Source organism: Telmatospirillum siberiense (assembly GCF_002845745.1).
GTDB lineage: Bacteria > Pseudomonadota > Alphaproteobacteria > Rhodospirillales > Magnetospirillaceae > Telmatospirillum > Telmatospirillum siberiense.
The window spans coordinates 57,321-146,234 of record NZ_PIUM01000011.1; the positions used below are offsets into that span (position 1 = coordinate 57,321).

Sequence of the window (88,914 nt, forward strand, 5' to 3'; positions counted from 1 at the left end):
CGGAGACGCGGCCATGCGCGTGACGCCGATATGATGCCCGCCATAGGCGCCGTAGCGCGTCATTTCCTGTTCGACGCTGGCGGGATCGTAGTCGAAACGTCCGACGCCCGAGCTGGCGATATCCTCGGCCAGCAGCGCCAGCATGGTCGAGACGGTGTCGATATCCTTGGCCGTATAGCGCCAGTCGATCATCAGTCGCGGCAGCCCCAGCGCATCGGTCTCCCCGCTCAGTGTGATCCGGCTCGCCGGATTAGGCTCCTGTTCGGCATGGAAATCGAGGCTATGGAGATGGGCCTTCGAGCGGATGATGATGGAGGGGAACTTGCGTTCGGCCAGACGGCGCTTGAGCAGGAGATGCAGCATGAAGGCGGCGGTGTCCGGCATGTCCGTCAACACGTTGCGGAGATGTTTCAACCTGGTCGGAACATCGAGATCGACACCGCCATGCAGGCGTTTACCATATTCATAAGGTATGAACATCCGCGCGAGATAGAGCATCGACAGCACGCCGTTGCGATGTGCCGGGTCGGTGATGCGGGGATGATGCAGACGGGCGATGATGTTGCCGATGCCGTGGCGGTGCTGTGCTTCGGGGCGCAGTGCGAGGCGCCGCCGGCAATAGGTGCCTTCGTCGGCGATGTCATAGCCGTTCCAGATCGGCCGGTTGAATTGGATCGCCCCGATGGTGCCGGCGACGTGGCACATGTAGAAGCGTCCGACCAGATCGTGGTGGTTGCCGATGCCGTTGGCATGCACGTCGCGGCTGGCCAGCAGAAGCCGGGTCGCCTCCAATCCGCCATTGGCCAGGACGAAGTGCCGCGCGCGCACGGCGAAGTGACGATCCGTCAGCGTTGCGACGTGCAGCCGGTCGACCTTTCCGCCCAGGGCGTCGAGGGCGATATGCGCGACATTGGCGTGCAGGACCAGCCTCACGTTGGAGGCGGTCTCCAGCTTATGTTTGTAGCGCCGGCCGAAATCCGTCGGGCAGGAAAAACGCTCCAGGGTATTGGTCGTGAAGTTGGCGCTTTCGAACCCGTCGATCATCGGTTTGCGGGGATGGTCGAAGGCCGTCTCGATGGTATAGGCGAAACGCCCCGCCTCGCAGATCCGGTTGGCCTCGGGGTAGAAGGGGGCGAGGTCGGCGGGGCCGATGGGCCAGCCGCTATGGGCGATGTAGTCGCGCTTTTCGAAGTCGACGGGGTCGAAGGGCATCGAGCGCCCACCCCATGTGGACGTCGACCCGCCGAGCCGCCGTTCGCGGTAGGTGTCGGGAGGACTGTGCAAGGCCGGATCGGCGACGGAACCGGCGTAAAGGGCCTGGGTGTCCTCTTCACGCCCGAAGCCGCCGGCTTCCAGCAGCAGGACGTCGAGGCCGCTGCCGATGAGATCGAGCGCCATGGCGATGCCGACCGCGCCCGCTCCGACGATGCAGATGTCGGCCGAAAGGGCCTCGCCCTCCGGTAGAGTGTTGGCGTCGATGATCATGGGGCTAGTTCTTGCGATCAGACTGTTCGGGCGCGGTGCCGAAGCCGACGAAGGCCCGCTCCGGGCATCTTAAGGATATCTCCTGCCGGGGAGGCACGCGCGCGGTCATGGGTTTTCCACCATAATAGGCAATTTGATATATACAGATGAAGGAATAATACGCTTTTAGATATATGGCGCAACACCGGTCGAGTGATGAGCGGCACCTATTAGAACACCCTCCGGTTATTAAGGATACCGGGTTTATGTCGATGTCACATCCCTGAGCGGCTGTCGCCGATCGGCCGTGACGTTTCATAGTGGATCTGACCACGAGAAATGCCGATGTCGTGCAACATGCGGTCGTCCCACTGCGCCAGGCGTCGGCGCGCGCTGCGGACAGTCCAGAAGCGGACGCACGCCGCCCATAGGCGCGATGGCGCGGACTCGAGGCGGCCCACCTTATGAAGTGCGGATCGGAACCTTTCTTCGATCGTCATCAGCGGAGTCCTTCTCGTCCAAAGCGTTTGTCCGGAAATGACGGGGGTATTTCCGAACGGGCTCAAAATGGGGCGGGAAGGGAATGATGCCGATAGCTCGTGTATAACGGAAATGAATTGACATGATGTTCGGAATCAAGAAATTTTATGGTCATGATAAATCCCGCCGGCCTTGATCCCGATCTGTTGAGAGCGTTCGCCTTTATCGCGGAGGAGGGCAGCTTCACCCGTGCCGCCGAGCGGATAGGCCGCACCCAGTCGGCCGTATCGATGCAGGTGCAGCGTTTGGAGGCGGTGCTCGGCCAGAAGGTTCTCGTCCGCGGCAAGGGGGGCGCGATCCAATTGACGCCGCATGGCAGATATCTTCTGGAACGAAGCCGCGAGTTGCTGGCCCTCAATGACGAGATATGGTCGGCCTTCCGCGCTCCGCAGATCCATGGAACGGTGCGTCTGGGAACGCCGGACGACTACGCCTTGCAGTATCTGCCCCATATTCTGCGCCGCTTCGCCGATAGCCATCCGGCGGTACAGGTGGATGTCACCTGCGCCCCATCCACGGATGTCGTCGAACGGCTGAAGGCCGGGGAACTCGATTTGACCGTCTGTTCGGAAGGGCATGAACCGAGGCGTTGGCCGGTCATGGAGTTATGGCGCGGACCGTTGCGGTGGATCACCTCGGAGCGATATGCCGCGCATCGTCTGGATCCGGTTCCCCTCGCGGTGGCGGATTCCGGCTGCGTTTGGCGCCGTGTCGCGTTGCGCAGCCTGGAGCGCGCCGGCCGGTCCTACCGCGTCGCCTATACCTCGACCTCGCAAGCCGGGACTCATGCGCCGGTGATGGCCGGGCTGGCCGTCACCATTTCTCCCCCGGCCTGGATGCCGGAAGGGTTGCGGGCCCTGGCCCCCGGCGAATTCCTGCCGGACTTGCCCGATACCGGAATTTTATTGCTGAAAGGGAAGGATCCGCGTCAACCGGTCACCGATGTGCTCGCCGCCCACATCGCCGAAACCTTCCGTTCCGATCCGCGCCTGCTGGAGCGCTGAGAGCCGAAGGGCGAAAGCCCTTCTCCCCTCGTGGGAGAAGGGTTGGGATGAGGGGGCATTCCGCCGACAGGCGGAAGAAAATACTCAGGTTTTATGCGACTTTCCCCCTCACCCTCCCGCGAGAGCGGGCCCTACAGTTTCGCCGCGGCGTCGAAGACCTTGGCGCTATAGGCGCCTTCGGGCTTCTTGGTGATGACCGGCGCCGACTTGGTCGACAGAAGGATATCCACCGTGCGATCGAATTCCGCCGGGTCGAGATAGCCGGTTCCCTTCTTCGATCCGTCCAGCAGTTTGGCCACTTCCTGCATCATGGTGGTCTGGTGCTCCTTGGTCTGGGCGCCGGTGGTGTCGTTGGCCAGAACGATGTCGACGGCTTCCGGCTGGTGAGCGGCGGCGTAATCCCAGCCCTTGGCCGTGGCCTTCAGGAAACGGGCCAGCTTTTCCACCGCCTTGGGGTCGGCCAGGGTCTTTTCCAAGGTATAAAGGCCGTCCTCCAGGGTGGCGACGCCCTGGTCCTGGTATTTGAAGACGGTCAGTTCTCCGGCCGGCACGCCGGCTTCGATCACCTGCCAATATTCGTTATAGGTCATGGTGGAAATACAGGCGGCCTGCTTCTGCAGCAGGGGATCGACGTTGAAGCCCTGCTTCAGCACGGTGACGTCGGGGTTGGCGCCGCTGGTCGAGAAACCGAGCTTGGCCATCCAGGACAGGAACGGATATTCGTTGCCCGAGAACCAGACGCCCAGGGTATGGCCCTTGAAGTCGGCCGGCTTGGTGATCCCGGAATCCTTGCGGCAGGTCAGCATCATCGCGGATTTCTGGAAGATCTGGCCGATATTGACCAATGGCACGCCCTTTTCGCGGGTGGCCAGCGCCGAGGGCAGCCAATCCACCACCACGTCGGCCCCGCCGCCGGCGATCACCTGGGAGGGATTGATGTCGGGGCCGCCCGACTTGATGGTGACGTCGAGGCCGGCATCCTTGTAGAACCCCTTGTCCTTGGCGACGTAATAGCCGGCGAACTGGGCCTGCGTCACCCACTTCAATTGCAGCGTCAGCTTGTCGGCGGCCGATGCGGCCGTCGAACAGCCGACGAGGGCGGCGATGAGGGCGATCTTTCCTAAAGCTTTCATACGGGTCCACTCCTTCCCCGAGAGAGTGCCGGTTCCGATATGGAAGCGGCGATGAAATCCGGTTAACGCCGTCGATAGGACGGATGCCAGGCGGTAACGGTCCGTTCCAGCCAGGAAAGGCCGCCATACATCAGTGATCCGGTGATGCCGGCCACGACGATGGTCGCCCAGACGATCGAGAGATTCATCCGGGCCACTTCCGTGCTGATGCGAAAGCCCATGCCGACCACCGGCGTGCCAAAGAATTCGGCGACGATGGCGCCGATCAGGGCCAGGGTGGAATTGATCTTGAGGCCGTTGAACAGGAAGGGCATGGCATTGGGCAGGCGCAGCATCAGCAATGTCCGCCAATAACCGGCGGCGTAGGAGCGCATCAGGTCGAGCTGGATGGCCTCGGACGCCGCCAAGCCAGCCAGGGTGTTGACCAGCATGGGAAAGAAGGTCATCACAACCACCACGGCCGCTTTCGACGGCCAATCGAAGCCGAACCACATGACCATGATGGGGGCGATGCCGACCACCGGAATGGCGCTCACCAGATTGCCGAAGGGCAGCAGGCCGCGGGCCAGGAAGGGAACGCGGTCGGCCAGGATGGCCACCGCGAAGCCGGCCCCGCATCCCCACAGATAACCCCGCAGCACCGCCTTGATCACCGTCTGGAAGAAGTCGTCCTCCAGGTTGGCGGTTTGCGTCGTCAGGGCGCCCGCGATGGAACTGGGAGGGGGCAGCAGGACCGACGGGACCTGGAAGCCGCGCACGCCCACTTCCCACAGATAGATCAGCATGACGCCGAACAGCGCCGGGACCAGGAGATGGCGGAAAAATCCGGAGCATTCGGTCAGCCGCTCCATCACATGCCAGAGCAGGGCCAGAATGCCGGCCAGAAACATCCACAAACCCGCCGCCTGGTCGAGAGCGACGCCGCCGTCGAGCAAAACCAGCGGCAGGGCGGCGCCCGCGAAAAGACCGGGCGCCAGCAGCAGCGCTTCCGTAAAGGCCGTGCGGGGCGTCCATCGCGCCAGGACCAGCGAGGCCAGAACAATGGCCAATGCCAGCAGGGCCGGTGTCGATTGCCACCAGGCGAGCGGGCTTTCCGCCAAGCCGCCCACGGGCAAGGCGAAGGCCGGCAGGGTCAACAGGACCAGCGGCGTCATCGGGCTGCGTCTGGCGTGCATGGCCTCAGGCTCCCTTCCGTCCGCCGCGTCCGACGATCAGCCGTTCGGCCAGTCCGGCGAGGCCGACCAGCGTCAGGCTGAGCAGTGCCGACATCACCAGGGCACTCCAGATCTGTACCGTCTGGCCGTAATAGGAGCCGCTGAGCAGCCGCGCGCCCAGTCCGGCGGTGCCGCCGGTCGGCAGTTCGGCGACGATGGCGCCGATCAGGCTGATGGCGATCGAGACCTTGATGCTGGTGAACAGATAGGGCAGCGAGGTCGGCAGGCGGAGCAGCCAGAACGTTTGCGAGACGCTGGCGCTGTAGGTGCGCATCAGGTCGAGCGCCAGGGGATCGGTCGAGCGCAGGCCCTTCACCAGGCCGATGGTGATCGGAAAGAAGCAAAGATACATGCTGATCACCGCCTTCGGCAGCAGTCCGGTGAAGCCCAGATTGCCGAAGATCACCACCACCATCGGCGCGATGGCCAGGATCGGGATGGTCTGGGAAATGATCACCCAGGGCATCAGGCTGGAGTCCAGGGTCTTCAGGTGGACGATGCCGACGGCGAGAAGGGCGCCGAAGGCCACCCCCATCAGAAAGCCGAGCAGGGTCGCCTCCGCCGTGACGCCCGCATGGTAGAGCAGGTTGCGGATGCTGGTCGGCGGATAGTGGAACAGCGAATCGATGAGATCGGAAAGAACCTGATCCGGTGTCGGCAGCACCGGACGTTTCATGGCGAAGGTCTGGTGGACCAGATCCATGGCGCCCCAGGCGCGGCCGGCGCGCGCGAATCCTTCGATGGCCTGGGGCGCGTTCAGCCATATCGCGCCGCCGTACCACAACAGGAGGATGGAGATTCCGACTGCCAGTACCGGCATCCTGGCCTTCAGAAAGGCCGTCATGAGTCCTCTCCCACAGTCCACCCGTTCCTTGAGCGGGATAAGCGTCCTGTGACTGTCATGGCCCCCTCGAACGGTTCGGGGTTACTCGTCATAGCTGTGGCCCTCGGCCAGGCCGTGGCGGACGCGGGCGGCGATATCCTGGAACCGCTGGCTTTCCCGCATCTCCAGGCTGCGCTCGCGCGGCAGATCGCAGTCGATGACGTCGAGGATGCGCCCCGGGCGCGGGCTCATCACCACGATGCGGGTCGACAGGAAGACCGCCTCGGAAATCGAATGGGTGACGAAGACGCAGGTCTTGCCTGTCGTTCGCCATAAACGGGACAATTGCGAGTTCAGATGATCGCGGGTGATTTCATCGAGGGCGCCGAAAGGTTCGTCCATCAGCAGCAGATCGGGCTCGAAGGCCAGCGCCCGGGCGATCGACACCCTTTGCTGCATGCCGCCCGACAATTGCCAGGGGAACTTCTTTTCGAAGCCGGCCAATCCGACCAGGGCAAGCTGCTGGGCACTGCGGCGCTGCCGTTCCGTCTTGTCGAGGCCGATGATTTCCAGGGGCAGGGTGACGTTGCGTTCGACGGTCCGCCACGGATAGAGGGCGGGGGCCTGGAAGACGTAGCCGTAAGCCCGCTTGAGGCGGGCCGCCTCCGGGGTCAGGCCGTTGACGGTGATGTCGCCCGACGTCGGCTGTTCCAGATCGGCGATGACGCGCAGCAAGGTGGTCTTGCCGCAGCCCGAGGGGCCGATCAGCGAGACGAAATCGCCCGAATTGATGCGAAGATCGATGCCGTCCAGCGCGGTGACGGGTTTGTCGGCGGCTTTGAAAATCAGCGATAGAGTGCGGATGTCGACGATGGGCCGATTTTCCGCCGGCGTGGTGGCGATGGCTTCAGCAACGGGAAGGGTGGAGGAACTGCCCACGGAATATCCTCGCCAGAAGGTGGAGTCTCGGTTGCGGAGAGGAAACGCAATCCCTGTGCCAGTTGAATTTTTCGGAATGATCGATAAATAAATATTTGAAATTTAATGATAATAATTTGTCTTATCGGACAGGATTTGATCCTGTGGTCAGCATCAGGGTGGTTCGCCGCCGCAGCTATGCACACAAAATGACCACACCCCCTGCATGTGATTATTTTATGTGCATATATGGCGGCGGCGGGCCTTTGTCCCCGCTTTTGGTTTTTCCCTCTTCCAGGTTTGGGTTACTCTCCATCCGTTTGCGTGATCTCACGAATGAAGCAAGGGACGGATGAACCGCAGAGAACGGCGGGCGGCTACGAAGCAGGTGGGGGGGCAGACGCAAGGAGAGAGCCTGCAAAAAACCTTTGCCGAGGCCTTGCGCTATCATCAGGCGGGATGTCTGGCCGAGGCGGAAATTCTCTACCGGCAGATTCTTGGCGTCCATCCCCGCCATGCCGACAGCCTGCATCTGCTGGGGGTGATGGCCTCTCAGGTCGGCCGCCACGATTTGGCTGTCGACCTGATTGGAAAGGCCATCGCCATCGACGCCAAGGCGGACACCTACCATTCCAACCTGGGGTTCGCGCTTCAGCAGTTGGGACGGCTGGACGGCGCCATCGACAGCTATCGCAAGGCTCTTCAACTCAAGCCCCGCTTCCCGGAGGCCCATAACAATCTGGGCAACGCGCTGTCGCAGCGGGGGCAGGTGGACGAGGCCATCGTCTGTTATCGCGATGCCATTGCTCTCAAGGAGGACTATCCGGAAGCCCACAATAATTTGGGATTGGCGCTTCTGGAACAGGGGCGTGCGGAGGAGGCGCTCGCATGCTTCCGCAAAGCCATCGGTTTCCGCCCGGACTATCCGGAAGCGCACAACAATCTGGGGACCGCGCTGCAGGAGTTGGGGCGGCTGGACGAGGCCGCCGCCTGTTATCGGGGCGCCATCGATCTCAATCCGGAGGATCCGGAGGCTCATAACAATCTCGGCGTCACGCTCCAGAAGCTGGGACAACTGGACGACGCTCTGGCTTGCTACCGCAGGGCCTGTGGTCTGCGCGCGGACTACCCTGAGGCCTGGTTCAACCTGGGAACGGTATATCAGCGTCGGGAACGCTTGGACGAGGCGGTCTCATGCTATCGCCAGGCCATCGCGCACCGACCGGATTATGCCGCCGCTTATAACAATCTGGGCAATACGCTGCGGAACGAGGGCCGTCCGGAGGCGGTCATTTTCTGCTATCTGAGGGCCATCGATCTCAAGCCGAACGATCTGGAGGCCTTTAACAACCTTGGCTTGGCATTGCGCAAGTGGGGCCGGTTCGACGCCTCGATCACGGTTTTTCACAATGCCCTGCAACTGCATCCGGATGACGCCGAGACGCTCAACAATCTGGGGCGCTCACTGCAGGAACTGGGGGAGGCCGGGGCGGGTGTGTGCTATCGCCGAGCCATTGAGAGCGATCCGGACGATGCGGAAGGGTATAACCATCTCGGCACGGCATTGAGCGATAGGGAGTGCTTCGACACGGCGGCGGCCGCTTTCCGCAATGCCCTCAGCCTCTGTCCGAACGGCGCGGGGATACATAACAATTTCGGCCACATGCACCAGGAATTGGGCAATGTCGCCCAGGCGGTGACTTGTTATCGCAGGGCCGTCAAGAGCGACGCGGGTGATCCGGAAGCCCACTGGAATCTCGCTCTTGCCCTTTTGCTGACCGGAGACTATCGCCCTGGCTGGGCGGAGTACGAGTGGCGTTGGCGGTGCCACGAGATCTGGCGCCGGGAGATGCGGACGTTTTCCCAGCCTCCGTGGTCCGGGGAAAAATCGGATGGCGGCACGCTTCTCCTGTGGGCGGAGCAGGGGGCCGGCGATTCTATACAATTCGTCCGTTATCTGCCCTTGGTGGCCCGATTGGGCTGGCGCATCGTCATACAAATACCCGGAGTCCTCTGGCGTCAGTTCCGTATGATCCCGAATGTCACCGTGATCGCGGAGGGAGAGGATCTGCCTTCCTTCGATGTCCAGTGTCCCTTGCTCAGCCTGCCGCACCTGTTGGGGACGACCGTTCAGAACATTCCCGCCACCATTCCCTACCTCCACGCCCATCCGGCGATGAGGGAGGTCTGGCGGAACCGCCTGCGGGGAACTTCGGGTTTCAAAGTCGGCGTCGTCTGGCGCGGCAATCCCTCGCATAAGCGCGATCGCAACCGATCGATGGATCCGGCGTGGTTTTCCCGCTTTCTCGACATTCCCGGGGTGGCCGTCGTCAGCCTTCAGAAGGATGGACGGGGGGGCGAATTCTCCGCGCTCGACGTTCCCGGCGCGTTTCTGGATGCCGGGCCGCTTCTCGTCGATTATGCCGATACGGCGGCGCTGATCGCCAATCTCGATCTGGTGATTTCCGTCGATACCTCGGTCGCCCATCTGGCCGGCGCTCTGGGGGTGCCGGTCTGGACGCTGGTGGACCTGGCGTCCGATTGGCGGTGGCTTTTGGCCCGCGACGATAGTCCTTGGTATCCGACGATGCGGCTGTTTCGGCAGTCCCGGTTGGGCGATTGGCAGCCCGTGGTCGAAAGGGTCAGGGCGGAGCTCGCTCGCCTTGTCGAGGTTTCGCCCGACGCTTGCCTGCCTTCCCACGCGTCCGGCGTCTCTGGACTGATCCCAAGCAACGTTTGAGTCCCGCCCCTATTTGAGTGGTCGACACAATCATAAACCGTCATTGCCGGACTTGATCCGGCAATCCGTGATTGCATAGATCGGCCGACGTCATTGGGGGTGGGCACGTGGATGCCCGGCTCAAGGCCGGGCATGACGACTTATAATTGAACGGCAGTGTATGAATTTTCCCAGATATTGAGGCGAAATCCGTAACTGACAGGCCCTTAATGTTCGGCGCCGCTCTTGAAATGGAACTGGGCGCCGGAACGGATCCCCGACGGCCAGCGGGCGGTGACGGCCTTCTGCTTGGTGTAGAACTTCACGCCATCGGGACCGTAGATATGCAGGTCGCCGAACAGCGATTGTTTCCAGCCGCCGAAGCTGTGGTAGGCGACCGGCACCGGGATCGGCACATTGACGCCGACCATGCCGGCCTGGACGCGGGCGACGAAATTGCGCGCCGCATCGCCGTCGCGGGTGAAGATGGCGGTGCCGTTGCCGTATTGATGGTCGTTGACCAGCCCGAGCGCCGTCTCGTAATCGGCGACGCGGACCACGGCCAGGACGGGGCCGAAGATCTCGTCGGTGTAGATGCTCATTTCCGGCGTTACCCGGTCGAACAGGCAGCCGCCCAGGAAAAAGCCGTTCTCGTGGCCCTGCATGACCAGGTCCCGGCCATCGACCACCAGCTTGGCGCCGGCTTTGACGCCCGCATCGACATAGCCCTTGATCCGCTCCAGGCTTTCCTTGGTGATGACCGGCCCCATCTCCGCCTCCGCGTCGGTATAGGGGCCGACCTTCAGGTCGCGGACCCGGGGCGCCAGGCGGCGGATCACCTCGTCGGCGGTCTCCTCGCCCACCGCCACCGCCACCGAGACCGCCATGCAGCGTTCGCCGGCCGAGCCGTAGGCCGCGCCCATCAGCGCGTCGGTCACCTGATCCATGTCGGCGTCGGGCATCACCACCAGATGGTTTTTGGCGCCGCACAGCGCCTGCACCCGTTTTCCGTGGGCGGCGCCGTTGGCGTAGATCTGGCGGCCGATGCCCGTCGAGCCGACGAAGCTCAGCGCCGGGACGCGCGGGTCGGCGATCAGGGTGTCGACCGCGTCCTTGTCGCCCATCACGACATTCAGCACGCCTTCGGGCAGCCCCGCCTCCAGCATCAGTTCGGCCAGCCTGAGGCTGGTCGAGGGATCCTTTTCCGAAGGTTTCAGCACGAAGCTGTTGCCGCAGGCGATGGCCATGGGAAACATCCACAGGGGAACCATGGCGGGGAAATTGAAGGGCGTGATGCCGGCACAGACGCCCAGCGGCTGACGCAGCGAATAGACGTCGACGCCGGTTGCCGCCTGTTCGGTGATTTCGCCCTTCAACAGTTGCGGAATGCCGCAGGCATATTCCACCACCTCCAGGCCGCGGGCGATCGATCCCTTGGCGTCGGGGATGGTTTTGCCGTGCTCGGTCGAAACCAGCCGGGCCAGATTATCCATGTCCTTGATGATCAGATCGCGGAAATGGAACAGAACCTGGGCCCGTTTGGCCGCCGGAACGGCCGCCCAGGCGGGAAAGGCGGCATGGGCGTTGGCGATGGCCGCCTCGACTTCGGATTTCGAGGCCAGGGGGACCTTGGCGGTGATCTCGCCGGTGGCCGGGTCGGTGACGTCGCCGAAGCGTCCGCTGGTGCCGGCGACGGCGTGCCCGCCGATGAAATGGTGCAGGGTCTTCACGGCTCTCAATCCTTTTCAGGCGACGGTTTTCAGAATGTCGGCCAACTGGCCGACCAGGGTGTCGATGTGGTGCCGCTCGATGATCAGCGGCGGCGACAGGGCGATGATGTCGCCGGTGGTGCGGATCAGCAGGCCCGCCTCGAAGCATTTGACGAAGGCTTCATAGGCACGGGCGCCGACCGCGCCGGGCCGGGATGCCAGTTCGATGCCGGCGACCAGGCCGATGTTGCGGATGTCGATGACGTTCGGCAGTCCGGCGAGACTGTGCACCGCCGCCTCGAAATAGGGGGCGAGCTCGGCGCCGCGGGTCAGCAGGCCTTCCGCCTCATAGACGTCGAGGGTGGCGAGCGCGGCGGCGGTGGCCACCGGATGGCCGGAATAGGTATAGCCGTGCAGGAATTCGATGGCGCCTTCCGGCCCGTTCATGAAGACGTCGTGGATGGCGTCGCTGGCGAAGACGGCGCCCATGGGAATGGTGCCGTTGGTGATGCCCTTGGCCGTGGTCACCAGATCGGGCTGCACGCCGAAATAATTGACGGCGAACGGCGTTCCCAGGCGACCGAAGCCGCAGATCACTTCGTCGAAAATCAGCAGGATGCCGTATTTGTCGCAGATCGAGCGCAGCTTCTGCAGATAACCCTTCGGCGGGATCAGCACGCCGGTGGAGCCGGCCATCGGTTCGACGATCACCGCGGCGATGGTCGAGGCGTCGTGCAGCGTCACGATGCGTTCCAACTCGTCGGCCAGGTGCGCGCCCCATTCCGGTTCGCCCCGGGTGAAGGCGTTGTGTTCCAGGTTATGGGTGTGCGGCAGATGGTCGACGCCCGGCAGCAACGGGCCGAAATGCTTGCGGTTATTGGCGATTCCGCCGACCGACAAGCCGCCGAAGCCGACACCGTGATAGCCCCGTTCCCGCCCGATCAGCCGGGTCCGCGCCCCGTCACCCTTCAGGCGGTGATAGGCGAGCGCGATCTTCAGCGCCGTATCCACCGATTCCGATCCGGAATTGGTGAAAAAGACGTGATTGAGCGGTCCGGGCATCAATTTGGCGAGTCGCGAGGCCAGTTCGAAAGCCTCGGGATGTCCCATCTGGAAGGTGGGGGCGAAATCCAGCTCCGCCACCTTGGTCTGAACCGCCTTGGTGATCGCCTCGCGGCAATGCCCGGCATTGACGCACCACAGCCCGGCGGTTCCGTCCAGGACCTGATGGCCGTCGGCGGCGGTGTAATGCATGTCCTTGGCGCTGGCCAGCAGGCGCGGTTTGGCCTTGAACTGGCGGTTGGCGGTAAAAGGCATCCAGAAGGCGCCGAGATCGGACGGGTAATTGTCGAGCATTGCGGTAACACCTCGAATGGGAAGCGGAGCGGCATTCAGGGTCGGATGTTTGCCGATCTTTAACAAGACGCTTTCTTGCCTTGCCTCAATCGCTTGATTTTCCTCATTAAGAGTGAAAAATGTTAACTATCCTGAACAATGGAAACGGAAGGCCATCATGGATATCGATGTCGGAGCCCGGCTGAAAGCGGTTCGCCAGCGTCTGCATTTGTCCCAACGCGAACTCGCCCGGCGCGCCGGGATCACCAACGCCAGCATTTCCCTGATCGAGTCCAACCGGCTCAATCCGTCGGTGGGGGCCTTGAAGCGTGTCCTTGATGGCATCCCCATGGGGCTGGCGGAATTCTTCGCCATGGAGATGGAGACTCCGCCCCAGGTATTCTATGGATCCGCCGATTTCGTCGAGATCGTCAGTGGCGACATTTCCTATCGCCAGGTCGGGCGGGATCTGACGGGGCGCGCCCTGCAGATCATGTTGGAGCGCTATGTCGCCGGGGCGGACACCGGACGCGTTCCGCTCAGCCATGACGGCGAGGAGGGCGGCGTGGTGATCGCCGGCCGGCTCGAGGTCACGGTCGGCGACCAGATGCGTGTCCTCGGGCCGGGCGAGGCCTACTATTTTCACAGCCGGACGCCGCATCGCTTCCGAAACGTCGGCCGCGAGGATTGCCGCGTCATCAGTGCCTGTACGCCGCCCAGCTTCTGATCCCAGGGGCTGGGCGCGGTCCTGCTGTTTTTCCATCCGCGCGAAAGGCGGTGGCTTTTTCGCTCCTGACGCGATTTAATTGTTAAGGTATTAACGGAAGAACGGGATTGCGGACGTGCTTGCGCGCTTGGGTTGTCGTGTGGTCGTGGCTTTGGCGGCGTTTCGGTTTTTCGCCGTCGGGGCGACCGCTCAGGCGCAGGTCAATGATCCGCTGATCTATTATCAGGTTCTTTATCTGTCGTTCCTGGAACGGACCGCCTGTGGCGACGATGTGAAGGACTGGCGGGATAATCTTCGGACCATCCGCGACATTCTCGTCGTCGATATGGGACGCCGGGACCAGGATCTGTCGGCGATCGAAGGCCGCGCCGCCGACCTGCAGCGGGAAATGCCCTGCGACAGTGATACCCGGCGGGATCTTCTGGCGGTGACCACGGGCGAGCCGAGGCGTGCCCTGGCCTGGTTCGGGACCTTGAAAACCGTTCAGACCCCTTGATCGTCGATTAAAGCGGCCGCCTGGCGGAAGAAATGCGGTAAGGCTCCCCCGTGATTTCCCCCTTGCACTTCCCAGACCTTTAGACGGACGCGTATCGGTGGCATTGAACTCCGCGTCGGTTTGGGGCTCGTGACACCCCTCTTTTGACCTTCCCGCCCCCTGACGCAAATTTTTTTTTTGAGACCTCTTTCGGTGGTCTCCGTGGCGATCCCTCGCACACCCTTCGATTCCGTTGCAATCGTCATTATTGCCACCGGCCCTCCCGGCCGTTGCGATTGCGGCTGCCTGAATCCTGAAAAATCATTTTGTCGCAATGACTTGGTGCTGCCCACCGAGAGGGGGCGGCGCAATCGGAAAGAGAAAAGCCAAGCAGAAGCTGTAACGGCATTAATAACAAATAATATTGCATTTTATCTAAATTTGATACAAAGAGTAAATGATTGTATTTGCTCTAATTTCTCTGCATAAAATCGCTTGACGTTAATAGTCTCCGCTATATTTTACCTACCAAGGAATGGTTCTTGGGGCGCGGCAGGCAATCTTCTCTCGGTTTAGTTGGGGTAATTGCTCTTCTCGCCGATAACTCGCAGTACGGAGACTTTGCGGTGGCTAATCACTCTTCTGCTCTGACGTCTGCTTCGGTGATCGGCAAGGCTATCGTCGCCCTGGCTGGGGCGCTGTTTCTCTCGGCTTGCGCCGGTGGTCCGCTGCCGGCTTCAAGCCAAATCCCGGGTGGTGTCGTCAGCAACACGCTGCCGGCGGGTTACGCCCAGTTCTGCGGCCGTCACCAGGAGCTCTGCACGCTGCCGGCGCAAGCGACGACGGCGCAGGCCGTGGTGCCGATGACCGCCGAGACGGAAAAGCAGTTGAGCCAGGTGAATGTCAGCATCAACCGGGCGATCCGCCCGATGGCCGACGCCGGGAAGGCGGGCTACTGGGAACCGGCCAGCGCCGGCGATTGCAAGACCTACACCGTGCGCAAGATGCAGGCCCTGCTGGCCCTCGGTCTGCCGCGCGAGGCGCTGCACGTCGCCATCGTCCGGACCCCGCAGGCCGAGAGCCATGCCGTGCTGACCGTCGATACCGACCGTGGAACCTATGTTCTGGACAACATGTCCGACGAGTTGCAGCCCTGGGAAAAACTGCCCTACACCTTCTGGTCGCGTGAAGCGGCCCCCGGCCAGCAGTGGAGCTTCCCGGCGCTGGACGGCAAGGGACGGATCGCCTCCATCGTCGATAAGTCCCAATCCTGAACGTGACGCCGGCCGTCTGACGGCCGCGAAGGAAAAACCCCGGCTTTGGACCGGGGTTTTTTTGTCTGTGTCTTGTTCGGGCGTTGATATCCCGCCTTCGGTAAAACAAGGTGCACCGGCCTCTGTGCCCGTAGGCTAAGCCCTCTCCCACTTCGTGGGCGAGGGGACCTCCGAACCGACCGTTTTCATCCCCGCTGGCGCATCGACCGCGTCGATGCAGGGTGTCTCTCCCGCAAAGCGGGCGAGGGGAGATTAGCGCCAAAACGCCCCTTTCCGCTTCGTGCCGGCATGCCGCCCAGGGGCGCCGATGCCATCGGCTTGGGCTATTGGCGTGAAAGGCGTTGGCTTTTTCGCTTATGACGCGATTAGAGTAGGGCCTTGGCGGGCGGAATGGGGACGGTGACGTGGGGCGGAACCGGTTATGCTGGGTGATGGGCTGGTTGTTGGCCTGGCGTTTGGTGATCCCGGATTCTTTCGCCCAGACGCCGGTCCGTGATCCCCTGGTCTATTATCAAATCCTCTATCTGTCCTTCCTCGAACGTTCCGCCTGCGGTGACGATGTCCGGGGCTGGCTGGACGGTCTGCGCACGATCCGCGACATCCTCTCATCCGATCTCGGTCGCAGCGAACGTGACCTGGCGGCGATCGAATCCCGGGCCGCCGACTTGCAGCGGGGGGTGCCCTGCGACAGCGATACCCGGCGCGATCTTCTGTCGGTGACCGCGGGCGAGCCCCAACGCGCCCTGACGTGGTTCCGGACTCAGAAAAGCCCCCGAATACCGTGATTTTTTTTAGGGACGATCTGCGGTTGGTCTCCGGACTGTCAAAGCCCCGGTCTTAATTTCTTTTCGCGTCGGTATTCTTTCGATCTCCCAAGGGAAATGACTGCAGTCCTAAAGCATTCATTGGCCCCATTTGCGTCATCTTCATCCATGACGACAGAATTTAAATAAATCACCGATCATTTTTATGTCATGAAATATTTCTCAGATCGCGAGAGCGGCGAAATTGCTTTGATCACAGATCTGTCATGGTGTTGCGTCTGGAACCCGCAATGGAAGATCTAATTATGATATCCGCAACTGCATGGGTATCACCGATGGCAGGGTTGATCCTCTGTTCCGGAGGGGTAGCATGTTAAGGAATCGTTTTCTGTTAAAATTTAATTCAATTTGCAACGACCGGTTGATCGCACCGCAGCAATCGTGTAGAGATTGATTCAGGTTTCGGGAGTATGCAACCGAAAGACCCTATTCGGTTTGGTGTGAATCTTTTGAGAAGAGGCGGGACATGGCACGCAATGCAATGAGCAACCTGTTGGTGGGTGCGGCATTCAGCCTGGTACTCACCACGTCCGGTATCGTAATGGCGCAGGATGCCGCTCCGGCATTGTCTCCGGCGCTTACGGCCAGCATTCAGGCGGCCACCTCGGCAGGGACTCCGGCCGAGGTGGCCACCGCCGTGGCGGCACTGGTGGCGGAAAATCCGGGACAGGCCGCGGCTATCGCCGGCGCGGCGGCCGCTGCGGATCCTGCCGCTGCCGCCCAGATCGCCGCGGCGGTCGCCCTGGCCGTTCCTTCGTCCGCGGCCTCGATCGCGGCCGCGGTCGCCCAAGCGGTGCCGGCCCAGGCCGGTTTGATAGCGGCGGTGGTGGCGCAGGCGGTGCCCTCTTCCGCGGCGGCGGTGATCGCGGCGGTCGCTACCGCGACGAACACGTCGGTGGCCTCGGTGACGGCTGCGGCATCCGCAGCCAACGCAACGGCCTCGACCGTGGTTGCCCAGGCGGTCGCGACCTCGTCGGTTGCCCAGGTGACGACCACCCCGGTGAACGCGACGACTGTGACGCCTTTGGCGCAAGCTGTCTTGAACAACGCTCCGCCCGCCAGTCCGCACTAAGGCTGCCGGCTTTTTTGTCTGTACTGAGAACACGATAAAACGCCACGCGCATTTCCGCTTGGTGTCTGGTTGAATGCCTAATTTAATTTGGGGGCGGTTGAAGATGAGACTCATTGGTATTGGGGTCGCCGCGGCGATCGCGGTCGTTTTGCCTGTCGAATTTGCCAATGCTCAAGTAAAGGCCGGGCTGGAAGCCCCCGAAGCGACGACACCGGAGCGGCAAAGCGTATTGCAGCGCGCCCGTCCGGACTACGATCCGCTGGGCGTTCGTGCGGGATCCTTCATCATCTTGCCGTCGGTGGACGTGGAGGAGGCTTATAACTCCAACGTCTATGTCACACCGAACAATACGAAGGAAGATTTCGAGACGGTGCTTCGTCCGGCCGTTGCGGTCAATTCGGACTGGAACAACCACGCCTTGAGCTTTTTGGCGAATGGCACCATCAAGCGCTTCGCCAAGGAAGTCAGTGAAAACAACAGCGACGCCGGCGCTTTCGTCAATGGACGTTACGATATCGAGCGTGACGTCTATTTCACCGGAGCGTTGAGCTATCAGCTATTGCACGAGGACCGGTCTTCGCCGGATGCCGTCACCACTCAGAAAAGTCCCATCGAATATCAGCAGGGAAGCGCTAAATTCGGTTTCGTCCGGGAACCCGGCCGGCTGGGCTTCCGTCTTGACGCCGGGGCGGATACCTATGCCTACGGCAATGGCGTGACCAGTACCGGCACGCGCATTATTGAGACCGATCGCAATTACACCTCCTATACCATCACACCGCGTGTTCGTTACGAGATCACGCCCGGATATCATGCCTTCGTCAAGGCGTCGTACAACGATCGCGTCTATGTGAACACTCCCGATACCTCGGGGTACAACCGGAATTCGACGGGTTATGCGGTTGATGCCGGTACGGCGGTGGACCTTGGTCGTGTCCTGACCGGTGAGGTCTATGTCGGCTATTTGAGCCAGGATTATGACGACAGCCGTTTGAAGTCGGCGAGCGGGGCCGACTATGGCGCCAGCCTTCTGTGGAACGTGACGCAGATTACGTCGCTTCGTCTGTCCGCGCAGCGCACTGTCGAGGAAACGACGCTGGCTTCCACATCGGGTTATTTACAGACGACGGTGTCGCCGTCGATTGAACATGAGTTGATGCGGAACCTGTTGCTGAACGCCGGGTTCAGTTACGTCCTCCAGGAGTTTCAGGGTTCAAGCCCGTCGCGGACAGACGATATCTACAAGACTGATGCCGGTCTGCGCTATCTGATCAACCGGAACATGTCGGTGGGGTTGACGGGATCTTATGGATGGCGGCGGTCGAACGCGCTGAACACCAATTACGACCAGGATATCGTGTTGGCGCGGTTGCGCTTGCAACTCTAGAATTTTGGGCGAAGCGTTGCGAGTGAATGGGAATGCTATCAGGATTGTATGCGTCGGTACGTCGCTTTTCACTGTTGTTGCTTGTCGTGGTGATTGCTTCTTTGTTGTTGGGTGGGCAGTCCATGGCCGACGACAAGGTCGCCTACCGGTTGGGTACCGGTGACAAGGTTCGGGTGACCGTTTTCAATGAGGCGGACCTATCCGGGGACTTCGACGTCAACGACCAGGGGGCTGTTGCACTGCCGTTGGTCGGTCAGGTCGACGCGGTGGGGAAGACCGTTGCTGAATTTCAGGCGGAAATCGCACAGAAATACGGTGCAACTTATCTGGTCAATCCACGGGTCAGCGTTGCGGTGTTGAACTATCGTCCCTTTTTCATTTTGGGCGAGGTCAAAACTCCTGCAAGCTATCCTTATGTCAACGGCATGACGGTGATCAACGCTATTGCTTTGGCAGGTGGCTATACGCCGCGCGCCAACAAACAAAACATCGTTATCAAGCGGGCCAATGACCCATCGGCGACCGAACAAACGGTCAACGAGGATGCTCCGGTCCTGCCGGGAGACGTAATCCGCGTACCGGAACGATTTTTTTAAGCGATTTGCGATTGCCTGGATCGCCACATTTCGTCGTTGCCGGGCCATCATGCCTGGCAAGTCATCGATTCCTGGGGAAAGTCCTGGCGTTGATGAAGACGGGGGCATCCGGCTTGACCGCAAGCCGCTCTCGATTGTGAACAGGGAGTCACCAGGTCAATGGATGCTTCTGATCTGCCTATGCCGTCCCCTACGGAACCGTCAGCTCCGGTCCCCGGAAGCAAGCGAGCCGTAAGCTTCACCCGGTTACTTGGGGAAGGGGCCGATCATGGCCTTGAACTGGTCGACTTACTCCATATCCTGCGTCGGCGCAGGAAGGTCATCTTCATTTGCATGGCGGTGGTGACCGCGATCAGTGCCGCCGTGGTCTATCAGATCACTCCGCATTACACGGCCGAAGCCACTGTCATGCTGGAACCGCGTAAAACCCAGGTGGTCGATCTGCAGGCGGTCGTTTCCGGATTGCCGGCCGATTCAGCGGTTATCCGCAGCGAAGTCGAGGTGCTGAAATCTCCGACTATCGCCGAACAGGTGGTAAAGCGGCTCAATCTCACCAAAATTCCCGAATTCAACGCCAAGCTGCGGCGTCCGTCGGCATTCGCGCCGGTGACCGACGCGATCGACAGCCTGTTCGCGACCATCAAGCCGTTGCTCGGTATCCAGCCGCCGCCTGCCGAGCCGTCCGGGGATCCGGAACAGGCCGCTGTTCTGGCCGCTGTCGGCGCGGTGCAAGCGCGCACGGATATTCTGAACGATGGGCGTTCCTATGTCCTTAAGATCCGTTTCGAATCCGAAAGTCCAAAGCTTGCCGCCCAGGTGGCCAACGCTTTCGTCGATGCCTATCTGGAGAGCCAGCTTGAAGCGAAGTTCGAAGCGGTCAGGCGGGCCAATGTATGGCTCAATGAGCATCTGACGGAATTGCGCACCAAAGTGGAGTCGACCGACCGTGCCGTTCAGGTATTCAAGACCCAGCACAATCTGGTCCAGACCCGCGGGGAGACTGTCAGCGTGCAGCAGCTTGGGGATCTGAATACTCAACTTATCCTTTCCGGAGCGGAGCGTGCACAAAAGGAATCTAATCTTCGTCAGATCCAGGACCAATTGCGTTCCGGTGGTGTCTCGGCAGCGGCACAAGTGCTGGCCTCACCTCTGATACAAAGATTGCGGGAACAGGAAACCGACCTGCTTACTCAGGAAGCCTTGATGGCGTCCAAATATAAGCCGGCTCATCCTGCGATGATCAATATCAAGGCCCAGGAGAAAGATCTCCAGCAGAAGATCGAAGATGAGATCAACAAGATCGTGAAGGGAATGTCCGGAGAGGTGGCGGCCGCGCGCGCCAAGGAGTCCTCTCTTCGCGAAAGCCTGCAAGACCTTCAGAAAACCACGGGCCTGCAAGGCGAGGCTGAAGTTCAGTTGCGGCAGCTCGAACGCGAAGCGGAATCCAACAAAACCCTTTATCAAAACTTCCTTACTCGATTCAAGCAGACTTCGGCGCAGGAGGACATTCAGCAGGCCGACGCGCGTTTGCTGGCGAATGCCCGTGTCCCCCGAATACCTTCTTTTCCTCAGACGCGCAGGCTGATTCTGATAGCGTTCTTTGCCTCGGGGTTCCTTGGTCTTTTCGTGGCTTTTGGCGCCGAGCGCTTGGACAACGGATTTCGCACCGGGGAGCAGCTCGAAAAGATTGCCCAGGTTCCCGCTTTGGGTCTGGTCCCCGATGAAACGAAAACGAGCATGTCGGCCGTTGATACCATTCTCAAGAGACCGATTGCGCCTTATTCTGAAGCCATCCGCACGATAAGGACCGCGTTGCGTTATTCCAATGTGGATAGTCCTCCGCGTGTGGTACTGGTCACCTCCTCCTTGCCGGCGGAAGGAAAGTCGGTGTTTTCCCTCTCGCTTGCGCGGAGCGTCGCCTCTTCCGGCGGACGGGCGTTGATCATCGATTGCGATCTCCGGCGTCCGACGCTGGCGAGGAATCTCAATGTCGAGGCTAAGCCGGGACTGCTTAGCCTGTTCGATGACAAGGCTGATCTGGCGAGTGTCCTTCGTGTCGAAGCGAGTTCGGGCATGCACTTCATCCCGAGTTCACCGGGAACACCAAATCCCCAGGATCTTCTCGGTTCCAAACATATGCGGACGTTCATCGAATCCATGCGGGGCCAATACGATCTGATCGTTCTTGATACCCCGCCTTTGCTGGCGGTGTCCGATGCGCTGATTCTTTCTCATTTGGCCGATACCACCATATTCCTGGTCCGGTGGGGTAAAACTCCTCGACCCGTGGCGATGGGGGCTCTTAAGTCGTTCCATAACAATGGGGGCGATCTGGCGGGCGTGGTGCTCACAAGGGTGGATTTCCGTCGGCACGCTACTTACGGCTATGGGGATGCCGGCTATTACTACGGCCATTATGGGAAACATTACGCAGGGTATGGTGCCGTCGAGGCCGAACAAAAGTCATGAAGGGACGACTGAGGATTCTGTCACCGAAGCTATTCGCTGGTGGTGCCGGGATTTTGATGGCGGGCTTGGCATTATGGCAGGGTATCGATTCTGCTCTTCGCCTTTATGGCGGGACGGACATCGATCTTTCGCGCGAGGAAGGTCCGGCCGCACGGACTGTGCTGGAGCGGGATGCTGCCTACCTTGAAATGATCGATGACTGGCTGGGTGATCCCCAGGCGAGGATCCGCGCTGGTCTTCTTCAGTTCCGCCTCTCTCTTTCAACCGGTCCGGATATCGTGTTGGAGCGCAGGCGAGCGCTTGCCAAGGCTATCGATGATCTCCGCGATGGTTTGGCGCGCGCGCCGGCCGATGCCAGGGCTTGGACGGCTTTGGCACATGCGCTTTTGGCGACAGGTGAACTGGAAAAAGGCAAGCTTGCTTTCCGGACGGCTCTTCTGACGGCCTTTTACGAGCCCACTCTGACGCTTTGGCGATGTCAGCTTGGTCTCGGCTTATGGCCGTTGCTCGACGATGCCGACCGCCGACTGGTGGCCAATCAAGTGCGGTGGGCATGGACGAGCCAACCTGCCGACCTCGTCGGATTGGCCAAGATCGCCAATCATGCCGTTGTTATTGCTGCCGTCCTGGATCAGGACCCGGCCGAGAAGAAGGCCTTCGAAAAAGCGCTTAGACGCTGATCTCCAGGCAAGACTTCAAGAGATCATCTCACTCACGGGGTTTGTTTTCGGCGCCCTCCTGCGAGGAGCGCGATTGCGCCACCGCCACGCCGAGAAGAGCCATATAGGTCGTGGTAACCGCTGGAATCTGCAGGCTGAAATCAACACTGGCATGCAGGGCAACCAGAATCGAGGCGGCGATACCGAGACAAGGGTAAACTCCGTCACGCTGGCGGGTTCGCATGCCGCGAACGCATAATCCAACCAACCAGAGAATGGCGAAGAACAGGCTGGCTGCCGCCGGAACGCCCAGTTCGAGGATATTTTGCAGGTAATCGTTGTGGGTCAGGTCGAAGAAGCTGGTGACGGCTTCGGTTCGGTAGAGAGGGAAAAAACTGGTGAAGGAGCCCAATCCGATCCCCAGAACAGGGTAGTCTTGGATCACCTGCCAGGTCAGTTGATAAACGGTCAGGCGTTCTTCATTTCCCAGCGTGGTCTCCATGAGACGACCCAGGGTCGTTCCTCCGCTGATCAGGAAAGCCAGGACCACCAGAACGACCGGTAGCGCCACCAGTCCCATATTGCGGAATCGACCAAGGCTGGGCGCTTGAGACAGCATGACGAAGAAGGTTAAGGCTGCGACCAGTGAGGAGAGAAAGCCCCCACGGGAGTGGGTGAGGACCAGGGCTGTCGCCAGCGAGAATAGAGACAATATAAGCCAGGATTGTCCGCCCAGGTACTCAATGATGAGGTGCGCTTTGTCGCGCGAGGTCCCATAGAGACGAAGGCGGCTGAAACTCTTGACAAGATGACTAAGGGCGGCAAGAAGGCAGAGGCCGAGAAATGTGGCGAAAGAGTTCCTGTTGACGAAGGTTCCCGTCAAATCTTCCATGTAGGCCCATTTTGAAAGCCACAGGACTGTTTCATTGCCGGACCAATAGGCGAGCAGTCCGTAGGCGGCATATGCCCCACCAGAGAATGCCACCACTTTGATGGATGTGCTGGCGCGGTCCCGATCGCGGCCGAACAGGAAGGTCAGAAAAAAAACTCCTGCATAGGTGAGAAGACGGAGTAGGCCTGACAGGGCGGCTTGCCTGTCCACGGCGATGGTGCCGGCGACATGTTTGCCCAAGGTTTCGGAGGCCTGGTCCCACAAGGGATTGTCCCAGACGGTGGGAACCATGGTGCTGATCTGGACGATGACGACGCAAATCACGAGGCCGAAGGCCAGGGCGGGCGGCGTCAGGTCCCTGCTGAAAATACCAAGCTTGCGGGGCCAGTAGCCGAGGCTTCCCATCAGCAACGTCGCGACGCAGAGGCCAAGAATATCCCAGGCCAGCGGACGGCCGGATCCCAGCGGCAAGGGCGCCAGTACGATAACGGCCGAAATGCCGATGAAGATCATCCTTTCCGCCTGGGCGGCGTTCTCCCGCCGAGGAAGCCTGAGCTGGCTCCCAAGAGGCGTCGTGTCGTTTTCGGCCGCCGTGTCTCGCATGCAGAACCACCTGATAAGGGGAGATATTTAGATAAAAGATCGATGTGCTTTTATACCATGGTGAGGCGTGGATAATCCCGGCGATAAACTTCTAAGGGGAATATTTCGAGGATTCTATTATCGGTGATGTTCATCCTTTAGCGTTTGTCATCTCACGCCTTGCTGCGAGGCTGCGGGCGGTTCGTTCCTGGCGTCGGAGCGGCGAGGGAGGGTAGCGAAGCCAAAGGGCTTCGGTCGCCGAAATCACCTCTTCGGTGGTGATTTCGTCCATGCATTCGCGGGTTTCGCAGACAAATTTCCGGCAACCCGCGCAAGGGATTTCGTTTCGCCGAACGATGGTGCAGTCGTCGAACCCCAGCGGAAGCCATTCATAAGCCGGTTGCCAGGCCGGCGCGATGACCACTGTCGGCAATCCAGCGGCCCGCGCCAGATGCATCGGACCGGTGTCGAGACTTACCGCCATGTCGGCTCGGCAGAGGAGAGCCGCCAGGACGGAAACGGTCTTGGTGTCTCCCGCGATATTGATGCTTGCCCTGGTCATCAGGCTGCGGATGCGCTCTATCGCATCCCGTTCGCCCCGCGTCCCGCCGAAAATAATGGCCGAGTCATGCCGGGTGGCGAGGTGGTCGGCGACAATAGCAAAACGTTCGTCGTACCAGCGACTGGGTTGGCCGCCACTGGTCTGGGTGAAAAAGACGGTGAGACCCGCCGCGTCGGTCAAGCCATGCTGGGATAAAAGGGTTTCCGCAGCCAGGGCTTCATATTGGGAAAAGAAAACCCGCGGTTCCGCCGCTTCGCTCCTCAGCCCTAACGCGGCAGGCAGGCGCAGGTTGTCCCGCATGACACTCATCTGGGGATCCCTATGCAATGGAATATGATAAAGGCTGGGGGCTGCCGTAAAGCCAATTCGCCGGTGGGCGCCGGTGATGGCGCCCAATACGGCGAGGCGGGTTTTCGCGTTGCCGATATCGGTGATGACGCAATCCCATTTTTGAGCCAATCGGAGGCTCCTCAAAATCCACCAGGCCGTCGACATGAAGGCCGAATAGGGATTCGGCGTGTTTATGACGCGATCGGCGAAGGGATTATATTTTACGACCTCATAGGCTATTCCGCTGCTGGCGACGACAATGGTTGAACCCGGTTGGGCGGTTCTCAAACTTTCGAGAATCGGGGTGGCCGCGATGACGGACCCGAGGGCCGCGTCATATTGGAAGACCAGTATATTGAGTGGTCGGCTTCCCGCAGCCCTGTCGGCATCATCCTCGACTCGCCGCCAGGGGCCGATCATCCAACGAACGGCTTCTAGCAACCAACTCCGCAGGTGGCGATCGATGCGCCATCTTCCTGCATCCCAAGAATGCCGTTGGTGGGTCTGGTCGGGTTTTTTCATGTTCGATCCAGTCCGGTCTGCCGAGGGGCTGTCGTTTCCTCCGATCGTTTCGCTTTCATATTTTTCTGATTACGGCCTGGATCTGCGCGACCGCCTGACCATCCGTCTGCGCTATCGGCATGCCTAGGAAGCGCTCAATTTTGTTGAAAACTCGATCGATACCCGTCTTGCCCAATCCGAAGCGTTGGAACAAAGATCTCCGTTTATAGTGAAGCCAAAGCGTTCCTTTGCCCAAAAGGCGTAAAAATCTGCCGAATGGGCCTGGTAGGATTCGCAATAACGCGTAATCGTATTCGTTGTCCTGTATCTTGATCTCGATAATTTCAGCATTCGGCAGATTGCTCAGAAGTTCACGGAGTTCGTATGACACCGGAGACCATGAGTTTTTCTTATCGAGTCTGAAAGAGGCCTTGTGATCATTGTTGAAGATCGATGGCCAATAGCCTTGCTCGTAGAGATCCTCATCCGGAACAACGAGGACAAGATGGCCCCCCGGCTTTACGAGCGTCCACCACTGGGCCAGCGCGTTGCGGACATCTTCCATATGTTCAAGGCAATGGGAGCTGTGGACGCAATCGAAGGTCTGGGGGGGCAGATAATCCAATATGTGGTTGGCATCCCCATGCTCCCGGTCGAACGGTTGGGCCGTTGGCGTCACTAGATCCGGGCCGCAGCCGATATCGAGAACTCGCCCCGAAAAATAGGTTTGGAGGAATTTCTCGCCGCGGATGCGGTTGGTTTTTTGCGCTTCGAACCCCATGCGAACCTCGAAATGTTGAACAATGTGGATCGGCCGGAAAACTCCAATGGCTTGGCCGCCCGGTCCGGAGTTGTTTCCGCAACGTTTGCTACTTTTCTCTCAAGGGTCCGTACACGCGTACGATCACGGACCATAGCCTTGGCATGACCAACTGAGCACGTCGGTGGCGGCAAAGGTTCCCGTCATCACCAGAGCGGTCTTCGAGGGGGTTGGCCTTAACGGCTGACTCTCGGTCTCATTCTGCACGGTGCATACGGGAGCGCCATTAGTCCAGGCGCCGGCAAAGGTGATGGTGCAGCTCGATCCGGGAGATGTGCCGATGGTGATGCGCCCGACGCTGTCATTGACCCAGTTGCGGTTGGCATCGCCGGATTGGCCGAGCGCTGCTCCGGTGCCGCAACCTGCCCCAATCGTCACGACTTGACCATAATAGGTCGTATGAATTGGAGAACTTGAGCCGGACGAGGCAAATCTCAATATGCCCGGACCACTATCCGCGATGCGGGTTTCCCCGTTGCCGAACATGAATTCGCCGGTTTCTCTAAAGGCATAGACATACTGGCCGGTGCCTATCAGCAAATTAAAATAACTTTTGTTGGTGACGGCGATTTGCGGAGTGGTGCCTCCCATTACAAGATTGGATAGGCCGTTAATGGTTACATTTCCTTTTGAATCGACCACAAAATAGGAAGTTCCCGTATCGTCACTTACGGATAAATGGCCTTTGGGTTTTCCAATGAAAAAATCATGGTTCGAATAACCGTTATTGTTACTGCCTCGGTCGCGGTCCACGCCCATCTCGTAAGTGCGCCAGGCGTAACTGTCGCCGGCAGTCAAGGTGATCGTCTCCGTGGCGGATCCCGTTACGCTTTTCGAGACTGAGACCGTATAGACGTTGGGTGATGTCAGAAAATTGAGGTTGCCGACTTGAGTGGCGACATACGCGTTCGCGGCGGTGTCCGTGAATGCGTAGAGCTGGCCGGTGAACGTCGAGTCGGCATTGAACGCATTTACCCAGGCCGTGGCCATCTGTGTCGGTGTTTGTCCTCCGGTCGCCGTGATCGACACGGTCCGTGGCGATCCCGTAAAGGGGCCGGTAAGAGTTATGGACAGCACGTCGGTCGAGGTTCCTGTACCACCGAACGTGATCTTTTCCCGCGGCGGAGTGCGTGCGTTAAAATTGTACTCCATGGAATGCTGTAAGGTCGTCATGTCGGTGCCAGTCTCCGTGGCGTAATCGCTCTCCAGGGAAAGCCCCCAGACCGCGCCCGTGGCCACGCAAGGAACGGAGCCTGCGCATTGATTGAAGCCGACCATCAATCCGTCATCATGGAAGGTTCCGGAATTTGTCGTAAAGTCCGTACCCGACCGCAGGGCTTCCCATACCCCGAATGCGGGAAGGGGCGTGGTCTGGCTGCCGGACATTCCTTCAAAACGGAGGCCCGGGGTCAAAACAGAGCCGTTCGTGCCAAGGACAAGGACCGGCGCGTAAGCCGGTGTTCCCGTGACGTCGTTGCCGATCGCGGGCAACGTAACGGGTGCTCCGGGGGGAGGAAAGGTCGTTCCACTGGCCAAAGCGCCGTTTGATATTGGGAAGAGTGCGAGGACTATGAGGAACGTCTTGCGCATCTCAATCCTCCATCACGGCGACCTGAGCCGTCGAAACCGGGGCGTAGATCTGTAGTCTTCCTTGGAAGGTTTGAGAAGACCATCCCCCACCTTGAGAGCCTGTTCCCGCCCCTCCGGCCAGAGGGAAGACCGAGGCGTTCACAGGCGCGGATCCGGTGCCTGCCGTTCCGTCGTCGCGGATGACGGCGATCTGGGAACCTGAATTATTGTCGATTTCAATATTCGTCCGCGCGGAGTTTGCCGGAACCGTCGCAATGAGGATGTAATTGGCATAAGGGCCGGAAGAACTGAAATTTGCTCCGACATTGGGGAGTGCCGGTTGATTGGTGCTGTAGTCTGCTCCAAGTGAGTTTTGCCCCGTCTCGGCGGAGGTCGCATATTGTAATTTCGAAGATGGCGCTGCGAGAGCTATTTCTGTCGATAATACAAGTAAAATTGACGTAAATACCATAATTTTTTTTGACAAAATCATACTTTATCTCCGATTAAATGAGGTTATTTGTGATTTTTATTATAAATTATAATTTTTTATTATGTATTTTATCACTTTTCCTATGCGGGCATCGTTGCCGTAACCCGATTGCTCGCACCGTTTTCGTCCGGCAGTTGCGATCCGTGAACGATCCGTTTCGTCCGCCAGGTATGCCCGGAGCTTTTCAGCGCAATCGTCGACCGAATGGAAGAGGACGGCTTCTTCTCCATCAGCGAAATGGGCGCGATGTCCGGGGGTATCCTCGGCCATGAGAAAGCCGCCGCATGCGGCGATTTCGAAGCTCTTGTGCGCGACGTCGTCGCAATTCGAATGTGTTACGAAGCTGAGACACGCTCGGGAACGCCAGATCGTTTCCCGATAAAGATCGTCATAAACGCCATTTCCCATCCAAAGTGCTTTTTTTGCGTCCGGAGACAATAAGGCCGGCCAGGCCGCCCCCCAGATCTTCAGCGGGATTTCGTGTCGTTGCCATAAGTCCGTAAGAAATTGCGCCCGTTTGTCGTAGGGATGGCCGATGAATGCCACCGCATGAGGGCGATCCGTATCCGACCATCCTTCTGGTGGAGGAAAATGAAGCGTCGGTTCATAAGCCGTGCGCAACATATAGACGTCGCGGGCACCGGCGGACCGGTAATCTTCGAGATTGATATCCCTTTGGACCAGATGCAGATCGTATTCGGGCAGAGCTTCAAGAAGCAGACGCCAACCGGGATCGTTACGTGGTCCGAAGGGGTTGTCGATATTGTAGTGGACCGTGAACAGGCCGTTATTTCGGCACCATTTGACGGTTTTCGCCCATACATAAGTGGCTTTGTCGAACCATATCAGATCGGGGTGATGGTGTTGCGCCACCGCCACCAGATCGCGATTCAATGCATGGATTGCTCGTCCCACGAGGGTTCGCACCCGGATGGCGCTAAGAATCCGGCCACCACGTGACTGATAAGGATCTGTGTCGAAATCGATTACCTGATGACCCAGGCGTTCGATTGCCAGCCGCCGATGCCGCGATGTCGCGCTGGGCGCCAGGGATCCCACATACATCACGCGCATCTAACGTATCCCCACCGGCCTGATGGGATGTCTGGACATCTGTCTCGACAAGGCTTCGGCCCCATTCCTTACGCCAGGGCGGCCGGCCGGCGCGTGACGCCCGCGATGGCCGACCGCAGTCCCATCAGGAATGCATCGAAACTCCATTGTTCGATCAGCGCTCGACTGGCGCGGCCCATGCCTGCCGCTCTGTCGCCATCCGCCAATACATTCTTTAGGGCTTCCGCCAAGGCATCCACATTACCGGCGGGATAAACGAAGCCGTTGATCCAATCACGCACGAGATCGGTCCCGCAGCCAACCCGATCACTGACAATGACGGGGCGGCCCACATTCATCACTTCGTTGATGATAAGCCCCCAGGTTTCGAATTGACTGGGCAGGACGAACACATCGCACAGATCAAAAAACGCCGGCAGTTCCGACTGATTGCGGAACCCAAGAAAGCGAACGTCTTCGCCATATGGGCGGGCGCCGTTCTCCAGTTCTTCACGCATCTCGCCGTCCCCAACGAACAGGAGGTACGGTTTCTTTCCTTTTTCCGTCTGGGAAGTGATCTTGCCAAAAGCGCTGAGCAGGTCTCCGGCACGTTTCAGCCATTGAAGTTTCGAGGCAAAGAGAATGACGGGGCGTCCCGGTTCCAGGCGCAACTCGGTACGAAATTCTTCACGTCGCGGTTTGGCGATCTCAGCTAAACGGCGAAAATAGTCGTTGTCAACGCAATATGGAGTTCGATAAATCTTGGATTCGTCGATGCCATTTTCAATATAATAATTGGCATTCATCGTTCCTGGGGCCAGAAATCCGCTGGAGATATTTCCTAAAGACCTGAAAAATATCTGTCGTTTTAAAAATATTTTTAATTTCGACCGAGAAATGCTGTTAGACGTCGAATCGTCTCGCACCAAGGTGGGGATCGAGGCCGCCCGAGCCGCTGCCATTGCCACCCAATTGAACCAGCGTGCATAGCCGTGAACCCACAGGACATCGAAATTTCCACGCCATAAACGAGTAGCGATTCCGTGGCTGATCGGCCTCAGGCCGTCCACTCTGTCATGCCTGCCGATGGATGGGAGAAATTCATGGCGATAACCGTCGAGCAGAGGCACGTCCCATTGGATCATGCGTCCGAAACCTCGGTCGTAGTATCCCTTCAACGAAAGGTCGCTCTGGAAAAAGACCGTGAGATCGATATCCGGCTGCGCGCTGATATGGCGAAGCAGCGGGGCATGATATTGGATCGGATGGCTGACCAGATGCGCGATCCGATATTTGTCCGAACGGGGTGCATTTTCAACCGATTCTGGGGAATGGATGGTGCCTGACCGAGCAAACAACAGAACCGCTCCTATCCATTTGGGCTCAAGCCTCGCCCCCGGAACAGCCGAACGGGAAAAGCGGAGGCCGGATCTCTCTACCGTTGAAAGATCGTTGAACCTTAAGTACCATAAATAGGAAATATTTTCTCCAGGCTAAAATCCTTAAAGTGGTCTTTTATCATCTGGTTATTCTCGTCGGGATGTCGGTGGCATACCAGAGAATGACTAATGGGACCTGGCGTTTTGTCATAGATTCAAGCGGACGGTGCAGTTCATGCCTCGCAGGCAGATTTCACGTGTTCTGATATATCGGCTGGGCAGCATCGGGGATTTCGTTGTCTCTTTGCCTTGCCTTCATTTGATACGCAGACAATTTCCGACCCAACGTATCGGGTTGTTGACCATTCGGCCGGTAGTCAATAAGGCGGCGCCGGCGCGGACGGTGTTGGACGGCAGTGGCCTTGTCGACGATTATATCTCTTATCAAATGGGAACGCGCAATCTGGCAGAGCTATACCGGATCAGCCGTTTGATCCGATCGTTCAAGGCGGATTTGCTCGTCTATCTCGTATCTCGTCCGGCCTCGTCGCTGGTCGTCCGGGATTATGTGTTTTTTCGCCTTAGCGGCGTTCGGCGAATCGTGGGCCTCCCCTGGTCGTCCGGTCTGCGATCGAACCTGCCGCAGGGCGACGACCTGTGGGAGTCGGAAGCGCAGCGTTTGGCGCGTTGTCTTTCTCCGCTTGGTGATGCGGGGACTCAGCTGCCGGAAAATTGGGATTTACACTTGTCCGCAGCGGAAATCGCCGCAGCCGACGCTCTCCTTCAAGAGAGTTTTCCCGGCGCTGCGGACGGACGGCGGTGGCTTGGGGTCAGTGTTGGAACCAAGCAGGCCATCAAAGATTGGGGCGACGATAATTGGAGGGCTGTTCTCGACGGGCTCGGGGATCCTCATCTCGGGCTCGTCGTGATTGGTGCTGCCGAGGAGCGGGCGCGATCCGAAGAGGTGGTTCAAGGTTGGCCTGGTCCGGTTGTCAATGCTTGTGGCCGGTTGAGTCCTCGTCAAAGCGCCGCCCTGATCAGGCGGACGGCTCTGTTCCTCTGTCATGACAGCGGCCCCATGCATTTGGCCGCGGCTGTCGGAACTCGCTGTATTGCCATATTCAGTAAGTGGAATCGGCCTGGGGAGTGGTTTCCTTTCGGTGGTAATCATAAGATTTTCTATCCTCCTCCGGGGGCTGAATCGATACATGATATTTACCCGGATGAGGTGATTTCTGTCGCGCGAGATATTCTTGGAGAAATTAGAATTCCCTTGGAGTATTAAAGTAATATAAAATTATTTACTTATAATTTTTCCTTTAAAATTTCCTATTTATCATAGTGGGGGAAGGCGATACGGTATCGGGGGAATTCGTCACTTGGAAGTATCTGTTAATATATTGTGGGTATAGGGGCTTGCGCCAATGTGCGGTATCGTTGCCATTATGGCCTACGGACTCAATGCCAGTCCGGTCGCAGCCCAGGAGATCATCCGAATCCGTGACAGAATGCTGACGCGCGGTCCCGATGCGGGGGGGTGTTGGCTTTCCGGAGACGGCAGGGTGGGATTGGGCCATCGACGTCTGGCTATCATTGATCTTAGCCCGAGGGGGAACCAGCCGATGGTTCTGCCCGACAGTGGGACAAGCATCACCTTCAACGGAGAAATCTACAATTATCGGGAGTTGCGGCTTGAACTGGAGCAAAGGGGGCGCGTTTTTCGCTCCGAGTGCGATACCGAGGTTCTCCTCCATGCCTACGAGGAATATGGCCAGCAGATGGTGCACCGTCTGCGGGGCATGTATGCCTTTGCCATCTGGGATCCGCGTCGTCGCGGCTTATTCCTGGCCCGTGATCCATTCGGGATCAAGCCTCTGTATTATGCCGATGACGGCAAACGCGTCGTTGTCTCTTCGCAGGTGAAAGCGCTTCTGGCCGCGGACGGGATCGATCGCGAGCCTGATCCGGCCGGAAAAGTCAGTTTCCTGTTGTGGGGGTTCATCATGGAGCCCTTCACCCTTTACAAGTCCATTCATGCCCTGCCGGCGGGTTCGACCATGTGGGTCGATACGGAGGGAGCCCATCCGTCCGTCCGCTTTTGGTCGGCGGCAGATGTATTTCGTGACGCCGAGGCCGGTCGTTCCGTCTCTGCTGTAAAATTTCAACGCCCGGAGGTCGTCAGGGACTACTTGTATGAAGTGCTGTCGGAGAGTCTTCGCTCCCATATGATCGCGGACGTGCCGGTCGGTGTGTTTCTGTCCGGAGGCCTCGATTCGGCTACGTTGGTGGGATTGGCGTCCGAGCAGGGGATCGGAGATTTACGGACCCTGACACTTGGGTTCGACGAACTTAAGGGCACGAACGCGGATGAAGTGGGGCATGCCGAGCGAATCGCCTCGGAGTTTCATACGAGCCATCAAAGCCATTGGATCGGCATAGAGCAATTCGCCGAGGAACGGCACGGGCTTTTGGCGGCGATGGATCAGCCGAGCGTCGATGGGGCGAATGTCTATTTCGTCAGCAAGGCGGCGGCCGGAGCGGGGTTAAAGGTGGCGCTTTCGGGACTGGGGGGCGACGAATTGTTCGGCAGCTACCCAAGCTTCCATCAGATTCCCCCAATCGTTCACTGGCTGTCACCGTTTGGCAATACACCAGAATTGGGGAGGGTTTTCCGGCGTTTGTCCGGACCGCTGTTACGGCAATTCACCTCACCGAAATACGCCAGTCTGTTTGAATATGGGACGTCCGTGGAAGATGCCTATCTGTTGCGTCGCGGTCTTTTCCTACCCTGGGAACTTCCAGGGATTCTCGATCCGGAAGAAGTGAGAGAGGGGTGGGAAAAGCTGTCGCTCAGCGCTCGATTGCACGATTGTACCAAAGGGGTGTCGGGGCCGCGAACCAAGGTGGCCGCATTGGAAATGGCCATCTATATGCGGAACCAATTACTGCGCGACAGCGACTGGGCCGGCATGGCCCATTCCGTTGAAATTCGTGTGCCGTTTGTTGACCAGACGCTGTTGACGCAATTGGCCCCCCTGCTGATTGGTCCGTCGCCTCTCAGCAAGCGCGATATGGTGTCCATATTGCGCAATCCTTTGCCGGATAGCGTGCTGAACCGGCCGAAAACCGGGTTCAATGCGCCGATCAGGGAGTGGATCGCGAAGGGGGAAATGATCGATTGCGGAGCTTCGGAGAGAGGCCTGCGTGGTTGGGCACGATATATCCTGCGGGAGCAGCTCGCGTCCGTTCCTTCTTATCCCATCTCTGTTCCGGTGCCCGTGCCGGCTCACTCAGTCTAGAATAAGCGGTGGCTATGGTCAGGGCTCATATGAACACGTACCGGGTGGTGTGGTGACGTCGAAACCGATTCCCGAGGATAGGGTGACCGCGGGATCACCGGCGTCCTCCGATATTCGAAGCCGCCTGTTCTCCAGTTTCGGAGTGCAAACGCTGGCCGTCGGGTTGCGTATCGTCCAGCAGATCGTGCTGGTTCCCATTCTCATTGCGGCATGGGGTACCGAGCTTTATCAGGACTGGATCATCATATTCTCCGCGTCGGCGTTGTTCGCCATGGTGGACTTCGGGACTCAGATCTACTTCGGGAATGCCTTGATGATCGCTTGGTCGCGGCGGGACATGGTCACGTTCCGGCGTTTGTTCGCGACGGCGATGGGTATCTATGCGGTGATCATCGCGGTGGTGGCGGTGCTGCTTTTCGGTGCCACCACTGTAGCATCCTGGCCGTTGCTGCTGGGAACCCAGGGGATGAACGATCATACGGCATTGTGGACGTTCCTGCCCATGGTCGCCGCGACACTTGGTCTGGTTCCGTTGGGCATTTTCACCGGGCTTTACCGCGTCTATGGCGATTATGTCCACGGCACCGTATTGGTTGTGATCGCCGATGCCGGGCGTGGTTTCGGTGTTTGCCTGGTTGCCTTTTCCGGGGGAACCCCAATCGTCGCCGCCTGGGCGTATCTGGTCATTGCCAGCCTGCTGTGGCTGGCCGTCGTGCGGGATCTGCGGCGGCGTTTCGGCCCCATTCCGTTTTCGCTGGGGCTTCCGACCATGAGCGAACTGCGTGATGCCGTTTCTCGTTCGGCCCTCTATTTCGTGCCGACGGTCGTCACGCCTATCGTCTTGAATCTGCCAATTATTTTGTTGGGAAAGCTGGGGGCGGTCCCTGGAGCCGTGGTCGCTTTTTCCGTGGCGCGGACCTTTACCGGATTCGTTCGGCAGATCGTCTTGCAGATGTGCCATCCGATCGGGTGCGAGATCGCGCGCCAACAGGCGCTCGATGATACCGGCAAGCTTGGACGTCTTTTCAAGGCCGGCGGGCGGCTGACCTCCGGCATGGCGGGGTTGCTCAGCGGATTTACCCTGGTGGTGGCCGATGCGTTCATCCGTATCTGGACCCACGGCGCAGTCGTCTTCGATCCCTGGCTGGTCGGGGCTTTTCTGGTCACCATCATTTGCGCGGCGCCCGCACAGGTGGCGCTGACCATGTTTCTCTACAATAACAAACCGGGTATCCTGGTTTTCGCCCAGGGCGGCTATGCCATCGGCACCGTCGTCTTTTGCGCGTTGCTGATCAAAGGGTTTTCCGCTGCCGGTGCCGCGGCGGGCACTGGTTTGGCGGAATGCGTGTCGATCGGTTTACTGGTTCCTTTCGCCGCAACGCGGCAGATTCGGTTGAACCTTGGTCTCTATCTCGGTCAATGCTATCTGGTTGCGGCAATGGCGTTCTCCGCCAGTTGGGGGGTGGCTTGGGCGCTGAACCAATTGATCCAGGCGCAAAGCCTGATTTTCCTCATGGTGCTGGGGGGCGCGTGGGCCATCGTGGTCGCTCTCCCATCCTATTTTCTCTTATTGTCCTCCGCTGAGCGCGATTGGCTTTATTTTCATGGGCTGGCGCGTTTCTCCCGCATCTCGACGTTTTTTCGACGTCAGGTGGGATAGCGACGGGGAAAATGCTATTTGTCGACAGCGACCGACCATCGGCCGACGGAAAAGGTCAGTTGCGATGATGTCGGATTCTGTAGTCGGATTTTCACTTGGTTCGGTGCGGTGATGTGGGCGGAAAGAAGCGCATCCTTTAGATCGTAGGGAGCCGCGACGCGAACGAAGTCACCGAAGCTTGCCCCGGCGACGGTAATGGCCGACGAGGTGATGCCCGTTCCCGGAGCTAGGCCGGAAGCCCCACCCGGCTGCCAGTCGATCGTCGCCCTTGCCTGTGCGACCCGGCTGATTTCGCGCCATCCACCAAAAGTATTTTGCAAGACGATGATGGCTCCAGGGCCCGCCTGAAACGTCGTTTCACCAGCCAGATAGATGGGTTTGAAACCGGTGGGGGGGGAGGCAGCATCATGCTCGACGATAAGGCTGCCCTCGGTACAAACAATGGTAATGAGATGGGTGGAAAAGGTATCGCTGAGCCAGGTGAGTCTGGTTTTTCCCGTCACGTAGAAGGCCGTCGATTTGTCGACTTTGACGGCCGCCCGGCTATCGGAATGACTGACCAGCGCTTCAAGTTCGCCTTGGGCGCGAGGTGGGCCTTTTTCATATCCTCCCGCCCGGGACATGTATCGGTTCGATTCGGAAAGGCCGTAACTGCCGTCGCCGACAATGGGCGGGTGGAGCATCGAGGAAATATCGATATGGGTTAAGCGCGAGGAACCCGTTCCGTTGGTGACTTCGATGGCATATCGCGGAAAGCCGGTCAGGTCGTCCACGCGTCCGCCATTGATAATTTTAAGTTCACGGACAGGGGTTCTGATACTGCCGCTGACATGTCCGGTGATCTTGTTGCCGTTGAGATGGAGCGAGCCGATGCTTCCGCCTTCGACCCAGACCAGGGTGCCCGGGCTGGAGAAATTCACATAAGCAAGCTCCGTCGCGACGAGGCGGTGCCGTATGTCGAGAAATCGGTTGTTATCTTTGACTTCAATCGATTGCTTGTAGTTGATTTCGCATCGACACTCCCGAATCAGCAAACCATTGACCTCAACGCCCTGGTCCACGTCGCTAAAGACGGTTCCGCTCTCCATAAAAAAATAGCAATTTACGAATGAAAATTCGGCTATCCAGCCCATTTTTACCAATGTTGCTGGTTTCCCTGAATAACTTAATATATTGCATCCAAGAAAGCTTTTGCGAGTATTGCTATCTGTGCAGCTTGCTATTGTTAATCCATCAAGGTTTTTTTGGCTGTCCCAAATCACGGCGCCGTTTCCGTGATTTCGTAACGTACTATTTTGGATATTGCAGTTTTCGCAAGAAACATTGTAGTAGGACGCGTGTGTAAAGGCGCCGGAGATGTCGATGGTACCGTTGAGGGCGCCGCCGCGGTGATCCGGGGTGCGGGTTACGGCAATGCCGACGGCAGGACTGTTGGCCGTTTCGGATGTCGCCGCGCAGACGCATAGGGTCTGTGCGCCCAATTCGACACCTTCAATATGGACTACGGCTTTCCCGCTGAAATCGGCCGACTCCAGCGCGGAAATCAGTCCACTTCCAAAAATACGGCATCCGGAGTAGTTGCGATTTTTTCCTTCGACGACGTTCGTGAATTTTACCGTGTCGTCGACGAAATAGATCCCCGGCGGCAGCAACAGCATCCCATTCAGGGTGTTGAGAGCGGCCCATGCGGCGGACAGGGCTCGGACGTTACGGGCGGCCGCAGTGGTGTCCTCGGTGACGGCGCCGAACCATTGCGGCAGGATATAGGGAACCTTCATCGGGCCGTGTACCGCCGAGCGGTCGGCGGCCAGATCGAATATGGCGTGGGCTCCGGCATTCAAGACGCATCGGATCGTGATAATGACCCCTGCATCGGGGACAAGGGTCGCGCCGGGGAGGAAAAACAGTGAAAGTTTGGGGCCGAATGTAAGATCCGAGCCGATGCGGTAGCGGCCAGGGGGGAAAAGAAGCGGATCTCCTGTCCCTTGCGCCATTGCCGTCACGAAAGCCGGACGATCGTCCGTAAGCCCGTCCCCTTGAGCGCCATATCCTTGTACATTGACGATCGGCCCAACCAATCCTTTGCGCAACGTGTCTTTGCTGACGTCAATGTCAGGTGGGAAAAGGTCGTTGATGGTTTGCACCGCTATTCTCCCTTGCCGAAACAGCGTTGTCTGGAGGTCTAGAGGTTCAATCCTACGCGTGTCTTGAAGGATGCATGGCGAAACCTGGTGCCACACATCACGGTTTCCCCGCGTTGCCGGCCGGCAGAGTTCCTTTCTTTGCCGATAGGCGCGCGCGACGGACGGTCAGCATGTCGGCTATGTTAAAAATTGCGATGATCATCAATATCTCAAGTGGAATTTGCCGGATATTTTCGAGAATCATCGATGAAATAACCGATCCACCTCCGCCAAAAAAGAAAAATTCTCGAAATGTAAAGTAAACAGCAAGAAAATTACCGGATAGTCTTACTCCAAATAACTGAATTTCTAAAAGAAATAGCAAGCTGCACAAAAATGGAACGAAGATGACGCCGGGCCATTCAAGTGCGGCGAAACAATCGGCGAATAGTCCGATTGTCGGAAAACCCTCCAGGCCCCAAGTCCGTAGGCCATAGTGCCAAGTGATGAGATCCGCAGAGCCGATGCGCGGTTTGTCGGGGTAGAGCGAGGTCGGCAGCAACAATGCGAAGCCGTCGGTGACCGACGTCCAGCCATAGGGGCCGAGTGTAACGACAGAATTGACGATGACATCCGTGTTGGCGATCAGCATGAAGCGGGAACTGGTTTCAGAGTAGCGTCCCAAATAGGCCAACCCTTGCGTGAACAAGGCCGTATCGAACTCGTATGTTCTTTCTTCGTCCCATTGCTTGAAGAAGTCGGCGGGATCGGAGATTGCGCGAATCATGAATTCGCTAACCTGTCCTGCCGTCAAACCGGTCGCGCTTCCCTGGCCCCGTCCGGCTCTCATCATGTTGACTGCGGGATATACGAACGTAATTCCGATGAAAAGTGCCGCAAACAATGAAATTATTTGAGTTCTCGTCATGCGGCGGCGATAGGCCATGGATGTGATGAAATAAACCAGGACTGGAGCGGCGACACCTTGTTTGCTGTTAGCGATGAATCCTAAAAACACCATCACCAACAAAATCAGGTTGAGGCTGTGCGACATCGATTTCTGTCCGCCCGTCGATGTGAGCACTCGCCACGTTTCGGCGACCAAGGAAAGATAAATAATATAACTGAAATTTCTGGTAATTCCAACCAAGCCACCATATTGGACATCACCACTTTCCGATTTACTATAATATAAATTAACGGCAGTAACGGCTAGTCCAATAACGAAAGAGATATTGCGGACGGCCCCTAGAGTATCCGTCGAGGGTTCGATGCTGATAACCTTGCGACCTCGCAAGAGGAATGAAACGAAAGCCGCCGCCATGCAGACGGAGGTGATGCCTACGAACAAAACCGCGATCGTAATGTCGGGGGAAAGAAGATTGCTGTCCGCCGGCTGATCAAGTATAGCTTTTGCTATTTGTGAATAGGTGAGATAAGTGAAAACAAGAAAAGAAATAAGAATTCCAGCGACGCTGGTGAATCCGATGTATGACAGCGTTAATATTGTGACAACGAATGTCACGAATACCATAAATGCAAAATATAGAGATGTTCCGTCGAAAATCTGCACCACGAAAAGCAGCATGGACGCGATGATGAGAGCGGCGACGATATTTCCTGATCGCACGCCGGGGCCAGAAGCGATAGGGAGGGGGCTGCCCTGAAGGCGGTTCGATGGGCTTGCCATCAGATACCGTTATGAACTGGCTGTCGGGCGATAATCATAGCGGTCCTTCATTAATAAAAGGAGAGGGTGGTGCGTGCTCAGTCGCGGAACGTTGTACTATCGGAAAAGAACAAACGTCGTTCTTTTCCCATTACATGGGGGCTGATGGTCAACAGAGGTAGGCATGACAAGAGTCCTAAAAAAAATCGTCTCGTCATTGAGGTATTCTTTCCTCGAGTCACCTGTATTGATGCCCCTGACATGGTCCAATTTCCCTGATCACGGATGGAGAGTGACGTGGCGCGCGAAAATCGCTTTGAGCGATTCCGCCGTTCTTCCGATGGCCGCTCGCAGATCCTCTCGTTCCTTCGGAAGGAACAGGAAATTGTTGATATATTGATCGGAGGTGCCTGCGGCAGGTTCTTCCAACCGCGTCAGTTCCGTTCCCAGGACGGCAAATCCGAAATATCCAGCGTCACGCAGCCATGAGAAGAGACGGGACGGCGCGCCAGGATTGTGGCGATCCTCCGTTTCGATCAAAAGGGCCGGGCGGCAACGTTTCAGGGTATTTGCGGCGCCCTTGAGAACCGCCTCCTCATGCCCTTCGACGTCTATCTTGATGAAGGAAACGGACTGGAGATCGTATGAGTCCAGTGGTTTCATGGGGACGGTTCGCGTACGGATGGATGACGAGTCCTTTACCATCCCCAGTTGATTATTGGTCTCGATCGTGGCGACGCCGGTGTTGTCCGCGACATATCGGAATTCCGCCGATCCATGGTGGTCGGACAGCGCGACGCCCTCGATGACGGTGCTGGGTACCCTGCGGCGTATTTCCGGCCAAAGGTCGGGGTTGGGCTCGAAGGACACGACGTTCTTGGCGTAGCGTGCCATGAAAAACGAATACTCACCCATATTCGTGCCAATATCGATTGCCCCGTGACTTTTATCGCAGAGAACCGGGATGAACCAAAATTCCGGATCAAAATATCTATCGCGGCGTGCTATCCGCAAAGACAGCCAGAGTCTCGGAAAATTCTTGTATATGATCGACGCTACGAAGCCTTTGATGGTCATGGATAAAAGCCCGGATTGTCATTGTGAATGGGTCGCTTCACGATAATGTGCGTATTTTATTGGAATTTTATATAAAAGATTAACGTTTCCTTATTTTTCATCGCGTCGTTTTGGTATGCGCCAAAGGTCGTTCGTCGAAATGTAGGGCTCCTACCTCGGTTATTCCCGGTGTAGAGCTTTTTCCCTGTTGGCCAAGTGGTGGAGTGGTGGCCACCTCATGGTTTGGGCGAATCATTCGGCAATGCGCGTTGAGCGCGCATCCTGGTTTTGGTATATCCGTGATGATGGTGCGGTGCAAGGTAAAACACCCGCGTGTTCGTTTGGCGTTCTTTCCTGCCTCGGGTGGCGTTGGCGCCGTGCGTAGTAATATTTCAATATAAGTTTTTTTACTGTGGCGATACGCTGAATTCCTGGATTCCGCAACGACCATCTGCTAGGGGCGAACTGCCGATAATGGGGGCGTTTGTAAATGTGAATAATGGTGATGCCGCGGCCGGTGAAGCTTCGGCGTACGGGGGTGAATATTTTGATATAATGCGAATGTGGGGGGAAGAACGGCTACCTTGATGGGCGTCTATCGGCTATTCTAATACGCGTATCCTCTCAATTGAATTGTCGCTTTAATAAATGATCATCGGGACTCGAATACGGAAATTTCTTCGCATCATACAGGTTCCGGCGTTTCGTCGTGCCTTGATGCATGGTGTGGCCGCGACTGTCGAGCATGCCGGTCCATTGCGGGGGTTGAGTGTGGCATCCGTGTTGGATATCGGTGCGAACAATGGACAATTCGCGCTGCTTGCCCGTCACTTGTGGCCGGCGGCCAGGATTTCGAGTTTTGAGCCGCTTGCCGACGCGAGTGCACGCTTTTCCTCTGTCTTAGGGAACGATCCGTCGGTCAATCTTTTCAATGTGGCATTGGGGGTGGAGCGCGGCGAAGCGGATTTCCATGTTTCAAGGCGTGCCGATTCGTCGTCGATGCTGGCGATCACCAACCGTCAGACCGCGATGTTTCCCGGCACCGAAGAGATCTCGATGATCAAGGTGCCCGTCGATCGGCTTGACGCTCTGTTGACGGCCAATGAATTGCGGCCTCCCGTACTGTTGAAAATTGATGTGCAGGGCTTCGAAATCCCGGTGCTGGAAGGCAGCACTGGGATAATAGACCGCGTTGATCACGTTTATTGCGAATGTTCCTTTAAAGAGTTGTATCAGGGACAAGCCTTGGCTCATCAGGTTGTCCGCTGGCTCGATGACCGGGGGTTCGCGCTACGGGGGGTCTATAACCTATCATACGATGGAGATGGCCGGGCCGTTCAGGGGGATTTCCTGTTCGAGCGGCTTATTCCTGCCTTCCAGGAGGAGCGTCCTTTCGGTCACTCCTCAAAGAGTGTCCCTGAAACGGTCTAATAAGTGACGGGGAAAGTTCGTCATCATGACTTTTTCGCAAATCGCCCTAAATGCCGCGTTTCGAGGCCGGGGGCGTCGCCACCTCCGCCACGGCCCCTCGAACTCCCAAGGCCGATACGACGGACCATAGTTTGTCCGACGTTACGTTGATGTCGAGATTGTTCTCTGCATAGGAACGAGCGGTTCGGCACATCCGGGCATAAGTCTCGTCAGGGATGGCGCGGGCACGTTCGATTGCCGCGGCGATGTTTTCTTCGGTTTTGTCGAACAGCAGTCCGAGACCGTCCGTTTCGGCGAAGTCCCAGGCCAGTCCCTTGCTTACTAGTACCGGACGTCCACTTGCCAGAGACTCCGCCACGCAGTTGCCGAAATTCTCGCGAATGTCGTTTGCTTCGATTCCAGATGGCAGGACCAGGAAATCCGAATGCGCAAGGACAGTGGAGATTTCGTTTCGAGGGAGATAGCCGGTCAGTTCGATTGCCCCCGCGGACTGTTCGACGAGGGCTTTGAATCGGTCGCCATAGTTTCCTCGGCCTTGGACATCACCGACTACAATCACCCGCTCGCCCTGCTGGCGGTTGGCGAGCCATATTTCCAGGAACCGATTGATCCCCTTTTCACGGGAAATGCGGCCTACATAGCAAAAGGTTAGTCTCTTTTGGCGTGCCGTTGGAGCGATGGGCCAGGACGTAAGATCCAATCCGTTCGGTACGAGCACACTGCGAGCCTCGGGCAGAAGGTCCCGGATCCCCTGTTGTTCAAGGTCGCTGGTGATATGGATGTAGGCCGCCGCACGCATGGTGGGTAATGTCAGGCAGCGGTAGAAAAGCCATTTGTGCGGTTTGTCCGCTTTTATCGTGGCGACTGTGCTCCTCATTAATCCACCCCTTGGCGCGACGACGAACGGTCGCCTAAGACAGGTGCAGACGAGGGCTGCGAGAGTGGTCGGCCAGTTGGCGATGCCGCAGATATATACGGTGTGAGCCGCCAGGCAGCTTCTTAACACGCTGAGCAATGCTCCCGGACCAAACCCCCAACGCTTGAACAGAATAGCTCGGAAAAGATCGACGCGTACGAAATGGGGCAGGCCGATTGCGGCCGCCGTGACACGTCCTTCCGTTGAGCCATCGCTGACGCAGAGACGGAATGAGTACTGCTTTCGGGCCCACGCCGAGCATAGGTTGAAGGCGCTTTCGGCGACGCCGCCATAACCCTTGGCCGGCGTTACATGAGTAGCCACCATCGTCACGGTGGTTTTGCTCATTTGCCATCTTTCACGGTGCCGTTACCAAGTTTGATCAGGCCTTTGGTGAATTCGAACCAAGTATACATCATCGCATATTCAAAACCGTACCGTCCGTCGCGAAACCCTCCACGCCAGAAGTAATGGAAGAAGAAGCGACCGGGAACGCGTACCAGGGCGCTCTGGAAGAGCAGGCTTAGTTTTGCCCGGGCGGTTGGCAGTCCATCATAACTGGATTTCAGGTTCGCTTCCTGGGCTGCCAGTTTCACATGCTTGTGCAGCCATGAAACAAGGTCGCCATCGAACCAGTCATGGAGATAGGGGATATCGATCAGCAATTCCCGGGCATCGGCATTCGCGGCCTCGCCATGATTGGTATGATTGGGAACGAAATGGGCATGACCCCGGCGGACCAATCGGGGATGATACATCGGATAGGCTGGTACATAGCGTAGTGGCTTTCCCTTGAAGTAAAGAATTGAGGCCACCTGCCCGACGTCGAAATCGTCGCGGTCTTTTATTTCAGTCTCAAACCAGTCATAAAATTTTTGTGGGAAAACTTCGTCAGCATCGATGAAAAGAACCCATTTGCTGGTGATATCGCATTGTCGCAAGGCAAAGTTGCGTTGCGCGGAAAAACCGCTCCAAGGGTTCGTCGTTACTTTGCATCCGTCGGCTTCGGCGATGCCGACTGTTCCGTCGGTGCTGCCACAATCGACCACCAGGACCGGATAGCGTTGAGGAATCGCGGCCAGACAGGTGGAAAGCCGTCGCGCTTCGTTCAGCGTCAGGATCACGACCGTCAAATTCGCGTTGTTTGACGGGCGAAAGGGCACGCGGGAGGAGGTTGAGGTGGGGCCGTCGCTTTCTAATATTTCTCTTACACGAACTTCGGCCACCTCCGTCTCCCCTCAACGCCCGTTATGCATAAATGTTGGCGTGACAGAAGACAGAACCCTCTCGAACCGATCGGCGATAACCGAGGCATCGAACATCTTCTCGGCGTAGATTCGTCCATGACGGCCCATGAATTCACGCATCGAGGCGTCGCTCAACATATCGTCGGCTGCCGCAATCAATCCTTCGACGTCTCTTGGCGCGATAACGCGCCCCGCTTCCGCGCGTCTGACTGTTTCCGCCGCCAAATTGGACAGCGGTACCGACAGCAAGATGGCCTTGCCGGCGCTAAGATAGCTAAGCACCTTGGAGGGAACCGAGAAAATACCGGCGCTTTCCTCGAGAATGGCCAGGAGAAGATCTCCCGTCCCCAAGACTTCCGAGAGGCGGTTGTAAGGCTGGTAGGGCAGCAGGATCAAATTATCGAGTCCAAGTGCCGCCTTTCGTTCGGCCAGCCAGGCGGCGCCCATGCCTTCCGAAATCACCACGATACGGACATCGGGCTGGGATTGGAAATGGGCGGCCAGACGTTCAAAGATCGCGGGGTTGTGCTTGAACCCAAGCGTGCCGGAATAAAGGAGCACCCGCTTGTCCGTCAGGCCCTGTTCCTCCGACCAGGCGTTGCGCCGCGGCCGCGGCTGAATCTCATTCAACGGGGCCCAATTCTCGATGACGTGGCAGTCGTCCCGGGCAACACCCATCTGCGAGCAGATATCCAGGAAATGGCTGGTGATGACGACCACGGCCGCGCTTTGGCGCAACATCCTGGCTTCCTGGAACCGATAAAATCTGGCGATCTGTTTTCCCAGGATGGGAAGTTTCTGGGGAAGGATCTTCTCCATGGCGACGCTGGCCACGTCTTGCAGCCAATGCACCATGGGAATGTGGTGGTTTCGGCATGCGGCATTGATTTCGAGTTGGGAATCGATGGGGGTGTTCGCTGAGATCACGACGTCCGGAGACGATTCGATTATGGCGCGGGCGGCCACCTTTCCATACTCCACCTCCTGAAACCGCCGGCGGATGAACGAAAATTTTTGGAAATTCCCCGGGATGGAGAGTCCTCGGCTGCGATAGCCTTCCGCCAGCCCCTTCCCCCCGGTCGCCTGAGGGGCTTGGCACTGCGTGAAGTAGAGGTGCTGGACGACATGCCCGCGACTCGCCAGTTCCTTGCACAAATCGAATGGAAAGGCGTGACCGGCATAATCGTGCACGGCAATCCGCAGGCATGAATTTTGTCTGGCGGAAAATTGATTCAGGGATATTTTGTCTATTACGTCATTTTGTGTATTTGCTTTTGACATTTTATGCGACGCTGTTTGTTGATTTAGTATGCATTACTTTTTTCGAATACGACGAATATCGTCTTTATCATTATTTTTATATCAAGCCAGATCGACCAATGTTCGATGTAGTAGAGGTCGAACTCCACGCGTTTCAGAATTTTTTCTTCGTTATCCGTCTCTCCCCGCCATCCGTTGACCTGAGCCCAGCCGGTGATGCCCGGTTTGACGCGGTGACGGGCGACATAATTCTTGACGACATCCTCGTAATAGCGTTCGCCGGCCTTGGCTTTCATGGCATGAGGGCGGGGCCCGACGATCGACATGTCGCCGTTGATGACATTGAAGATCTGCGGCAATTCGTCGAGGCTCAGCTTTCTCAGCCATCGGCCGACACGGGTCACCCGATCGTCGTTCTTGGTCACCAGTTTGGCCGCATCGGCGTCGGTCGCGTCGATTCTGAGGGTGCGGAACTTGAAAATGGTGATGGGCAGGTTGGCATAGCCATAACGCTTCTGCCGAAAGATGGCGGGGCCGGGGCTGTCCAGCTTGATCAGGACGGCGATCAAGCCCATCACCGGAGCCAGCAAGACCACGGAGCAAAGGGCGACGGTGAGGTCCAGAATACGCTTGTGCAGCGGTTTCCAATGCTTGAGCGGACGCTCGCTGATATGGCCCAGCAGTCCCTCGTCTCGCAATTCGAAGCGTTTGAAGTCGATGGAGCGCACCGGCAGGTCGACGGTCAGGCTGACGTCCACCGGCAGTGCCGACAGGGTCACGATGGCTTCACGCAAACGGTGATGATCGATGCGTGGCAGCGAAAGGATCACCTCGTCGATGCCCTCCTCCTTGGCCAAGGTGGCGATATCTTCCAAATCGAAAACGCCGGCCAGGCTGAGGGTACTGTCCCGGGAGGTATGAAAACGGCGTAGCGCCTTCTCTCGCGTTTCGTCCGTCGTGACCAGGGCGACCCGGCGTTGGAACTTTCCCTGTCGCGACCAAAAGATGATCAGGCGGGCCACTCCGACGCGGCCAAGCAGCAATGTGGTCAGGGAGCCGGAGAACCACAGCAGGACCCAGCCTCTGGAAATTTCCGATGACGATTTAGCCAGGAAAGCCAGGGCCAGTCCCGTCACCAAGACCAGAATCCAGGCGAGGGTAATGCGTGAAAACTGCCAGCGAAGGCGGATCAGATTACGGAAATCGTAAGTCCCCGCGAGATGCAGGGCGCGGCAGGTGCCGATCGCTCCGATAAAACCATAAAGAGAATAGGTAATGATTCCGTCTCTACCATCCGAGAAGCGGCCGAGATAAACTAGATGGCTGACCAGGGCGCCGATGGCGATAACGGCTGCGTCGTACAAACGCATGCAGTCGAGAACGATTTTCTGGGTAAGAACGAAGCCGGAATGCTTTTTGGCGGCGGCGGAATAATGAAAGGAACTGGCAGTCGTTTCCAACATGGCGAGCTTCCCCCAAAAACGCAAAAAAAACCCACGTATCCCGCAACCCAGCCAGTTCCAGGCAGATGCGGCCCTCCCTGCGATTCTTTGTATTTTAGTAAAATACTCTGGATTTCGCTGCGCTGCAACCAAAGGGAGTCTTTTCGGGATATGGATTAACGATATAGACGAGTCGGGGTTCGGCATATATCTAAATGATTGATGCTAGTAGTATGCAATAATTTTTGTACGGTTATTGTGGGCGCCTCGCGATCTCGAAGATTGTCGTGGTGAGTTTGGTGAGCATGGACTTTTCCCGGGCCTCATAAGGGGGTGGCTATCTTCGAAAAAGTTCCCGATATAGAGTGGGGAGCCTGTCAGCCGGCCAGCCAAAAGCGATGGTGGCGCCGAGAAGGGGGGCGGCAATGGGGGCTCGGGGGTGATGGGGGTTGCATGGCCTTCGGTTGTGATGCTGCGAGATTGAACGCTTTAGTATGATTTTCTCCCCTTCGAAATTATTGTCGTTCCTGAGTGGGCTGGCCGGGCAGGGCGGGGATGTCGATCGGCCGCCGGAGGTTCCCGCCGGCCGCCGTCTTTACGTCATCGGCGATATTCACGGCCGGGCCGACCTGCTGATGACGTTGCGTCGGCAGATCCGGGAGGATGCCGAAGGGCGTGGGGCGGCACGCAATGTCGTCATCCATATCGGCGACTACGTCGACCGCGGCGAGGAATCACATCGCGTCCTCGATATGCTTCTCGATGACCCCCTGCCGGATTTTGAAAGCATTCATCTGCTGGGCAATCACGAGAAAAGCCTGCTTCAGTTTCTTGCCGACGCTTCAATCGGCCCGTATTGGGTGCGTTATGGGGGCGACGCGACGCTTTACAGCTTCGGCGTCCGTCCACCGGCCGCCTCCGCCTCGGCTGCCGAGTTCGAACGGGCCCGTCAGCTTTTTGCCTCAAATTTTCCGTCTCGCTACCGCAGCTTCCTGGAAACGCTGTCCTGCGCCCATGAGGAGGGGGACTATCTTTTCGTCCATGCCGGTATCCGGCCGGGAATCCCCCTGGACCGGCAATCGCCGGACGACCTGTTGTGGATCCGGGAGGATTTTCTTTTTTCCAACGCCTCGCATGGCAGGGTGGTGGTGCACGGTCACAGCATCAGCGATCAGCCCGAGGTGCGGCACAACCGCATCGGTATCGATACCGGCGCTTTCGCCAGCGGACATCTGACTTGCCTAGTTCTCGAGGGGGCCGAACGGCGTTTTCTGCAGACCTGATGGAGCGGAAAATTCGTCAATTTCCGCTGAGTTGTCAAAGTCCTGTCAATTTCTGCTTACAATTATATGGCAATGAACGCGATTTCCTTGCGCGATCATTTTTGAAGAACCAATAATACCATTGATCTTGGTGACGGGTTGCTGAGGAGGGAGATGTGAGTGACGTCGTTCTGGTGGCTGGCGGAGCTGGTTACATCGGAAGTCATGTGTGCAAGGCTCTCGCCGCCAATGGCTTTCTTCCCGTCACCTATGACAGTCTGGAGAAGGGGCACGACTGGGCGATCAAATGGGGGCCGTTCGAACGAGGCGACATTCGTGACCGAGGCCGTTTGGATGAGGTTCTCGAGCGCTGGCGGCCGGTTGCGGTTTTGCACTTCGCCGCCTTTATCGAGGTGGGCGAATCCGTGCGGGATCCCGGCCGCTATTGGGATAATAACGTCGTCGGCAGCTTGACGCTGATCGCGGCTCTGCGTGATGCCGGAGTGCCCGCGATCGTGTTTTCATCGACGGCGGCCGTCTATGGAATGCCCGAGCGCGTTCCCGTCGATGAAAAGGCGGCTCTGGCGCCGGTCAATCCATACGGTGCCACCAAAATGACGGTGGAAACCATTCTTGATGATTTTGAGGCCGCGCATGGCCTACGGTCGGTGGCGTTGCGCTACTTCAACGCCGCCGGAGCGGATCCCGACGGGGAGATCGGTGAATGCCATTCGCCCGAGTCGCATCTGATCCCTTTGATCCTGGATGCGGCCATCGGGCGCCGATCCCACATTTCACTCTATGGTGAGGACTATCCGACCCCGGATGGGACCTGTGTCCGCGACTACATTCATGTGACCGATCTTGCCTCGGCCCATGTCTTGGCGCTCAAGCGGCTGCTGGGGGGAGGGGCTTCGCTCCGCTGCAATTTGGGAAACGGTGCCGGCTTTTCCGTAAAGCAAGTGTTGGATGTCGCGCGCCGTGTCACCGGAAAGGCGATTCCCGCGGAAATTTGTCCGCGTCGCCCGGGAGACCCCGCCATCCTGGTCGCGGATTCGTCGCTCGCCATCCGTGAATTAGGGTGGGCGCCGCGTTTGGCCGCTTTGGAAACACAGGTGACCCATGCCTGGGCTTGGCATCAGCATCGCCCGGACCTGAAATAACCCTGAAGACCTTTTGGCCCGCCTCGTTCGAACTGGGAACCGTACGTCTGATTCCCTTTGTCGCATCAGATATCGCCCGAGCCTTGGTATAAGGACTGTTGACATTCATGACGGCCGTTGCCCCCTTGAAGGGGGGGCGCCTTAAGGCTTCTCCCGTTGCCTCTGGTTCCCCAATGGCATGAACGGAAACCCCGGATATTTTGAACCACCAAGGCACCAAGACACCAAGGCGTCTTTCGGATCAGCCGGCGGCGGTCAATCGGCGCCGCAGGCATTCGGCCGACGGCCGATGACGGGACGGGAAAATGCCGGTGACACACTCCGCCACCTTGGTGACTTGGTGCCTTGGTGGTTCATCAAAAGCCGGAGCGCACCGGAACGATCAAGAGGACGAAGAGAATCTGGTCGTTTGCCGAATGTCAACAGGCCTTAGCCCATTGAGGGCTCTCGAGCCAATGCGAGCGAAAGCCCAAGGGTTTCGGAGAAACCCACCCGGCGCTTGAGGGCAGCGGTGATCGGTTCCGATCACCGCAACATGGTATGAGTGGGGGCGCTCACCCGCATCCGTGATGCCCCGGAACGCCACTGCGCAAAGTCTTGCGCAGAATGCAAAATATTGCGCGCGCCACCTTTGATGTCCTGACGGGCGGACGATCTGGGGCTTGCGCGGAAAATCCCGGAAAACCCTCAGCGTTTCGGCCGTGCGGTCACTGATCGTAGGTGCTGGCATGGATATTGCGCTATCAGGAAGGCGGACGATGCTTATATAAAATACTGGAATGTTATTAATCTATAGTTATGTACATTTTTGAGTGATTATTATTTTTGTTATTATAACTATTTAATATTTGTTATTTATAATTATTTGTAATTTTTAGATTGTGTATTTTCTATATTCCTCAAGCATTCTGAGAGGGGCAATGACCAAGACCATCACACTTCAATCCGCCGTCGCCATGATCCCCGACGGGGCCGTGGTGATGATCGGCGGCTTCATGGGCTGCGGCACGCCGGACGGCCTGATCGATGAACTGGTCCGCCAGGGCAGGCGGGAGCTGACGGTGATCGCCAATGATACGGCGCGGCCCAACGTCGGAATCGGCAAACTGATTTCGGCGAAACTGGTCCGCCGGGTGATCGCCAGCCATATCGGCACCAATCCGGAAACCCAGGCCCAGATGATCGCCGGCGAGATCGAGGTCGAACTGGTGCCGCAAGGCACCCTGGCCGAACGGGTCCGCGCCGCCGGCTTCGGACTGGGCGCCGTGGTCACCCCGACCGGCGTCGGCACCGTCGTCGAGGAGGGCAAGCGGACCATCGAGATCGACGGCCGGGTCTTCCTGGTCGAGACGCCGATCAAGGCGGATTTCTCCCTGGTCAAGGCCAAGCGCGCCGATTACCGGGGCAATCTGGAATATGCCTTTACCGCCAGGAACTTCAATCCGCTGATCGCCATGGCCGCCGACACCGTGGTGGCCGAGGCCGAGGACGTCGTTCCGGTGGGCGCCATCGCCCCCGATGCCGTGGTGACGCCTTTCGTCGTGGTCGATTACCTGGTGACCAAGGAGACCCGTCATGGATGACAAGACACTGATCGCCAAGCGCGTCGCCCTCGAACTCGAGGACGGCAATCTGGTCAATCTCGGCATCGGCCTGCCGACCCTGGTCGCCCAATATCTGCCGGCCGGCATCGACGTCGCCTTCCAGTCGGAAAACGGCATCATCGGCATGCGGGCCTTGCCCGAGGGCGCCGTGCCGTCGCCGGATCTGACCGATGCGGGCGGCGCCCCCATCGGCGCGCTTCCCGGCGCCTTCGCCTTCGATTCCGCCATGTCCTTCGGCCTGATAAGGGGCGGCCATCTGGATGTCACCGTGCTGGGCGGCCTGCAGGTCGACGAGGCCGGACTGCTGGCCAACTGGATGGTGCCGGGCAAGATGGTGCCCGGCATGGGCGGCGCCATGGATCTGGTTTCCGGGGCTAGGCGGGTCATCGTCGCCATGACCCATACCGCCAAGGGGGCGCCCAAGATCCTCAATCGCTGCACCTTGCCGCTCACCTCGGTCCGCAGCGTCGATCTGATCGTCACCGAACTGGCCGTCATCGAGCCCACCATTGATGGTCTGCTGCTCAAGGAGACCGCCCCTGGCGTCACCGTCGAGCAGGTGGTGGCCGCCACCGAGGCGAAACTCATCATTCCGGCCGATGTTCCGGTCATGCCTCTGGCCATATAGGGGAAAAAGGGCGGGCAAAAGCCCTTCTCCTCTCGCGGGAGAAGGGGGGGATGAAGAGGCATCCCGCCGACAGGCTGAAGCGTCAGCCCTGAAATGACGCGCTTGTTTCTGAATAAACGCTTTAGGGAGGTTCAACGCGCGATGACAAACATGTCCAAGAACGACGGCACCGCTGCCTCGCCCCAGCTCGGCCTGATGGCCCGCTGGGCCATCGGCTTCACCGGCTGGGCCGAACGCTGGTATCCCGATTCCTTCGTCTTCGCCGCCTTGGCGGTCATCGTCGTGGCCGTGGCCGACCTGGCGCTCGGCGCCAAGCCGATGGAGGTCGCGGCGTCTTTCGGTGGCGGATTCTGGACGATGATTCCCTTCACCATGCAGATGACCATCGTCGTCATCTCGGGCTATGTGGTGGCCACCTCGGCGCCGGTGTCGCGCTTCGTCGACACCATCGCCGGCATTCCGAAGACGGCCCGCGGCGCCATCGCCTTCGTCGCCTTCATGAGCATGGCGGCATCGTTCCTCAATTACGCGCTCAGCCTGATCTTCGGCGGATTGCTGGTCCTGGCTTTGGCCCGGCGGACCGATCTCAAGATGGACTACCGCGCCGCCACGGGGGCCGCCTATCTGGGACTGGGGGCCACCTGGGCATTGGGACTCAATTCGTCGGCCGCCCAGTTGCAGGCCAATGCGGCCAGCCTGCCAAAAGCCATTTCCGACATCACCGGGGTCATCCCCTTCAGCCAGACCATCGGCCTTTGGCAATCGATGCTGATGGCCCTGATCATCGTGATCGTCTCGGTGGCCATCTCCTATTTCTCCGCTCCGACGGGCGGGCAGGTGCGCACGGCGGTCGACATGGGTATCGACCTCTCCAGGCCCGTCGAAACCAGGAAGGCCGTCCTGCGGCCCGGAGAATGGCTGGAACAAAGCCCCCTGATCAGCGTGGTGATCGCCCTTCTCGGCATCGGCTTCCTGTGGAGCGAGTTCGCCACCAAGGATCCGCTGACGGCGATTTCCAACCTCAACACCTACAATCTGCTGTTCCTGATCATCGGCCTGCTGCTGCATTGGCGGCTGAGGAATTTCCTGGCCGCCGTGGCCAAGGCGGTGCCTTCGACCGGCGGCATCCTGATCCAGTTTCCGCTCTATGGCGCCGCCGCCGCCCTGCTGACCGGCGTCAAGGGGGGCGACGGCGTCACCATCTCGCACCATCTGGCCAATTTCTTCGTCAATATCGCCTCGGCCGACAGCTTCCCGGTGGTGATCGGCATCTATTCGGCGATCCTGGGCTTCCTGGTGCCGTCCGGCGGCGGCAAATGGATCGTCGAGGCCCCTTACGTGATGCAGGCGGCCAAGGATCTGCATACCCATCTAGGCTGGGCCGTGGAAGTCTATAATGCGGCCGAGGCCCTGCCCAATCTGATCAATCCCTTCTGGATGCTGCCCCTTCTGGGAATCGTCGGCCTGAAGGCCCGGGACGTGGTGGGTTTCACCTTTACCCAGTTCGTCTTCCATGTTCCCGTCGTCTTGTTCCTTCTGTGGCTGCTGGCCAAGACGCTGCCCGTTTGATCCGGGCGGAGGGAGGTGGCGGATGCCGTGGCTCGCTTCAATGACGCTTCACGGCATCCATCTGTAGGTTTTCGAGGAACGGAGAACGAGATCATGTCAGCTATCGTCATTACCGAAGCCGTCCGGACGCCCATCGGCAGTTTTAGTGGCGGACTGGGGTCGCTTTCGGCGCATGCCCTGGGGGAAATCGTCATCCGCGCGGCGCTGGCCCGGGGCAAGGTCGATCCGCAGGAGGTCAGCGAGATCATCTTCGGCCAGGTCCTCACCGCTGCCCAGGGACAAAACCCGGCGCGTCAGGCCGCCGTCAATGCGGGGATTCCGGTCGAGCGCACGGCATTCACCATCAATCAGGTCTGTGGATCGGGGTTGCGCACCGTCGCGCTCGGCTACCAGGCCATCGGAATGGGCGACGCCGAAATCGTTGTTGCCGGCGGCCAGGAAAGCATGAGCCAGTCGATGCATGCGATGCATCTGCGGGGCGGCGTCAAGATGGGGGCGTCGGAGTTCACCGACACCATGATCAAGGATGGCCTGTGGGATGCCTTCAACGGCTACCACATGGGAGTCACGGCGGAAAATGTCGCCAAGAAATGGTCGCTCTCGCGCGAGGACCAGGACGCCTTCGCCGCCGCCTCCCAGCAGAAGGCCGAGGCGGCGATGACGGCCGGTCGTTTCGCCGAGGAAATCGTGCCGGTGACGGTCGCCGGACGCAAGGGCGACACGGTGGTTTCCGTTGACGAACATCCCAAGGCCGGGACGACGGCCGAAACCTTGAGCAAATTGCGCCCCGCCTTCGCCAAGGACGGCACGGTGACCGCCGGCAACGCCTCGGGGATCAATGACGGCGCCGCCGCCCTGGTCCTGATGTCCGCCGAAAACGCCGACCGCCGGGGTATCGAGCCCCTGGCCCGCATCGTCTCCTGGGGCACGGCGGGTGTCGATCCATCGATCATGGGCACGGGGCCGATACCGGCCAGCCGGCTGGCCCTGAAAAAGGCCGGCTGGAGCATCGACGATCTCGACCTGATCGAGGCCAACGAGGCCTTCGCCGCCCAGGCCCTGGCGGTCAACAGGGAGATGGGCTGGGACACCTCGAAGGTGAACGTCAACGGCGGCGCCATCGCCCTCGGCCATCCCATCGGCGCTTCCGGCGCGCGCATCCTGGTGACCCTGCTGCACCAGATGCGCCGGCAGAACGCCAGGAAGGGACTGGCCACCTTGTGCATCGGCGGCGGCATGGGCATCGCGCTCTGTGTCGAGCGCTGAGGGGTGAGGCATAGATCCCTGTAAGCGGGCGGGACTAAAATATGATATTTAGCATATGGCTTGTGAAATCGAAGGTCTCCATCAGCGGTTAAGGATGGAACCGGACGAAGGATAAAAAAAGATGAGCAAGGGAGTGGACTCACCAAGTTTCTTCGTGGTTCCCGCCGCTCGGGATGTCGGTCCTCGATCGGTGTCCCTGGGGCTGGTCCGCGCATTGCAGCGCGAGGGAATCGACGTCGGTTTCATCAAGCCGATCTCCTCGCCCGAGGCGGCCGGCGCCAGGGTCGATCTGGCATGTCATTTCGGGCGTTCCCTCTGCCATTTGGATGTCCCCGAGCCGATCCCCTTCGCCCTGGCCGAGGAGCGGGTCCGGTCCGGTCAGCTTTCCGAGCTGATGGAGGATGTGGTCACGCTCGCCGAAGCCGCGTCGCAGGCTCATGACGTGGTGGTCATCCAGGGCATTCCTCTGGATTTCGAGGCGCAATTGGCTTCGCAGCTCAATATCGCGATGGCCGGTTGCCTGTCCGCCCGCATGGTGGTGGTGGTCAATGCCTTGGGGCGGTCCTGCGAACAGTTGGCGGAGGATGTCGCCGCGGCGGTGCGTCTCTATGGCGACGGTGGACGCAATGGCTTCGCCGGTGTGGTGCTCAACCAGATAGCCGCGGGCGAGGACGGCCGCCGTCTGGTCGCCGGCCTGCGCGCCAAGGGGGATCTGCCCCCCCTATTGGCCTGCGTGCCTTTCGACGCGGGCCTGAGCGCCCCGCGTTTGGCAGACGTGGTGGAGGAATTGGGACTGACGGTGGAACGCGAGGGCAATCTGGCGCAATCGCGGGTCCAGGAAATCGCCGTCGCCGGCAGCGCGGTGGAAAACGCCATCTCCTGGTTGCGGCCCGGGACCCTGCTGGTCACCTCGGGCGATCGCAGCGATATCATTCTGGCCACCGCGCTGGCCTATCTGCGCGGCATCCCGTTGGCGGGGCTGTTGCTGACCTGCGGCCGGCAGCCGGCGCCGCCCATCGCGTCGCTGATTTCGGCTTCGCAGTTGAGCGGCCTGCCGATCCTGCGTTCGGAAAAGGACACCTACGGCACCAGCATCCTGCTGGCGGGCTTGAACCGGCACGTGACGCGCAACGATCCCCAGCGGATGGAACAGGCCATTCAGCAGGTCACCGAATCGACCGATATCGCGCTGTTCAAGGATATCGTCGGCAAGCCCGGCACCTTGCGCCTGACGCCGCCCGCCTTCCGTCACCGGCTGGTGCAAAGCGCTCATATCGCCAACAAGCGCATCGTGCTTCCCGAGGGCGACGAGCCGCGCACCCTGCGCGCGGCGGTGATCTGCCATGAGAAGGGGATCGCTCACTGCGTTCTTCTGGGCGAGCCGGCCCGCATCCGGGAAATCGCCGGCAATCAGGGGCTGACCCTGCCGCCCGACATCGAGATCATCGATGCCATGGCGGTGCGCGAGAACTATGTCGCGCCGCTGGTCGAGATGCGCAAATCCAAGGGGCTGACGCCGCAGCAGGCCCGCGACCAGCTCGAGGACACCGTGGTCCTGGGTACCGTCATGCTGGCGGTGGGCGAGGTCGACGGTCTGGTTTCGGGGGCCGTGCATACGACGGCCAGCACCGTTCGCCCGGCCCTGCAACTGATCAAGACGGCGCCGGGGCAAAGCATCGTCTCCTCGGTATTCTTCATGCTGATGCCCGATCAGGTGCTGGTCTACGGCGACTGCGCCATCAACCCCAACCCGTCGGCCGAGCAGTTGGCCGACATCGCCATCCAGTCAGCCGGTTCCGCCAGGGCCTTCGGCATCGAACCCAGGGTGGCGATGATCTCCTACTCGACCGGTACCTCGGGCGTCGGAGACGACGTCGACAAGGTGCGCGAAGCCACCCGTATCGTCCACGAGAGGTGTCCCGATCTGATGATCGACGGCCCGATCCAGTACGACGCGGCGAGCGTCGAGAGCGTCGGCCGCCAGAAGGCGCCGGAAAGTCTGGTGGCGGGCCGGGCGAACGTCTTCGTTTTTCCCGACCTCAACACCGGCAACACCACCTACAAGGCGGTGCAGCGTTCGGCCAACGTGGTCAGCGTCGGCCCGATGCTGCAGGGCCTGCGCAAGCCGGTGAACGATCTGTCGCGCGGCGCCCTGGTCGACGACATCGTCTACACCATCGCGCTGACGGCGATCCAGGCGAACCAGACCGGTTGATGGGACACCCTTAGCCCCTCTCACCACGATCCTCCTCCCTGACAAAGGGGCGAGGGCGAAAGTGAAAAGGCAACCGCATGTTCCGCGCCTGGTTTCCTTCTACGCTGCGCGCCAAGTTGTTGTTGTTGTCCCTGGTGGTGGTGGCGGTTCCCATCATTACCGCCGGTTATGTCATCGAGATCAAAGGGCGCAATGCCCTGAACGAGGAAAAGCAGGACAAGCTGTTCGGCCTGACTCGTATTCTCGACAGTCAATTGGCCGGCGATTTCGACGGTCTTCTGGCTGACTACCAGGGGAAACCGGACGACCGGGTGGCCAAGATCGCTTACCTTAACGGACGGCTGCGGGCGATCACCGATGCCGTCGCCGATGCCAATCCGGGTGTCGGCGTGGGCTATTATTGCAAAGCCCTGAACGCCATCGTCACCTATGGCCCAAGCCGGGATTACGCCGACAAGGTCGGATTGCCCATTTCTCCGGATCATCCCGGACGGCGGGTCATGACCTCCGGCGAGCCGCTGGTGGAAAGCGGGTTGCTGGTTCGCGGTCATATCATGAACGCCATGTGGCCGATCAGGCGCAACGGCGAGGTGATCGGCTATATCTGGGCCAACGAACTGTCCGACGCCATCGAACGGCAGACCAGTGCGATGGACCATGCCATTTTCGTCATCATTTTTGGCGGAGTCCTTCTGGGCGGGGCCCTCGTCCATGTCATGTCGATTCGCATTTCCCGCGATGTTTCCTGCATCAAGAACGGTCTGGCCACTCTCGGTCTTGATATCCGCAAGCGCATCGCGCCCCTGCCCGGCGAGTTCGGCGAGATTGTCGCGGCCATCAATGCGATGGCCAGGGCATTGGCCGACGCCCGGACCTTGAACGAAAATATCGTCAACAGCGTCGCCGACGGCATCATCGCCGTCGACAACGAAGGGCTGGTGACGTCGATCAATACCGCCGCCCAGCAAATGATGAACGCGCCTTTGGAAACCTCGGTTGGGCAGCCCTATCAATCGCTGTTCCGTCCGGGGGCGAAGTTCACCAGCGTCCTGCTCGACACCCTGCAGACCGGCAAACAATACATCGGTGTCGATCTGGTCCATCCCCTGGCGACCAAGACCCTGCATGTCAGCGCCAGCAGCAGCGTTCTGCTGGACGGCAGCGGCGCGGTGATCGGCGCCGTGGTGGTCATCAAGGATTTGAGTGAAAAATTTCATCTGCAGACCCAGATCATGCGGGCCGACCGCCTGGCCGCCCTGGGTGAGTTGATGGCGGGAATCGCTCATGAAATTCGCAATCCGTTGACGTCGATCCGCGGATTCATGCAGCATCTCGAGAGCAGCGACGACATCGCGGAATGGCAGCTTTACGCCCCCCTGGTGATCCGGCAGGTCGACAGTCTCAACCGCATCATCACCGAACTTCTGGAGTTTGGCCGCTATCGCCCGCCGCGGATCGGTTTTGTCGCCCTGAACGCCTTGATCCGGGAAGTGACCATGTTGGCCGGCAACAAATGGTCGACGGAAATCGCCATGGAGTTGTCGCCGGATGTCCCGCCGATCGAAGCCGATGGCGAAGCCTTGAAGCAGGTCGTGCTCAATCTGGTGCTGAACGCCATTCAGGCGACATCGGAAGGCGGACGGATCATCATTCGGACCGCTTTCCTGCCCCCCGATCAGGTATCGATTTCGGTGAGTGACGATGGGGTCGGCATTGCGCCGGAAGATCTCGAAAAAGTCTTCGATCCCTTCTTCTCGACCAAACCGACCGGGACGGGACTGGGGTTGGCCATGGTCAGGCGGATCATCGACGCCCACGACGGGCATATCGGAATCAACAGCACCTTGGGGCTGGGCACCGAGATCACGCTCAGGCTTCCCCTGAGTCACAAGACATCGGGAGACGAGGCTTGAGAAAGGAAATGCCGACGATGCTGGTGGTCGACGACGACGAGGGAATCAGGCGGTTCCTTTCGGCGATGCTGACCAAGCAGGGCTTTGGCGTGCTTACCGCCGACAACGGGTTCGATGCCGTCGAGATTTTTCGCGCCGAACGGCCGGCGGTGATCCTGATGGATATTCGCATGCCGGGGATGTCGGGTTTGAAGGCGATGTCGGCCATCCACAATCTCGACCGCTCGACGGCGGTGATCCTGATGACCGCCTATGCCGAGGTCGAAACGGCGGTGCAGGCGATCAAGGACGGCGCTTTCGATTACATCATCAAACCCTTCGACATCGCCGAGGTGCTGCTGCTGGTCAAGCGCGCCTTCGAACTGCGCCGGATGCGCGAGGATATCTCGGTCCTGCATCGCGAATTGTCGGAAAGTTTCCGTCTCGATCGCATCCTGACCAATAGCCCGAAGATGATCGAGCTTTGCCAGACCATCACCAAGGTGGCCAAGAGCACGGCCACCGTCCTCGTTTGCGGCGAAAGCGGAACCGGCAAGGAGTTGGTGGCCACGGCGATCCACTACAACAGCGCCCGCGCCGACAAGCCCTTCGTCAAGGTCAATTGCGCGGCCATCCCCGACAGCTTGCTGGAAAGCGAGTTCTTCGGCCATGAGAAGGGGGCCTTCACCGGCGCCTTGGCCCGCCGTCGCGGTCGTTTCGAACAGGCATGCGGCGGGACGCTGTTCCTGGACGAGATCGGCGATATTTCCCCCAGCCTGCAGGTGAAGCTGCTGCGGGTCCTCCAGGAGCGCGAGTTCGAGCGCGTCGGCGGCGGCGACGTGGTGCGGGCGGACGTCCGGGTCATCGTCGCCACCAACAAGAATCTCGAGGAGCTGGTCCGCCAGGGCACCTTTCGGCAGGATCTGTATTTCCGCCTGAACGTGGTGACGATCAAGACCATCGCGCTCCGCGAACGGCCGGAGGACGTGCGTCTGCTGGCCGGCTATTTCCTCCAGAAATTCGCCGCCGAGAACTGCATCGAGATCACCGGCTTCGACGAGGCCGCGATGGACTGCCTGTTGCGTCACGACTGGCCGGGAAATATCCGGGAACTGCGCAACGCCGTCGAGCGGGCGGTGGTGATGAGCACGGGACGCGAGATCGGGCCCGAGGACCTGCCCGAACAGATCCTGCATTCGGCCGGCGAGTTCGAAGGTCTGCCGCGTCCCCCGTTCGACGGCGCCGTGCGCTCCCTGCGCGATCTGGTGCATCGCTACGAGGCCCAGGTCATCACCGAATCCCTGGCGCGCAACGACGGCAACCGGGTGAAAACCGCCCACGATCTGCAGATCAGCCGGCGCTCGCTGCTTTACAAGATCCAGGAACATGGCATCGGGTGAGGGGGGGCGCTCTGCCGGGTCTGGGGTTTGATGAACCACCAAGGCACCAAGACACCAAGGCGTTTCCCGATATATCCGGCCGCGTGGCGGATCCAAGAAGAATGCGCGCCGCAGGCATTCCTTTCTCATCCCACGGATGTCCATCGGGTGAACGGGTGAATGCCTGCGGCGCACTCCATCACCTTGGTGCCTTGGTGTCTTGGTGGTTCAAAATATCCCGGATCGTCTGCTCTCATGCCGCGGTGATTTCCTCCTCGCCATGGGCGCGCAAGGTGTCGAGCAGGCGGCGGCGCATCAGGAGGCCGGGGCGGTCCGACATCATGTGGGCTTCCAGCTTGCGCCCGACGTCCAGCGTGGCGTCGGGATCGGTGGATTCCAGGATCTCCTTGTCCTCCAGGGTGATCTTGGCGTCCCAGTCGATCAGCAACTGCGCCGGGCAGTCCTCCTCCCGGTCGTTGCGATAGAGGATCTGCACCAGTTGGATGCGCTCGTCGTCGATGGGCGTGGCGCAGTTGATGATGATGTGGCGGATGCCGCTCGGATATTCCATGTCCATGCGCCGGCAGAATGGCAGATACCAGTGGTTTTTCATGTCGCGGGTGGTGGTCGGTTCGCTGCTGCCCGTCACCCGATGGGCCTCGGGAGGGTTGAGGATGTCGACGCAGGAAGCGGCGTAGAAGCCCTCGTCCGTTTCGACGATCTCGTATTTCTTCGGTTTCGTCTGGTCGGCGCGTCCGAAGGTGGACCGATGGACGAAGGAGAAATGGGCGTTGTCGAAGGAGTTCTCCATCATGCGCAAGGGCGCCGTCTTCCATTCCTCGTAGAACTGCATGATGCGCCGGTAGCCGGGATCGCGGTCTTCCGGGATGTCGAACAGGTCGGCGATCGGATCGTCAAGGGCCACCCAGGCATAACCATAGCGGGCCATGCAATGATAGGATCGCAGCTTGTGTTTGGGCAGGGCGGTCTCGGCATCCAGTTGCGGAATCCGCACCAGCCGGCCTTCCCCGTCATAGGTCCAGCCGTGATAGCCGCAGACGATCCGGCCTTGTTCGCACCAGCCCTTCGACAGCCGGGCCGTGCGATGGCAGCAGCGGTCCCGAAGCGCGACCGGAGAACCCTCGGCGTCCAGGAACAGGACAATGTCCTCGCCCATCAGGCGGAACGGTTTCGGCCCGTCGGCCAGATGCTCGAGGGGCATCACCGCATACCAGTATTTGCGAAGGGTTTTCTGCCGCGCGGTCAGCATGACGTCGGATTCCTGTTCAGTTGTTCGATTAATACCAACTCTCGGTGATCGAAACCGATCACCGAGCCCTCAATGGGCCAAACCAAGTTTCGATGAGTTATCCTCATCGAAACTTGGTCTAAGAGTGGCACCGTCCTCACGCCGCCAGGCGGCGGACGATGCCGGCCGTCCGATGGGAAAGGGCCGCCAGATCCAGCCCCGGAATGGCGCCGTTCTCGACCACCGTCCGGCCGCCGACCAGCAGATGGCGCAGTTGGGCGTCGCCGCCGGCGACGATCGGCCCGATCAGGGGGTCGTGCAGGCCGGCGTAGCGCGGCCGCGACAGATCGAAGATGGCCAGATCGGCGGTTTTTCCGACTTCGATCGTGCCGATCGTCGGCATGTCGAGGACCCGGGCGCCACCGGCGGTGGCCCAATGCAGAACGTCTTCGGCGCGGACCGCCTGGGCGCCCTTGGCGGCGCGATGCACCAGCCAGGCGCAATGCATTTCGCTGATCATATCGCAGGCTTCGTTGGAGGCCGCCCCGTCGACGGCGAGCGAGACGGGGCCGCCCAACCGGGTCAGGCGGTCGGCCGCGGCGACGCCGGAACCCAGGCGGCAATTGCTTTGCGGGCAGTGGGCCATGCCGGTCCCCGTCTCGGCCAGCAGACGCAGTTCGGACTCGTCCAGATGGACCAGATGGGCGAACCAGACGTCCTTGCCCAGCCAACCGTGGTCGCCGGCCCATTGCACGGGGCGCTTGCCGTACTTTTCCATGCAGAAGTCGACATAGACATGGGTTTCCGAAAGATGGCTGTGCAGCCTGAGCTTCATCGCCCGCGCCGCTTCGGCGATGACGTCCAGTTCCTCGGGGAGCACCGACCAGGGCAGCGTCGTCGGGGCGAAGACGACCCGGCGCATGGACTCGGGCGAGGGGTCGTTGAAGCGGGCCGCCAGATCGCCGACCCGGCGGATCATGCCATCCAGATTTTCCTTCGGCATCGGCTGGGTATGGGGAATGTCGAAGTCGCGTCCCTGGGTGGCGCCGCCGCGGCAAAGAACCAGACGGATGCCCAGACGCTCGGCGACGCGAAAGATGGTGGCGGCGGGATCGAAGCCGTAGTTCTCGGTGAACAGATAATGGTGATCGGCGATGGTGGTCGTGCCGGACAGCAGAAGTTCGGCCAGGCCGACGGTGGCGGCCACCTCCAGGGCGTCCTCGTCCAGTTTGTGCCAATAGCTGAAGGGAACGGTCCGCAACCAGCCCTCCAGCGGCAGATCGATACCGGCCGGGATGCCTTTCAGCACGCTCTGGAACAGGTGATGATGGGTGCTGACCAGGCCCGGATAGACGACCGAGCCCGAGGCGTCGATCACCTGGTCGCCGGGCTCGGGCACCACCGTGCCGACGGCTTTGATCCTGCCTTCGCCGATCCGGATATCGCCTGTCGCCCGTTCGTCGGACCCCGACAGCCCGGTCAGAATGCCGGCGGCGCCGCGGATGACCACATCATTCATTTTTCATGTCCCATACTGCTTTCATGCCAATGTCCCAGCAGAAGCTGCGAGAGCCCCGCCATCGAGACGAAGAGAAGGATGCCGGTCAGCGCGATCAGCACCAGGGCGGCGAACATCCGGGGAATGTCCAGCTGCATGCCCGATTGCAGGATGTCGTAGGCCAGTCCGGCGCCCGGTCCGCCGGTGCCGGCGACGAATTCGGCCACCACCGCGCCGATCAGCGCGAGCCCGCTCGATATGCGCAGGCCCGCCAGGAAATAGGGCAGGGCGCAGGGAATGCGCAGGCGGATCAGCGTTTGCAGACGGCTGGCCTTGTTCATCCGGAAATAGGCCAGCAAGCCCGGATCGACGGTGGACAGGCCGATGGTGGTGTTGGAAATGATCGGGAAGATGGCGATGACCGTGGCGCAGATGGTCAGCGCCACCTGGGTGTTCTTGACCAGGATGATGATCAGGGGCGCGATGGCCACGATGGGCGTCACCTGCAACAGCACGGCGAAGGGATAGAGGCTGATGGCGATGAGCCGGCTCTGGACGAACAGGAAGGCCGTCATGGTGCCCAGCACAATGGCCAGGACGAAGGCCTCGCAGGTGACGGCGAGGGTGCTCAGCAGGGCCCCGAACAGTTCCGGCCATGACCCCGCCAGCTTCAGCGCGATGTCGCTGGGGGCGGGGAACAGATAGACGGGGATTCCCCGCTGCTTGCAGAAGAGCTGCCAGGCGAGAAGGACGAAGAGGCCGAGGCCGACCGGGGCGGCGATGCGGCTGAACAGGGGATGGGTGGCAAGGGGGCGCATTTATCGGTCTCCCCGGCTTTCCAGCGAGGCGGCGTGCAGCATGGCCGAAAGCTCGCGGCAGAGGGCGGCGAAGCGGTCGCTGTTGCGGAAGTCGTCGCCGCGCGGCAGCGGCTCGTCGAGTTCCAACTGGCCGAAGATGCGGCCCGGGTTGGCCGCCATGACGACGATTCGGGTCGACAGGAACACCGCCTCGTAGAGCGAATGAGTGACGAAGACGGTGGTCAGCTTCTTTTCCCAGGACAGCCGGATCAGATCGTCGTCGAGCTTGTTGCGGGTGAATTCGTCGAGAGCGCCGAAGGGTTCGTCCATCAGCAGCAGATCCGGTTCGGTGACCATGGCGCGGGCGATCGAGACGCGCATCCGCATGCCGCCGGACAGTTGGCCGGGGAAATGGCGCCCCTTGCGATCGAGCCCGACCTGGACCAGGGCGGCGTCCACCCGGCGATCGGCTTCCGCCCGGTCGGTTCCCGCCAGATCGAGCGGCAGGCGGACATTGGTCCGGACGCGGGCCCAGGGCATCAGGGTGGGGTCCTGGAAGACGAAAGCGAGGCGCCGGCCGGCCTCGCCGACACGGGAAAAGTTTCCCTGCCACCAGACGATGCGTCCATCGCTGGGTTCGAAGAGATTGGCCACCAGCTTCAGAAGGGTGCTTTTGCCGCAGCCGGAGGGGCCGATCAGGCTGACGAACTCGCCCCGGCGGATCGACAGGTCGATGGGCGCCAGCCCCCGCGTGCCGTCGGGGAAAATTTTTTCCGCCGACAGGATGTCGACGACCGGCAGGTCGAGCGGAGCCCTGGGCGCGACCGGCCGGCAGGGCGAGGCGGCGGGGATCGCTTCGGCGGCGGCGCGCGGTGACGGTTGAGAGGCAGCGGTCATCATGCCCTGGCTCCATGCTTCGATGGACAGCATATGGGATGTCGTGCTGGGTGTGAAAAGCATCAAAATGCGCTAATACTGATGCCTTAAAGGCAGCATAATACCAAGTCTCGATGAGGATGACTCATCGAGACTTGGCTGGCCCGTTGAGGGCCCGCGCCATCGTTGGCGCGAAGCCCAGGGATACGGATGTATCCCGCCCGGCGATTGAGGGCTCGGCGATCGGTTCCGATCGCCGAGAGTTGTATAAGGACATCCGCGCATGTTGCATTCCAGCCTGCTGACCTATCTGGACGAGGTTGTCCGGTGCGGTTCCATCCGGAAAGCGGCGGCGCGGCTCAATATCGCCTCGTCATCGATCAATCGCCGCATCATCGCGCTCGAAGAGGAAATCGGCGTACCGATCTTCGAACGCCTGCCGCGTCGGCTGCGGTTGACCGGGGCGGGCGAATTGCTGCTCGCCCATGTCCGCCAGACGCTTCGCGATTACGAACTGCTGCAATCGCGTCTGGTCGATCTGCAGGGCAGGCGGCGGGGGCTGGTGCGGATCAGCACCATGGGCGGGCTTGCCAATTCGCTGCTGCCCGGTTTGGTGGGGTGGATGCGCGAACATCATCCGTTCATCAAGCTCGCCATCAAGGCCACGTCGGTGGAAGGCGTCATGAGCGACGTCGGATCCGGCGAGGCCGATCTGGGATTCGCCTTCCAATTGCCGCCGGACGCCAAATTGCGCGTGGTGGCGCGAACCGGTTTGCGCGTCGGGGCGGTGGTCGCGGCCGGTCACCCCCTGGCCGAACGGGGCAGCGTCTATCTGGGCGACTGTCTCGGCTATCCGCTGATTCTCGCCGACCGCAGCATGACCATCGGGACGATGGTCGCCGACGCCTTCGAGCGCGCCTCGATCCGCGTCGATCTGGCGGTGGAGAGCAATTCGATCGAGCTGATGAAACAGGCGGTGACCGACGGCCAGTCGATCACCTTTCTGAACGAGGTCGACGTCGAGGTGGAACGCCGCGCCGGCCGTCTGGTCTTTCTGCCCTTGCTCGACGAGCTGATGCCGCGCCAGGAACTGAAGCTGGTGGAGCGCGCGCGTGGCGCCCTCGATCCCTCGCAGAGCCTGGTGGTCGAGGAACTCCGCAAGATCATCCAGGCGATCGACGAGGGCGACTGGCCGCTTTGAGGGGCATTTTGCCGGACACCGGCGAGGCGCTCGGATAAGAAAAATCTCCCCTCTCCCCTTGCGGGAGAGGGGGCGAGCGAAGCGAGTTGGGTGAGGGGACTTACGCGCGTCGAGCGCGGAGAAAGTGTGCAGAAACAAACAAGTCCTTGATGTCGCGCGGACGCGCGTACCCCTCACCCGCTCGCTCATGCTCGCCGCCCTCTCCCACAAGGGGCGAGGGCTTATCCTAACGCCTCCGTGCCGGTGGCTTTTTTACGCCGCCGGACCGATGACGCCGTTCCAGAACTGATAAAGCGCCGTCATATTGCCCTGGAAGAGATTGCGGTCGCAGCGGTCGACGCCGACGACGGCGCGGGACATGGGGCCGAATGGGCCGCCGCCGCCGGCATAGTCGTCGCCGGCATATTGCCACAGGCGCCAGCCGCGGTTGGCCCAGGCCATGGGCATCTCGGGCTGCAGCCGGTAATCGACCAGCCACAGATCGCAACTGGCGAGGATGGAGTTCGTCGTGATCGGCCGTCCCAGGCTGATGCGGGCGCGGCCATAGACCCCGCCGTTGGCCCAGGTCGGATGGGTATAGATGAGGGGCAGGCGCCCGGTGGCCTGATAGATGGTCTGGACGAACTCCTCCGCCTGGTCGAGGGTCATCGTATTGCCGGGTTTGCGGTCGTTGGGTTCGAGATCGAGCGCCAGCAACGTCATCGGGTCGGATTGCGTCGCGGCCAGGAACGCCGCAGCCTGTTGCGCGCCCGAATATTGATGGGTGCCGAAATGATAGGCGCCCCACAACAGGCCCGCCGCCTGGGCCTGGACCCGGCGCTGGGCATAAAGCGGGTCATACCAGTCGCCCCCTTCGGTGGCCTTGTGCAGCACGCCCAGGATATTGCCCTGGCTGCGTATCGCGGTGAAGTCCGTCACCGTGCTGGTGTGGCTGATGTCGATCACCGCGTCGAGGCCGACGTCGGTGGGGGAGGTGATGGGCTGGGTGGTGGCGAGAAGGCGGGGGGTGGGGGTTCGCTGCTGCCCGGCGCAACCGGCCAGGCTTGGCACCGCCATGGCGGACAGCCCGGCGATCATGGTTCTGCGAGAGATCATTTGCCCGAATGTTTTATCTTGAAAGGAAGGTCATCATCTTCCTTGATCGTCCGAAGAATAGAGCGAACGGTTTATTTCGCAACAAAAGAAATATTTTTAAACGAAACGAAGGCCGGGCGGGGACGCCCGTCCGGCCTTCGTCCTCGTCTCGTTACGCCTTGACGCGGGCGATCAGCTTTTTCAAGGCCTGGACATGTTCGGTCTCTTCCTTGGCGAAAGCCGCGGCGAGGACGCGAACTTCCGGATCCTCGGAAGCGGTGGCCACCTTGGCGTAGTAATCCCGGCCCCTTTCCTCGGCTTCGAGCGCCAAGGCCATGGCGTCCTTCACCGAAAGATGGGCGTCGGCCGCCCAGATCGCCGCCGCTTCCGGGCTTTCGCCGGTGGGGAAGGCGGTGACGGCGGGATCTGCGGCTTTCTCCTCCTCGACCCCATCCCAGTTTTCCCGCTTGCCGATGCGGTTTTCGGCCTGCTGGAGGTGGCGGCGTGAAAAGAGGGCCTGCTCACGGAAGAAGGCGACCACCTCGGCCTCCCCATGTCCGCTGATGGCGTCGGCCAGTTCGTCGTAACGCAGGGCCGAGTCCCGCTCAAGGCGGACCGCGGCTTCCAGGAATTGTTCGACTGCGTTCATGGCATCACCCGAATTTGAAGGAGATGCCGAAACCGCCGCGCGGATAGTCCCACTCCAGATTGCCGTTGCTCTGGCAGATGAGGCGGCAGGTGCCGCACTCCAGGCAGCCATCCGTCGTCAGGTCGACCCCGCCTTCCTCGTTCTTCACATAGCAGGCGGCCGGGCAGCAGAAAGTGCAGGGCTGCGCGCAGGAAGTCTTGCAGACGGCGGGATTCTTGATGCGGATATGAGGTGAACCCTCATCAAGCAGATACCTGTTTTGGAAAAGCTTTTCTTCGACCTTGCTCATCGGAAAGCCCTCGCGAATTTGATTGCGTCACCCACCAGGCCGAACAGGCCGCGCTTTTCGCGGAAAGCTTTGGTGACCTGCTTTTCCTTGCTCTTCTTGTCCAGTCCGTCGACGCGGAGCATGGTGCTGGCGGCTTGCGACATGAGCTCGGGGTAAAGGGTGAAGACATGCCGGTTTCCATGCAGGAAGCCCGGCATTCCCTGGTATTTCTTCATGTCCTTGATGACATAGCTGTCGTCGAGGGCCGACTTGTAACGGGCCAGGTTCTGCGTCGAGCAGGCCTTGCCTTCCTTCTTCAGCGCGATCACCGTTTCCGCCGCCAGTTGGCCGCTGGTCATCGCCATGTTGGAGCCTTCCCGGTGGATCGAATTGACCAGGCCGGCCGAATCGCCGACCAGCATCCAGCCGTCGCCGTAAACCTTCGGGATCGCCTTGTATCCGCCTTCCGGAATGAGATGGGCCGAATATTCCTTCATCTCGGAGCCGGCGAGCAGCGGTTTGACCGACGGATGGGCCTTCAACTCGTCGAGCAGGCCGTAAGGCGTCAACCCGCCTTTCTCGAAGTCGCCGACCATGCATCCGATGCCGATCGAGATGGATTCGAGATTGGTGTAGATGAACCCCATCCCGATCTTGCCCTTGGTCAGGGTTCCGACGAGTTCGAAGGCGACGCCTTCCTTCTCGCCGATGTTGAAGCGGTTCTGGATGACCTCTGGGCGCAGGAAGTGCATTTCCTTGGCGACCAGGGCGGTGTTGTCGCCGTCCAGTTCGGCCCGGTAACCGGCGTCGCGGGCCAGGGTCGAATTGACGCCGTCGGCGAGGATGACCACGCCGGCCAGGATGTCGCCGCCTTCGCGGTCGGTTTTGACCCCGATGACGCGACCCTGCGCGTCCTTGAGCAACGCCTTGACCACCGTGTCGCAAATGACCAGGGCGCCGGCCGCCTTGACCTTGGTGCAGAACCAGCGGTCGAACTGGGCGCGGATGATCGAATAGCGATCCGGCTTTTCCTCGTTGAACTCATCGGAACGGTAGTCGAGGCCGATGTGCGACTTGTCGGTCAGCATCCAGACCCGCTGCTCGACGATGTGACGCTCCAGCGGCGCCTCGTCGCGGAATTCGGGGATGATGCGTTCCAGCGCGTCGGAATAGAGGATGGCGCCCTGGACATTCTTGGCGCCCGGATACTCGCCGCGTTCCAGTTGCAGAACGCTCAGTCCGGCCTTGGCCATCACATAGGCAGCAGCGCTGCCCGCCGGGCCGGCCCCGACGACGATGGCGTCGAATTTCTCCGTCATGTTGGAATTCCTCTTAAATGGCGTTTCCAGTGGCCAGACGATGGCGGAACGCCTCCGTCAGTGCGGGCAGGATTTTCGTGGCGTCGCCGACCAGACCGAAATGGGCGAAGTCGAAGATCGGCGCATTGGGGTCGGAGTTGATGGCGACGATGCAATCGGCGCCCTCGACGCCCACGCGGTGCTGGATCGCACCCGAAATGCCGGCGGCGATATAGAGCTTCGGCCGGATGGTCTTGCCGGTTTGGCCGATCTGGCGCTCGGCGCCGATCCAGCCCGCCTGCACCAGGGGCCGCGTCCCGCCCACCTCGGCGCCCAGCACCGAAGCCAGGTCGTTGACCAGACGGAAGTTCTCGGGCTTGCCCAAGCCCCGGCCGCCGGCGACGATGAAGTCGGCGAAGGCGAGCTGGGCCTGATCCTGGTCGCGGTCGGGGATGTAATCGAGTACCTTGGTGACGATATCCTCTTCCTTGAGGCCCAGATCGGTGGTGATGATCCTGCCGGTGCGGCCAGCCTGCTTGGCCGGCATGGCCATCACGCGGGGGCGAACCGTCGCCATCTGCGGGCGGGCCTTCAGCGTATGAATGGTGCAGAGAAGGCTACCGCCGAACGTCGGGCGGGTGGCCGCCATGCTGCGCGTATCCATGTCGATGGCGAGCTTGGTGCAGTCGGCGGTCAGGCCGGTGGCGAGCGTGGTGGCCACGGCGCTGGCCAAGTCGCGGCCGAGCGTGGTGGCGCCCAGAAGGAGGATTTCCGGCTTGTAGGTGTCGACCAGATAGGAGAGGCCGGCCGTATAGGGGGCCGTGCGGTATTCGGCGAGGATGGCGTCTTCCATCAGATAGACGCCGTCCGCGCCATAGGCGAAGGCGCTCTGGGCCGCCGCCTTATTGGCTTCGCCGGGAGTGGCCAGAAGGACGCCCCATACCTCGACGCCCAGGGTATCGGCCAGCTTCCGGGCTTCGCCGATCAATTCCCAGGACACGGGGTGCACATGCCCCCGTTCCATTTCCATGAAAACCCAAACACCCTTGTAGGCTTTGAGGCGTTCATCGAGTTCCACAGTGCGTCCGGCCGGACGTGACGTCGCCGGTTCGGTCATGACGAGGCTCCTTGCGAAATAGCGGCGACTTGAGTCTGCAGATCCTCCTGCAGTCCGGGATGGGCCGAGAAGACGGTTTCGACGAGGCTGTCGGAAATCGCCTTCGGCGTCTCGCCGGTGATCGGAACCGCCTTGTCGGTACGCGCCGACGGGGCGAACACCTTTTTCACCACGGTCGGCGAGCCGCGCAATCCGCATTGACCGATATCAGGAACCCCGGCGTCGGTGGCCGACCATTCCGTGATCTGATAGCGTGCGGCGCGGAAGGCGTCGGCCATCGTTCCGAAGCGGATGTGGTTGGTGTCTTCGAGCATGGTGATCAGGCAGGGGAGCGACGTCTTCAGAACCTGGACGCCGCCTTCGGCGCGGCGATGAACGACGATCTCCTTGGCGTCACGGTCGATCGAGACGATCTTCGAGACGTAGGTCAATTGCTGCAGCCCGAGGCGGGTGGCGATGCCCGGCCCAACCTGGGCGGTGTCGCCATCGATGGTCTGCTTGCCGCAGAAGACGATGTCGATCGGTTCCTTTTCGCCGATCTTGGCGATCGCCGAGGAGATCGCCAGCGAGGTCGCCAGCGTATCGGATCCGGCGAAGGCGCGGTCGGTGAGAAGGATCGCCTCGTCCGCGCCGAAGGTCAGGGCCTTGCGCAAGGCCTGATCCGCCATTTTCGGACCCATGGTGAGCACGGTCACCTTGGCGCCGAACTGGTCCTTCAGACGCAGGGCCTCTTCCAGCGAGAAGAGGTCGAAGGGATTGATGATGGTGGGAACACCCTGGCGCATGATGGTGTTGGTGACGGGATGGACCCGGATCTGCGCGCTATCCGGGACCTGTTTGATGCAAACGACGACATGCATTAGACCGCTTCCTCTTTTCTGGTCCATGGCAGCCCCGCAGGCGAAAACGCTATCCAGCCTCCGCGAAGGCAGGGGCCGGCGCCGCCAATAGCCACATATTTATTATGGTTTTAGTTTCGATACGACACTTTTTATGCGCATCCTGAAAATTTCTCGGTGGACGAGATAATTTTCCTACCAAAGCGATTTAAAAGTCCGCTTTGGTAAAATTTATCGGATTATAATCCTATCAAGGGCGCAGCACTCAAGAGCGTTTGGACCCCTCCGTTAAGCCGCCTTCATCCGATTGGTGAAAATCGGACATGATTCAGCGTTTGGGCGAGTTGGACCCGCGACATTCGGAACACTATTCCAAAAATGATGGCTATGCCACTTTTTTTAGGGCTTTGCTCCGCCGGCGATCCAGCGCCCCAGAATGATCCGCTCCTCCGGTGTCATGCCGGTGGCGTTGCCGAGCGGCATGGCGTCGGTGGTGACCGCCATTTTTCCGATCAGCTCGGCCCGTTGCGCGATCTGCGCGGGCGTCTGCAGAATCACCCCTTGCGGCGGTTCCTCGAAGCCGGGCATGGTCGGGTGCTCGGCGTGGCAGGCCGTGCAGCGGGCGGTGATGATCGCCTGGACCACCGGGAACGGCGCGGCGGGGAAGTCGCTTTGGCCCGCCTCGGCCTCGGCGGGCCGCGGGGCGCGGGGCGGCGTCGCCACCACCGCCAGGGCGGCGAAGGCCAAAGCCGCCACCGGCAGCATCCAGGCCTTGGCCGAACCGGTGTGGCGCAGGACGAAGATCCGCCGCACACCGGCGCCGATCAACCCGATGGCCAGCAGGACCAGCCAGTTCCAGCGGGTCGAATAGGTGACGGGATAGTGGTTGCTGATCATCATGAACAGCACCGGCAGGGTGAAATAGGTGTTGTGCACGCTGCGCTGCTTGCCGCGCAGGCCCCAGATCGGATCGGGCGCCTCGCCTTTCAGCAGGGCGGCCACCATCAGCCGCTGATTGGGAATGATCACCATCGCCACATTGGCCACCATGATGGTGCCCATGGCGGCGCCGACATGGATGAACATGGCGCGCCCGGTGAAGATCTGCGACAGGCCCAGGGCCAGCAGCGTCACCATGGCGAGGACGGCGCCGGCCAGCGCCCCCTCGTGCCGGGCCAGGGGCGAGCGGCATAGCAGGTCGTAGATGATCCAGCAGCCGACCACCGAGGCGACCCCGATGGCCACGCCCTGCCAGGCGGCCAGCGGGCTGCCGACGGGCAGCAGATAGGAGGCTGCGCCCAGCCAGTAGACCAGGGTGATCAGGGCGGTGCCGCTCAACCAGGTGGCATAGGCCTCCCATTTGAACCAGTGCAGATGGTCGGGCAGCCGGGCCGGCGCCACCTTGTATTTGCGGACATGGTAGAAGCCGCCGCCATGCACCATCCAGACATGGCCGCCCAGCCGCTCGGCGTCCGGGTCGTCCGGTGCCGGCGTCAGGCTGTCGTCCTGCCAGACGAAATAGAAGGACGACCCGATCCAGGCGATGCCGGCGATCAGATGGAACCAGCGAACGGCCAGATGCAGCCATTCGATATCGGGCAATGACATCGGCCTTTCAGCTCCCGCGATAGGTGGAATAGGACCAGGGCGTGACCAGCAGGGGAACGTGGTAATGCTGCTCGGGGTTGTCGATATGGAAGCGGATCGGCACGAGGTCGAGGAAGGCGGGGGCCGTCAGGGTCTGTCCGCTGGCCAGGAAATATTCTCCGGCCGAGAAGGTCAGCCGCCATAGCCCGACCGCCATTTCGGCTCCGGCCAGCAACGGCTGGTCCAGGCGGCCATCGGCGTTGGTGACGTCCTGCCGGACCACGGTCTCGGCGCCCCCTTCGAGGCGGGCGAGCTCGATGCCGAGGCCGGCGGCCGGCCGGCCGCGCGCCGTGTCGAGAACGTGGGTGGTCAACCGTCCGCCGGGCGCCGGTTCGATCAGGGCCAGCAGGCGGGAAAAGGCGATCTTGTCGACCTCGGCCAGGGCGGTGGCCCGCTCGGCGGCCGGGCTGTTGTCCAGACGACCACGGAAGGCGGCGAGAATATGCGCCTTACCCCAATGTTTGACGGCCAGGATGAAGGGAAAGCCGAAGCGAAGGCGATAGTCTGCGTTGGCTCGGGTGAACGCCGCCATCTCCTCGGCCGTCAGGCTGTCGAGGCCGGCGGAGGCCTGCTCGAGGCGTGAATGAGCGGTCAGGTCGCCGCGGACGGCGGCCCGCCCGGCGAGATCCGGATGCGCCATGAGCAGGGCCAGCTTGGCGTCATCGCCGGCCGCCGCGACGATGCCGGCGAAGGTGGCGGCCATCGCCGTGACGCTGGCGAAGGGACGCAAGGCGGCGGCTTGCCCGGCCACCCAGGGGGAGTGTTCATAAACGGCGGCGAAGGCGGCGGCAAAGGCCCCGGCATCGAGGGCGTTCACCTGATCGAGGGTAAGAAGGGTCATGGCCGATCTCCAAGTCCATGTCCGCCCCGGTCGGTGCGGCGACACGGACGGACTCGGACAGTCACGGGCGGCGGGAGACGCGCCGATAAAAGTGAACCACCAAGACACCAAGGCACCAAGAGGGTGGAATGCGCCGCAGGCATGTCCCGTTCTCGCCACCGCCGTCCTCTGGAGGGCAATTCTGTGATCGCCTGCGGCGCACTATCGAACTCCGCTCCCAGATGTTCGGGGAACACCTTGGTGCCTTGGTGTCTTGGTGGTTCAATCATCCGCCCGAGAACCTTGCGTCGTTCTTTTCCCGTCCTCATTCCCCCTCCGATGTCTCGATCAGCAACTGGGCGGCGATGGCGATGGCGATCTCGGCGGGACGCTTGCCCTTGAGGCCCGGCAGGCCGATGGGGCAGCGGATTTCCGCGATGCGTTCGGACGTCAGGCCGTCTTCGGCCAGACGGCGGCGGAAGCGGGCCCATTTGGTTTGCGAACCGATCAGCCCCAGGCCGGCCAGATCCTGGCGGCCGGCCAGGGCGCGGACCAATTGGAAGTCGCGTTCGTGACTGTGGGTCATGACCAGGACATGGGCCCCGGCCGGCACCTGGGCCACGGCGGTCAGCGGGTCGGGGGGCGAAAGGACGCGGACGAAACCGGGCGGATTGGCCGGGAAGAGGCCTTGGCGCTCATCGATCCACAGGAGCCTGAGCGGAACTCCCTCCAACACATGGACCAGGGCCCGGGCGACATGGCCGGCGCCGAACAGGGCCAGGGTGAAAGCCGCCGGGTGGAAGGGTTCGAACAGCAGGGTCACGGCGCCGCCGCAGCATTGGCGCATGTCGGGTCCCAGGATGCTTTTTTCGATCCTGGGAGCGCGCTGTCCTTCGCCCAGCATGCCGCGCGCGATGGCGGCGGCCTGGAATTCCAGAGAGCCGCCGCCGATGCTGCCGTAGAGTTGGTCGCTGGTGACCACCATCTTGGCGCCGGCTTCGCGCGGCGCCGAGCCCAGGATTTCGACCTGGGTGACCAGAACATGCGGGACGCCGGCGGTATCCAGCTCGGCGAGCGTCGTCAGCCAGTCGCTCATGGCAGGGTCGCCCGCGCCGCCTCGACGGCGGCCAGAATATGTTCCGGCGTCGCCGGCGCACCCAGCGTGGCGGGAGCGCCCGGCGCGGCCAGGGAGGCCACGGCGTCGCGCAGGGCCAGCCAGACCGAGACGGCGAGGATCAAGGGCGGTTCACCCACGGCTTTCGAACGATAGACGGTGGCTTCCGGATTGTCGGCGTTGGCCAGCAGTTCCACCCGCAAATCGGCGGGCAGGTCGCGTGCCGTCGGGATCTTGTAGGTCGAGGGGGCATGGGTGAGCAGCCGCCCCTCCTTGTCCCACACCAGTTCCTCCATGGTCAGCCAGCCCATCCCCTGGAGGAAGGCGCCTTCGATCTGGCCGCGGTCGATGGCCGGATTGAGCGAGCGTCCGACGTCGTGGAGGATATCGACGCGCAAGGCCTTCCATTCGCCGGTCAGGGTGTCGATGGCCACTTCCGCCGCCGCAAGGCCGTGCGAGTAATACAAGAAGGGGTGGCCCGTCATGGTCTTGCCGTCGAAGTGGATCTTCGGGGTCCGATAGTAGCCGTTCGCCGACAGGGAAACCCGCTGGGCATGGCAGAGCGCGGTCAGTTCGGCGAATTCCATGTGATGGTTGCCGGACCGGATTTCGCCGTTCTTGAACTCGATCTCCTCGACGGGCACGCCGAACCGTTCGGCCGCCACTCCTGCCATGCGCTCGCGGATGGTCTCGGCGGCAAGTTGGGCGGCCATGCCGTTGAGGTCGGTGCCCGAGGAGGCCGCGGTCGGCGAGGTATTCGGCACCTTGTCGGTGCGGGTCGAGGAAACCTGAACGGTCGACAACGGCACCTGAAAGACCTCGGCCACCACCTGGGCGACCTTGACGTAAAGTCCCTGGCCCATCTCGATGCCGCCGTGATTGACCAGGATGCTGCCGTCAGTATAGGCCATGACCAGGGCGCCCGCCTGGTTCAGCATCGGATTGTTGAAGCTGACGCCGAACTTCACCGGCACCGTCGCCAGGCCCTTGCGGATGACCGGGCTCTTGGCATTGAAGGCGTCGATGGCCTGCCGCCGCTCCGCCAGATCGGCGCTTCTCTCCAGATGCTCCAGCATGGCGGGCAGGCGGAAATGCTCGACCGTCTGATGATAGGGGGTGAGGTCCCGGCCGCCGGTACCGTAGAAATTGAGTTTCCGTACCGCCAGGGGATCGCGTCCCAGATGGTGCGCGATGTCGTCCAGCATGGCCTCGGCGGCGATGACTCCCTGCGGCGCGCCGAAGCCGCGGAAGGCGGTGTTCGACTGGAGGTTGGTCTTGCAGCAGAAGCCCCGGATGCGCGCGGCGGGATAGAAATAGGCGTTGTCGGCATGGGACAGGGCCCGCGACATCACCGACGACGACAGATCGGCCGACCAGCCGCAGCCGGCCGCCAGCTGCATGTCGACGCCCAGGATGCGTCCCTCCTGATCGAAACCGACGTCCCAGCGCAACAGGAAACCGTGCCGTTTGCCGGTGATGGTCATGTCGTCGTCGCGGTCGAGCCGCAGCTTGACGGGCCGGCCGGTTTTCCAGGCGAGTAGGGATGCGATGCCGGCGACCAGCGAGGCCTGGCTTTCCTTGCCGCCGAAAGCGCCGCCGAGACGTCGCACCTCGACGGTCACCGCCGCCTGGGGCAGGCCGAGGATGTGGGAGATCAGATGTTGCACCTCGGTCGGATGCTGGGTGCTGGAATAGATATGCAGGGCGCCGCCGTCGACGGGCGTGGCCAGGGCGACATGGGTTTCCAGATAGAAATGATCCTGCCCGCCGATCTCGGTTTCGCCTTGCAGGCGAAAGGGGGCCGCGGCCAGGGCCCGGGCCGCGTCGCCACGCGCCATGGTCATTGGGGCGCAAACATAATGTTCCTTTTCCAGCGCGTTTCGCACATCGAAGACGGCGGGGAGAGGCTCGCCGTCGATGCGGGCCAGGGAGGCGGCGTGGCGGGCGGCTTCCGGCGTGGTGGCGGCGACGGCGGCGACGGGGTGGCCGACATATTCGGCGAATTCGGCGGGCAGCAGCGGCTCGCCCTTGAAGATGGCGCCGATGTCGTTGACGCCTGGAACATCGGCGGCGGTCACCACCGCCACCACGCCGGGCGCGGTCAGGCAGGCGCTGAGATCGACGGCGCCCAGGCGCGCATGCGCCCAGGGGCTGGTCACCAGATGGGCGTGCAGCAGGTCGCGGGGTTCGGGAAGGTCGTCGATGAAGACGGCGCGGCCGTCGACGTGGCGCGCCGCGCTGTCGTGGGAGACGGAATGGCCGACGGTGGCGGTATCCATTTACAGGCTATCCAGGCTGACGGGTATTTCGGTGGGTTCCGTGGTCTCGTGCCACAGGCGGGCGATCAGATTGGCCGCGACCTTGCGGCGGTAATCGGCGCTTCCCCGGAAATCGTCGCGCGGCGCGATGTCCCGGGCGAGATCCTTCTGGGCCAGGGCCAGGGTGGCGGTGGTCCAGGGTTGGGCCAGAAGCGCGTTTTCCAGGTGACGGGCGCGCAGCGGACGGTCGGCGACGCCGCCGTAAGCGGCGCGCATGGCGCTGATGCGGCCGTCTTCGATTCGCAAGCTGTAGGCCGCCGAAACGGTCGAGATGTCCTGATCGCGCCGTTTCGCCACCTTATAGGCCCGGAAGACCTGACCGTCGGCCAGGTCGGGAATATGGACCGAAACCAGCACTTCGTCGGGAGCGAGCTGGGTGGTGCGATAACCGGTGACCAGGTCCTCGGCGGCGATGCGCCGTTGTCCCCTGGAGGAGGCGATGAGCAGGCTGGCGTCGAGGGCGATCAGACCGGGCAGGGAATCGCCGATGGGCGAGGCCGTGCCCAGATTCCCGCCGAAGGTCCCCTGGTTGCGCACCTGGCTGGCGCCGATGCGCCGCAGGAGCCGGGCGAATTCCGGATGTCGGCGGCGCAGGGCGCAGAGGATTTTGGCATAGGGCACGGCGGCGCCGATGGTCACGCCACCGTCCTCTTCGGTGATGGTGGTCAGTTCGTTCACGCGGGCAAGCGACAGGACCGTTTCGGGATGCTGGTGGCGCTTGGTGATCGCCAACCCCAGATCGGTGCCGCCGGCGACCAGCCAGGCTTGCGGGTGCGCGGCGCGATAGACCACTGCGTCGTTCAGGGAGGTCGGCGCGTAATAGCTGCGGCCCCCGGCGCTGTAGGACAGGGGCAGGGCGGTGGCGGCATCGAGCCGCGCCGCCAGGTCGGCTTCCCAGCTTTCGGCGTCCAGCGCGGGCAGGCCATGGGCGATATCGAGAATCGGCCGATAGCCGGTGCAGCGGCACAGATTGCCGGCCAATCCATCGAAGATGCCGTCTTCATCCGTGGCGCCCCGGCGGCCCATGGCGTAAAGGCTCATGGTGATGCCGGGCGAACAAAAGCCGCACTGGGTGCCGAAGCCCTCGCTCATCGCGCGTTGCACGGGGTGAGGTGCGCCATCTTTCCCCTTCAGGCCTTCCACGGTCAGCAGGGCGCGACCGTCGAGCATCGGCAGAAACAGGAGACAGGAGGCGACCTCCCGCCATTCGAAGCCCCCCTTCCGGGGGACGCCGAGCACGACGGTGCAGGCGCCGCAGTCGCCTTCGCCGCAGCCTTCCTTGACCGAGATGAAGCCTTCCGCGCGCAGCCAGGAAAGGGCCATTTGATCGGGCGGCGCATCGGCGATGCGGACGTCGCGGCCGTTGATGTTGGTGATGATGATGTTTCGCATATGTCTATCCCTCGTCCATCAAGTCTGCGAATTCCATGCCATCGGGCGCGCCGGAGCGCGGACGGGGGCCGGCGACCGCCCCGAGCGCGCGGGAGCCCGCCGAAAGCGGAAGCCGCGGCGTCATATGGACTTCCGGCAGATGGCAGGGGATGGCATAGAAATTGTCAACAATCTTGTTCACATTTGCCCGAGGGCTGGGCAGCAACAGCTTAAATAATAGGCGATCGTGGTCTGTGAGGAAATTCCAGGCAGCCGCGCGAATGGCTGTTTTCCGCAGAAATCGAAGGGTCATAGGTCTTGGCACGAAGGTTGCCAAAGACCCCTTACGAGGATGCGCGCTTTGCGGCCCGGCATGGGGTTCGAGGCCAGAGCCTTTTCCATCTTGAGGAGTTTCCCGATGCGTTCCACGCGGTTGAAGTCTGTCATGGCCGTCGTCGGCGCGGCCTGTCTGCTGGCGGCGTCCGCCAGCAGTGCCTGGGCGGTCGATAAAGTCAAGTTTACCCTGGACTGGAAGTTCGAGGGCAACGCCGGCCCCTTCCTGCTGGCCCAGGACAACGGTTATTTCGCGGCCGAAGGTTTGGATGTGACGATCGATACCGGTAACGGTTCCGCCGGTTCCGTGATCCGCGTGGCCAGCGGGACATATGATATCGGCGCGGCCGATCTCAATGCCCTCGTCGAATTCAATGCCAGCAATCCGGAGCGGGCGCTCAAGGCCTATTTCATGCTCTATGACGAGTCTCCGGCCGCCTTGTTCGCCCTGAAGAAAAGCGGCATCACCAAGCCGAAGGATCTTGAGGGCAAGACCCTTGGGGCGCCGGTCTTCGACGCGTCTCGCAAATTGTTCCCCGCCTTCGCCCGGGCGACCGGCGTGCCGACCGGCGCGGTGAAGTGGGAATCGATGGATCCGCCGCTGCGCGAGCCGATGCTGGCGCGCGGGCAGGTCGATGCCATTTCGGGCTTCTATTTCACCAGCCTGTTGAACTTGAAGGCCCAGGGTATCGATCCAAAGGATCTGGTCGTCATGAAATATTCCGACTACGGCATGGCTTTCTATAGCAATGCCCTGGTCGCCTCGCCGGCTTTGATGAAGAACAATCCCGATCTTCTGAAGCGCTTCGCCCGCGCGGTGGCGAAAGGCTGGAAGGATGCCGTGAAGAATCCGTCCGCCGCCATCGAGGCCTTGAAGAAGCGTGACCCGCTGATCGATCCGGCCGTCGAGCTTGAACGGCTCAATATGGTGATCAAGGACAATGTGCTGACGCCGGACGTCAAGGCCAACGGCATGGGAGCCATCCGCCGGGACCGCATGGCCAAGGCCATCGAGCAGCTGACGGACGCCTTCAATCTGAGCAAGGTGCCTGCGGTCGACGACATCTTTACCGACGCCTATCTGCCGGCCAAGGCCGATCGGATGCTGCAGTAGAGGAACCCTCTCGTGGCCTGTTGAAAACCGACAGGTCACGAGTCCGAGCGGCGCTCCCCGCCCACTGGAGCGGGGGTATGGGCGTCGAGTCCCCGAGATCACCGGGTCAAGCCCGGTGATGACGATGGACGGGATTATTGGAACAAAGGAAAACATCGGTGTCAGTCGCTTTCGTCGATCTCGATCATGTGAAACTGCGCTACGGCGGCAATGCCGACGCCCCTTTGGCGCTCGACGAAACCTCGATGAAGATCGACAAGGGCGAGTTCGTCGCCGTGGTCGGTCCGTCCGGCTGCGGGAAGTCTTCCCTGTTGAAGCTGGTATCGGGGCTGATGCCGCCCTCCGAGGGCAATGTCATCGTCAACGACCGCGAGGTTTCCGGGCCGCTGAAGATCGTCGGCATGGCCTTCCAGAATCCGACGCTTCTGCCCTGGCGGACGACGCTGGACAATGTGTTGCTGCCGCTTGAAATCGTCGAGCCCTATCGCGGGCGCATGCGCGGCGAACGCAAGGCCTTCGAGGAGAAGGCGATGCAGCTTCTGGCCAAGGTGGGCTTGGGCGGTTTCGAACGGAAGTTCCCCTGGGAATTGTCGGGCGGCATGCAGCAGCGGGCCAGCCTGTGCCGTTCCCTGATCCACGAGCCCGACCTTCTGATGCTCGACGAGCCGTTCGGCGCGCTCGACGCCTTCACCCGCGAAGAGCTGTGGGACATCCTTCAGGGGCTGTGGATGGAGAGGCCCTTCACCGTCATCCTGGTCACCCATGATCTGCGCGAGGCGGTCTATCTGGCCGACACCATCTATGTGATGAGCAACCGGCCCGGAAAGATCCTGCTCCGTCAGCAAAATCCCCTGCCGCGGCCCCGCGATCAGGAAACCACCTTCAGGCAGGATTTCATCGACTTGGTGCATGCCCTGAAAAATCAGATCCGCGTCGTCCGCTCGACCTCAAGCGAGGGGGGCCAGTCATGAGCCGCCGGTTCCAATATTCTCCGTGGGTCGCCTCGATCGGCCTGTTCGTCGTCTGGGAGATCCTGGTGCGCGGTTTGAACGTGCCCTCCTATGTTCTGCCGACTCCTTCGGCCAGCTTCGTGGCGGCCTGGGTCTTCCGCGACGCCATCTGGATGCATGCCGTGCAGACCCTGCTGACCACTCTGGGCGGGTTTGCCATCGCCGTCGTTTTCGGTGTCGTTCTGGGCTCGTTGGTGGGATCGTCGCGCGCCATTTATTCGGCGGCCAATCCCATTCTTATCGGCTTCAACAGCGTGCCCAAGGTGGCCCTGGTTCCCATTCTGGTCATGTGGTTCGGTATCGGCACCGTGCCGGCCGTGCTGACCGCCTTTCTGATCTCGTTCTTTCCCATCGTGGTCAATGTGGCGACGGGGCTGGCCACTCTCGAACCGGAACTGCGCGACGTCTTGAGATCCCTGGGTGCTTCGCGTCTCGACGTGTTGCTCAAGGTGGGCTTTCCCAGATCCTTGCCCTTTTTCTTCGCGTCGCTGAAAGTCGCGGTGACCCTGGCCTTCGTCGGTTCGGTGATGAGCGAGACGGTCGCCTCCAACGTCGGCATGGGCTATCTGATGATGTCGGCCAGCTCCAAGTTCAACATGCCGCTGGTGTTCGCCGGCCTGCTGGTGATTGCCGCCATGGGGGTCGCTATGTACGGTGTCTTCTCGGCGATCGAACTGCGCTCGACCCGCTGGGCGACACGTGGTTCACCCACGGCGTGACGGGATGGAAAGATCAAGATGGTGACCGGAACAAAAGACGACTATCCGCGCGATCTCATCGGCTACGGCCGCACGCCGCCATTCGCCGACTGGCCGGATGGGGCCCGGTTGGCCTTGCAGATCGTCGTCAATTACGAAGAGGGCGGCGAGCGCAATATTCTGCATGGTGACGTCGAATCCGAATGCTATCTGCAGGAGGTGGTCGGCATTCCCTCGCTGCCGGGCGTGCGCGATATCGAGGTCGAATCGGTCTACGAATACGGCAGCCGGGCCGGGTTGTGGCGCCTCTTGCGCCTGTTCGAAAGCTATTCCATCCCGGTGACCGTCTATGCCGTGGCGACGGCGCTGGCCCGCCACCGGGAGGCGGCGGCCGCGATGATCGCGGGCGGCCATGAGATCGCCAGCCATGGCCTTAAATGGATCGACTATCAGTTCGTCGAGGAATCGGTGGAACGCGCTCATATGCGCCAGGCCATCGACATCCTGACCGATATCACCGGAAACCGGCCTCTCGGCTGGTATACCGGCCGTGTTTCGCCGCAGACCCGCCGACTGGTCGCCGAGGAGGGCGGCTTCCTCTATGACGCCGATTCCTACGCCGACGATCTGCCATATTGGGAAAAGGTGGAGGGAAAGCCGCAGTTGATCGTTCCCTACACCCTCGATAACAATGATATGAAATTCGGGACGGCTCAGGGCTTTTCCACGGGCGAGGATTTCTACACCTATCTTCGCGATGCTTTCGACACCCTCTACGAGGAAGGGGCTGAACGGCCGAAGATGATGTCGGTCGGGCTGCACTGCCGGCTGGCCGGACGGCCGGGACGGACCAGGGGGCTTCGGCGCTTCCTCGACCATGTGATGGCGCATGAGAAGGTGTGGATCTGCCGTCGTGTCGATATCGCCCGGCATTGGCACCGGAAACATCCCTTCACCGGGTGATCGGGACGAACGAAATGATCTCGGCGGAGGCTTTGATCGACAGCAATCGGACGGGGCGGGAAATGGCGCCAACGTCGGAGGAGGCCATCTATCAGGTGATGCATGCGGCGATCGCCGAGCGGCGGTTGCCTGCCGGCATGCGTCTGGTGGAGGACCAACTGGCGCGTCTGTTCTGCGTCAGCCGGGCACGCATCCGGGCCGTTCTGCAATCGCTGGCCCGCGAGCGCATGGTGACCTTGCAGAAGAACCGCGGCGCCTTCGTCTCCTATCCCTCGGTGGCCGAGGCCCGGGAAGTGTTCCAGGCCCGGCGGCTGCTCGAATCGGCCCTGGTGCGCGAAGCCGCGCGGATGGCCAAACTTCATGGCGTCGAACGGCTTCGCGAGCATCTCGATCGCGAAAGAGCGGCGGTCGAGAGCAATGACCGCCGTGTCGAGATCAAGCTGTCCGGCGAATTCCATCTGCTGATCGCCGAACTGGTCGGCAATGCGACGCTGTCCGGCTATCTGGCCGAACTGATCGCCCGGTCCTCGCTGGTCATCGCCATCTATGAAGGGGCGGGGGCTCACGACTGCTGGCAGATGGAGCATCGGCGGATCGTCGATGCGCTGGCCGAAGGCGACGGGGAGGCGGCGGCGCGACTGATGGAAGGTCATCTGGCCGAAGCGGAATCCCGCCTTTCGCTATCGCGCGAGCCGGTTGCCTCCCAGATCGATTTCAAGGCGATCTTCGGAATTTGATTTTTAATCGCCAAAACCGGTGGTCGCGGCTAGGCGTTCGAGGGTATCGGACAACACCCGCAGGGCGAGATCGACATCTTCCGCGAGGACGGCCTCGGCCGGATTGTGGCTGATACCGCCGGCACAGCGGATGAAAAGCATGGCGACGGGGGCCAGGGATGCGATGGCCATGGCGTCATGGCCGGCGCCCGAGGGCAGGGCGTGAACGGGCATGCCTTGGGCCTCGATGGTTTCTGCGAACAGGGCGCGTAGGTGAGGGGCGCAATGGACGCTGGGGGACTGATGAAAGGTCTCGCCGGTCCAGGAAAGGCCGCGCGTTTCGGCGATTTCGCCGAACGTCCGGTCGATGGCGGCCAGGGCATCTAGGCGATCGGCATCCTGTTCGGCCCGCACGTCGATGGTGAAGGTGACGGCCCCCGGGATGACGTTGACGGCGTCCGGCTCGACCGCCAGCCTCCCGACGGTTCCCACGACGCCCTTTTCCCGGGCGATGCGTTCCACCGCCAGGACCATCTCGGCCGCCGCGGCCAAAGCGTCTCGCCGTTGTCCCATCGGCACGGTGCCGGCATGGCCGGCCATGCCTTTGATCCGGAAGCGTCTACGGGTCGCGCCGCAAATGGCGGTGACGACGCCGACCGGCAAATTCAGGCTTTCCAGCACCGGGCCCTGTTCGATATGCGCCTCGAGATAGGCGAGAATATCGCCTTTTCGGCGTGCCGCCTGGCCGACCGCTTGCGGGTCCAGGCCGAATTTCGTCATTGCCGCGGCCAAGCTGACACCCGCCTCGTCGCGGATATCCAGCCAGGCCGGATCGAAATCCCCGGCCAGGGCGTGGCTGCCGATCAGGCTGGTGCCGAAACGCACCCCTTCCTCTTCGCCGAAACCGATCACCTCGATGGCGAAAGGCAGACGACGCCCGGCGGTGTGCAAATGTTCGACCGCCGCCAATCCCAACAGGACGCCGAGAATACCGTCGTAACGTCCGGCATTGCGCACGCTGTCCAGGTGCGAGCCCAGGATGACGGTTGGCGCATCCGGGCGGAGGCCGTCGTATCGGCCGATCACGCTGCCGGCCGCATCGGCGCACACGCGCATGCCGGCTTCGCCCATCCAGCCTCCGACCAGCCGATTGGCCTCGGCGTGCTGGGCGGTCAGATAGGTGCGGGTGATCATGCCCGGAGTTTCGGTGATCCTGGCCAGGGCATCGCTGCGCGCCAAGACGGAAATGCTTCGATCCATCATGGGAAAAGGATAGCAGAGTCGATCCGTCGCCCAAGTTCAAAATCGGCTTTTTGATAGAGTAGCCCGAGCGATCCATCAAAAACCGTCCGGCTCGCCGGCCTGTGGACATTCGATGTGTCGGCCATCGTCCCTCAGGCCTGGAGACATTCCGCGAAAGTCGGAATTTCTCTAAAGGGAATATCTAATTCTTCTATATAATATTCTTAGATATAACAACTTATGGTTGTTATCGGTCAGGTCGTGGTGGGGCGATGGCGGCTGGGAAGAGTTGGAATTCGAAAGAAATGTTCCAGGCCATCCTGGATCGTTGCCCGGTCGGAATTGCCGTCATCGACTACGACGGCAACTATGTCACGGTCAATCCGGCCTATTGCGCCATTTATGGTTATGAGCCGCAAGAGATGGTCTCCCACCCCTTCACCATGGTCTTTCCCGTGGAGGACCGTCAGCCGATTCTGATCCGTCATCAGCGGTTCCTGAGCGAAGGAGGAAAACTGGGGGGCGAATGGACGGTGGTGCGGCGCGACGGAACCGTTCTCTCCGTTTGGTCCGAATCCGTGCGCTTCGCCAAGAGGGAGGGATTCTTCAATCGGCTGGTCTATGTGCTCGACATTACCGAACGGAAAAAGACGCAAGAGCAGATGCGGATCGCGGCAACGGTCTACGAGACCAGCCACGAGGCGATCCTGGTGACGGATGGCGACAACAACATCATCGCCGTCAACCCGGCCTTTACCCGGGTGACCGGCTATGATTTCGCCGAGGTGGTCGGTCGCAACCCGCGCATTTTCAAGTCCGGCCGCCATGACGATGCCTTCTTCCGCGAAATGTGGCGTTCGCTGAACGAGGAGGATATGTGGATCGGCGAGGTCTGGGACCGTCGCAAAAGCGGCGAGGATTACGTCAAGGAGTTGACCATCACGGTGGTCAAGGACGCCTCGGGCGCCGTGCTGAGCTATGTGGGCATGTTCTCCGATATCACCCTGCGCAAGAAGAACGAGGAAATAATCTGGCGTCAGGCTAATTTCGACGCGGTGACCGGCCTGCCCAACCGTCACATGTTCCAGGACCGTCTGGAACAAGGCGCCCGGAAGGCGACCCGCGAGGGACGGATCATGGCCTTGATGCTGATCGACCTGGACCATTTCAAGGAGGTCAACGATTCGTTGGGGCACAGGGCTGGCGACGCTTTGCTGGCCGAAGTGTCTTTCCGCATCGCCGGCTGCCTGCGCGCGGTCGACACCGTCGCGCGTCTGGGGGGCGATGAATTCGCGGTGATCTTTTCCGATCTCTCCCATGCCAGGGACGGGGAACGGGTCGCCCGGACCCTGCTGGCAAGTCTGGCTGAACCCTTTTTCATCGAAAGGGAGAGCGTTTTCGTCTCGGCCAGCATCGGCATCGCCATCTTCCCCGACGACAGCGATAGTCTGGAGGAGCTGTTCAAGAACGCCGACCAGGCGATGTATGCCGCCAAGGCGGCGGGGCGCAACTGTTTCAGCTATTTCACCCCGGCCATGCAGCAGGCGGCTCTCGATCGCCTGCGCATGAGCAATGACTTGCGCCGTGCTCTCGATGCCGCGCAGTTCGAGGTCCATTACCAGCCGATCATCCATCTGATGACAGGCAGGGTGGTCAAGGCCGAGGCCCTGGTCCGCTGGCTTCATCCGACGCGCGGCATGATCGGCCCGGCGGAGTTCATTCCCCTGGCCGAGGACACCGGACTCATCGTTCCTCTGGGAGACTGGGTGGCACGACAGGCGATCGCCCGCCTTGCTCAATGGCGCAGGGCGTTCAATCCGGAATTTCAGATCGCCGTCAACCAATCGCCGGCTCAGTTTCGGAGCAACGATTTCACGGACGTGGGCTGGGTCCAGGAACTGGAACGTTATGGCCTGGAGGGCAATGCCGTGGTCATCGAGATCACGGAAGGCTTGCTGTTGAATGCCGAACCACGGGTCAACAAGAACCTTCTCATGTTCCGCGATGCGGGCATCCAGATCGCCATCGACGATTTCGGCACCGGATACTCGTCACTCGCCTATTTGCGGAAGTTCGACATCGACTACCTGAAGATCGACCGGTCCTTCGTCGAGGATCTGGACGGCATCGGGCTCGATCTTTGCGAGGCGATCGTGGTGATGGCCCATCGACTTGGCCTCGAGGTGGTGGCCGAAGGCGTGGAGACGGAGCGGCAAAGGGACATCCTGGCCCGGATCGGGTGCGATTATGCACAAGGTTATTTGTTCTCGCGGCCGCTGCCCGCGGAGTCCTTTACCGCTCTGCTGAGTGCCTGGCCTGATCCTTCCGCCCCCTGACGACGGGGCTCGTTCGTGCCGGCCGCCGCCGCCCGCTCATTTGCGTTTACTATCAGGCTTCCTGGTCTGATTGACCGGCTCTTCGGTCATTCCGTAGGTGTCCGGCTGTTGCGTCCACATCTGATCCCGTCGTTCCAGGGTCAAGTGGATGTCGAGAGTTCCGCGCGTCGAGCTTTTGAAGATGACGTCGGTCCGGATGGTGTCGTCGGGCGCCTTGGTTGATCTGGTCCCGACGTAGAGGAGGCCGCCGCCGTCAGGTTCGATCAGCGTGGCAAACCACTGGAAGCGGTTCGGGTCCCGGACGGTTTCCGTCAATGAACGCGTGATGACGGTTTCGTCCACTTTCGAGCCCTTGGCGGCGGCATCCGAACGGATCTTCTCCACGGTTACGGGATTGATCTCGATGGGCAGCTTTTGGCCCATCTGCTCCTTGATCCAGTCGGTTTGTTCGGCGCACGCGCTCAGCGAGAACGCGGTCAGGACCACCAGCGCCGTCTTTCTGATGGTCCGGGACAAAATAAGAGATGCCATCCGTGGCGACTATTTCAAAAATAGGCGGCAAGGTTGCGTCGGATGCGCGCCTTTACGGACTCTCCGGGCGCGGGACAGACGAATTCCCGGCCGGTCACGGCCTCGTAGAGCGTGATGTATTTTTGACTGAATTCCACCAGGGTATCGTCCGGGATGGGGGGGATGGGCTGGTGATAGGGATCGCAGCGCGAAGAAATCCATAAGCGCAGGAATTCCTTGTCCAGGCTTTCCGGTTCCAGGGCTTTGCCGAGGCGTTCCACATAAGAGGACGCCTTCCAGTAACGACTGCTGTCGGGGGTGAGGATCTCGTCGGCCAGGGTGATCCGGCCCTGCTCGTCGGTGCCGAATTCGAATTTGGTGTCGACGAGGATCAGGCCGTTTTGGCCGGCGATTTCGCGCCCGCGATGGAAGAGCGCCAGCGACAGGGCCGCGACCTCATCCCATTGGGCTTGGCTCAGCAATCCGCGGGAAACGATGTCTTTCGGCGTGATCGGAGCGTCGTGACCGCCCTGGTCGGCCTTGGTGGTGGGGGTGAGTATGGTCTTGCCCAGGCGGTCGTTCTTGACCAGGCCGTCGGGGAAGGTTTCGCCGTACATGTCGCGGCGGCCGGATTTGTACATGGTCCAGATCGAGGTGTCAGTCGATCCCGTCAGATAATCGCGGACCACCATTTCGATCGGCAGCATGTTGAGGCGCTTGCCGACCACCACATTGGGATCCGGGTAATCCAGCACATGGTTGGGGCAGATGTCCTTGGTCGCCTCGAACCAGAAACGGGCGGTCTGGGTGAGCACCTGGCCCTTGAAGGGCACTGCGGCCAACACCTGGTCGAAGGCGCTCTGCCGGTCGGTCGAGATGAGGATCCGCCGGCCGTCGGGCAGATCGTAGTTTTCCCGGACCTTGCCCTGGTAGTAATTGGGCAGTTCGGGGAAATGGGCCTCGGTCAGGACCGTGGCGATGGCGGCGCGAAGGGTGTCTTGCGAAAGCATTGGCGTCTCTCTCATGCGGGATGCCGTTATCGCACCGCTTGCTAAAGGGGGCAAGGGGCGGAGAGCCGCACATGATCGTATCCGCTCATTCCAGAACGCATGTTGCCAATTGTGATTATAGGAAAATCGTCTCGCGAAAGCGGGGAACTCGCTGAATTGTCTTCAGAAGATCCTTAAGTAACGCGATGTCCATATTTGGGGATGTTGGCGGAAGTGATTTCGGCGGCATTTTGGGCGCCGTGTCATTAATAATTTCTTCGCTCCTGTGAATTATGCCGGCTATGATTTTTAGTGACGAGGGGCTTCCGGCGCCATGTGAATCGCGCGGGATTGGAAGTGGGGTGAGCCATGTCGTTTTATGAAAATATGAAGATTTCCGCCAAGGTCATCACTCTGCTGGCGATCTTGGGGCTGTTCGTCGTGGCGGCGACGGTTTTCATGGCCGGCAAGATGTATGGCATCGATGCCACCTATTCCGTTCTTCTGACCAAAGACGCCAAGGGGGCGGTGACGATGATGCGGCTCAACAGCCGGGTCCTCGATACCAGTCGCCTGATGTATCTGCTGATCGCGGAAAACGATACGGCCAAAATGTCGCCGATCACCAAGGAGTTGGACGAGACCGCCGGGACCTTCCGCAAATACGTGGCGGACGGAAAACTGCAATTGCCCAGAAAATCTGCGGAACTCGACGGCATTCTGAACAACTACGAGACCGCCCTCAAGGCTTCGCAGGATATCCGTGCGAAGGCGTTGGCCAATGACAACGATGCCGCCGTGCGGATGATGCGCGAACTGTTCGCTCCGCCGATGGAGGCGTTGAGAGTGGAACTGCGGAATATATCCGTTCAGACGCTGGGTGATCTGGAGACGTCTTCCGCGATGGCGACGGAGGAGACCGGTACGACCGTCCGGGTGACGTCGGTCGTCATCGCCATCGGGCTTGCCGTCGTGCTGGGGTTGTCTGTTGTCTTGACCCGGGTTTATCTCTCGAAGCCGATCGTGGCGATGGGCGAGGTGATGCACCGTCTGGCCGATCGCGACTATGCGGTCGTCGTGCATGGCGCGAACCGGCGTGACGAGGTGGGGGTGATGGCGAAGGCCGTCCAGGTGTTCAAGGAGGGCATGATACGGGCGGACGAGGCGGCGGCCCAGCAGGAGCGCGACCGGCAGGAGCGCGAGCAGCGGGCCCGGAAGATCGAGGCGATGACGCGGGAGTTCGACGGGGCGGTCTCGGCCATC

72 protein-coding genes (1 of these 72 cut by a window edge) are annotated in these 88,914 nt (G+C 60.5%); 32 read left to right on the forward strand and 40 right to left on the reverse strand.

Features of this window, described 5'->3' with window-relative positions; genetic code table 11:
• Window positions 1-1,485, reverse strand: partial view of an FAD-dependent oxidoreductase gene (locus tag CWS72_RS11340; RefSeq protein WP_101250721.1) — the 5' portion only. Its footprint begins 201 nt before the window's first position; the window shows 1,485 of its 1,686 coding nt (coding positions 1-1,485); it begins with the start codon at window positions 1,483-1,485; the stop codon falls past the left edge of the window.
• 254 nt (window positions 1,486-1,739) lie between these two features.
• Window positions 1,740-1,964, reverse strand: a complete 225-nt coding sequence (locus CWS72_RS11345; RefSeq protein ID WP_101250722.1) for a DUF1127 domain-containing protein — start codon at window positions 1,962-1,964, stop codon at window positions 1,740-1,742.
• Between the two features lie 153 nt (window positions 1,965-2,117).
• On the opposite strand from CWS72_RS11345, the gene CWS72_RS11350 reads away from it, so the two are divergent.
• A complete protein-coding gene (locus CWS72_RS11350; protein WP_158240602.1) occupies window positions 2,118-3,008 on the forward strand; it encodes a LysR substrate-binding domain-containing protein in 891 nt (296 codons plus the stop codon).
• Between the two features lie 131 nt (window positions 3,009-3,139).
• Here CWS72_RS11350 and CWS72_RS11355 read toward each other — a convergent pair whose 3' ends face one another.
• The 4 genes from CWS72_RS11355 to CWS72_RS11370 all read right to left on the reverse strand — a co-directional run bounded on the left by CWS72_RS11355 (window position 3,140) and on the right by CWS72_RS11370 (window position 7,051).
• Complete coding sequence (locus CWS72_RS11355) at window positions 3,140-4,141, reverse strand: ABC transporter substrate-binding protein (protein WP_101250724.1); 1,002 nt, start codon at window positions 4,139-4,141, stop codon at window positions 3,140-3,142.
• Between the two features lie 62 nt (window positions 4,142-4,203).
• Window positions 4,204-5,316 (reverse strand): ABC transporter permease, encoded by a 1,113-nt coding sequence (locus CWS72_RS11360; protein ID WP_101250725.1) that lies wholly within the window; start codon window positions 5,314-5,316, stop codon window positions 4,204-4,206.
• 4 nt (window positions 5,317-5,320) lie between these two features.
• Complete coding sequence (locus tag CWS72_RS11365; protein WP_101250726.1) at window positions 5,321-6,199, reverse strand: ABC transporter permease; 879 nt, start codon at window positions 6,197-6,199, stop codon at window positions 5,321-5,323.
• Window positions 6,200-6,280: 81 nt separating this feature from the next.
• A complete protein-coding gene (locus tag CWS72_RS11370; protein WP_241911692.1) occupies window positions 6,281-7,051 on the reverse strand; it encodes an ABC transporter ATP-binding protein in 771 nt (256 codons plus the stop codon).
• 397 nt (window positions 7,052-7,448) lie between these two features.
• Here CWS72_RS11370 and CWS72_RS11375 point away from each other — a divergent pair, with 397 nt between their 5' ends.
• Window positions 7,449-9,836, forward strand: a complete 2,388-nt coding sequence (locus CWS72_RS11375; RefSeq protein ID WP_101250727.1) for a tetratricopeptide repeat protein — start codon at window positions 7,449-7,451, stop codon at window positions 9,834-9,836.
• Window positions 9,837-10,042: 206 nt separating this feature from the next.
• Here CWS72_RS11375 and CWS72_RS11380 read toward each other — a convergent pair whose 3' ends face one another.
• Together CWS72_RS11380 and aptA are read right to left on the reverse strand one after the other, a co-directional pair.
• Entirely contained in the window at window positions 10,043-11,554 is a 1,512-nt protein-coding gene (locus CWS72_RS11380; protein ID WP_420824064.1) for a CoA-acylating methylmalonate-semialdehyde dehydrogenase, read from the reverse strand.
• Window positions 11,555-11,560: 6 nt separating this feature from the next.
• The gene (gene aptA / locus CWS72_RS11385) at window positions 11,561-12,880 is read right to left on the reverse strand and encodes an omega-aminotransferase AptA (protein WP_101250729.1); all 1,320 of its coding nucleotides are present in this window, start codon (window positions 12,878-12,880) and stop codon (window positions 11,561-11,563) included.
• A 157-nt stretch (window positions 12,881-13,037) separates the two neighbouring features.
• Here aptA and CWS72_RS11390 point away from each other — a divergent pair, with 157 nt between their 5' ends.
• The 9 genes from CWS72_RS11390 to CWS72_RS11430 all read left to right on the forward strand — a co-directional run bounded on the left by CWS72_RS11390 (window position 13,038) and on the right by CWS72_RS11430 (window position 22,363).
• Window positions 13,038-13,586 (forward strand): cupin domain-containing protein, encoded by a 549-nt coding sequence (locus CWS72_RS11390; protein ID WP_101250730.1) that lies wholly within the window; start codon window positions 13,038-13,040, stop codon window positions 13,584-13,586.
• A gap of 115 nt (window positions 13,587-13,701) precedes the next feature.
• Window positions 13,702-14,082 carry a hypothetical protein gene (locus CWS72_RS11395; RefSeq protein ID WP_146002712.1) on the forward strand — a complete coding sequence of 127 codons (381 nt, stop codon included), beginning with the start codon at window positions 13,702-13,704 and terminating at the stop codon, window positions 14,080-14,082.
• A gap of 605 nt (window positions 14,083-14,687) precedes the next feature.
• Window positions 14,688-15,335 (forward strand): transglutaminase-like cysteine peptidase, encoded by a 648-nt coding sequence (locus tag CWS72_RS11400; protein WP_158240603.1) that lies wholly within the window; start codon window positions 14,688-14,690, stop codon window positions 15,333-15,335.
• Between the two features lie 404 nt (window positions 15,336-15,739).
• On the forward strand, window positions 15,740-16,120 hold the full coding sequence (locus CWS72_RS11405) for a hypothetical protein (RefSeq protein WP_146002713.1): 381 nt from the start codon (window positions 15,740-15,742) through the stop codon (window positions 16,118-16,120).
• A 505-nt stretch (window positions 16,121-16,625) separates the two neighbouring features.
• Entirely contained in the window at window positions 16,626-17,231 is a 606-nt protein-coding gene (locus CWS72_RS11410; RefSeq protein ID WP_146002714.1) for a hypothetical protein, read from the forward strand.
• Window positions 17,232-17,334: 103 nt separating this feature from the next.
• The gene (locus CWS72_RS11415) at window positions 17,335-18,618 is read left to right on the forward strand and encodes an outer membrane beta-barrel protein (protein ID WP_158240604.1); all 1,284 of its coding nucleotides are present in this window, start codon (window positions 17,335-17,337) and stop codon (window positions 18,616-18,618) included.
• Between the two features lie 32 nt (window positions 18,619-18,650).
• On the forward strand, window positions 18,651-19,214 hold the full coding sequence (locus tag CWS72_RS11420) for a polysaccharide biosynthesis/export family protein (RefSeq protein WP_241911688.1): 564 nt from the start codon (window positions 18,651-18,653) through the stop codon (window positions 19,212-19,214).
• Window positions 19,215-19,373: 159 nt separating this feature from the next.
• Window positions 19,374-21,683 (forward strand): GumC family protein, encoded by a 2,310-nt coding sequence (locus CWS72_RS11425; RefSeq protein ID WP_101250737.1) that lies wholly within the window; start codon window positions 19,374-19,376, stop codon window positions 21,681-21,683.
• Window positions 21,680-22,363, forward strand: coding sequence for a hypothetical protein (locus tag CWS72_RS11430; protein WP_146002715.1), 684 nt, complete (start codon window positions 21,680-21,682; stop codon window positions 22,361-22,363). Before CWS72_RS11425 ends, CWS72_RS11430 begins: the two co-directional genes overlap by 4 nt.
• 28 nt (window positions 22,364-22,391) lie before the next feature.
• Here the strand turns inward: CWS72_RS11430 and CWS72_RS11435 are convergent, their stop codons facing one another.
• The 7 genes from CWS72_RS11435 to CWS72_RS11460 all read right to left on the reverse strand — a co-directional run bounded on the left by CWS72_RS11435 (window position 22,392) and on the right by CWS72_RS11460 (window position 30,502).
• Window positions 22,392-23,837 (reverse strand): O-antigen ligase family protein, encoded by a 1,446-nt coding sequence (locus tag CWS72_RS11435; RefSeq protein WP_101250739.1) that lies wholly within the window; start codon window positions 23,835-23,837, stop codon window positions 22,392-22,394.
• Window positions 23,838-23,967: 130 nt separating this feature from the next.
• A complete protein-coding gene (locus tag CWS72_RS11440) occupies window positions 23,968-24,837 on the reverse strand; it encodes a glycosyltransferase family 9 protein (protein ID WP_158240605.1) in 870 nt (289 codons plus the stop codon).
• A 448-nt stretch (window positions 24,838-25,285) separates the two neighbouring features.
• Window positions 25,286-25,990, reverse strand: a complete 705-nt coding sequence (locus CWS72_RS11445; protein ID WP_101250741.1) for a methyltransferase domain-containing protein — start codon at window positions 25,988-25,990, stop codon at window positions 25,286-25,288.
• Between the two features lie 123 nt (window positions 25,991-26,113).
• Window positions 26,114-27,619: a hypothetical protein gene (locus CWS72_RS11450; protein WP_146002716.1), complete on the reverse strand. Its 1,506-nt coding sequence runs from the start codon at window positions 27,617-27,619 to the stop codon at window positions 26,114-26,116.
• Between the two features lies 1 nt (window position 27,620).
• Window positions 27,621-28,091, reverse strand: a complete 471-nt coding sequence (locus CWS72_RS27425; protein WP_146002717.1) for a hypothetical protein — start codon at window positions 28,089-28,091, stop codon at window positions 27,621-27,623.
• Between the two features lie 39 nt (window positions 28,092-28,130).
• Complete coding sequence (locus tag CWS72_RS11455) at window positions 28,131-29,165, reverse strand: CgeB family protein (protein WP_101250743.1); 1,035 nt, start codon at window positions 29,163-29,165, stop codon at window positions 28,131-28,133.
• Window positions 29,166-29,233: 68 nt separating this feature from the next.
• Complete coding sequence (locus tag CWS72_RS11460; RefSeq protein ID WP_199175640.1) at window positions 29,234-30,502, reverse strand: glycosyltransferase family 4 protein; 1,269 nt, start codon at window positions 30,500-30,502, stop codon at window positions 29,234-29,236.
• A gap of 256 nt (window positions 30,503-30,758) precedes the next feature.
• On the opposite strand from CWS72_RS11460, the gene CWS72_RS11465 reads away from it, so the two are divergent.
• From CWS72_RS11465 to CWS72_RS11475, 3 genes are all read left to right on the forward strand, one after another.
• Window positions 30,759-31,808, forward strand: coding sequence for a glycosyltransferase family 9 protein (locus tag CWS72_RS11465; RefSeq protein ID WP_101250744.1), 1,050 nt, complete (start codon window positions 30,759-30,761; stop codon window positions 31,806-31,808).
• Window positions 31,809-31,947: 139 nt separating this feature from the next.
• Window positions 31,948-33,822, forward strand: coding sequence for an asparagine synthase (glutamine-hydrolyzing) (gene asnB, locus CWS72_RS11470; protein ID WP_101250745.1), 1,875 nt, complete (start codon window positions 31,948-31,950; stop codon window positions 33,820-33,822).
• Between the two features lie 52 nt (window positions 33,823-33,874).
• On the forward strand, window positions 33,875-35,482 hold the full coding sequence (locus tag CWS72_RS11475) for a lipopolysaccharide biosynthesis protein (protein WP_146002718.1): 1,608 nt from the start codon (window positions 33,875-33,877) through the stop codon (window positions 35,480-35,482).
• 14 nt (window positions 35,483-35,496) lie between these two features.
• On the opposite strand, the gene CWS72_RS11480 is transcribed toward CWS72_RS11475, so the two are convergent.
• From CWS72_RS11480 to CWS72_RS11490, 3 genes are all read right to left on the reverse strand, one after another.
• Window positions 35,497-37,626: a glycosyl hydrolase family 28-related protein gene (locus tag CWS72_RS11480; protein WP_158240606.1), complete on the reverse strand. Its 2,130-nt coding sequence runs from the start codon at window positions 37,624-37,626 to the stop codon at window positions 35,497-35,499.
• Between the two features lie 97 nt (window positions 37,627-37,723).
• Window positions 37,724-39,295, reverse strand: coding sequence for a hypothetical protein (locus CWS72_RS11485; RefSeq protein WP_101250748.1), 1,572 nt, complete (start codon window positions 39,293-39,295; stop codon window positions 37,724-37,726).
• A gap of 258 nt (window positions 39,296-39,553) precedes the next feature.
• On the reverse strand, window positions 39,554-40,351 hold the full coding sequence (locus tag CWS72_RS11490) for an FkbM family methyltransferase (protein WP_101250749.1): 798 nt from the start codon (window positions 40,349-40,351) through the stop codon (window positions 39,554-39,556).
• Window positions 40,352-40,978: 627 nt separating this feature from the next.
• On the opposite strand from CWS72_RS11490, the gene CWS72_RS11495 reads away from it, so the two are divergent.
• Complete coding sequence (locus CWS72_RS11495) at window positions 40,979-41,761, forward strand: FkbM family methyltransferase (protein ID WP_101250750.1); 783 nt, start codon at window positions 40,979-40,981, stop codon at window positions 41,759-41,761.
• Window positions 41,762-41,807: 46 nt separating this feature from the next.
• On the opposite strand, the gene CWS72_RS11500 is transcribed toward CWS72_RS11495, so the two are convergent.
• The 4 genes from CWS72_RS11500 to CWS72_RS11515 form a co-directional block, all read right to left on the reverse strand.
• Window positions 41,808-43,025 carry a glycosyltransferase gene (locus tag CWS72_RS11500; RefSeq protein ID WP_101250751.1) on the reverse strand — a complete coding sequence of 406 codons (1,218 nt, stop codon included), beginning with the start codon at window positions 43,023-43,025 and terminating at the stop codon, window positions 41,808-41,810.
• On the reverse strand, window positions 43,022-43,903 hold the full coding sequence (locus CWS72_RS11505) for a glycosyltransferase family 2 protein (RefSeq protein ID WP_199175642.1): 882 nt from the start codon (window positions 43,901-43,903) through the stop codon (window positions 43,022-43,024). Before CWS72_RS11505 ends, CWS72_RS11500 begins: the two co-directional genes overlap by 4 nt.
• A 12-nt stretch (window positions 43,904-43,915) precedes the next feature.
• Entirely contained in the window at window positions 43,916-45,115 is a 1,200-nt protein-coding gene (locus CWS72_RS11510) for a glycosyltransferase family 4 protein (RefSeq protein WP_158240607.1), read from the reverse strand.
• 113 nt (window positions 45,116-45,228) lie between these two features.
• Complete coding sequence (locus tag CWS72_RS11515; protein ID WP_158240608.1) at window positions 45,229-46,647, reverse strand: undecaprenyl-phosphate glucose phosphotransferase; 1,419 nt, start codon at window positions 46,645-46,647, stop codon at window positions 45,229-45,231.
• A gap of 473 nt (window positions 46,648-47,120) precedes the next feature.
• Here CWS72_RS11515 and CWS72_RS11520 point away from each other — a divergent pair, with 473 nt between their 5' ends.
• The 9 genes from CWS72_RS11520 (at window position 47,121) to CWS72_RS11560 (ending at window position 59,625) form a co-directional block, all read left to right on the forward strand.
• The gene (locus tag CWS72_RS11520; protein WP_101250755.1) at window positions 47,121-47,909 is read left to right on the forward strand and encodes a metallophosphoesterase; all 789 of its coding nucleotides are present in this window, start codon (window positions 47,121-47,123) and stop codon (window positions 47,907-47,909) included.
• Window positions 47,910-48,064: 155 nt separating this feature from the next.
• A complete protein-coding gene (galE, locus tag CWS72_RS11525) occupies window positions 48,065-49,051 on the forward strand; it encodes a UDP-glucose 4-epimerase GalE (protein ID WP_101250756.1) in 987 nt (328 codons plus the stop codon).
• Between the two features lie 920 nt (window positions 49,052-49,971).
• Complete coding sequence (locus CWS72_RS11530) at window positions 49,972-50,634, forward strand: CoA transferase subunit A (RefSeq protein ID WP_101250757.1); 663 nt, start codon at window positions 49,972-49,974, stop codon at window positions 50,632-50,634.
• Window positions 50,627-51,283 carry a 3-oxoacid CoA-transferase subunit B gene (locus CWS72_RS11535; RefSeq protein WP_101250758.1) on the forward strand — a complete coding sequence of 219 codons (657 nt, stop codon included), beginning with the start codon at window positions 50,627-50,629 and terminating at the stop codon, window positions 51,281-51,283. Before CWS72_RS11530 ends, CWS72_RS11535 begins: the two co-directional genes overlap by 8 nt.
• 141 nt (window positions 51,284-51,424) lie before the next feature.
• On the forward strand, window positions 51,425-52,852 hold the full coding sequence (locus CWS72_RS11540; protein WP_101250759.1) for a short-chain fatty acid transporter: 1,428 nt from the start codon (window positions 51,425-51,427) through the stop codon (window positions 52,850-52,852).
• 93 nt (window positions 52,853-52,945) lie between these two features.
• Window positions 52,946-54,118: an acetyl-CoA C-acetyltransferase gene (locus CWS72_RS11545; RefSeq protein WP_101250760.1), complete on the forward strand. Its 1,173-nt coding sequence runs from the start codon at window positions 52,946-52,948 to the stop codon at window positions 54,116-54,118.
• A 121-nt stretch (window positions 54,119-54,239) separates the two neighbouring features.
• Entirely contained in the window at window positions 54,240-56,333 is a 2,094-nt protein-coding gene (gene pta / locus CWS72_RS11550) for a phosphate acetyltransferase (RefSeq protein WP_199175643.1), read from the forward strand.
• A 77-nt stretch (window positions 56,334-56,410) separates the two neighbouring features.
• A complete protein-coding gene (gene atoS / locus CWS72_RS11555; protein ID WP_101250761.1) occupies window positions 56,411-58,246 on the forward strand; it encodes a two-component system sensor histidine kinase AtoS in 1,836 nt (611 codons plus the stop codon).
• Window positions 58,243-59,625, forward strand: a complete 1,383-nt coding sequence (locus CWS72_RS11560) for a sigma 54-interacting transcriptional regulator (protein WP_241911689.1) — start codon at window positions 58,243-58,245, stop codon at window positions 59,623-59,625. The genes atoS and CWS72_RS11560 overlap by 4 nt, the downstream gene beginning before the upstream one ends.
• A 232-nt stretch (window positions 59,626-59,857) precedes the next feature.
• Here the strand turns inward: CWS72_RS11560 and CWS72_RS11565 are convergent, their stop codons facing one another.
• The 4 genes from CWS72_RS11565 to CWS72_RS11580 form a co-directional block, all read right to left on the reverse strand.
• On the reverse strand, window positions 59,858-60,874 hold the full coding sequence (locus CWS72_RS11565) for an aromatic ring-hydroxylating dioxygenase subunit alpha (RefSeq protein ID WP_101250763.1): 1,017 nt from the start codon (window positions 60,872-60,874) through the stop codon (window positions 59,858-59,860).
• A 136-nt stretch (window positions 60,875-61,010) separates the two neighbouring features.
• Window positions 61,011-62,372: an amidohydrolase family protein gene (locus CWS72_RS11570; protein WP_101250764.1), complete on the reverse strand. Its 1,362-nt coding sequence runs from the start codon at window positions 62,370-62,372 to the stop codon at window positions 61,011-61,013.
• The gene (locus CWS72_RS11575; RefSeq protein ID WP_101250765.1) at window positions 62,369-63,169 is read right to left on the reverse strand and encodes an ABC transporter permease; all 801 of its coding nucleotides are present in this window, start codon (window positions 63,167-63,169) and stop codon (window positions 62,369-62,371) included. The genes CWS72_RS11570 and CWS72_RS11575 overlap by 4 nt, the downstream gene beginning before the upstream one ends.
• Window positions 63,170-64,048 carry an ABC transporter ATP-binding protein gene (locus tag CWS72_RS11580; RefSeq protein WP_241911690.1) on the reverse strand — a complete coding sequence of 293 codons (879 nt, stop codon included), beginning with the start codon at window positions 64,046-64,048 and terminating at the stop codon, window positions 63,170-63,172.
• A 259-nt stretch (window positions 64,049-64,307) separates the two neighbouring features.
• Between CWS72_RS11580 and CWS72_RS11585 the strand changes: the two genes are divergently transcribed.
• A complete protein-coding gene (locus CWS72_RS11585; RefSeq protein WP_101250766.1) occupies window positions 64,308-65,225 on the forward strand; it encodes a LysR family transcriptional regulator in 918 nt (305 codons plus the stop codon).
• 252 nt (window positions 65,226-65,477) lie between these two features.
• Here CWS72_RS11585 and CWS72_RS11590 read toward each other — a convergent pair whose 3' ends face one another.
• The 11 genes from CWS72_RS11590 to xdhA all read right to left on the reverse strand — a co-directional run bounded on the left by CWS72_RS11590 (window position 65,478) and on the right by xdhA (window position 77,761).
• Window positions 65,478-66,320, reverse strand: coding sequence for a glycoside hydrolase family 25 protein (locus tag CWS72_RS11590; RefSeq protein ID WP_101250767.1), 843 nt, complete (start codon window positions 66,318-66,320; stop codon window positions 65,478-65,480).
• Between the two features lie 151 nt (window positions 66,321-66,471).
• Window positions 66,472-66,948: a ferritin-like domain-containing protein gene (locus CWS72_RS11595; protein ID WP_158240609.1), complete on the reverse strand. Its 477-nt coding sequence runs from the start codon at window positions 66,946-66,948 to the stop codon at window positions 66,472-66,474.
• A 4-nt stretch (window positions 66,949-66,952) separates the two neighbouring features.
• A complete protein-coding gene (locus tag CWS72_RS11600) occupies window positions 66,953-67,237 on the reverse strand; it encodes a ferredoxin family protein (RefSeq protein WP_101250769.1) in 285 nt (94 codons plus the stop codon).
• Window positions 67,234-68,535 (reverse strand): FAD-dependent monooxygenase, encoded by a 1,302-nt coding sequence (locus CWS72_RS11605; RefSeq protein WP_101250770.1) that lies wholly within the window; start codon window positions 68,533-68,535, stop codon window positions 67,234-67,236. The genes CWS72_RS11600 and CWS72_RS11605 overlap by 4 nt, the downstream gene beginning before the upstream one ends.
• Window positions 68,536-68,548: 13 nt before the next feature.
• Window positions 68,549-69,631, reverse strand: a complete 1,083-nt coding sequence (locus tag CWS72_RS11610; protein ID WP_101250771.1) for an electron transfer flavoprotein subunit alpha/FixB family protein — start codon at window positions 69,629-69,631, stop codon at window positions 68,549-68,551.
• On the reverse strand, window positions 69,628-70,491 hold the full coding sequence (locus CWS72_RS11615) for an electron transfer flavoprotein subunit beta/FixA family protein (RefSeq protein ID WP_101250796.1): 864 nt from the start codon (window positions 70,489-70,491) through the stop codon (window positions 69,628-69,630). The genes CWS72_RS11610 and CWS72_RS11615 overlap by 4 nt, the downstream gene beginning before the upstream one ends.
• Window positions 70,492-70,869: 378 nt before the next feature.
• Window positions 70,870-72,078: a urate hydroxylase PuuD gene (locus CWS72_RS11620; protein WP_101250772.1), complete on the reverse strand. Its 1,209-nt coding sequence runs from the start codon at window positions 72,076-72,078 to the stop codon at window positions 70,870-70,872.
• Between the two features lie 7 nt (window positions 72,079-72,085).
• On the reverse strand, window positions 72,086-72,958 hold the full coding sequence (uraD, locus tag CWS72_RS28890; RefSeq protein WP_101250773.1) for a 2-oxo-4-hydroxy-4-carboxy-5-ureidoimidazoline decarboxylase: 873 nt from the start codon (window positions 72,956-72,958) through the stop codon (window positions 72,086-72,088).
• A 304-nt stretch (window positions 72,959-73,262) separates the two neighbouring features.
• A complete protein-coding gene (gene xdhC / locus CWS72_RS11630; protein WP_101250774.1) occupies window positions 73,263-74,033 on the reverse strand; it encodes a xanthine dehydrogenase accessory protein XdhC in 771 nt (256 codons plus the stop codon).
• Entirely contained in the window at window positions 74,030-76,330 is a 2,301-nt protein-coding gene (gene xdhB, locus CWS72_RS11635; protein ID WP_101250775.1) for a xanthine dehydrogenase molybdopterin binding subunit, read from the reverse strand. The genes xdhC and xdhB overlap by 4 nt, the downstream gene beginning before the upstream one ends.
• On the reverse strand, window positions 76,331-77,761 hold the full coding sequence (xdhA, locus tag CWS72_RS11640; RefSeq protein WP_101250776.1) for a xanthine dehydrogenase small subunit: 1,431 nt from the start codon (window positions 77,759-77,761) through the stop codon (window positions 76,331-76,333).
• 397 nt (window positions 77,762-78,158) lie between these two features.
• On the opposite strand from xdhA, the gene CWS72_RS11645 reads away from it, so the two are divergent.
• The 5 genes from CWS72_RS11645 to CWS72_RS11665 all read left to right on the forward strand — a co-directional run bounded on the left by CWS72_RS11645 (window position 78,159) and on the right by CWS72_RS11665 (window position 82,595).
• Window positions 78,159-79,187 carry an ABC transporter substrate-binding protein gene (locus CWS72_RS11645; protein WP_101250777.1) on the forward strand — a complete coding sequence of 343 codons (1,029 nt, stop codon included), beginning with the start codon at window positions 78,159-78,161 and terminating at the stop codon, window positions 79,185-79,187.
• A gap of 158 nt (window positions 79,188-79,345) precedes the next feature.
• A complete protein-coding gene (locus tag CWS72_RS11650) occupies window positions 79,346-80,158 on the forward strand; it encodes an ABC transporter ATP-binding protein (protein ID WP_101250778.1) in 813 nt (270 codons plus the stop codon).
• Complete coding sequence (locus CWS72_RS11655; protein ID WP_101250779.1) at window positions 80,155-80,916, forward strand: ABC transporter permease; 762 nt, start codon at window positions 80,155-80,157, stop codon at window positions 80,914-80,916. Before CWS72_RS11650 ends, CWS72_RS11655 begins: the two co-directional genes overlap by 4 nt.
• Window positions 80,917-80,934: 18 nt before the next feature.
• Entirely contained in the window at window positions 80,935-81,858 is a 924-nt protein-coding gene (gene puuE, locus CWS72_RS11660; protein ID WP_101250780.1) for an allantoinase PuuE, read from the forward strand.
• Between the two features lie 62 nt (window positions 81,859-81,920).
• A complete protein-coding gene (locus CWS72_RS11665; RefSeq protein ID WP_158240611.1) occupies window positions 81,921-82,595 on the forward strand; it encodes a GntR family transcriptional regulator in 675 nt (224 codons plus the stop codon).
• A 3-nt stretch (window positions 82,596-82,598) separates the two neighbouring features.
• Here CWS72_RS11665 and CWS72_RS11670 read toward each other — a convergent pair whose 3' ends face one another.
• Window positions 82,599-83,837 carry an allantoate amidohydrolase gene (locus tag CWS72_RS11670; RefSeq protein ID WP_101250782.1) on the reverse strand — a complete coding sequence of 413 codons (1,239 nt, stop codon included), beginning with the start codon at window positions 83,835-83,837 and terminating at the stop codon, window positions 82,599-82,601.
• Between the two features lie 284 nt (window positions 83,838-84,121).
• On the opposite strand from CWS72_RS11670, the gene CWS72_RS11675 reads away from it, so the two are divergent.
• Window positions 84,122-86,152, forward strand: a complete 2,031-nt coding sequence (locus CWS72_RS11675) for a sensor domain-containing protein (protein WP_199175644.1) — start codon at window positions 84,122-84,124, stop codon at window positions 86,150-86,152.
• A gap of 36 nt (window positions 86,153-86,188) precedes the next feature.
• Here the strand turns inward: CWS72_RS11675 and CWS72_RS11680 are convergent, their stop codons facing one another.
• Window positions 86,189-86,683 (reverse strand): hypothetical protein, encoded by a 495-nt coding sequence (locus tag CWS72_RS11680; protein ID WP_101250784.1) that lies wholly within the window; start codon window positions 86,681-86,683, stop codon window positions 86,189-86,191.
• Window positions 86,684-86,697: 14 nt separating this feature from the next.
• A complete protein-coding gene (locus tag CWS72_RS11685; RefSeq protein ID WP_101250785.1) occupies window positions 86,698-87,672 on the reverse strand; it encodes a phosphoribosylaminoimidazolesuccinocarboxamide synthase in 975 nt (324 codons plus the stop codon).
• A gap of 348 nt (window positions 87,673-88,020) precedes the next feature.
• Here CWS72_RS11685 and CWS72_RS11690 point away from each other — a divergent pair.
• On the forward strand, window positions 88,021-88,914 hold an 894-nt coding region (locus tag CWS72_RS11690; RefSeq protein ID WP_146002720.1), incomplete at its 3' end, for a methyl-accepting chemotaxis protein.

What these genes read in the sequence shown, in the direction of transcription:
- CWS72_RS11675 (WP_199175644.1), top strand. Translation starts at nt 84,122, where the DNA reads ATGTTCCAGGCCATCCTGGATCGTTGCCCGGTCGGAATTGCCGTCATC.
- CWS72_RS11365 (WP_101250726.1), bottom strand. Translation starts at nt 6,199, where the DNA reads ATGACGGCCTTTCTGAAGGCCAGGATGCCGGTACTGGCAGTCGGAATC.
- CWS72_RS11490 (WP_101250749.1), bottom strand. Translation starts at nt 40,351, where the DNA reads ATGACCATCAAAGGCTTCGTAGCGTCGATCATATACAAGAATTTTCCG.
- xdhA (WP_101250776.1), bottom strand. Translation starts at nt 77,761, where the DNA reads ATGCGAAACATCATCATCACCAACATCAACGGCCGCGACGTCCGCATC.
- CWS72_RS11420 (WP_241911688.1), top strand. Translation starts at nt 18,651, where the DNA reads ATGCTATCAGGATTGTATGCGTCGGTACGTCGCTTTTCACTGTTGTTG.
- CWS72_RS11390 (WP_101250730.1), top strand. Translation starts at nt 13,038, where the DNA reads ATGGATATCGATGTCGGAGCCCGGCTGAAAGCGGTTCGCCAGCGTCTG.
- puuE (WP_101250780.1), top strand. Translation starts at nt 80,935, where the DNA reads ATGGTGACCGGAACAAAAGACGACTATCCGCGCGATCTCATCGGCTAC.
- CWS72_RS11530 (WP_101250757.1), top strand. Translation starts at nt 49,972, where the DNA reads ATGACCAAGACCATCACACTTCAATCCGCCGTCGCCATGATCCCCGAC.
- CWS72_RS11445 (WP_101250741.1), bottom strand. Translation starts at nt 25,990, where the DNA reads ATGGGGTTCGAAGCGCAAAAAACCAACCGCATCCGCGGCGAGAAATTC.
- CWS72_RS11645 (WP_101250777.1), top strand. Translation starts at nt 78,159, where the DNA reads ATGCGTTCCACGCGGTTGAAGTCTGTCATGGCCGTCGTCGGCGCGGCC.
- CWS72_RS11495 (WP_101250750.1), top strand. Translation starts at nt 40,979, where the DNA reads ATGATCATCGGGACTCGAATACGGAAATTTCTTCGCATCATACAGGTT.
- CWS72_RS11620 (WP_101250772.1), bottom strand. Translation starts at nt 72,078, where the DNA reads ATGTCATTGCCCGATATCGAATGGCTGCATCTGGCCGTTCGCTGGTTC.
- CWS72_RS11610 (WP_101250771.1), bottom strand. Translation starts at nt 69,631, where the DNA reads ATGACCGAACCGGCGACGTCACGTCCGGCCGGACGCACTGTGGAACTC.
- xdhB (WP_101250775.1), bottom strand. Translation starts at nt 76,330, where the DNA reads ATGGATACCGCCACCGTCGGCCATTCCGTCTCCCACGACAGCGCGGCG.
- CWS72_RS11615 (WP_101250796.1), bottom strand. Translation starts at nt 70,491, where the DNA reads ATGCATGTCGTCGTTTGCATCAAACAGGTCCCGGATAGCGCGCAGATC.
- CWS72_RS11580 (WP_241911690.1), bottom strand. Translation starts at nt 64,048, where the DNA reads ATGATGACCGCTGCCTCTCAACCGTCACCGCGCGCCGCCGCCGAAGCG.
- CWS72_RS11655 (WP_101250779.1), top strand. Translation starts at nt 80,155, where the DNA reads ATGAGCCGCCGGTTCCAATATTCTCCGTGGGTCGCCTCGATCGGCCTG.
- asnB (WP_101250745.1), top strand. Translation starts at nt 31,948, where the DNA reads ATGTGCGGTATCGTTGCCATTATGGCCTACGGACTCAATGCCAGTCCG.
- CWS72_RS11665 (WP_158240611.1), top strand. Translation starts at nt 81,921, where the DNA reads ATGGCGCCAACGTCGGAGGAGGCCATCTATCAGGTGATGCATGCGGCG.
- xdhC (WP_101250774.1), bottom strand. Translation starts at nt 74,033, where the DNA reads ATGAGCGACTGGCTGACGACGCTCGCCGAGCTGGATACCGCCGGCGTC.
- CWS72_RS27425 (WP_146002717.1), bottom strand. Translation starts at nt 28,091, where the DNA reads ATGATTTTGTCAAAAAAAATTATGGTATTTACGTCAATTTTACTTGTA.
- CWS72_RS11435 (WP_101250739.1), bottom strand. Translation starts at nt 23,837, where the DNA reads ATGCGAGACACGGCGGCCGAAAACGACACGACGCCTCTTGGGAGCCAG.
- CWS72_RS11540 (WP_101250759.1), top strand. Translation starts at nt 51,425, where the DNA reads ATGACAAACATGTCCAAGAACGACGGCACCGCTGCCTCGCCCCAGCTC.
- CWS72_RS11680 (WP_101250784.1), bottom strand. Translation starts at nt 86,683, where the DNA reads ATGGCATCTCTTATTTTGTCCCGGACCATCAGAAAGACGGCGCTGGTG.
- CWS72_RS11425 (WP_101250737.1), top strand. Translation starts at nt 19,374, where the DNA reads ATGGATGCTTCTGATCTGCCTATGCCGTCCCCTACGGAACCGTCAGCT.
- CWS72_RS11355 (WP_101250724.1), bottom strand. Translation starts at nt 4,141, where the DNA reads ATGAAAGCTTTAGGAAAGATCGCCCTCATCGCCGCCCTCGTCGGCTGT.
- atoS (WP_101250761.1), top strand. Translation starts at nt 56,411, where the DNA reads ATGTTCCGCGCCTGGTTTCCTTCTACGCTGCGCGCCAAGTTGTTGTTG.
- CWS72_RS11345 (WP_101250722.1), bottom strand. Translation starts at nt 1,964, where the DNA reads ATGACGATCGAAGAAAGGTTCCGATCCGCACTTCATAAGGTGGGCCGC.
- CWS72_RS11350 (WP_158240602.1), top strand. Translation starts at nt 2,118, where the DNA reads ATGATAAATCCCGCCGGCCTTGATCCCGATCTGTTGAGAGCGTTCGCC.
- CWS72_RS11545 (WP_101250760.1), top strand. Translation starts at nt 52,946, where the DNA reads ATGTCAGCTATCGTCATTACCGAAGCCGTCCGGACGCCCATCGGCAGT.
- CWS72_RS11670 (WP_101250782.1), bottom strand. Translation starts at nt 83,837, where the DNA reads ATGATGGATCGAAGCATTTCCGTCTTGGCGCGCAGCGATGCCCTGGCC.
- CWS72_RS11500 (WP_101250751.1), bottom strand. Translation starts at nt 43,025, where the DNA reads ATGAGCAAAACCACCGTGACGATGGTGGCTACTCATGTAACGCCGGCC.
- CWS72_RS11515 (WP_158240608.1), bottom strand. Translation starts at nt 46,647, where the DNA reads ATGTTGGAAACGACTGCCAGTTCCTTTCATTATTCCGCCGCCGCCAAA.
- pta (WP_199175643.1), top strand. Translation starts at nt 54,240, where the DNA reads ATGAGCAAGGGAGTGGACTCACCAAGTTTCTTCGTGGTTCCCGCCGCT.
- CWS72_RS11465 (WP_101250744.1), top strand. Translation starts at nt 30,759, where the DNA reads ATGCCTCGCAGGCAGATTTCACGTGTTCTGATATATCGGCTGGGCAGC.
- CWS72_RS11375 (WP_101250727.1), top strand. Translation starts at nt 7,449, where the DNA reads ATGAACCGCAGAGAACGGCGGGCGGCTACGAAGCAGGTGGGGGGGCAG.
- CWS72_RS11575 (WP_101250765.1), bottom strand. Translation starts at nt 63,169, where the DNA reads ATGCGCCCCCTTGCCACCCATCCCCTGTTCAGCCGCATCGCCGCCCCG.
- CWS72_RS11535 (WP_101250758.1), top strand. Translation starts at nt 50,627, where the DNA reads ATGGATGACAAGACACTGATCGCCAAGCGCGTCGCCCTCGAACTCGAG.
- CWS72_RS11430 (WP_146002715.1), top strand. Translation starts at nt 21,680, where the DNA reads ATGAAGGGACGACTGAGGATTCTGTCACCGAAGCTATTCGCTGGTGGT.
- CWS72_RS11410 (WP_146002714.1), top strand. Translation starts at nt 16,626, where the DNA reads ATGGCACGCAATGCAATGAGCAACCTGTTGGTGGGTGCGGCATTCAGC.
- CWS72_RS11600 (WP_101250769.1), bottom strand. Translation starts at nt 67,237, where the DNA reads ATGAGCAAGGTCGAAGAAAAGCTTTTCCAAAACAGGTATCTGCTTGAT.
- CWS72_RS11605 (WP_101250770.1), bottom strand. Translation starts at nt 68,535, where the DNA reads ATGACGGAGAAATTCGACGCCATCGTCGTCGGGGCCGGCCCGGCGGGC.
- CWS72_RS11590 (WP_101250767.1), bottom strand. Translation starts at nt 66,320, where the DNA reads ATGATCTCTCGCAGAACCATGATCGCCGGGCTGTCCGCCATGGCGGTG.
- CWS72_RS11415 (WP_158240604.1), top strand. Translation starts at nt 17,335, where the DNA reads ATGAGACTCATTGGTATTGGGGTCGCCGCGGCGATCGCGGTCGTTTTG.
- uraD (WP_101250773.1), bottom strand. Translation starts at nt 72,958, where the DNA reads ATGACCCTTCTTACCCTCGATCAGGTGAACGCCCTCGATGCCGGGGCC.
- CWS72_RS11485 (WP_101250748.1), bottom strand. Translation starts at nt 39,295, where the DNA reads ATGGCAAGCCCATCGAACCGCCTTCAGGGCAGCCCCCTCCCTATCGCT.
- CWS72_RS11565 (WP_101250763.1), bottom strand. Translation starts at nt 60,874, where the DNA reads ATGCTGACCGCGCGGCAGAAAACCCTTCGCAAATACTGGTATGCGGTG.
- CWS72_RS11450 (WP_146002716.1), bottom strand. Translation starts at nt 27,619, where the DNA reads ATGCGCAAGACGTTCCTCATAGTCCTCGCACTCTTCCCAATATCAAAC.
- CWS72_RS11455 (WP_101250743.1), bottom strand. Translation starts at nt 29,165, where the DNA reads ATGCGCGTGATGTATGTGGGATCCCTGGCGCCCAGCGCGACATCGCGG.
- CWS72_RS11685 (WP_101250785.1), bottom strand. Translation starts at nt 87,672, where the DNA reads ATGCTTTCGCAAGACACCCTTCGCGCCGCCATCGCCACGGTCCTGACC.
- CWS72_RS11570 (WP_101250764.1), bottom strand. Translation starts at nt 62,372, where the DNA reads ATGAATGATGTGGTCATCCGCGGCGCCGCCGGCATTCTGACCGGGCTG.
- CWS72_RS11595 (WP_158240609.1), bottom strand. Translation starts at nt 66,948, where the DNA reads ATGAACGCAGTCGAACAATTCCTGGAAGCCGCGGTCCGCCTTGAGCGG.
- aptA (WP_101250729.1), bottom strand. Translation starts at nt 12,880, where the DNA reads ATGCTCGACAATTACCCGTCCGATCTCGGCGCCTTCTGGATGCCTTTT.
- CWS72_RS11520 (WP_101250755.1), top strand. Translation starts at nt 47,121, where the DNA reads ATGATTTTCTCCCCTTCGAAATTATTGTCGTTCCTGAGTGGGCTGGCC.
- CWS72_RS11585 (WP_101250766.1), top strand. Translation starts at nt 64,308, where the DNA reads ATGTTGCATTCCAGCCTGCTGACCTATCTGGACGAGGTTGTCCGGTGC.
- CWS72_RS11360 (WP_101250725.1), bottom strand. Translation starts at nt 5,316, where the DNA reads ATGCACGCCAGACGCAGCCCGATGACGCCGCTGGTCCTGTTGACCCTG.